The sequence below is a fragment of the Pseudomonas sp. sp1636 genome (assembly GCF_030376615.1).
GTDB lineage: Bacteria > Pseudomonadota > Gammaproteobacteria > Pseudomonadales > Pseudomonadaceae > Aquipseudomonas.
In genome coordinates this window covers 171993-287335 of sequence record NZ_JARRAB010000004.1, presented here as the reverse complement: position 1 = coordinate 287335, position 115343 = coordinate 171993, and the positions used below count along the sequence as shown (strand labels likewise).

95 protein-coding genes, 1 tRNA gene, 1 pseudogene and 1 riboswitch (2 of these 98 cut by a window edge) are annotated in these 115343 nt (G+C 64.4%); of the genes and pseudogenes, 35 read left to right on the top strand and 62 right to left on the bottom strand.

The annotated features are described in order from the left end of the window. Positions 1-3855, bottom strand: the 5' portion of a protein-coding gene (locus tag P8H27_RS06350) for an alpha-2-macroglobulin (RefSeq protein WP_289635867.1). It extends 1050 nt beyond the left edge of the window; only the first 3855 of its 4905 coding nucleotides appear in the window; the start codon lies at positions 3853-3855; its stop codon lies off the left edge, out of view. Between the two features lie 146 nt (positions 3856-4001). Further along, positions 4002-4466: an aminoacyl-tRNA deacylase gene (locus P8H27_RS06345; RefSeq protein WP_289635866.1), complete on the bottom strand. Its 465-nt coding sequence runs from the start codon at positions 4464-4466 to the stop codon at positions 4002-4004. Between the two features lie 193 nt (positions 4467-4659). Between P8H27_RS06345 and P8H27_RS06340 the strand changes: the two genes are divergently transcribed. After that, positions 4660-6033, top strand: coding sequence for an MATE family efflux transporter (locus P8H27_RS06340; protein WP_289635865.1), 1374 nt, complete (start codon positions 4660-4662; stop codon positions 6031-6033). A gap of 52 nt (positions 6034-6085) precedes the next feature. On the opposite strand, the gene speA is transcribed toward P8H27_RS06340, so the two are convergent. The 4 genes from speA to P8H27_RS06320 all read right to left on the bottom strand — a co-directional run bounded on the left by speA (position 6086) and on the right by P8H27_RS06320 (position 10419). Further along, the gene (speA, locus tag P8H27_RS06335; protein ID WP_289635864.1) at positions 6086-7999 is read right to left on the bottom strand and encodes an arginine decarboxylase; all 1914 of its coding nucleotides are present in this window, start codon (positions 7997-7999) and stop codon (positions 6086-6088) included. A 125-nt stretch (positions 8000-8124) separates the two neighbouring features. Then, entirely contained in the window at positions 8125-8496 is a 372-nt protein-coding gene (locus tag P8H27_RS06330; protein WP_289635863.1) for a translation initiation factor Sui1, read from the bottom strand. Positions 8497-8815: 319 nt separating this feature from the next. After that, the gene (locus P8H27_RS06325; protein WP_289635862.1) at positions 8816-9349 is read right to left on the bottom strand and encodes an NUDIX hydrolase; all 534 of its coding nucleotides are present in this window, start codon (positions 9347-9349) and stop codon (positions 8816-8818) included. Between the two features lie 2 nt (positions 9350-9351). Further along, the gene (locus P8H27_RS06320) at positions 9352-10419 is read right to left on the bottom strand and encodes a DUF2333 family protein (RefSeq protein ID WP_289635861.1); all 1068 of its coding nucleotides are present in this window, start codon (positions 10417-10419) and stop codon (positions 9352-9354) included. Between the two features lie 434 nt (positions 10420-10853). Here P8H27_RS06320 and P8H27_RS06315 point away from each other — a divergent pair, with 434 nt between their 5' ends. The 14 genes from P8H27_RS06315 (at position 10854) to P8H27_RS06250 (ending at position 30141) form a co-directional block, all read left to right on the top strand. Next, entirely contained in the window at positions 10854-12470 is a 1617-nt protein-coding gene (locus tag P8H27_RS06315; RefSeq protein ID WP_289635860.1) for a PleD family two-component system response regulator, read from the top strand. 139 nt (positions 12471-12609) lie between these two features. After that, positions 12610-14574 (top strand): methyl-accepting chemotaxis protein, encoded by a 1965-nt coding sequence (locus P8H27_RS06310; protein WP_289635859.1) that lies wholly within the window; start codon positions 12610-12612, stop codon positions 14572-14574. 160 nt (positions 14575-14734) lie between these two features. Next, positions 14735-16516 carry a protein-disulfide reductase DsbD gene (gene dsbD / locus P8H27_RS06305; protein WP_289635881.1) on the top strand — a complete coding sequence of 594 codons (1782 nt, stop codon included), beginning with the start codon at positions 14735-14737 and terminating at the stop codon, positions 16514-16516. A 121-nt stretch (positions 16517-16637) separates the two neighbouring features. After that, on the top strand, positions 16638-17081 hold the full coding sequence (aroQ, locus tag P8H27_RS06300) for a type II 3-dehydroquinate dehydratase (protein ID WP_090501648.1): 444 nt from the start codon (positions 16638-16640) through the stop codon (positions 17079-17081). Positions 17082-17103: 22 nt separating this feature from the next. Further along, positions 17104-17559, top strand: a complete 456-nt coding sequence (gene accB / locus P8H27_RS06295) for an acetyl-CoA carboxylase biotin carboxyl carrier protein (protein ID WP_289635858.1) — start codon at positions 17104-17106, stop codon at positions 17557-17559. 17 nt (positions 17560-17576) lie between these two features. Continuing rightward, complete coding sequence (accC, locus tag P8H27_RS06290; protein ID WP_289635857.1) at positions 17577-18926, top strand: acetyl-CoA carboxylase biotin carboxylase subunit; 1350 nt, start codon at positions 17577-17579, stop codon at positions 18924-18926. Positions 18927-19272: 346 nt separating this feature from the next. Next, positions 19273-20169 carry a 50S ribosomal protein L11 methyltransferase gene (gene prmA / locus P8H27_RS06285; protein ID WP_289635856.1) on the top strand — a complete coding sequence of 299 codons (897 nt, stop codon included), beginning with the start codon at positions 19273-19275 and terminating at the stop codon, positions 20167-20169. Between the two features lie 136 nt (positions 20170-20305). Then, a complete protein-coding gene (locus P8H27_RS06280; RefSeq protein ID WP_289635855.1) occupies positions 20306-21625 on the top strand; it encodes a DUF3426 domain-containing protein in 1320 nt (439 codons plus the stop codon). A gap of 177 nt (positions 21626-21802) precedes the next feature. Next, on the top strand, positions 21803-22801 hold the full coding sequence (gene dusB / locus P8H27_RS06275; protein WP_289635854.1) for a tRNA dihydrouridine synthase DusB: 999 nt from the start codon (positions 21803-21805) through the stop codon (positions 22799-22801). Next, entirely contained in the window at positions 22798-23118 is a 321-nt protein-coding gene (fis, locus tag P8H27_RS06270; protein ID WP_289635853.1) for a DNA-binding transcriptional regulator Fis, read from the top strand. The genes dusB and fis overlap by 4 nt, the downstream gene beginning before the upstream one ends. 94 nt (positions 23119-23212) lie before the next feature. After that, entirely contained in the window at positions 23213-24820 is a 1608-nt protein-coding gene (gene purH / locus P8H27_RS06265) for a bifunctional phosphoribosylaminoimidazolecarboxamide formyltransferase/IMP cyclohydrolase (protein WP_289635852.1), read from the top strand. Between the two features lie 199 nt (positions 24821-25019). Beyond that, the gene (gene purD, locus P8H27_RS06260; RefSeq protein WP_289635851.1) at positions 25020-26309 is read left to right on the top strand and encodes a phosphoribosylamine--glycine ligase; all 1290 of its coding nucleotides are present in this window, start codon (positions 25020-25022) and stop codon (positions 26307-26309) included. 274 nt (positions 26310-26583) lie between these two features. Further along, entirely contained in the window at positions 26584-29343 is a 2760-nt protein-coding gene (locus P8H27_RS06255) for a hybrid sensor histidine kinase/response regulator (RefSeq protein WP_289635880.1), read from the top strand. Positions 29344-29544: 201 nt separating this feature from the next. Further along, positions 29545-30141: a MarC family protein gene (locus tag P8H27_RS06250; protein WP_289635850.1), complete on the top strand. Its 597-nt coding sequence runs from the start codon at positions 29545-29547 to the stop codon at positions 30139-30141. Positions 30142-30364: 223 nt separating this feature from the next. Here the strand turns inward: P8H27_RS06250 and P8H27_RS06245 are convergent, their stop codons facing one another. Next, positions 30365-30631, bottom strand: coding sequence for a DksA/TraR family C4-type zinc finger protein (locus tag P8H27_RS06245; protein WP_289635849.1), 267 nt, complete (start codon positions 30629-30631; stop codon positions 30365-30367). A 264-nt stretch (positions 30632-30895) separates the two neighbouring features. Between P8H27_RS06245 and P8H27_RS06240 the strand changes: the two genes are divergently transcribed. From P8H27_RS06240 to P8H27_RS06230, 3 genes are all read left to right on the top strand, one after another. Next, a complete protein-coding gene (locus P8H27_RS06240; RefSeq protein WP_289635848.1) occupies positions 30896-31609 on the top strand; it encodes a VC0807 family protein in 714 nt (237 codons plus the stop codon). 61 nt (positions 31610-31670) lie between these two features. Then, on the top strand, positions 31671-32123 hold the full coding sequence (locus P8H27_RS06235) for a YqaA family protein (RefSeq protein ID WP_289635847.1): 453 nt from the start codon (positions 31671-31673) through the stop codon (positions 32121-32123). 148 nt (positions 32124-32271) lie between these two features. After that, a complete protein-coding gene (locus tag P8H27_RS06230; RefSeq protein ID WP_289635846.1) occupies positions 32272-33537 on the top strand; it encodes an Hsp70 family protein in 1266 nt (421 codons plus the stop codon). A gap of 91 nt (positions 33538-33628) precedes the next feature. On the opposite strand, the gene P8H27_RS06225 is transcribed toward P8H27_RS06230, so the two are convergent. Beyond that, on the bottom strand, positions 33629-35977 hold the full coding sequence (locus tag P8H27_RS06225) for a YgiQ family radical SAM protein (RefSeq protein WP_289635845.1): 2349 nt from the start codon (positions 35975-35977) through the stop codon (positions 33629-33631). A 199-nt stretch (positions 35978-36176) separates the two neighbouring features. On the opposite strand from P8H27_RS06225, the gene P8H27_RS06220 reads away from it, so the two are divergent. Beyond that, positions 36177-38084, top strand: coding sequence for a diguanylate cyclase domain-containing protein (locus P8H27_RS06220; protein ID WP_374761331.1), 1908 nt, complete (start codon positions 36177-36179; stop codon positions 38082-38084). Between the two features lie 8 nt (positions 38085-38092). On the opposite strand, the gene alr is transcribed toward P8H27_RS06220, so the two are convergent. The 8 genes from alr to rnr all read right to left on the bottom strand — a co-directional run bounded on the left by alr (position 38093) and on the right by rnr (position 46457). Then, positions 38093-39172: an alanine racemase gene (alr, locus tag P8H27_RS06215; protein WP_289635844.1), complete on the bottom strand. Its 1080-nt coding sequence runs from the start codon at positions 39170-39172 to the stop codon at positions 38093-38095. Between the two features lie 111 nt (positions 39173-39283). Continuing rightward, positions 39284-40678 carry a replicative DNA helicase gene (gene dnaB, locus P8H27_RS06210; RefSeq protein ID WP_289635843.1) on the bottom strand — a complete coding sequence of 465 codons (1395 nt, stop codon included), beginning with the start codon at positions 40676-40678 and terminating at the stop codon, positions 39284-39286. Between the two features lie 131 nt (positions 40679-40809). Further along, positions 40810-41259: a 50S ribosomal protein L9 gene (gene rplI, locus P8H27_RS06205; RefSeq protein ID WP_172143531.1), complete on the bottom strand. Its 450-nt coding sequence runs from the start codon at positions 41257-41259 to the stop codon at positions 40810-40812. A gap of 21 nt (positions 41260-41280) precedes the next feature. After that, positions 41281-42174 (bottom strand): hypothetical protein, encoded by an 894-nt coding sequence (locus P8H27_RS06200; RefSeq protein ID WP_289635842.1) that lies wholly within the window; start codon positions 42172-42174, stop codon positions 41281-41283. A 36-nt stretch (positions 42175-42210) separates the two neighbouring features. Further along, the gene (gene rpsR / locus P8H27_RS06195; RefSeq protein WP_003246847.1) at positions 42211-42441 is read right to left on the bottom strand and encodes a 30S ribosomal protein S18; all 231 of its coding nucleotides are present in this window, start codon (positions 42439-42441) and stop codon (positions 42211-42213) included. A 28-nt stretch (positions 42442-42469) separates the two neighbouring features. Further along, positions 42470-42895, bottom strand: a complete 426-nt coding sequence (gene rpsF, locus P8H27_RS06190) for a 30S ribosomal protein S6 (protein ID WP_289635841.1) — start codon at positions 42893-42895, stop codon at positions 42470-42472. 266 nt (positions 42896-43161) lie between these two features. Then, positions 43162-43914 (bottom strand): 23S rRNA (guanosine(2251)-2'-O)-methyltransferase RlmB, encoded by a 753-nt coding sequence (gene rlmB / locus P8H27_RS06185; protein WP_289635840.1) that lies wholly within the window; start codon positions 43912-43914, stop codon positions 43162-43164. Beyond that, a complete protein-coding gene (gene rnr / locus P8H27_RS06180) occupies positions 43911-46457 on the bottom strand; it encodes a ribonuclease R (protein ID WP_289635839.1) in 2547 nt (848 codons plus the stop codon). Before rnr ends, rlmB begins: the two co-directional genes overlap by 4 nt. Positions 46458-46672: 215 nt before the next feature. Here rnr and P8H27_RS06175 point away from each other — a divergent pair. After that, a tRNA-Leu gene (locus tag P8H27_RS06175) sits at positions 46673-46759 on the top strand. A 157-nt stretch (positions 46760-46916) separates the two neighbouring features. On the opposite strand, the gene P8H27_RS20605 is transcribed toward P8H27_RS06175, so the two are convergent. From P8H27_RS20605 to P8H27_RS06110, 14 genes and pseudogenes are all read right to left on the bottom strand, one after another. After that, a complete protein-coding gene (locus P8H27_RS20605) occupies positions 46917-47801 on the bottom strand; it encodes a methyl-accepting chemotaxis protein (protein ID WP_374761334.1) in 885 nt (294 codons plus the stop codon). Further along, positions 47775-48035 (bottom strand): annotated as a pseudogene (locus tag P8H27_RS20600) (HAMP domain-containing protein); the annotation flags it as partial. The pseudogene P8H27_RS20600 and the gene P8H27_RS20605, both read right to left, overlap by 27 nt. A 944-nt stretch (positions 48036-48979) precedes the next feature. Next, positions 48980-50275, bottom strand: a complete 1296-nt coding sequence (locus P8H27_RS06165) for an adenylosuccinate synthase (RefSeq protein WP_289635837.1) — start codon at positions 50273-50275, stop codon at positions 48980-48982. 119 nt (positions 50276-50394) lie between these two features. Then, positions 50395-51582: an ATP phosphoribosyltransferase regulatory subunit gene (locus P8H27_RS06160; protein ID WP_289635836.1), complete on the bottom strand. Its 1188-nt coding sequence runs from the start codon at positions 51580-51582 to the stop codon at positions 50395-50397. 37 nt (positions 51583-51619) lie between these two features. Continuing rightward, positions 51620-51805 (bottom strand): DUF2065 domain-containing protein, encoded by a 186-nt coding sequence (locus tag P8H27_RS06155; RefSeq protein ID WP_289635878.1) that lies wholly within the window; start codon positions 51803-51805, stop codon positions 51620-51622. 106 nt (positions 51806-51911) lie between these two features. After that, positions 51912-52781: a protease modulator HflC gene (hflC, locus tag P8H27_RS06150; RefSeq protein WP_289635835.1), complete on the bottom strand. Its 870-nt coding sequence runs from the start codon at positions 52779-52781 to the stop codon at positions 51912-51914. Next, a complete protein-coding gene (gene hflK / locus P8H27_RS06145) occupies positions 52781-53935 on the bottom strand; it encodes an FtsH protease activity modulator HflK (RefSeq protein ID WP_289635834.1) in 1155 nt (384 codons plus the stop codon). The genes hflC and hflK overlap by 1 nt, the downstream gene beginning before the upstream one ends. A gap of 96 nt (positions 53936-54031) precedes the next feature. Next, on the bottom strand, positions 54032-55333 hold the full coding sequence (hflX, locus tag P8H27_RS06140; RefSeq protein WP_289635833.1) for a ribosome rescue GTPase HflX: 1302 nt from the start codon (positions 55331-55333) through the stop codon (positions 54032-54034). Positions 55334-55347: 14 nt separating this feature from the next. Next, complete coding sequence (gene hfq, locus P8H27_RS06135) at positions 55348-55608, bottom strand: RNA chaperone Hfq (protein ID WP_090501586.1); 261 nt, start codon at positions 55606-55608, stop codon at positions 55348-55350. Between the two features lie 99 nt (positions 55609-55707). After that, positions 55708-56682, bottom strand: a complete 975-nt coding sequence (miaA, locus tag P8H27_RS06130) for a tRNA (adenosine(37)-N6)-dimethylallyltransferase MiaA (protein ID WP_289635832.1) — start codon at positions 56680-56682, stop codon at positions 55708-55710. Positions 56683-56730: 48 nt separating this feature from the next. After that, positions 56731-58602: a DNA mismatch repair endonuclease MutL gene (gene mutL, locus P8H27_RS06125; protein WP_289635831.1), complete on the bottom strand. Its 1872-nt coding sequence runs from the start codon at positions 58600-58602 to the stop codon at positions 56731-56733. After that, the gene (locus P8H27_RS06120; RefSeq protein ID WP_374761330.1) at positions 58599-60029 is read right to left on the bottom strand and encodes an N-acetylmuramoyl-L-alanine amidase; all 1431 of its coding nucleotides are present in this window, start codon (positions 60027-60029) and stop codon (positions 58599-58601) included. Before P8H27_RS06120 ends, mutL begins: the two co-directional genes overlap by 4 nt. Positions 60030-60039: 10 nt before the next feature. Continuing rightward, the gene (gene tsaE, locus P8H27_RS06115) at positions 60040-60507 is read right to left on the bottom strand and encodes a tRNA (adenosine(37)-N6)-threonylcarbamoyltransferase complex ATPase subunit type 1 TsaE (RefSeq protein WP_289635829.1); all 468 of its coding nucleotides are present in this window, start codon (positions 60505-60507) and stop codon (positions 60040-60042) included. Beyond that, positions 60495-61994, bottom strand: coding sequence for an NAD(P)H-hydrate dehydratase (locus P8H27_RS06110; protein ID WP_289635828.1), 1500 nt, complete (start codon positions 61992-61994; stop codon positions 60495-60497). Before P8H27_RS06110 ends, tsaE begins: the two co-directional genes overlap by 13 nt. A 59-nt stretch (positions 61995-62053) precedes the next feature. Between P8H27_RS06110 and queG the strand changes: the two genes are divergently transcribed. Continuing rightward, complete coding sequence (gene queG / locus P8H27_RS06105; RefSeq protein WP_289635827.1) at positions 62054-63127, top strand: tRNA epoxyqueuosine(34) reductase QueG; 1074 nt, start codon at positions 62054-62056, stop codon at positions 63125-63127. Positions 63128-63192: 65 nt separating this feature from the next. Here queG and orn read toward each other — a convergent pair whose 3' ends face one another. Together orn and P8H27_RS06095 are read right to left on the bottom strand one after the other, a co-directional pair. Beyond that, positions 63193-63735 carry an oligoribonuclease gene (orn, locus tag P8H27_RS06100; protein ID WP_289635826.1) on the bottom strand — a complete coding sequence of 181 codons (543 nt, stop codon included), beginning with the start codon at positions 63733-63735 and terminating at the stop codon, positions 63193-63195. 40 nt (positions 63736-63775) lie between these two features. Further along, the gene (locus P8H27_RS06095; RefSeq protein ID WP_289635825.1) at positions 63776-64570 is read right to left on the bottom strand and encodes a class I SAM-dependent methyltransferase; all 795 of its coding nucleotides are present in this window, start codon (positions 64568-64570) and stop codon (positions 63776-63778) included. A 136-nt stretch (positions 64571-64706) separates the two neighbouring features. On the opposite strand from P8H27_RS06095, the gene rsgA reads away from it, so the two are divergent. Then, positions 64707-65738 carry a small ribosomal subunit biogenesis GTPase RsgA gene (gene rsgA / locus P8H27_RS06090; RefSeq protein WP_289635824.1) on the top strand — a complete coding sequence of 344 codons (1032 nt, stop codon included), beginning with the start codon at positions 64707-64709 and terminating at the stop codon, positions 65736-65738. 48 nt (positions 65739-65786) lie between these two features. Here rsgA and motB read toward each other — a convergent pair whose 3' ends face one another. Together motB and motA are read right to left on the bottom strand one after the other, a co-directional pair. Continuing rightward, positions 65787-66800, bottom strand: coding sequence for a flagellar motor protein MotB (gene motB / locus P8H27_RS06085; protein ID WP_289635823.1), 1014 nt, complete (start codon positions 66798-66800; stop codon positions 65787-65789). Positions 66801-66806: 6 nt separating this feature from the next. Further along, the gene (motA, locus tag P8H27_RS06080; protein WP_289635822.1) at positions 66807-67658 is read right to left on the bottom strand and encodes a flagellar motor stator protein MotA; all 852 of its coding nucleotides are present in this window, start codon (positions 67656-67658) and stop codon (positions 66807-66809) included. Positions 67659-67777: 119 nt separating this feature from the next. Between motA and P8H27_RS06075 the strand changes: the two genes are divergently transcribed. The 5 genes from P8H27_RS06075 to P8H27_RS06055 all read left to right on the top strand — a co-directional run bounded on the left by P8H27_RS06075 (position 67778) and on the right by P8H27_RS06055 (position 75281). Beyond that, the gene (locus tag P8H27_RS06075) at positions 67778-69310 is read left to right on the top strand and encodes an HDOD domain-containing protein (protein ID WP_289635821.1); all 1533 of its coding nucleotides are present in this window, start codon (positions 67778-67780) and stop codon (positions 69308-69310) included. A 48-nt stretch (positions 69311-69358) separates the two neighbouring features. Beyond that, positions 69359-70174 carry a rhodanese-like domain-containing protein gene (locus P8H27_RS06070; RefSeq protein ID WP_289635820.1) on the top strand — a complete coding sequence of 272 codons (816 nt, stop codon included), beginning with the start codon at positions 69359-69361 and terminating at the stop codon, positions 70172-70174. A 49-nt stretch (positions 70175-70223) separates the two neighbouring features. Beyond that, positions 70224-71087, top strand: coding sequence for an archaetidylserine decarboxylase (gene asd, locus P8H27_RS06065; protein WP_289635819.1), 864 nt, complete (start codon positions 70224-70226; stop codon positions 71085-71087). 255 nt (positions 71088-71342) lie between these two features. Next, entirely contained in the window at positions 71343-73148 is a 1806-nt protein-coding gene (locus tag P8H27_RS06060) for a molecular chaperone (RefSeq protein WP_289635818.1), read from the top strand. 63 nt (positions 73149-73211) lie between these two features. After that, positions 73212-75281 (top strand): EAL domain-containing protein, encoded by a 2070-nt coding sequence (locus P8H27_RS06055; protein ID WP_289635817.1) that lies wholly within the window; start codon positions 73212-73214, stop codon positions 75279-75281. Positions 75282-75334: 53 nt separating this feature from the next. Here the strand turns inward: P8H27_RS06055 and serB are convergent, their stop codons facing one another. Continuing rightward, the gene (serB, locus tag P8H27_RS06050) at positions 75335-76549 is read right to left on the bottom strand and encodes a phosphoserine phosphatase SerB (RefSeq protein WP_289635816.1); all 1215 of its coding nucleotides are present in this window, start codon (positions 76547-76549) and stop codon (positions 75335-75337) included. Between the two features lie 174 nt (positions 76550-76723). On the opposite strand from serB, the gene P8H27_RS06045 reads away from it, so the two are divergent. Then, positions 76724-78232 carry a histidine kinase gene (locus tag P8H27_RS06045; RefSeq protein ID WP_289635815.1) on the top strand — a complete coding sequence of 503 codons (1509 nt, stop codon included), beginning with the start codon at positions 76724-76726 and terminating at the stop codon, positions 78230-78232. 268 nt (positions 78233-78500) lie between these two features. Here P8H27_RS06045 and P8H27_RS06040 read toward each other — a convergent pair whose 3' ends face one another. The 12 genes from P8H27_RS06040 to P8H27_RS05985 form a co-directional block, all read right to left on the bottom strand. Beyond that, the gene (locus P8H27_RS06040; protein WP_289635814.1) at positions 78501-79205 is read right to left on the bottom strand and encodes a membrane integrity-associated transporter subunit PqiC; all 705 of its coding nucleotides are present in this window, start codon (positions 79203-79205) and stop codon (positions 78501-78503) included. Positions 79206-79212: 7 nt separating this feature from the next. Next, entirely contained in the window at positions 79213-80166 is a 954-nt protein-coding gene (locus P8H27_RS06035) for an MlaD family protein (RefSeq protein WP_289635813.1), read from the bottom strand. After that, positions 80163-80933: an ABC transporter ATP-binding protein gene (locus P8H27_RS06030; RefSeq protein WP_289635812.1), complete on the bottom strand. Its 771-nt coding sequence runs from the start codon at positions 80931-80933 to the stop codon at positions 80163-80165. The genes P8H27_RS06035 and P8H27_RS06030 overlap by 4 nt, the downstream gene beginning before the upstream one ends. Before the next feature lies 1 nt (position 80934). Continuing rightward, on the bottom strand, positions 80935-82038 hold the full coding sequence (locus P8H27_RS06025; protein WP_289635811.1) for an ABC transporter permease: 1104 nt from the start codon (positions 82036-82038) through the stop codon (positions 80935-80937). 42 nt (positions 82039-82080) lie between these two features. Then, positions 82081-84339, bottom strand: a complete 2259-nt coding sequence (gene parC / locus P8H27_RS06020) for a DNA topoisomerase IV subunit A (protein ID WP_289635810.1) — start codon at positions 84337-84339, stop codon at positions 82081-82083. A gap of 22 nt (positions 84340-84361) precedes the next feature. Next, positions 84362-84850, bottom strand: coding sequence for a TIGR02281 family clan AA aspartic protease (locus P8H27_RS06015; protein WP_374761333.1), 489 nt, complete (start codon positions 84848-84850; stop codon positions 84362-84364). A gap of 35 nt (positions 84851-84885) precedes the next feature. Next, on the bottom strand, positions 84886-85869 hold the full coding sequence (locus tag P8H27_RS06010) for an esterase-like activity of phytase family protein (protein ID WP_289635808.1): 984 nt from the start codon (positions 85867-85869) through the stop codon (positions 84886-84888). Beyond that, the gene (parE, locus tag P8H27_RS06005) at positions 85869-87764 is read right to left on the bottom strand and encodes a DNA topoisomerase IV subunit B (protein WP_289635807.1); all 1896 of its coding nucleotides are present in this window, start codon (positions 87762-87764) and stop codon (positions 85869-85871) included. The genes P8H27_RS06010 and parE overlap by 1 nt, the downstream gene beginning before the upstream one ends. A 193-nt stretch (positions 87765-87957) precedes the next feature. Next, positions 87958-88566, bottom strand: a complete 609-nt coding sequence (locus P8H27_RS06000; protein ID WP_289635806.1) for a YqiA/YcfP family alpha/beta fold hydrolase — start codon at positions 88564-88566, stop codon at positions 87958-87960. A 90-nt stretch (positions 88567-88656) separates the two neighbouring features. After that, positions 88657-89472 (bottom strand): 3',5'-cyclic-AMP phosphodiesterase, encoded by an 816-nt coding sequence (gene cpdA, locus P8H27_RS05995; RefSeq protein ID WP_289635805.1) that lies wholly within the window; start codon positions 89470-89472, stop codon positions 88657-88659. Between the two features lie 131 nt (positions 89473-89603). Further along, positions 89604-90056, bottom strand: coding sequence for a DUF1249 domain-containing protein (locus P8H27_RS05990; protein WP_289635804.1), 453 nt, complete (start codon positions 90054-90056; stop codon positions 89604-89606). Beyond that, positions 90047-90664, bottom strand: a complete 618-nt coding sequence (locus P8H27_RS05985; protein ID WP_289635803.1) for an NUDIX domain-containing protein — start codon at positions 90662-90664, stop codon at positions 90047-90049. The genes P8H27_RS05990 and P8H27_RS05985 overlap by 10 nt, the downstream gene beginning before the upstream one ends. A gap of 197 nt (positions 90665-90861) precedes the next feature. Here P8H27_RS05985 and P8H27_RS05980 point away from each other — a divergent pair, with 197 nt between their 5' ends. Beyond that, a complete protein-coding gene (locus P8H27_RS05980) occupies positions 90862-91602 on the top strand; it encodes an RsiV family protein (RefSeq protein ID WP_289635802.1) in 741 nt (246 codons plus the stop codon). A 159-nt stretch (positions 91603-91761) separates the two neighbouring features. On the opposite strand, the gene thiC is transcribed toward P8H27_RS05980, so the two are convergent. Beyond that, entirely contained in the window at positions 91762-93657 is a 1896-nt protein-coding gene (gene thiC, locus P8H27_RS05975) for a phosphomethylpyrimidine synthase ThiC (protein ID WP_289635801.1), read from the bottom strand. 102 nt (positions 93658-93759) lie between these two features. Next, positions 93760-93867, bottom strand: a riboswitch (TPP riboswitch). 218 nt (positions 93868-94085) lie between these two features. On the opposite strand from thiC, the gene P8H27_RS05970 reads away from it, so the two are divergent. Continuing rightward, a complete protein-coding gene (locus P8H27_RS05970; protein ID WP_289635800.1) occupies positions 94086-95531 on the top strand; it encodes a TolC family outer membrane protein in 1446 nt (481 codons plus the stop codon). Positions 95532-95622: 91 nt separating this feature from the next. Here the strand turns inward: P8H27_RS05970 and waaA are convergent, their stop codons facing one another. Next, entirely contained in the window at positions 95623-96909 is a 1287-nt protein-coding gene (waaA, locus tag P8H27_RS05965) for a lipid IV(A) 3-deoxy-D-manno-octulosonic acid transferase (RefSeq protein ID WP_289635799.1), read from the bottom strand. A 33-nt stretch (positions 96910-96942) separates the two neighbouring features. Beyond that, the gene (locus P8H27_RS05960; protein WP_289635798.1) at positions 96943-97827 is read right to left on the bottom strand and encodes a LysR family transcriptional regulator; all 885 of its coding nucleotides are present in this window, start codon (positions 97825-97827) and stop codon (positions 96943-96945) included. An 86-nt stretch (positions 97828-97913) separates the two neighbouring features. Between P8H27_RS05960 and P8H27_RS05955 the strand changes: the two genes are divergently transcribed. The 4 genes from P8H27_RS05955 to P8H27_RS05940 all read left to right on the top strand — a co-directional run bounded on the left by P8H27_RS05955 (position 97914) and on the right by P8H27_RS05940 (position 101448). Then, complete coding sequence (locus P8H27_RS05955) at positions 97914-98246, top strand: multidrug efflux SMR transporter (RefSeq protein ID WP_289635797.1); 333 nt, start codon at positions 97914-97916, stop codon at positions 98244-98246. A 129-nt stretch (positions 98247-98375) separates the two neighbouring features. Then, positions 98376-99548 carry an FAD-dependent oxidoreductase gene (locus tag P8H27_RS05950; RefSeq protein WP_289635796.1) on the top strand — a complete coding sequence of 391 codons (1173 nt, stop codon included), beginning with the start codon at positions 98376-98378 and terminating at the stop codon, positions 99546-99548. Beyond that, on the top strand, positions 99548-100366 hold the full coding sequence (locus tag P8H27_RS05945) for an aldo/keto reductase (RefSeq protein WP_289635795.1): 819 nt from the start codon (positions 99548-99550) through the stop codon (positions 100364-100366). Before P8H27_RS05950 ends, P8H27_RS05945 begins: the two co-directional genes overlap by 1 nt. A gap of 122 nt (positions 100367-100488) precedes the next feature. Continuing rightward, positions 100489-101448 carry a metal ABC transporter ATPase gene (locus P8H27_RS05940; protein ID WP_289635794.1) on the top strand — a complete coding sequence of 320 codons (960 nt, stop codon included), beginning with the start codon at positions 100489-100491 and terminating at the stop codon, positions 101446-101448. Between the two features lie 16 nt (positions 101449-101464). Here P8H27_RS05940 and hldE read toward each other — a convergent pair whose 3' ends face one another. From hldE to msbA, 4 genes are all read right to left on the bottom strand, one after another. Beyond that, positions 101465-102886 (bottom strand): bifunctional D-glycero-beta-D-manno-heptose-7-phosphate kinase/D-glycero-beta-D-manno-heptose 1-phosphate adenylyltransferase HldE, encoded by a 1422-nt coding sequence (gene hldE / locus P8H27_RS05935; RefSeq protein WP_289635793.1) that lies wholly within the window; start codon positions 102884-102886, stop codon positions 101465-101467. 62 nt (positions 102887-102948) lie between these two features. After that, on the bottom strand, positions 102949-104349 hold the full coding sequence (locus P8H27_RS05930) for a PIG-L deacetylase family protein (RefSeq protein ID WP_289635792.1): 1401 nt from the start codon (positions 104347-104349) through the stop codon (positions 102949-102951). Positions 104350-104351: 2 nt separating this feature from the next. Beyond that, positions 104352-105248, bottom strand: a complete 897-nt coding sequence (locus tag P8H27_RS05925; protein ID WP_289635791.1) for a GNAT family N-acetyltransferase — start codon at positions 105246-105248, stop codon at positions 104352-104354. After that, positions 105248-107068 carry a lipid A export permease/ATP-binding protein MsbA gene (gene msbA, locus P8H27_RS05920; protein ID WP_289635790.1) on the bottom strand — a complete coding sequence of 607 codons (1821 nt, stop codon included), beginning with the start codon at positions 107066-107068 and terminating at the stop codon, positions 105248-105250. Before msbA ends, P8H27_RS05925 begins: the two co-directional genes overlap by 1 nt. Before the next feature lie 122 nt (positions 107069-107190). On the opposite strand from msbA, the gene P8H27_RS05915 reads away from it, so the two are divergent. Continuing rightward, positions 107191-107802, top strand: a complete 612-nt coding sequence (locus P8H27_RS05915) for a toluene tolerance protein (RefSeq protein WP_289635789.1) — start codon at positions 107191-107193, stop codon at positions 107800-107802. Here the strand turns inward: P8H27_RS05915 and P8H27_RS05910 are convergent. The 8 genes in view from P8H27_RS05910 to P8H27_RS05875 are tightly spaced (at most 35 nt apart) and all read right to left on the bottom strand, a layout consistent with a single transcriptional unit that may run on beyond the window. Further along, positions 107766-108896, bottom strand: coding sequence for an O-antigen ligase family protein (locus P8H27_RS05910; RefSeq protein WP_289635788.1), 1131 nt, complete (start codon positions 108894-108896; stop codon positions 107766-107768). The genes P8H27_RS05915 and P8H27_RS05910 overlap by 37 nt on opposite strands. 35 nt (positions 108897-108931) lie before the next feature. Continuing rightward, positions 108932-109684, bottom strand: coding sequence for a glycosyltransferase family 2 protein (locus P8H27_RS05905; RefSeq protein ID WP_289635787.1), 753 nt, complete (start codon positions 109682-109684; stop codon positions 108932-108934). Positions 109685-109690: 6 nt separating this feature from the next. Next, positions 109691-110545, bottom strand: coding sequence for a DUF6625 family protein (locus P8H27_RS05900; protein ID WP_289635786.1), 855 nt, complete (start codon positions 110543-110545; stop codon positions 109691-109693). Beyond that, positions 110542-111504 (bottom strand): glycosyltransferase, encoded by a 963-nt coding sequence (locus P8H27_RS05895; protein WP_289635785.1) that lies wholly within the window; start codon positions 111502-111504, stop codon positions 110542-110544. Before P8H27_RS05895 ends, P8H27_RS05900 begins: the two co-directional genes overlap by 4 nt. Positions 111505-111513: 9 nt before the next feature. Beyond that, complete coding sequence (locus P8H27_RS05890) at positions 111514-112191, bottom strand: CatB-related O-acetyltransferase (RefSeq protein WP_289635784.1); 678 nt, start codon at positions 112189-112191, stop codon at positions 111514-111516. Between the two features lie 32 nt (positions 112192-112223). After that, entirely contained in the window at positions 112224-113372 is a 1149-nt protein-coding gene (locus tag P8H27_RS05885) for a glycosyltransferase (protein WP_289635783.1), read from the bottom strand. Next, positions 113359-115113 carry a carbamoyltransferase gene (locus tag P8H27_RS05880; RefSeq protein ID WP_289635782.1) on the bottom strand — a complete coding sequence of 585 codons (1755 nt, stop codon included), beginning with the start codon at positions 115111-115113 and terminating at the stop codon, positions 113359-113361. The genes P8H27_RS05885 and P8H27_RS05880 overlap by 14 nt, the downstream gene beginning before the upstream one ends. Before the next feature lie 12 nt (positions 115114-115125). Next, a protein-coding gene (locus tag P8H27_RS05875; RefSeq protein ID WP_289635781.1) for a lipopolysaccharide kinase InaA family protein crosses the window boundary here: on the bottom strand, positions 115126-115343 show its 3' portion. It continues 1240 nt past the right edge of the window; 218 of the gene's 1458 nt are visible here — the last part of the coding sequence; the start codon falls outside the window, past its right edge; its stop codon occupies positions 115126-115128.

The following is a 115343-nucleotide window of genomic DNA, read 5'->3' as shown; positions in this document are numbered from 1 at the left end:
AAAACGGCTGTGGTTGGCGTTGTCGCTGTAGTCGACCTCGATCAGGTTGCGCTCCTGCACGTAGCGCAGCAGGCGCTCACTGGCCTTGTGCAACGCCTCGGCCGGCACGCCGAAACCCTGCTCGCGGGCGCGCAGGAGGAAGTCGCTGACATAGGCGCTCAGCCAGTACTCCTCGTCGCTGTCGGCGCCCCACAGGCCGAAGCTGCCGTTGTAGCGCTGCATGCTCAGCAGGCGCTCGATGCCCAGTTCGATGGCGCGCTGGCGCTGCTCGTCGGGCTCGGCTTCCAGGCCCAGGCGTTTGAGGCTGGCCGCGTCGGCATACAACGACGGATACAGGCCGCTGGTGGTCTGCTCCAGGCAGCCGTAGGGATAGGCCTTGAGCGCACGGATTTGCTCGCCGAGGTTGAGCGGCGGCCGACTGGAAAGCGCCAGGCGCGCCTCCAGCCCGGCCGTTTCGAAGGCCTCCAGCGCGCCGGCCGGCAGGTTCCAGGCCTGCTCCTTGAGCACCGCGCGAAAGTGCTGCAACTGCGCCGGATAGGCCGGGCGCACGCCCAGGCTCCACTCGCGGCTGAACGGCGGCAGGTCTTCGCCGGGTAGCGCGAGCCCTTGCACCGTCACCTTGAGCCGGCCCTGGCCGAAGCCGCCGAGGGCGCGCACTGGAATGCGCAGGATGCGCCGCTCGCCATCGGCCAAGCTGAGGGGCGTCGCTGCCGCGTCCGGCTCGATCAGGCTCAATTGGCCCTCGACACCGAAGTGCACCTGCAGTTGCTGGGCCTGGCCGGACAGGTTGCTCAGATCCAGGGCCACTGCGGTTTCGTCGCCGCCGGCGAGGAAACGCGGCGCCGACAGCTCGGCAATCAAGGGTGCGGCCACCACGCTCTTGCCTTCGGCCATGCCATAGCGCTCATCGTTCCAGGCTTGCGCCATCAGGCGCAGTTCGCCGTTGAAGTCGGGAATATCCAGACTGACTTCGCCCTCGCCCTGCTCGTTCAAGCGCAGCGCCTGGCTTTGCTCGGCGACGATCAACACGCTGGTGTCCGGACGCTTGCCGCCGCCGGCCAGAGCCGCATCGCCACCGAAGGCCAGCTTGGCCAGCCGCCCCTGGCCGGCTTCGATCAGTTGGCCGTAGACGTCCAGTTGATCGGCGCCGTAGGCCTTGCGCCCGAACAGCGCGGCAAAGGGGTCGGGTGTGGCGTAGTCGGTAATGTTGAGAATGCCGGCGTCCACCGCGGCCACCAGCACCTGCACTTGCTCGGGCACACTGCCGTCGGCGTTGCGCGCTTGGATCTTGACCCTGAGCGGCTGGTTCGGCCGCATCTGCTCCGGGGCGTGCAGGCTCAGCGCCAGCTTGCGCGGCGCACGCTGCAACGGCAGATGGAGCAGGCCGACCGCGCGTTTCGGCGTGGCGTTGCTCTGCCGCTCGCCGGGGCGGATCACCAGGGCGCTGACGTACAGGTCATGCCGCGCCCAGTCCCTGGCAATCGGGATCGCGAAGGCCTTGCCCTCGGCCGGCACCGCGATCTCCTGCCACCAGAGCGGGCCGTCACTGGACTCGACCAGCAGGTAGCCGCTACCGGCGGCTGGCGGGGTCACCGTGACAGAGGCGGTTTCACCGTCGGCATAGGCCGGCTTATCCAGCGCCAGCTTGACCTGATCCGGGCGCACCGCGCCGCCGTCGGCGTTGTCCTGCCAGCGGTAGCCGGCCCAGAAGCGCAGGCTGCTGAGCAGGCCGGTCTGCGCGTCGATCACCTCGACGCGATACGGGCCCCACTCCACCGGAAAGCCGATCTTCGCCGTAGCGCCAGTCGCGACCTTGAGGGTTTCTTCATTGAGGGTGAGGAATTTCTCGTTGTAGTTATGGCTCCAGCCGTCGCTGTCGGAGAAATTCCAGTAGTAGTCGCGGCGCTCGCGGATCAGGCGCACGCTCAGTTGCTCGGCGGCCAGCTTGTTGCCAGCGGCATCGGCCAGCAGCACCTCGAACTCGGCCAGGCTGTCGGCATCGACCCGCTCGCCATCGAACAACCCGCGCACCCCCGGCAACCGTTCGGCCGGCCATACCGGCTGAACCAGGCGGCGGGTGATCGGCCGGCCACCGGACTCCTGCAGGCTGGCCTGCAGGATCAGCTGCAGCGGCGACTTGGCCTCGGCCCAGCGGCTGTCGATGGTCAGACTGGCCCGGCCTTGCTCATCCAGCTTGACCTCGTCCAGTTCGATGTCCTGGCTCAGCTCCTCCTCGGTGACCGAACCGAACTGGTAACCCGGCAGGCTCGCCAGCGCCTCGCGCAGCGGCCGTACGTAGAGCTGGCCACTGAGGCGATTGCCAGCGGCCGGCGCGCCATACAGGTAGCGTCCGCTCACCTCGAAACGCGCGCTATCACTCGGTTCGAACGGCGCATCGCTGCCCTGCAGCTCCAGCGCCAGGCGCTCGGGCAGGAAATCCTCGACCGCGAACTCATACAGCTGCGGCTTGCCATCGCCGAGGTCGAAGAGCAACTGCCAGCGCCCGGTCGGCGCCTCTTCGGCCAGCTGCAACCGGTATTGGTAGAGGCCGGACGCATCGGCCTGCCAGACGAACTTGCGGCTGACCTGGGCGTCCGGTCGACGCACCTCGACATGCACCGGCTGCGCCTTGACCGCGCGGCCATCGGCATCGCGCAGCAAACCATTGAGCAGCACGCTTTCGCCGGGACGATAGAGGTCGCGCGGGCCAAACACGAAGAACTGCAGGGGATGGGCCTGGGGCCCGGCGATGTCGAACTCGGCCAGATCCAGCGCCGAGCCGTGCAAACGCAGCAAACTGGTCTGCTCGCCCAGGTGCGCGAGCAACACCTCGGCCTTGGCCGGCAACGGCAGCTCGGCATGCCCGGCGCCGTCGGTTTTGCCCTCGGCCAGCAGTTGGCCCTTGCCATCGAGCAACTCCAGCTCGACCCCGGCCAATGCCTGGCCGCCAGCCAGAGCCTGGGTGAACACGTCCAGGCGATTGCGATAGCGGTGGGCGGACAGACCTATGTCGCTCAGCGTGAACAGGGTCGCCGGCTGCGAATAATTGTAACTGCCGGCCTCGCGCATCACCGCCAAGTACACCCCGGGCTGCTTGAACGGCGCCAGGCCGGCAATCGGCAGGAGCAGGGTCTCGCGCGTGTTGCGCAGCGGATCGAGGTCGAAACGGCCGCCATACACCAGCTCGGCCATCGGCAACAGCGAGCGGGCCTCCCAGGTATCGAGATTGCTGGCGCGGCCCCAGCGGTTGAGAAAGACCGGCAGGGACTCGGCCTTGATGCGGAAGAACTCGACATTGACCGCATCGACGTTCAACGCGATCACCGGCAAGCCTTCGCCCAGCCGGGTTGGCAGCAAGGAGCCACGGCTGGCGAAGCCGACACTGGCTTGCAGGTCGCGGGTCTGCAGGCGGCTGACGTGCTCGGCGGCCAGTGGCTTGCCGGCCAGTGCCTGCAACCCGGCATCCACCGTCAGCACCAGCTTGCGCTTGGGCTCCAGGTGACGCAGACGCAGCTCCATCAGGTTGTCGCTCAGCTCCCAGGCGCCATCGACCTTGCCGCTTTTACTGTCGACCAGGTGCACGCGCTCGGCGAACTGTTGCTCAGGTTGCAGCGGCACGGAAAAGCTCACGGACAGCGCGCTGGCGCCATCCAATTGCACTTCGGAAACGTCCACCACGCTCAGCTCGCGCCCGGCATAGCGCGCGGCCAAGGCCGCGCGATCGCTCGCCGGCTTGGCCGCTACGCGGCTGGCAACGGCGGCGCTCGAGCCGACTCCGGCCGGTTCGGGGGTGGAGGAATCACAGGCGCTGAGCAGGCTCAGGATAAGTGCCAGAAGCAGTCCTTTGTTCGGCATTGCAGGATCCAACGAAATGACGGGTGCAGAAACCCGTCACTATAGTCGAGCCGCCTTGGAGCAACGAGACCGGCCCGACAAAAGCAGCACATGACGCCCCCCTCGCCTTGCGGCAACCGCATCATATGCCTGAACTGTGCCTGAACTCACTCGCAGAGCTCGCAAACCTCGGCATTGGGTGCCAGTTTGAAAAACTCGTCGACCGACATGTGCACCAGGCTTTCGTGATCGCCGGCCTCCAGGTAGATGTCCTGCTGCCGTGCCAGCATCGGATCGACCAGCATGTCGAGGCCATAGACTGCGCCCAGCGCCGGCACCGCGCCGCGCTCGCAATCCTTGAACAGGCCCACCAGTGCTTGTTCGCCGCTCAACTGCCAACGCTGCGGGCCCTTGTGCACCTTGTTCAGATCCAGCTGGCGATTGGCCGGCAACACCGCCATCAAGTAGTGTCCGCGCCGATCGTCGAGAATCACCGATTTAGCCATGCGCGAAGCCGGAATCCCGGCCTTGCGCGCCGATTCCAGGCTGGTCGCCGAGGGCATGTGCTCGACCAGCTTGAACTGACAATGCGCCCGTTCCAGGCTGCGCTCCAGAGTTTGCGCCATGTGCATGAGCCACCTCCTCGGCCGTGTCGTTCGCGGCCATTGCTGATTTCCCTGTCTAAGTTTAGTCAGCCTGCATGCCTGCAACGACGCCGCCAAGCAACGCTTACTGCTATCGCTCGTCAGGCATAGTCGAAAATGCACTATCGCGCCTGCCCCCAGCCTGCCGCGTGCCTATAATCGGCGTTTGCCCGGAGTCGCCATGTCCGCACTGCTCGATGCCTGGCAGCACGCGCCCACCCATAAGCGGGTCTGGGCCCTGGCTGCGCCGATGATCGTGTCCAACCTGTCGGTGCCGCTGGTGGCACTGGTCGACAGCGCGGTGGTCGGTCATCTGCCCCACGCCCATCAACTGGCGGCGGTGGCGGTCGGCGGCAGCCTGTATACCTTGCTGACCTGGGCCGTGGGTTTTCTGCGCATGGGCACCACCGGCTTCGCCGCCCAGGCCAGCGGACGGGCGGACGGCAGTGCGTTGCGCCAGGTGTTGCTGCAAGGTCTGTTACTGGGCGCCCTGCTGGCGCTGCTGCTGATCCTGCTGGCGCTGCCATTCAGTGCGGCGGCGCTGGGCCTGATGCAGCCCTCGGCCGAGCTGGATGCGCTGGCTCGCCGCTACTTCCAGATCCGCCTGCTCGGCCTGCCCGCGGCGCTGGCCACGTATGCCCTGATCGGTTGGCTGCTCGGCACCCAGAACGCCCGCGGGCCGCTGGCGATCCTGCTGAGCACCAACTTGCTCAACGTGGCCCTCGACCTGCTCTTCGTCCTCGGCTTGCACTGGGGCGTGGCCGGGGCGGCCTGGGCCTCGGTGATCGCCGAGTGGAGTGGCGCACTGCTCGGCCTGTGGCTGGCACGCCGTGCGTTACGCGGCTATGCCGGGCAGATCGACTGGCCGGCGCTGCGCCGCTGGCCGAACTGGCGGCCGCTATTGGCGGTGAACCGCGACATCTTTATCCGCACCCTGGCGCTGCAGTTGGTGTTCTTCCTGATTACCGTGCAGGGCACGCGCCTGGGCGACGCCACGGTGGCGGCCAACGCCCTGTTGCTCAACGGCCTGCTGCTCACCGCCCACTCCCTCGACGGCCTCGCCCACGCGCTGGAAGCCCTGTGCGGGCATGCCCTCGGCGCCCGCGACCGCAACGCGCTACGACGCAGCCTGATCGTCGCCGGCGGCTGGTCGCTGCTGGCCAGCCTCGGCTTTGCCCTGTTGTTTCTGCTCGGCGGGCACTGGTTTATCCAGTTGCAAACCACCATCGCCGCGGTGCGCAGCCTGGCCCTCGACTACCTGACGTATCTGGCGCTGCTGCCGCTGCTGGCGGTGTGGAGCTATCTGCTCGACGGCCTGTTTATCGGCGCCACCCGCGCCCGCGAGATGCGCAACGCCATGCTCCTGGCCGTCGGCTTGAGCCTGCCGCTGGTCTGGCTGCTGCAACCCCTCGGCAATCACGGGCTGTGGCTGGCCTTCCTCGGCTTCATGCTGCTGCGCAGCCTTTGCCTGGGTGTCTATGCTTACCAGCTGACCCGCGACGACCGCTGGTTCGCTGCAGCGCCGGTGCCATGCGGGCGTCCCGTCAGCCGATAACAGCGCAAAGCCGAACGCCGGCCAGGGCGCCCGTTTGGCCACGCCCCTCCCTTCAGGACGACAGGTAGGACGAACGGGTCAGGCCCAGACGCAGGGCGTCGAGGAACTGGGTGCGCTCGCGGGCGCTGATCTTGGCGCTGGCCACCTTGTCGCGGTAGTGGGTCATCAACTCCTCCGGCGACAGGTGCACGTAACGCAGCATGTCCTCGATGGTGTCGTGGGTCTCGATGCCGGCGTGGTACACGCTGCCATCGCTGTTCTGGTAGATGTTCACCGAGTCGGTGTCGCCGAACAGGTTGTGCATGTCGCCGAGGATTTCCTGGTAGGCACCGACCAGGAAGATCCCCAGCAGATAGTCCTCAGCCTCGCGCACCTCGTGCACCGGCAGGCTGGTTTCGATGCTCTGCTCGTCGACGTACTGCTTGATCTTGCCGTCCGAGTCGCAGGTCAGATCCTGCAGCACGGCGCGGCGCAACGGTTCTTCATCGAGGCGATGCAGCGGCAGAATCGGCAGCACCTGGCCGATGGCCCAGGTATCCGGCAGGCTCTGGAACACCGAGAAGTTGCAGATGTACTTGTCGGCCAGCTTGTCGTTGAGCTCGTCGAGCACCTGACGGTGCGAGCGCTGACGCGCCTTCAGCGAGTTGTGCAGGCGCCGGCACACGGCGAAGTAGCACTGTTCGGCCAGGGCCTTCTCGGTCAGGCTGAGCTTGCCGTCGGCGTACTGGCTGGCCACGTCGCTCATGTAATGGGTGGCGCGCCAGTAGGTCTCGGTGACCATCTCGATATCGGTCGGGCCGAGCAGCTCGACCAGATAACGCACGGTTTCCGGCAGGCTGGTGACGTCTTCGATCCGCGGAATTTCGTCGTTGTGCTTCTCCACGTCGGTGACCTGCACCACCAGCATGGCGTGGTGCGCGGTCAGCGAGCGGCCGCTCTCGGAGAAGATGTGCGGGTGCGGCAGTTCCTGGGCGTCGCAGAATTCTTTCAACATGCCGACCACCACCCCGGCATAGTCGTCCATGTCGTAGTTGATCGAGCTGGCATTGCGCGAGTGGGTGCCGTCGTAATCGACCCCCAGGCCGCCGCCGACGTCGATATGGTCGACCGGCAGACCCAGACCACGCAGCTCGCCGTAGTAACGGATGGCTTCCTTGAAGCCGTGCTGGTAATCGGCCAGGTTGGCGATCTGCGAACCCATGTGGAAATGCAGCAGGCGAATGCCCTGATCCAGCTTGGCCGCGCGGAAACGCTCGACCACGGACAATAGCTGCGCCGCCGACAGGCCGAACTTGGATTTCTCGCCGCCGGTGTCCGCCCACTTGCTCGAAGCCAGCGACGACAGGCGCACGCGCAGGCCGATCTGCGGGGCGACCCGAAGTTCGGCCGCCTCCTCGATCACCAACTGCACTTCGGATTCCTTCTCGATCACGATGAACACGTTGTGGCCGAGCTTCTGCCCCATCAGCGCCAGCTTGATGAACTCGCGATCCTTGTAGCCATTGCAGACGATGGTGCCGCCCTTGGGCGCCAACGCCAGCACGGCCAGCAGCTCGGGTTTGGAACCGGCTTCCAGGCCGATGGAGACATTCTGGGTGGCGATGATGTTCTCGATCACCGCTTCCTGCTGGTTGACCTTGATCGGGTAGAGCGCGGTGTAGCGGCTCTGGTAGTCGAGACGGGCGATGTTGGCATCGAAGGCACCGGTCAGCTGGCGCACGCGATCTTGCAAAATGTCCGGAAAACGCACCAGCAGCGGCAGGCTGAGGCCACTCTGGCGCAACTCCTCGACCTGTTCGAACAAATCGATCGGCGTGCTCTCGGGGCCATTCGGACGCACTTCGACGCGGCCGCTGTCATTGATTGCAAAATAGCCCGCGCCCCAATGGCGAATGCCGTAGACGCTGCGACTGTCCGCTACTGTCCACTGGCTGCCGTCATCTTTGCGTGTGCGTCGTGCAGACATCGAAGTCTCCCTTGCTGGCGATTGAAGCCCCGGATCAACCGGGGCCCGTGCAGATTAACGTCTGGAAATGACGATTGCCCGGCAATGGACGAACCATTTGCCGGGGAAGTTTAGAAAACCTGGGGCTAGCCGCCGGATTTTTTGGCTTTGAAGCCGCGTTTGAGCAGTTCCTCGAGCAACAGCTCGACTTGATCGCCCTGAATCTCGATCACCCCCTCCTTCAGCGAGCCACCGCAGCCGCAACGCTTCTTCAGCGCCGTGGTCAGTTCTTTCAGGGCGTCTTCGGCCAGGGGCACGCCACTGACGGTGGTCACCGTCTTGCCGCCACGGCCTTTGCTTTCGCGGCGCACGCGGGCGATGCCGTCACCGGCGGGAATCTGGGTGTTTTTACAGATGCAGGCAGCCACCGGCTGAGCGCAGTCCGGGCAATGCCGGCCGCTGTCGGTGGAATACACCAGGCCGCCGAGGGCGGCGAATGACGAGGCTTTCTTGACCACCGGGCTTTTCCTCATGTGGGGTCAGGATAGCGACTGGCCGATCTGCATCGACCGCGAAGCCCCACTCTGGCAGGGGCGGCGCACCCGAGCTGGACGGCTCGGGCTTGGAGGGCGCGCAGTGTAACGGCAAAGCGGGCGATTGCTAAGAGCCAAGATGCACCATTAATCGCTGGATTGGCGACGCCGTTCGGGATCCTCCACAGCAACGCTCGAAATCCCTGACAGGCCGCGACCTAGGATGGGTGAGCAGGCGTAACCCATCACCCCCGAGACTCAGGAAACGCCCAAACCGCATGGGGATCGCGAGGCGCCACCCATCCTAGGTTCTCGCCAAGTAGCGCTCGAGCGCCGCCAGCGAGTCGGGGCAATAGGGCTTGCGTTTGGTATCGGCCAAGGCCTCGTCGATGGGCATGAACCGCGCCTCCAGCACTTCCTCCGGCTGCAGCACCAGCGGCGCATCGGACACCGCCGAGTAAGCCCTGCACCACAGACGGCTTTCCGCGGCGTCGTAGAAGAAATGCGCATGCTCGACCAGCAGCGCATCCTCGACCCCAAGCTCCTCGGCCAGTTCGCGCGCAGCAGACTCGGCGTAACTCTCACCCTCCAGCACCATGCCGCCGGCGGCCACATCCCAATAGCCCGGGTACAGCGCCTTGCTCAGGGTACGCCGGTGCACGCACAACTCACCGGCCGAGTTGAACAGCAGGATATAGGTGCCACGACCAATCAGCCGGCGCTCGCGCAACTCGGCGCGCAACACCCCGCCGAGCGGCCGATCCTGTTCGTCGACCCAGGCGATCAGTTCGGCATCGGAGGCGGCGCGATGCGCCATCTCGGCGGCGGAAATACGCATGACTAGCCCTGCGACAACAGTTGGCGCAGATCGATGAGCCCGGCATTGGCCCGCGAAATATAGTTGGCCATCACCAGCGAATGGTTGGCCAGCAGGCCATAGCCACTGCCATTGAGGATCATCGGGCTCCACAGGGTTTCCTGCGCCGCCTCCAGTTCGCGGATCACCTGGCGCAGGCTGACGGTGGCGTTCTTCTTCACCAGGACATCGGCGAAATCCACTTCGATGGCGCGCAACAGGTGCGCCAACGCCCAGGCCTGGCCACGGGCTTCGTAGAACACGTTGTCGATCTGCATCCACGGCGTCTCGTAAGTGCCCTCGTTGACGTGCACCACCTGACCTTCGACCACGTCTTGCAGATCGCTACCGGTGTTCAGGCGCACCTGGCCGACGCTGGCCGACAAACGCTGCGACAGCGAACCCAGACGAGTCGCCGCATCGCCCAGCCAGGCGCTAAGGTTGTCGGCACGGGTATAAAACTGCCCGCTCGACTGGCTCGGATCGCCCAACCGCGCCATATAGCGATCCAGTGATTTGATCGCTTCGCGGTACTCCGCCTCGGATGCCGGCAGCGCCCAGCTCTTGTTGTCGAAGTGGAAGCGCGGTTCGGCCTTGGCCAGATCCGGATCTTCGGTGGACTGCGACTGCGAACGGGTGAAGTCCTTGCGCATGGCGCGCGCCATGTCACGCACCTGCACCAGCACCCCAAATTCCCAGCTCGGCATATTGTCCAGCCACAGCCCCGGCGGAGCCAGGTCGTTGGACAGGTAACCGCCCGGTTTATCCAGCAAGGTGCTGGCGACATGCTTGAGGGTGACCGCCGTGGTGTAGCCATTGACCATCTGGTGCTGCGCGCGTTGCGCCGCAGTCTCGGCACGCTGCTGCACCGGGAATTGCTCCGGTTCCTGACTCCAGTACCAACCGACCACCAGCGCCAGCAACAGGTAGAGACCGAGCAAGCCGCCCACTGAGCGGCTGAGCCAGCCACCTCCGAGGTAGCTGCGCACGTCATCCACAGAGTCATCAACGCTGTCGCGCGCGCCTGCAGCGCGTTTTTTCCAGTCCAGCATGGCAATGTCCTTTATCTACGGCATTTGGCTGTTCGACCACAACCCAGGCAGCCTGTCTGACTTTGGCGTCCGTCGCGAGGGAAAGTCCGGTTTGAGGCAGTTTTTGCGCGCTTTTGAGAGGAATAGTCGCTCTATTTAACGAAAAAGTGCGCAGAAAATAACCAAACCGGCTTTTCCGCAGTAGGACAGTCCTAAGTCTGACAGGTTGCTTGATCCAAGGTTGCACAACAGCCTCGCACTATAAGTGAAGCGCAGGCCGATGCGCAGTGCCGGGTAACAAACTTGGCCGCGCCGAAACTCCTGATCCGCACGGCGGTCAATGTGACCGGAGGCTCACACCGAAAGATCGACGGTATTACTGGCCAAACCAGCGGTGATAGCATGAAGCCACTAAGGAAGATCGTTTACGCCGCCTTCAATTTGGAATCCGGGCCATGACCGAGCACGAAGACCCCAGCCGCGACCGCCTCAAGCAGCACTTTGCCCAGCGCGTGATCCATCAGGCGCGGCAAACCCTGGAAGTCTGGCAACGTCTGCAGCGCAACGAGTGGAACCAGCGCGGCATGCATGAACTGCGCGAGGCCACCCTGTTGCTGCAACGCTATGCCGAGCGTTTCGAGCAGGCCGAACACCTCCAACTGGCCCAGAGCATCGGCGCTTGCCTGCAAGCGACGGCGGACAATCGCGGGCGCCTCAACAGCGAGCTGATCAGCCAACTCAACCAGCTCATGCAACGCCTGTCGCGCACCGGGCTACGCCGCGGCGACCGCTTCGAACAAACCGTGCTGCCGCCGCTGCGCAAACCGGTGTACCTGGCCCTGCAGCACTTCGAACGGGCCGAGCGTCTGGCGCAGCAACTGGAATACTTCGGCATGGCCGCGCTACCGCTGGACAGCGCCAACGCCTTCCACTCGGCCATGCTCGAGCGCCACCCGGCGGCCATCCTCATGGAAGTGGACTTCTCCGGCCCCGGCGCCGGCCTGCAACTGGCCCACGCGGCACAGCAAGGCCTGGAAGAGAAAATCCCCCTGCTGTTCTACAGCCACCAGGACACCGACACGCCGACCCGCCTCGCCGCGGTACGCGCCGGCGGCCAGGAATTCTTCACCGGTACCCTGGATGCCTCCAGCCTGCTCGAGCGCATCGAAGTGCTGGCCCATGTGGCGCAGTACGAGCCCTATAGAGTGCTGATCGTCGACGACTCACGCGCCCAGGCCACCCACACCGAACGGGTGCTCAACAGCGCCGGGATCCTCACCCGCACGCTGACCGAGCCGATCCAGGCCATGAATGAACTGGCCGAATTCCAGCCCGACCTGATCATCCTCGACATGTACATGCCGGACTGCAACGGCACCGAACTGGCCAAGGTGATCCGCCACAACGACCGCTACGTCAGCGTGCCGATCATCTACCTGTCCGCCGAAGACGACCTCGACAAGCAGCTCGACGCCATGAGCGAAGGCGGCGACGATTTCCTCACCAAACCGATCAAGCCGCGCCACCTGATCGCCACCGTGCGCAACCGCGCCGCCCGCGCGCGCAACCTCAAGGCGCGCATGGTGCGCGACAGCCTGACCGGCCTGTACAACCACACCCACACCCTGCAACTACTCGAAGATGCCCTCTATCGCGCCCGGCGTGACCGGCAGCCGCTGAGTTTCGCCATGCTCGATATCGACTTCTTCAAGAAGGTCAACGACAACTACGGCCACCCCATGGGTGACCGGGTGATCAAGGGCCTGGCGCTGTTCCTCAAGCAGCGCCTGCGCAAGAGCGACCACATCGGCCGCTACGGCGGCGAAGAGTTCGCCGTGGTCATGCCCAACACCAGCGCCCAGGCCGCTCACCGGGTGCTCGACGAAATTCGCCAACGCTTCGCCGAGATCCACTACCCGGCGCAACCGCTGGATCTGTCCTGCACCTTCAGCGCTGGCGTCGCCCAGTTGCAGGGCGAAATGAACAGCCAGGCCCTGACCCAGCAGGCCGACGAGGCGCTCTACGTGGCCAAACACGGCGGGCGCAACCGGGTCGAGGTCTTCGGCGGCTAACCAGGCCTCGCGAGAAATCTGTGACGGCGCCCGCAGCGTCATAACCCTGTCATGAAAACGCAATAACTTCAGGGCCTGGGAAGCAGCGCCCAGACCTCGTCGGGCGCCGCCAGTAGCGTTCCGTCGCCGGTCGAGTCCTATGCGCCTGAAATCACTTACCAACCTCAACACCCTGCTGCTGGTCACCGTCTGCGTCGCCCTGGCAACCACCCTCTGGTGGTCGCAACGCGCCCTGGAGCGGCCTTACCTGCTGATGGAGCGCTACCTGAGCCTGTCCCAGCAGTTTCAGCGGGAAGCGGCGCACAATATCCTCGGCTACCTCGGCAGCGGCGATGCCCTGCGGCACAGCGCGGCCATCCAGGCCCTGGAAAATCTGACCCCCGCCCTGGCCGAGCTGCCGCCATCCCTGGCCGAGGAGCTGCGCCCCAGCCTAGCGGCGTTGCAGTCCTTCAGCGCCAACCAACTGCTCGCCGCCGGCAAGCTGGCCGGCGACCCCCAAGGCCTGCTGCTGCAAGCCGAACGCGAGATGGGCGGAGCCCTGGAACAACTCGCGCGCTACGCCGACAACGGCGACGCCAGCCAGGCCGGCGACTACCGCCGGCCATTGTTCGCCGCCGCCCTGCACCTGAGCCGCCTGGCCCATGCCCGCGACAAACTGGTCAGCAGCGGGCGCAGCGCACTGGCCGACGACGTCGAGCGCGAGCTGGCGGCGCTCGACCTGCAGGCCCGAGCCCTCAACGCTCTGCCGCTACTGGGCGTCGCCGCTGACAGCCACTCCGCCAGCGCGGCCTTTTCCGCCCTGCTCGGCCTGAGCGGGGATGACGACCGCGCCCCGGCAGAAGACCGCGGCATCGCCCTCAAACGCGACCTGGCCAGCCTGATCAGCCGCTACCCGAGCGAACTGCGGCGCACCCGCGGCCTGATCGAACAACGCGCCGCCCTGACCAACGCCACCCGCAACCAGGTCGATGGCGTGCAAGACGCCCTCGCCACCCTGGAACCGGCCGTGCGCGCCGAGCATGCGCGGATTCAGGGCGAGGTGCGCCTGCTGCAGGGCCTGATGATCGGCCTGATCCTGCTGATCGCCCTGACCATCGATACCATTCAGCGGCGCCTGAGCCGGGTGCTCAAGCACCTGGTGCCGGCCCTGTCGGCCTGGGCCCAGGGCGATTTCGCCGAGGACATCCGCCTGGCGTCGCGCACCCGCGAACTGGCCGATATCGAGGCATCGCTGAACCGCCTGCGTGCCTATCTGGTCGACCTGGTCGGCAGCATCCGCCTGCATGCCGAACAGGTTGCCGGCTCCAGTCGCACCCTGGCCGACCTCAGCGGCGGCCTGCATGCCGGTGCCGAACGCCAGGCCGGCGATACCGCGCAGATTCGCGACGCCCTCGGCGAACTGGAAGCGACCATCCAGCAAGTCGCCGGCGACGCCAGCCAGGCCGCCGACGCCAGCCGCGATGCCGACCGCGCCCTGGAGCAGGGCCAGCAAGTGATCGGCCAAAGTCTCAGCGGGCTGCATGCGCTGGTCGGCGAAGTGCAGGGTAACGCCCAGGCCATCGAACACCTGGCCGAGGAAACCGCGACCATCGGCAAGGTATTGACGGTGATCCGCGGCATCGCCGAGCAAACCAACCTGCTGGCCCTCAACGCCGCCATCGAAGCGGCCCGCGCCGGCGAGGCCGGCCGCGGCTTCGCCGTGGTCGCCGACGAGGTGCGCTCGCTGTCGCAGCGCACCAGCGGCGCCACCGCGCAAATCCAGGAACTGATCGGCCGCCTGCAACAGGCCGCCCAGCAATCCGTCAGCGCCATGCGCACCCAGGTCGAGCACGCCCAGGCCAGCGCCGGTCAGGCCGAGGCGGCCGATGGAGCCTTGGATGAAATCATCGCGGCGATTCGCACCATCGCCAGCATGGCCGGACGCATCGCCGACGCCACCGCCCAGCAGAGCGGCGCGGTCAGCGAGATTCGCGGCCACAGCGAACGCATCCACCGGCTCGGCGGCGACAACCTGGTGCGTATCGGCGCAGGTCGCCAACAAGGCGATCGCTTGTTGCAAGTGGGCGGTCAGCTGCACTCCGCGGTGCAGGCGTTTCGCCTATAGACGCCGGGCAAGGAGCAGGCGCGACCATCGGTCGCAGGATCGCCGTGCAAGCGCGCCAGCCGGCTTCTGCCCCGCCCGACAAGCCTGCTTACAGGCTGCTCCCTGCCGCTAGAGCGCAGCCTTGGTTATGATGCAGGTACTTCCGACCCGCGAGACCACCATGCGTCGTTTGCTCTGCCTGATCCTGCTGCTGCTTGCCCTGCCCGCTGGCGCGGGTCTGTTCGACAACCGTCCCGCCCCGGCAGCGCTGGGCGCGCCATTGAACAACAGCGCAGACTTCCTCCCCGTGCGCGAGGCGTTCCGCCTGAGCCTGATCGACAGTTCGACCGAGTCGATCAAACTGCGTTTCGTCGCCGCCGAGGGTTACTACCTCTACAGACACCGCTTCCAATTCAGCAGCGAACCCGCCGATGTCGGCCTGGGCACCGCGCAATTGCCGGCCGGCGAGGCGAAGTTCGACGAATACTTCGGCGATGTCGAGGTGTACCACGGCGTACTGGATGTCGAGTTGCCGCTGAATAACCCGGACAAGCGCCCGTTCAATCTCAACGTCAGCTACCAGGGCTGCGCCGACAAGGGCCTGTGTTACCCACCGGAAACCGAACAGCTGAAGATCGGCGGCGGCCTGCCTGCCCCCGGCGCCACCCCCGCCCCGCCGGACGCCACGGGCAGCAGCTGGAGCTGGGCCGACCTGGCGCTGTTCTTTCTCGCCGGACTGGGCCTGACCTTTACCCCCTGCGTCTTGCCGATGCTGCCGATCCTCTCCGGCGTGGTGCTGCGCGGCCAGGTTGGCGGGCTGCGCAGCTTCAGCCTGTCGTTGGCCTATGTGCTGCCGATGGCCGCCTGCTTCGCCGTGCTTGGCGCCCTGATGGGGGTGTTCGGTGCCGGCCTCAACCTGCAGGCGCGCCTGCAATCGGCGTGGATTCTGGTGCCCTTCGCCGCCTTCTTCGCGGTGTTCGCCCTGGCCATGTTCGGCGTCTACGAACTGCGCCTGCCGCGCCGTTTCAGCGAACCGCTCGATCGCCTGGCCGGCAAGACCCGCGGCGGCTCTTACGCTAACGCCGCCCTGCTCGGCGTACTCTCCAGCCTGCTGGTGTCGCCCTGCGTGTCGGCCCCCCTGGCCGGCGCCCTGCTGTATATCAGCGCCAGCGGCGATGCTTTGGGCGGCGGCTTGAAACTGTTCGCCCTGGGCCTGGGCATGGGTGCGCCGCTGGTGCTGTTCGCCACCGGTGGCGGCGCCCTGTTGCCAAAGTCGGGCACCTGGATGATTGGCGTGCGCAACGCCTTCGGCGTGCTGCTGCTGGCGGTGGCCGTGTGGTTGCTCGAACGGGTGCTGCCGGGTCAGCTGTCCCTGGCCTTGTGGGGCCTGCTCGCCGGCGGCGTGGCGCTGTTCCTCGGCGCCCTCGAACTCGGGCCGAAAACCCACAAACAGAAGCTCAGCCAATTGGCCGGCCTGGCACTGCTGGTCTATGCCCTGGCCGCCTGGACCGGCGCGCTGCAAGGCCAGGACGACCCCCTGCGGCCGCTCGGGCAGATGCCATTGGCCGGCAGCGCCAGCGAGCAACCGGAGAGCAACCGCTGGCAGACCATCAGCCGCCCGGCCGAACTGGACGCCGCCTTCGCCGCCGCGCAAGCCGCAGGCCAACCCCTGCTGCTCGACTGGTACGCCGACTGGTGCATCAGCTGCAAGGTGATCGAGCGCGAAGTGCTCAACGCCCCGCCAGTCGCCAGCCAACTGGGCGGCTATCGCCTGGTGCGCTTCGATATCACCGAGAGCAACAGCGCCCAGCGCGCCCTGCTCGATCGCTACCAACTGTTTGGCCCGCCAGCCATCCTGTTGTTCGATGCCAAGGGTAACGAATGGCAGGATCTGCGGGTGGTCGGTGAAATCGACGCGCCAGCCTTTGCCGCTCGCCTAAGCCAGGCCAGCGAACGCCGCTAACGCTCACAGTCAGATAAATAACGCAAACTACCGGCATCGTGCCGGCTATTGCCGGCAACTGGACAGCCTTGCGCCGTCTCCGGCATAGTCCGCCAGTGCCAACAACAAGGAACACCGGATCATGGCCACCTTACTGGTGCTGCACGGCCCCAATCTCAATTTGCTCGGCAGCCGCGAGCCGGGCGTCTATGGCGCCACCACCCTGGAGCAGATCAACCTCGACCTGGAGCGCCGCGCCCGCGAGGCCGGCCACCATCTGCTCTATCTGCAGAGCAATGCCGAGTACGAGCTGATCGAGCGCATTCACGCCGCAAAAGGCGAAGGTGTCGACTTTATCCTGATCAATCCCGCCGCTTTCACCCACACCAGCGTCGCATTACGTGACGCATTGCTGGCGGTGAGCATCCCATTCATCGAAGTGCACCTGTCCAACGTGCACAAACGCGAAGCTTTCCGCCATCACTCCTACTTTTCCGATGTTGCCGTAGGGGTGATCTGCGGCCTTGGCGCCAGCGGTTACCGGCTGGCCCTGGAGGCCGCACTCGAACAACTTGAACAGCCCTGACCTCACTGGGAGTTGAGCCACTATGGATATACGTAAAGTCAAGAAACTGATCGAACTGCTGGAAGAGTCCGGCATCGACGAGCTGGAGATTCGCGAAGGCGAAGAGTCCGTGCGCATCAGCCGTCACGGCAAGCAACCGGCCTACGCCCAGCCACCCGTGTACGCCCCACAGCCTGCACCGGCAGCGCCTGCCGCCCCCGTTGCAAGCGCCGAAACCGCCGCCCCGGCGGCCGCCAAGCTGAACGGCACCGTGGTGCGTTCGCCGATGGTCGGCACCTTCTTCCGCGCCGCCTCGCCGACCTCGGCCAACTTCGTTGAAGTGGGTTCGAGCGTGAAGAAAGGCGACATCCTGTGCATCGTCGAAGCCATGAAGATGATGAACCACATCGAGGCAGAGAGCAGCGGCACCATCGAATCCATCCTGGGCGAGAACGGCCAGCCGGTGGAATACGACCAGCCCCTGTTCACCATCGTTTGAACCGCGGAGAGCCTGCGATGTTGGAAAAAGTTCTGATCGCCAACCGCGGCGAGATCGCCCTGCGCGTCTTGCGCGCCTGCAAAGAGCTGGGCATCAAGACCGTCGCGGTGCACTCCACCGCCGACCGCGAGTTGATGCACCTGGGCCTGGCCGACGAATCGGTGTGCATCGGCCCGGCTTCCGGCGCCCTGTCCTACCTGAATATTCCGGCGATCATCAGCGCCGCCGAAGTCACCGGCGCCACCGCCATCCACCCCGGCTACGGCTTCCTCGCGGAAAACGCCGATTTTGCCGAGCAGGTGGAAAACTCCGGCTTCGCCTTTATCGGCCCAACCGCGGCAACCATTCGCCTGATGGGCGACAAGGTCTCGGCCAAGGACGCCATGAAGCGCGCCGGCGTGCCGGTGGTACCCGGCTCCGACGGCCCGCTGCCGGAAGACGAGGAAACCGCCCTGGCGATTGCCCGTGAAGTCGGCTACCCGGTGATCATCAAGGCCGCCGGCGGCGGCGGCGGTCGCGGCATGCGCGTGGTGTACAAGGAAGAAGACCTGATCAAATCGGCCAAGCTGACCCGCAGCGAAGCCGGTTCGGTGTTCGGCAACCCGATGGTCTATCTGGAGAAGTTCCTCGGCAACCCACGCCACGTGGAAGTCCAGGTTCTGTCCGACGGCCAGGGCCAAGCCATCCACCTGGGCGACCGCGACTGCTCGCTGCAGCGCCGCCACCAGAAGGTATTGGAAGAAGCGCCGGCGCCGTTCATCAACGAACAGTCGCGCGCCGAAGTGCTCAAGCGCTGCGTCGATGCCTGTATCGAGATCGGTTATCGCGGCGCCGGCACCTTCGAGTTCCTCTACGAGGACGGCCACTTCTACTTCATCGAGATGAACACCCGCGTGCAGGTCGAGCACCCGGTCTCGGAAATGGTCACCGGCATCGACATCGTCAAGGAGATGCTCAGCATCGCCGCCGGCAACAAGCTGTCGTTCACCCAGGACGACGTGGTGATCCGCGGCCACGCCCTGGAATGCCGGATCAACGCCGAAGACCCGGACAACTTCATGCCCTGCCCGGGCAAGGTCAAGCACTTCCATGCCCCCGGCGGCAATGGCGTGCGGGTCGACTCGCACCTGTACAGCGGCTACACCGTACCGCCGCACTACGACTCGCTGATCGGCAAGCTGATCACCTACGGCGCGACCCGCGACGAGGCCATGGCGCGCATGCGCAACGCCCTGGACGAGATCGTGGTCGACGGCATCAAGACCAACGTGCCGCTGCACCGCGACCTGGTGCGCGACAAGGGCTTCTGCAAGGGCGGCGTGAATATCCATTACCTGGAGAAGAAGCTGGGTATGGACAAGCACTAAGCCCAATGACCTGCTGCGCGTCGGCGATACTGCGTTAAAAACGGCCTCAGGCAGCCGCTTGCGGCTAACGCGCTTTAGCGCGGCCCGAAGGGCGAGCGGAGCGAGTAATGCTCATTTACAGACGTAAACTCCGCTTCCTCGGCCGTTTTGACCAGCCAAAGGCTGTTACTACGTAGCGCCTTGTCTCGCTCTAGCTCGCGAGGTCATGACTGAAATGCTAGACAAGGGCTGCCATTGGGCGGCCCTTGTCGCTTCTGACCCGCCCGGCGGTGGCAGGCAACCCCAGGCTTACAGTAAGCTGCGCGGCCAATTGCACCATCACGCCCCAGCGCTCACGAGGTTTCCCATGCCCTGGTTACAAGTCCGTCTCGCCATCGCCCCGGAGCAGGCAGAAACCTACGAAGACGCCCTGCTGGAAGTGGGCGCGGTGTCGGTGACCTTTATGGACGCCGAAGATCAACCGATTTTCGAGCCGGATCTGGGCACCACCCCGCTGTGGTCGCACACCCACCTGCTCGCCCTGTTCGAAGCCGACACCGCGGCCGAGGCGGTGTTTGCCCACCTGCAACTGCTGACTGGCGCCGAGCTACCGGAACATCAGGCCGAGGTGATCGCCGATCAGGACTGGGAACGCAGCTGGATGGATAACTTCCACCCCATGCGCTTCGGCCAACGCCTGTGGATAGTGCCCAGCTGGCATGCGGCACCTGAGCCGGACGCCGTCAACCTGCTGCTCGACCCGGGCCTGGCCTTCGGCACCGGCACCCACCCGACCACCGCGCTGTGCCTGGAATGGCTCGACAGCCAGGATCTGCGCCACTGCCAGGTGCTGGATTTCGGCTGCGGCTCGGGAATTTTGGCCATCGCCGCCCTGCTGCTGGGCGCCCCCCGGGCGGTCGGCACCGACATCGACCCGCAGGCCCTGGAAGCTTCGCGCGACAATGCCGGGCGCAACGGCATCGACCCTGCCCGTTTCCCGCTGTACCTGCCGGCCGACCTGCCGCCGCAACAGGCCGACGTGGTGGTCGCCAATATCCTCGCCGGGCCGCTGGTCGCCCTGGCCGCGCAGATCACCAGCCTGGTCAAGAGCGGCGGACGTCTGGCCCTGTCGGGCATACTCGCCGAGCAGGCCGAGGAAGTACGCGCGGCCTACAGCGAGGCCTTCGTGCTCGACCCGACCGCGGTGAAGGACGGCTGGGTACGCATCAGCGGCAGCCGCCGCCAAGACACGCCCCAAGAGTAGGCCCCAACCTGTAGGTTGGCGCGGCGCAACGAAGCCCGACAAAATCCGCAGGCGGGGCCGGGCACTGCCGCTTGTTCAGGCACTGCGTTAGACTAATCGCCCTGTCGTACCCGATTGCAGGCCACCGGATCGCCGCATGCCCGAAAGTTTCGTCACCCAGTGCCCCCATTGCCGCACCAGCTTTCGGGTCAATCTCGTGCAACTCGGCGCCGCTCGCGGCGCCGTGCGCTGCGGAGCCTGCCTGCACGTCTTCAATGCGGCGCAGCAACTGCTCGAGCACGGCCAACGCCTGCCTGACAGCACTCGCCTGCCGCCCCCGGCCGCCGCACCGATGCCCCAGGCCAAGCCCGCACCGACGCCCCCACAGAACCACGACGGCGACGGCACGCTATGGATTCATGACGATCTGGATCTCGACAGCCTCGACCTCGACGAAGAGCTGGCCAAGCTGGAAGCGCAGGAACATCAGCTGTCGCAGCAGTTCCGCGACCTGAGCCAAGCCTCTCGGCATACCGAGACCTTCCGCACAGCCAAGGACGCCGGGACGCCGGGGCATAACGAGGACTGGGCCGAAGCCCTGCTGCGCGAAGACGCCGCGCCCTCGAACAGTACCCCGCTCACCCCCGGCGACGCGCCCCAGCCCCTCAGCCGGCAGGACGCTACGCCGACAGCAGCGCCGCCCAGCACCGCCCAAGCGGAGCATGACCCTGCGCACAATGAACCGTCATTCAAACCGAGCGCACTGGACAAGGACAACCTGGAGCCCGAGCGGGACGAAGCGGGCTTGAGCGCCCAGCGCCATGATCCCCGCCTCGACCAGGACATCGAGGCGGAGCCCCTCGACACCCCGGACGCCCGAACGCCACGCCAGCCCGATGGCAAACCAGCCCGTAGCGAGCCCGGCCTGCGCGACGAACACCTGTTCGAGCTGGACGACGAACCACTGCAGCTGGACTGGCAACCACCCCGCCAGCCCTGGGGCCGCCGGCTCGGCTGGGCGGCACTGAACCTGCTGGCCGCGACAGCCCTGATCGGCCAGCACATTCACTACAACTTCGACGAATTGGCCCGCCAGGATCAATACCGCCCCTGGTTCGAGCAGCTCTGCCCGGCACTTGGCTGCACCCTGCCGTCCAAGGTCGATATCGGCCAGATCAAAAGCAGCAACCTGGTGGTGCGCAGCCATCCAGAATTCAGCGGCGCCCTGGTAGTCGATGCGATCTTGTATAACCGAGCGCCTTTTTCCCAGCCATTCCCCTTGTTGGAAATGCGCTTTGCCGACATCAATGGTCGGCTACTGGCCAGCCGCCGCTTCAAACCCAGCGAGTACCTCGCCGGCGAACTGGCCGGACAGGCGGAAATGCCGCCACAGACGCCCATTCACGTGTCCCTGGACATCCTCGACCCGGGCACCCAGGCGGTGAACTACAGCCTGAGTTTCCACTCGCCGGAATAACCTGCACGCCTCGGCCTGGGGGCGATACGCGCACCAGCGAACCTTTGGCGACAAGCTTGTAGCTGTTCATAATTTGTTCAAAACGGCCTTTATCCGGTCATCCAGAGCGGGTATCATTCCCTCCCTTTTTCGCAGTCTCTTGGTCTCAACAGCACGTCTCTTGAGCAGGGAAGCCCCATGTCGGCGTTATGCATCGGCCCCTACACATTGCCCAACTCGCTGATTCTCGCGCCCATGGCCGGAGTCACCGACCGGCCGTTCCGCCAGCTCTGCCACCGCCTGGGTGCGGGCATGGTGGTCTCGGAAATGGTCACCAGCGATGTGCGCCTGTGGAACACCCGCAAGTCGAGCCTGCGCTTGATCCATCAGGACGATGCCGAGCCGCGCTCGGTGCAGATCGCCGGTGGCGACCCGCAGATGCTCGCCGAAGCCGCTCAGCGCAACGTCGAATTGGGCGCGCAGATCATTGACATCAACATGGGCTGCCCGGCCAAGAAGGTCTGTAACAAGGCGGCCGGCTCCGCCCTGCTGAAGGACGAGCCCCTGGTACGGCAGATTTTGCAGGCAGTGGTCGCCGCGGTGGATGTGCCGGTGACCCTGAAAATCCGCACCGGCTGGGATCGGCAGAACAAGAACGGCCTCGATGTGGCGAAAATTGCCGAACAGGCAGGGATAGTGGCGTTGGCCGTGCATGGCCGCACCCGCGCCGACCTCTACACCGGCGAGGCCGAATACGACAGCATCGCGGCGATCAAGCAGGCGGTGTCGATTCCGGTGCTGGCCAATGGCGACATCGACTCGCCGGAAAAGGCCAAGGCCGTGCTTGCCGCCACCGGCGCCGACGGCCTGCTGATCGGCCGCGCCGCCCAGGGCCGGCCGTGGATTTTCCGCGAGATCGAGCATTACCTGCGCACCGGGCAGCAGTTGGCGGCGCCGAGCCTGTTCGAGGTGGAAGGTATCCTGCTGGAGCATCTGGCCGAACTGCACCTGTTCTATGGCGAGGTGATGGGCGTGCGCATCGCCCGCAAGCATGTCGGCTGGTATCTCGCAACCCTGCCGGGCGCCAGGGAGTTTCGCGCCCGATTCAATCGCTTGGAAAGCACGGACGCGCAGTGCCGCAACGTTCGCGAGTTCTTCGGCGAACGGCATAATGATGGCGAGGGGGTGGCCGCATGACGATATTGACCGAGACTTTAGGAAGTGACATGGCTCCCGTGAGCGACAGCACAAGCTTGAAACAGCACCTCAATACGCTGAGCGAAGAAGGGCAAACCCTGCGCGGCAGCGTCGAGAAAGCCCTGCACAATTATTTTGCCCACCTCGAGGGCGCGGACGTCACTGACGTCTACAACCTGGTGCTCAGCGAAGTGGAAGCGCCACTGCTGGAAACCGTGATGAACTACGTCAAGGGCAACCAGACCAAGGCCTCCGAACTGCTCGGCCTGAATCGCGGCACCCTGCGCAAGAAACTCAAACAGTACGACCTGCTCTAAAGCTGCGCGCCAGGCAGACTGCCGCCCCGTGCAGCCTGACGTTCGCGGTTTACCGCCCAACCCGATTTTTTTATCACGCAACCGGATCCGATTGATGACCGACCAGACCACCCGCCTCCCCGTTCGCCGTGCCCTGATCAGCGTTTCCGACAAGACCGGCATCCTTGAATTCGCCCGCGAGCTCGTCGCCCTGAATGTGGAAATCCTCTCCACCGGCGGCACCTACAAGCTGCTCAAGGACAACGGCGTGGCCGCAGTGGAAGTCGCCGACTACACCGGTTTCCCGGAGATGATGGACGGCCGGGTGAAGACCCTGCACCCGAAGATCCACGGCGGCATCCTCGGCCGCCGCGCCCTCGATGGCGAGGTGATGGAACAGCACGGAATCAAGCCGATCGACCTGGTCGCGGTCAACCTCTACCCCTTCGAAGCCACCGTCGCCAAGCCTGATTGCGACCTGGCCGACGCCATCGAGAACATCGATATCGGCGGCCCGACCATGATCCGCTCCGCGGCGAAAAACCACAAAGACGTGGCCATCGTGGTCAGTGCCGGCGACTACGCCAGCATCCTGGAAAGCCTCAAGGCCGGCGGCCTGAGCTACGCCCAGCGCTTCGACCTGGCGCTCAAGGCCTTCGAGCACACCGCCGCCTACGACGGCATGATCGCCAACTACCTGGGCACCATCGACCAGTCGCGCGAGACCCTCTCCACCGAAGAGCGTGGCGCCTTCCCGCGCACCTTCAACAGCCAGTTCGTCAAGGCCCAGGAAATGCGTTACGGCGAAAACCCGCACCAGAGCGCGGCTTTCTACGTGGAGGCGAAGAAAGGCGAAGCCAGCATTTCCAGCGCCGTGCAACTGCAGGGCAAGGAACTGTCGTTCAACAACGTCGCCGACACCGACGCCGCGCTGGAGTGCGTGAAGAGCTTCGTCAAGCCAGCCTGCGTCATCGTCAAACACGCCAACCCCTGCGGCGTGGCCGTGGCCACCGACGCGGAAGGCGGCATCCGCCAGGCCTACGAGCTGGCCTACGCCACCGATACCGAGTCCGCCTTCGGCGGCATCATCGCCTTCAACCGCGAGCTGGACGGCGCCACCGCCCAAGCCATCGTCGAGCGTCAGTTCGTCGAAGTGATCATCGCGCCGAAGATCTCCCAGGCCGCCCGCGAGGTGGTTGCGGCGAAAGCCAACGTACGCCTGCTCGAATGCGGCGAATGGCCGGCCGAACGCAGTGCCGGCTGGGACTTCAAGCGGGTCAACGGCGGCCTGCTGGTACAGAGCCGCGACATCGGCATGATCAAGGCAGAAGACCTGCAAATCGTCACCCAGCGCGCGCCCAGCGAGCAGGAGATCCACGACCTGATCTTCGCCTGGAAAGTGGCCAAGTTCGTCAAGTCCAATGCCATCGTCTACGCCAAGAACCGCCAGACCGTCGGCGTCGGCGCCGGCCAGATGAGCCGGGTCAACTCGGCGCGGATCGCCGCGATCAAGGCCGAACACGCCGGCCTACAGGTAGCCGGCTCGGTGATGGCCAGCGACGCCTTTTTCCCGTTCCGCGACGGCCTGGATAATGCCGCTAAAGCCGGCATTACTGCGGTGATCCAGCCGGGTGGCTCGATGCGCGACGCGGAAGTGATCGCCGCCGCCGACGAAGCGAATATCGCCATGGTGTTTACCGGCATGCGCCACTTTAGGCATTAAAATCGGCCGCACTCGGACAGGCATCTGCGGCGTTGCCCGGCCCTTCCCCCATGCTCATTGCCAGAAGGCAACTGCGCTGGGTGAAGGGCCGGGCGCCTTGCATCTACCAGCCCGATCGCGACCTCGACATTCGTAGGGTGGATAGCGCTTTGCCTATCCACCAAACGGGCCGCAGGCCCGCCTCCTGAAGGAGAACCCCATGAACGTATTGATCATCGGCAGCGGCGGTCGCGAACACGCACTGGCCTGGAAAGTCGCCCAGGACCCGCGCGTCGAGAAGGTCTTCGTCGCCCCGGGCAACGCCGGCACCGCCACCGAAGCCAAGTGCGAGAACGTCGCCATCGACGTGCTGGCGCTGGAGCAACTGGCCGACTTCGCCGAAAACAACGTGCAACTGACCATAGTCGGCCCGGAGGCGCCGCTGGTGGCCGGCGTGGTCGATCTGTTCCGCTCGCGCCAACTGGACATCTTCGGCCCCAGCGCCGGCGCTGCCCAGCTGGAAGGCTCCAAGGCCTTCACCAAGGACTTCCTCGCCCGCCACAACATTCCGACAGCCGACTACCAGAACTTCAGCGAAGTCGAGCCGGCGCTGGCCTACCTGCAACAAGTCGGTGCGCCGATCGTGATCAAGGCCGACGGCCTGGCGGCCGGCAAGGGCGTGATTGTCGCCATGAGCCTGAGCGAGGCCGAAGACGCGGTGCGCGACATGCTCGCCGGCAATGCCTTCGGCGCAGCCGGTTCGCGGGTGGTGATCGAGGAGTTCCTCGACGGCGAGGAAGCCAGTTTTATCGTCATGGTCGACGGCAAGAACGTGCTGCCGATGGCCACTAGCCAGGACCACAAACGCGTCGGCGACGGCGACAGCGGCCCGAATACCGGCGGCATGGGCGCCTATTCGCCAGCGCCGGTGGTCACCGCCGCAGTGCATCAGCGGGTGATGGACGAGGTGATCTACCCCACCGTCAACGGCATGGCCAGCGAGGGCAACGTCTACACCGGTTTCCTCTACGCCGGCCTGATGATCGACAAAGCCGGCCAGCCGAAAGTCATCGAGTTCAACTGCCGCTTCGGCGACCCGGAGACCCAGCCGATCATGGTGCGCCTGGAGTCGTCGCTGGTGCTGCTGGTCGAGGCCGCCCTGGCCGCCGCCCTGGACAAGGTCGAGGCCCGCTGGGATCCGCGCCCGACCGTTGGCGTGGTATTGGCCGCCGGCGGCTACCCGGGCGACTATGCCAAGGGCGAGGTGATCGAGGGCCTGGCTGACGCCGCCGCCCTGGACGGCAAGGTGTTCCATGCCGGCACCGCCCTCAAGGACGGCCAGGTGGTCACCGCCGGCGGCCGGGTACTCTGCGCCACGGCCATTGGTGCCAGCGTTGCCGACGCCCAGCAGCAGGCCTATCGCCTGGCCGAGAAGATCCGCTGGAACGGCTGTTTCTACCGCCAGGACATCGGTTACCGCGCAATTGCCCGCGAACGTGGCGAGGCATAACGGCCGGCTGAATCCGACCAGACCGCACGGGCACGGCACGATCCACAAGCCAGGGGATCGTGCCGTCGCAACCTGAGCCATGAGCGCCAGGCATTAAATCCGCCACGGTACAGGCGGTGCAGCAGCGCCAGCGGGCGTTTACAGCGCCTCTGGACTGGCCACCCCGGCATATTCCGCTAAATAACGGCTCGGCTATAATCTGGCCACTTACTTTCAAAGGGACTTCAGCGTGCGCGGGCTCAGGATTGCCACAGGACTACTCGTCGGCTTGCTCATGGCCTGTCTGTTGCCGACCGCCATGGCCGAGAGCGCACCGGGCGCAACTGCCGGCCAGCCCGGGAACTGGGCGTACCTACTCGACCCGAGTGCCACGCTGACGCTGGAAGAGGTGCGCGCACGCCGCCAGCAGTTCCAGCCCCTGGGCAACCTGGCCTTTACTTTCCCCCCCAGCGAACAGGCCGTTTGGCTGCATGTCGAACTGCCGCGCAACCAGCAGCCGAGTTGGCTGTGGATCTTCGCCCCGCGCGTGCAGTACCTCGACTACCACCTGTTGCGCGACGGCAAGCTCGAGCGCGAGCTCCAGACCGGCGAATCCAGGCCGATGAGCGCGCGACCGCTCGGCTCCCGGGCCTACCTGATGCCCCTCCCGAACGATGGGCAAGCACGCGAAGCCTATGTCCGCATGACCTCGAACCATCCGCTGATGGCCTGGTTCAAGCTCATCGACGCCGCCGGCTTGGTGGCCGAGGAAAAACCCGCCTATGCCTTTGGCGCCTTGCTCGGCGGCCTGCTGCTGCTCACGCTGTACAACCTCGTCCGCTTTTTCTACAGCCGCGCCATCAGCAGCCTGTGGCTGAGCGCCCTGCACGCCAGCCTGGCGGTCTGTGCGGCGGCCAATCTCGGCCTCTTCGCCGTCTGGGTGCCCAGCCAGAGCTACAACCAGTCGCTACTCGCCGACTTGTCGGCGCTGCTGGCAGCCTTCTGCCTGCAGACCTTCTGCCTCGGTTTCATGCAGCGCACACCGGCACAGCCCGGCCGGCTCAAGCACCTGCTGCAAGGCAATGCCGTGCTGATCCTGGGCATCGCTCTGCTGATCGCCAGCACCGGCCTGCTCTGGTACAGCTCGCTGATCTATCTGTTGGTGCTGCTCAGTGCCCTGAGCGTTTTGCTGGTGGCCGGCCGGCTCTGGCATGACGGTTATCAGCCCGCCCGTTTCATCGCCGTCGGCATGCTGGTATTCACCCTCGGTTTCAGCGCATTTATCCCGGTACTGCTCGGCCTCGACCAACTCGACCCCGGCTGGCTGGTGATCGCCGTCTTCAGCATCGCCACCCTCGGCGGCATATTCCTCAGCCTCTCGCTCGCCGAGCGGCAACGGCAGATCCAGCGCACCCACCTCAACGAACGTACCGCCCTGGCCGCCAGCTCGGCCGAACTCAAGGCCAAGGCCGAATTCCTCGCCAAGATCAGTCACGAAATCCGCACACCGATGAACGGCGTGCTGGGCATGACCGAGCTGCTGCTCGACACCCCGCTGTCGGTCAAGCAACGCGATTACGTGCAGACCATCCACAGTTCGGGCAACGAACTACTGGCGCTGATCAACGAGATTCTCGACATATCCAAGCTCGAGTCCGGGCAGATCGAGCTGGACGACGTGCAGTTCGACCTGGATGCGCTGGTCGAGGACTGCCTGAACATCTTCCGCGCCAAGGCCGAGCAGCAGAAGGTCGAACTGATCAGTTTCATGCAACCGCAGGTGCCGCGGGTAGTCAGCGGCGACCCGACGCGTTTGCGGCAGATCTTGCTGAGCCTGCTCGACAACGCCTTCAAGCAGACCAGCGAAGGCGAAATCCTCCTGGTCGTGGCCCTCGACACCGGCGGCGGACGCCCGCGTTTGCGCATCGCCGTGCAGGACAGCGGCCGCCCGCTGCCGGCCAGCGAACGCAATGCCCTGCTCAATACCGAACTGCACAGCAAGGACTTCCTCGCGGCGACCAAGCTCGGTGGCCGTCTCGGCCTGATCATCGCCCGTCAACTGGTGCGCCTGATGCACGGCGAGTTCGGCATCCAGAGCGGCGACGCCCAGGGCTCGACCCTGTGGCTGACCCTGCCGCTGGATGGCCAGCGCCTCGAACAGCCCACGGCCGACCTCGACGGCCCGCTGCAAGGCGCGCGCCTGCTGGTAGTGGATGACAACGACACCTGCCGCAAGGTTCTGGTGCAACAATGCAACGCCTGGGGGCTGCAGGTCAGCGCCGTGCCCTCGGGCAAGGAAGCCCTGGCCCTGCTGCGCACCAAGGCGCACATGCGCGAATACTTCGACGTGGTGCTGCTCGACCAGAACATGCCCGGCATGACCGGCATGCAGCTGGCGGCGAAGATCAAGGAAGACCCCAGCCTCAACCACGACATCCTGCTGATCATGCTCACCGGCATCAGCAATGCACCGAGCAAGATCATCGCACGCAATGCCGGGATCAAACGCATCCTGGCCAAACCGGTGGCCGGCTACACCCTGAAAACCACCCTGGCCGATGAGCTGTCCCAACGTGGCGGCGGCCACTCGCCGGTGTTCGCCCCGGCCCAGGTCAGCGCCCCACTGAAGGTACCGAGCGATTTCCGCATCCTGGTCGCCGAAGACAACAGCATCTCGACCAAGGTGATCCGCGGCATGCTCGGCAAGCTCAACCTGCAGCCAGACACCGCCAACAACGGCGAAGAAGCCCTCGACGCGATGAAGGCGCAGCCCTACGACCTGGTGCTGATGGACTGCGAAATGCCGGTACTCGACGGCTTCTCCGCCACCGAACAGCTGCGCGCCTGGGAAGCCGCCGAGCAACGTCCGCACACGCCGGTGGTGGCGCTGACCGCGCACATCCTCAACGAACACAAGGATCGCGCTCGCCAGGCCGGCATGGACGGCCACATGGCCAAGCCGGTGGAACTCTCGCAATTGCGCGAGCTGCTCGAATACTGGATCGCCCAGCGCGAAATCCGCCAGCCGCACACCGCCCAGCCACACGGAGACTGACCCCCGGCGCCCCGCACGGCACTGTGGCGCTGGGCTTGCCCATGCGCCTGCCGGGTCGGCCCGATGCCGAGCGGCCTCTCGTCCCAGCGGGCTGCGCACTGGAGATCGGGGCAACAATCCCGGATCATGCGGCCCCACGAAGAAGCAGTCGCCCAGCCGGCTCCTGCCCCCAACCCATCCACCCAGAGACGAGTCCACGCCATGGCGTCCGAGTTGTTCAGTCTGTATCTGAAGTTACTGGTGCTCTACAGCCCGTTCTTCGTGTTGTCCTGCTTTATCAGCCTGAGCCGTGGTTACACGGGCAAGGAACGCAAACGCCTGGCCTGGAAGGTGGCCCTCGGCGTGCTGATCGCCAGCGTGCTGCTGTACCTGTTCGGCAGGCACATCTTCACCCTGTTCGGCATCACCATCGACGCCTTCCGTATCGGTGCCGGCAGCGTGCTGTTCATCTCGGCGCTGGGCATGGCGCAAGGCAAGTCGGCGGTGCAAAGCGACAACGTGCAGCAGGACGTGACCATAGTACCGTTGACCATCCCGCTCACCGTCGGCCCCGGCACCATCGGTGCGTTGCTGTTGATGGGCGCCAGCCAGCCGCATTGGGAGGACAAGCTGCTGGCCGTCTTCGGCATTGTCCTGGCCAGCCTGACAGTGGGCGTGGTGCTGTACCTGTCCAACCAGTTCGAACGCCTGCTCGGCGATCAGGGCCTGCAGATCGTCAGCCGCCTGATGGGCCTGTTCGTCTGCGCCCTGGCCGCGCAGATCATCTTCACCGGGGTGAAAAACTACCTCGTGCTCTGAATCGGCGAGAGCGGCCTGACCGCCAGTTGCTGACCCAGAACCGGGCCGACATGGCCTTCGGCAACCTGCCCCTGGCCAGGATGTACGGGCGAAGGTGGTGGCGCGCATCGACACGGCAATCAAAGCGCACGCCCCCATGCGACACCTAACTGGGACATAGCGGCACGTCTGCCCAGGCTGCCGCGCTTCCCGGCCTCTCAGCACATCACCCCATGGGGCGGGCTCAACGCAGCTGGCTGTCCTTGCTGCCACGGCGGTTGTAGCCACTGTACCGCGCTTGTTCCTGGTCATGCGCCGCCTGGCAGGCGATGCACAGGCGCACGCCAGGAACAGCCTGGCGCCGCGCCTCGGGAATACTGGAGTCGCACTCTTCGCAGTGGCTCAGGCTTTCGCCGCGCGGCAGTTGGCGGCGGGCGCGCTGAACCGCGTCCTCGATACTGCTGTCGATCTGCTCCTGCACCGCGTCGTCACTTGCCCAGCCGCCAGCCATCGTCTGCCCTCCCAGGTGTCGTCTCCCGCAGAGATATGCGCCCGCGCGCGGTGAATCTCAAGTGCTATCCGTCGCGCCATTCCTTCATCGCCATATATTCCTCGGCCCAGGCTCTGCCACCTTCGGGCAGGCGGTGGTTGAGGGGCGGCTACAGGCAAGCCCCGGCACAACTTTGTCACAGTCGCTCAGTCCAGCCGACAATCGGACTGGCGGCCGAAGCCCAAGCAGGCGATCATCAGCATTCATTCCTGCGCCATGACCGACATGACCGATACCACACACAGCTCCACCGCCACACACAAGCCCCGCCCGCTGGTGGATTTGCTGATCAGCATCCTGATTCCTTCCCTGATCCTCATGAAGCTCAGCGGCGAGGCCAACCTCGGCGCCGATGGTGCGCTGATCCTGGCCCTGGCCTTCCCCCTCGGCTGGGGCACGTTCGAGCTGGTCAAGTACCGCAAATTCAACTTCATCGCCCTGCTCGGCCTGCTCAGCGTATTGCTCACCGGCGGCATCGGCCTGCTCAAGCTGGACAACCAGTGGCTGGCGATCAAGGAAGCGACGATTCCCGGCTTGATCGGCATTGCCGTGCTGGTGTCGACCCGCACCCGCTACCCGTTGATCCGCACCCTGCTGTTCAATAAAAGCGTGCTCAATGTCGACAAGATCCATGAGCGCCTGGAACAGGGCGGCCATACCCAGCACTTCGAAACCCGTCTGCTGACCGCCACCTACTGGCTGAGCGGCACTTTCTTCTTTTCCTCGGCGATGAACTATGCGCTGGCCAAGTGGATCGTGGTCAGCGCATCCGGCAGCGAGGCCTTCAATGCCGAGTTGGGGCGGATGAACCTGCTCAGCTACCCGATGATCGCCATCCCCTCGATGATCATGCTGATGGCGATCTTCTATTACCTGTGGCGCACCATTCATGGCCTGACCGGCTTGAAGCTGGAAGAAATCATGGCCCCGCAGCCCTGAGCGCGCGGCTGAACACGCTGTTTGTTGCACGGCAGCGCATGGCGCCCAGGCCTGCCGCCGCATGCTGACGCTTACCGCCTACCTGGGCTTGTTCCTCTCCGCCTTCGGCGCCGCCACCCTGCTGCCCTTGCAGTCCGAGGCGGTGCTGGTCAGCCTGCTGCTCAGCGATGCCTACCTGTTGTGGCTGCTGGTCGCAGTGGCCAGCGTCGGCAATGTCCTCGGCGCGCTGGTCAACTGGCTGCTCGGGCGCTACCTCGAGCACTTTCGCCAGCGCCGCTGGTTCCCGGTCAGCGAGCAGCGGCTGCAACAGGCACAGGGCTGGTATACGCGCTACGGACGCTGGTCGCTGTTGCTCAGTTGGCTGCCGATCATCGGCGACCCTTTGACCCTGGTCGCCGGGGTGATGCGTGAGCGTTGCTGGATTTTCCTGTTGATCGTCGGCCTGGCCAAGACCGGGCGCTACCTGACACTGGCCGCACTGACCCTGGGCTGGGGTTCATTCGTCGCGGCATAGCGCAATCGACGCAGCATTTGCGCGGCGTATCCCATAGAATGCGCGGCCGTTTTTGTGGCCATGCCATCCATGGCGGCCACCCTCCGGGCCGTCGCTAGGCGACGTCAAAAATTTCTCCCGGTAATTTTTTCTAGGAACAGCGCGCCGCATGCCTTTCTCCACTCCCGCCCGCGCCTGCGGCATCGACTTCGGCACCTCCAACTCCACCGTCGGCTGGCTGCGCCCGGACGCCGAGACCCTGCTCACCCTCGAAGACGGCAAGATCACCCTGCCCTCGGTGGTGTTCTTCAACCTCGAGGAGCGCCGCCCGGTCTATGGCCGCCTGGCCCTGCAGGAATACCTGGAAGGCTATGAAGGGCGGCTGATGCGCTCGCTGAAGAGCCTGCTCGGCTCCAAACTGCTGAAGAGCGAAACCACGGTGCTGGGCAGCGCCCTGCCGTTCAAGGATCTGCTCGGGTTCTTTATCGGCGAACTGAAAAATCGCGCCGAAGCCGTGGCCCAGCGGCCATTCGAGGAAGTGGTACTCGGTCGCCCGGTGTTTTTCGTCGACGACGATCCGGTGGCCGATCTCGAAGCGCAGAACACCCTGGTGGCCGTGGCGCACAAGCTCGGCTTCAAGGAGGTGTCCTTCCAGTACGAACCGATCGCCGCGGCCTTCGACTACGAGTCGGGCATCGCCCGCGAGGAACTGGTGCTGATCGTCGACATCGGCGGCGGCACCTCGGACTTCTCCCTGGTGCGCCTGTCACCGCAGCGGCGCAGCGTGGCCGAGCGGCATACGGACATTCTCGCCACCGGCGGCGTGCATATCGGCGGCACCGACTTCGACAAGCAACTCTCGCTGGCCGGCGTGATGCCGCTGTTCGGCTACGGCAGCCGGATGAAGAGCGCCGCGCCGATGCCCACCAGCACCCACCTCAACCTGGCCACCTGGCACACCATCAACGCGGTCTACTCGGCGCAGTCGCAGCGCCAGCTGCAGAGCATGCGCTACGACATCCTCGACCCGAGCGGCATCGACCGCCTGTTCACACTGATCGAGCGCCGCGACGGCCATTGGCTGGCGATGCAGGTGGAAGACAGCAAGATAGCCCTGAGCGAGCAGGCCGCGCGGCCCATCGACCTGAGCCGGGTCGAACCCGGCCTGGTCGCCGAACTGACCCGCACGCTGTTCGAAGGTGCCATCGAGCCGCTGCTCGAGCGCGTGCGCGCCAGCATGACGCAACTGCTCGGCGATGCCGGGGTGGGCGTCGAGCAGGTCGATACGCTGTTCTTTACCGGCGGCTCCAGCGGCATCCCGGCCTTGCGCCAGAGCGTCGCGGCCATGTTGCCCAAGGCCCGCCAGGTGGAAGGCAACACCTTCGGCAGCATCGGCAGCGGCCTGGCCATCGAGGCGAAGAAGCGCTACGGCTGATGAGCGTCGTCCCCTAGCCCGGATGCAATCCGGGCTAGCAGGGCCTCATGGCACCTGACTGCAGAACAGCTCGCGGCCGCTTACAAACCAATCAACGCGGCGCTACAGGCTTCCTCGGCGGCTTCTTGCCTTTGCCCTTGGCGGCATCGACGCGTTCCTTGGCGGCCTGCTGATTGCGCGCCTGGGCGGCGGCCTTGGCCTGCTCGCGCTTGTCCCAGGGATTGCCCGCGCCAGCACCGGCGCCTGTATCGCGCGGCGGCAAGCCGGTGTGCTGGGTCAGCAGCGGCCGGGTCTTATCCGCCGTGCCGCGAGCGGTTGCGCCGACCTTCTTGCTGCCGACCGGGGTGGAGTTCTTGCGCCGTGCGCTCTGGTAACCGTCGCTAGCCGGTTGATGCAACGGAATCAGCTGATGCTTGCCCGGCCCGATCAGGTCGCTGCGACCCATGCGCTCCAGCGCCTCGCGCAGCAGCGGCCAGCCCTTGGGGTCGTGGTAACGCAGGAAGGCCTTGTGCAGGCGGCGCTGGGCTTCGCTCTTGACGATAGCCACGCCGTCGCTCTTGTAGGTGATCTTGCGCAGCGGGTTCTTGCCCGAGTGGTACATGGCGGTGGCGGTGGCCATCGGCGAGGGGTAGAAGGCCTGCACCTGGTCGGCACGGAAGCCGTTAGTCTTGAGCCACAGGGCGAGGTTGAGCATGTCCTCGTCACTGGTACCGGGGTGAGCGGCGATAAAGTACGGAATCAGGTACTGCTCTTTGCCGGCCTCCCGGGTGTACTTCTCGAACATTTGCTTGAAGCGGTCATAGGTGCCGATGCCCGGCTTCATCATCTTCGACAGCGGGCCTTGCTCGGTGTGCTCCGGGGCAATTTTCAGGTAGCCGCCAACGTGGTGGGTCACCAGTTCCTTGACGTACTCCGGCGACTCGACCGCCAGGTCGTAGCGCAGACCCGAGGCGATCAGGATCTTCTTCACCCCCGGCAAGGCGCGCGCCGAGCGGTACAGCTGAATCAAGGAAGAGTGATCGGTATTGAGGTTGTCGCAGATGCCGGGGAACACGCAGGACGGTTTGCGGCAGGCCGCTTCGATTTCCGGGCTCTTGCAGGCCAGCCGATACATATTGGCGGTCGGCCCGCCGAGGTCGGAAATCACCCCGGTGAAGCCCGCCACGTTGTCGCGGATGTCTTCGATCTCGCGAATGATCGACTCCTGCGAGCGGCTCTGGATGATCCGCCCTTCATGCTCGGTGATCGAGCAGAAGGTGCAGCCGCCGAAGCAGCCACGCATGATGTTGATGGAGAAGCGGATCATCTCATAGGCCGGGATCTTCGCTTGGCCGTACACCGGGTGCGGCACGCGCGCAAAGGGCATGCCGAACACGTAATCCATCTCTTCGGTGGTCATGGGGATGGGTGGCGGGTTGAGCCACACATCCACCTCGCCGTGCTTCTGCACCAGGGCGCGGGCGTTACCCGGGTTGGTTTCCAGGTGCAGCACGCGGTTGGCGTGGGCGTATAACACCGCATCGGCGCGCACCTTCTCGAACGACGGCAGGCGGATCACCGTCTTGTCGCGCTCCAGGCGCGGGTGCGCCAGCAGCTGCACCACCTTGGCCTCGTTGGGATCCTCCTGCGGGCCTTGTCCGGCCGCCGCGTTCCCCTTCTCGATCGCGCAGGCGCTGGTGTCCTGGGTGTTCACATAGGGGTTGATGACCTTGTCGATCTTGCCCGGCCGGTCGATACGACTGGAATCGATTTCCATCCAGTCTTGCGGCGTGTCACGACGAATGAAGGAGGTGCCGCGGATATCGGTGATGTCCTCGATCTTGTGGCCGTAGGACAGGCGCTGGGCGATCTCGACGATGGCCCGCTCGGCGTTGCCATACAGCAGGATGTCGGCGCAGGAGTCGACCAGGATCGAGTGGCGCACCTTGTCCTGCCAGTAATCGTAATGGGCAATCCGCCGTAGCGAGGCCTCGATGCCGCCAAGCACGATCGGCACGCGCCTGTAAGCCTCCTTGCAGCGCTGGCTGTACAGCAGGCTGGCGCGATCCGGGCGTTTGCCGGCCGCACCGCCGGGGGTGTAGGCATCGTCCGAGCGGATCTTCTTGTCGGCGGTGTAGCGATTGATCATCGAGTCCATGTTGCCGGCGGCGACGCCAAAAAACAGATTGGGCTCGCCGAGCTTCATGAAATCGTCTTTCGACTGCCAGTCCGGCTGGGCAATGATGCCGACGCGAAAGCCCTGGGCCTCGAGCAGGCGACCGATGATCGCCATGCCGAACGACGGATGGTCGACATAGGCATCGCCGGTGACGATGATGATGTCGCAACTATCCCAGCCAAGCGTATCCATCTCTTCCCGGCTCATCGGCAGGAAAGGCGCCGGGCCGAAGCACTCGGCCCAGTATTTGGGATAGTCGAACAACGGCTTGGCTGTGTGCATGGAAATGACCGCGATGTCAGGGGTTAGACGGTCGCGGAATATAGCACAAAATTTGACCAAGTCCGACCCTGACACTAGGACAATTCCGTGCGCCCGCGCTTGCACCGGACGCCTGGCATCTGTGATCACAGGCGCACTTTATGCCTATACTCGAGCAACCACGCCCCCGTAACGGCGCCGGGCAGAAGGAGTGCATGCAGTGCTGCGGATAGTCTCCTCTTTCGTTCTACTGTTGAGCCTGACCTGCCTATCCGCCGCGGTCAGTGCGACCACCATCGTGCTCGACAGCGCCAGCAGCGGGCGCCTGCTCAACGGGCAGATCGAACTATTGGAAGACCGCGACGCCCAACTGAGCATCGCCGACATGGCGGATCCGCTCGTGCAACGTCGCTTCCAGCCGGCCGATGGCCGGGCCACCGTCGGCCAAAGCCGCCATCCCTGGTGGATCAAGGTCAGCCTGCAACGCAGCCCGAACGCCCCCCGCCAGTGGTGGCTGGAAAACGCCGGCATCACCCTCTTCGACCTGCAGCTCTACCTGCCCGACGGCCAGGGCGGCTGGCACGCGCGCACAACGGGCACGGCCGTGCCCTACGCCGAGGGCCGCGACCACGCCTATCGGCGCATGCTGTTCCAACTGCCCGAGCTGGACGAGGAACCCCTGACCCTGTATTTCCGCAGCTTCGATCCCGCCGGCAACTCCTTCCCGTTGACCGTTTGGCAACTCGACGACCTCGAACACCATGCCAGCAACGAAAATATCGGCTTCGGCCTGATCTACGGGATGATCCTGGCACTGCTGCTGTACAACCTGTTCATCCTCATCGCCCTGCGCGATCGGGCCTATCTCTGGTACGTGCTGGCCACCGCTTGCGTACTGGTGTTTATCCTCAGCATGACCGGTCACGGCTTCCAGTACCTGTGGCCGGGCAGCGCCGTGCCCTTCTGGCTGGATCGCATCACCCTGCCCTCGCTGTGGGGCATCTTCGTCATGCGCTTCACCCAGGAGCTGCTCTACACCAAACGCGGACTGATCTGGCCCCATCGCCTGCTGAATGCCGGCTGCGCGCTGTATCTCGTGGCCATCGCGATCAACGCTTTCGGCTACCGCGCCGAAGGCGCCCTGATGATTGCCCTGACCCCGATCATCACGGTACCTAGCGCGCTGTTCAGTGCCGCCGTGCGCTGTCGCCAGGGTTTCTTTCCGGCACGCTTCTACCTGCTCGGCTACGGTGCGGTGCTGGGCAGCACCGTGGTGCTGGTGATGCGCGCGGCCGGGCTGATCGAGCCGTACAACTTCACCGCCTACCTGTTCCCGCTGTCGGTCGCCGCGGAAACCATCCTGTTTTCCTTTGCCCTGGCCTACCGCATCCAGAGGCTCAAGCAAGAGAAGGCCGAAGCGCAAAGACAGGCCGATCGCGAGAAAACTGCGCGCCTGGCGCTGGCCCAGGGCAACGCCGACGAACTGCAGCACGCGGTGAAGCAACGCACCGCCGAGCTGGCGGCAACCAACCAGCGCTTACGCCAACGCGAACTGGAACTGCAGCACGCGGCCTTTCACGATCCGCTGACCGAGTTGCCGAACCGCCGCTACCTGGTCGAACGCACCGAAACCGCCCTGGCCCACGCCGAGCGCCACGGCGAAAGCGTGGCCTTGATGTTGATCGACCTCGATCATTTCAAGCCGATCAACGACCGTTTCGGCCACGATGCCGGCGACCTGATGCTGCAAATGGTTGCCAAGCGCCTGCGCGAGCATGTGCGCAGCGGCGATACCGTGGCACGCCTGGGCGGCGATGAGTTCGCCGTACTGATCTGCGGCGACGAGGCCGAACGCCACGCTCGCGAGATCGCCGCGCGCCTGCTCCACGGGCTGGCGCAGCCAGTACTCTATGGCGCCGAGCCGCTGAGCGTGACCATCAGCATCGGCGTGGCTCTTTATCCGCAACACGCCAGCCACTTCGCCAGCCTCTACAAGGCGGCCGACGAGGCGCTGTACAAGGTCAAGGCACGCGGCCGCTCGGGCTCGTCGGTCTGCGGCGAAGACGGCGAACTGAGCAGCAGGGCACGCCTGCAACTGGACGTGATCAAGGTCACCAGCGGCCTCTGAATAGCCGCTCAAGCGTTGCGGTAATCTCGCGGTACGCGCTGAGTGACCTTGCTCAGCAGCTCATAGCCGATGGTGCCGGCCGCCCGGGCGACTTCGTCCACCGGCAGTTGCGCGCCCCACAGCTGCACTTCATCGCCAACCTGGGCCGCCGGCAGGTCGGTGAGGTCGACCGCCAGCATATCCATCGACACGCGCCCCGCCAGCGCCACCCGCTGCCCGCGCACCAGCAACGGCGTACCGCTCGGCGCGTGGCGCGGGTAACCGTCGGCGTAGCCGCAACTCACCGTACCGATGCGCGACGGCCGTGCCGCAACCCAGCTGGCGCCATAGCCGACACTTTCGCCCACGGCCACATCGCGGCAGGCAATCAGCTGCGCGGTCAGGGTCATCGCCGGCGCAAGGCCCAGCTCGGCGGCCCCCAGCTCGGCGAACGGCGTGGCGCCGTAGAGCATGATGCCCGGCCGCAGCCAATCCATATGCGCCGCCGGAATGGTCAGAATGGCGGCCGAGTTGGCCAGCGAACGCTGGGCGAAGTCCAGATCGAGCACGTCCAGAAATTCCTCGAGCTGTCGCTCGGTCATTTCATGGCCACGCTCGTCGGCGCAGGCGAAGTGGCTGAGCAGGTTCAACTCGGCAACCTGCGCCGCCCCCTGCAAACGTGCATGCCAGGTGCGCAGGGCGAGCGCGGTAAAGCCCAGACGATGCATGCCAGTGTCCAGTTTCAGCCAAACGTTCAGCGGCCGACTCAACTTGGCCGCGAGAAAATCCGCCGCCTGCCGTTCGTCCTGCAGCACCAGATCCAGGCCCAATTGCGCCGCCAGTTGATATTCCGCCGCCTCGAAACAACCCTCCAGCAGCAGGATGCGCGCCTCGCCATGCCGCGCCCGCACCTCGACCGCCTCCTCCAGACAGGCCACGGCAAAGCCGTCGGCCTGATCGTGCAGCGCCGCCACCACCGCGCCCACGCCATGCCCATAGGCATTCGCCTTGACCACCGCAAAGGCCTGCCGGCCCGGTGCACAGCGCTTGGCAACGGCATAGTTATGGCGGATGGCGGCGAGATCGATGGTGGCGACTAGCGGGCGCATACAGGTAAACATCCCTAAAAAACCGGCGCCCAGTTTAACCGCTGAGCGCCGGTTTTTACTGATCGACCTTGACTGGCGCGGGCAATCTGCCCGCCTGCAACCGCGGGCGGATCAGTCCTCGTCGAACTGGTAGCTGCCCGGCGCCAGGTTCTCGAAGCGCGAGTATTTGCCGAGAAAGGCCAGCCGGGTGGTGCCGATCGGCCCGTTACGCTGCTTGCCGATGATGATCTCGGCCACGCCCTTGAGTTCGGTCTCCGGGTGATACACCTCGTCGCGGTAGACGAACATGATGATGTCGGCGTCCTGCTCGATGGCCCCGGATTCGCGCAAGTCGGAGTTGATCGGGCGCTTGTTGGGCCGCTGCTCCAGGGAACGGTTGAGCTGCGACAGGGCGATCACCGGGCAATTGAATTCCTTGGCCAGGGCCTTGAGCGAACGGGAAATCTCGGAGATCTCGTTGACCCGGCTTTCGCTGCTGGAGCCTGGAATCTGCATCAACTGCAGGTAGTCGACCATGATCATGCCGATCTCGCCGTGCTCGCGGGCCAGGCGCCGGGTGCGTGCGCGCATCTCCGACGGCGAAATACCGGCGGTATCGTCGATGAACAGCTTGCGGTCGTTGAGCAGATTGACCGCCGAGGTCAGGCGCGGCCAATCGTCGTCGTCCAGGCGGCCGGCGCGCACCTTGGTCTGGTCGATGCGCCCCAGGGAAGCGAGCATCCGCATGACGATAGAGTCGGAGGGCATTTCCAGGGAGTACACCACGATGGCCTTGTCGCTGCGCAGCACGGCGTTTTCCACCAGGTTCATGGCAAAGGTGGTCTTACCCATGGACGGGCGGCCGGCGACGATGATCAGATCCGCCGGCTGCAAGCCGCTGGTCTGCGCATCCAGATCGTTAAAGCCGGTGGACAGCCCGGTGATCGCATCGCCCGAGTTGAACAGGCTGTCGATGCGGTCGATGGCCTTGACCAGGATGTCGTTGATGCCCACCGGGCCACCGCTCTTCGGCCGCGCCTCGGCGATCTGGAAGATCAGCCGCTCGGCCTCGTCGAGAATTTCCTCGCCGGTGCGCCCCTGCGGGGCATAGGCACTGTCGGCGATTTCGCCGCTGATGCCGATCAACTGACGCAGGGTGGCGCGCTCGCGAATGATCTGCGCATAGGCCTTGATGTTGGCCACCGACGGAATGTTTTTCGCCAGCTCGCCGAGGTAGGCCAGGCCGCCGACCTGCGGCAGCTGCCCTTCCTTGTCCAGCTGCTCGGACACAGTGACCACGTCGAAGGGGTGGTTGCGCTCGGCCAGCTTGTAGATGGCGCGAAAGATCAGGCGATGGTCGTGTCGATAGAAATCGCCATCGGACACCGCATCGAGCACCCGCTCCCAGGCATTGTTGTCGAGCATCAGGCCACCCAGCACGGCTTGCTCGGCCTCGATCGAGTGCGGCGGCACTTTCAGGGCAGAGGTTTGCAGGTCGTATTGCTCGGGAATGCTGATGTCGTTCATAGGACTCGGGGTAAGAAATCTGGTGTTGAAAAACAAAGGGCACGGCATCGCTTGCGCAATGCCGTGCCCGATGTTAACGGGCTTGCGCCTAAGCGCAAGCCCGTTGAGCGGCTAGCTTCAGAGCGAGGCTCTTAGGCGGCTGCAACCACAACGACGCGGACGGTCGCTTCAACGTCGGAGTGCAGGTGCACAGCCACGTCGTATTCGCCAACCTGGCGAATGGTACCGTTCGGCAGACGCACTTCGGCTTTGGCCACTTCCACGCCAGAGGCGGTCAGGGCATCAGCGATGTCGTGCGTGCCGATGGAGCCGAACAGCTTGCCCTCATCGCCCGCGGTAGCGGTGATGGTGACTTCCAGTTCAGCCAATTGAGCGGCGCGAGTTTCAGCAGACGCTTTCTTATCGGCAGCCAGCTGTTCCAGTTCGGCGCGACGCGCTTCAAACGCAGCCACGTTGGCAGCGGTTGCAGCAGTGGCTTTGCCGAATGGCAGCAGGAAGTTACGGCCGTAACCGGCCTTAACGTTAACTTTATCGCCCAGGTTGCCCAGGTTGGCGATTTTTTCCAGCAGGATCAGTTCCATTTGGTAATAACCTCTTAACTTTTAACCTTCACCGTTCGCGGAACCCGAGCCGTTCTTGCGCTCGCAGCGACCACGAAAATCAAACAGGCTGTCGACAATGGCCAAAACCACCAGTAACGGATAAGTCAGCTGCATAAACAGCAGCAGCGTGATGTACAACCCGACCAACCAGAACTTGGCCAGTCGCTCTTGCGCCACCAACCCATGCAACAGGGCAATGGCGGCGAACACCAACGGCACGCTGCACAACGGAGTCAACATGGCCATCTGCGGCCCCAGATTGGGGCCCAGTAGCATGCCGACCAGCAGCAACATCGCCGGCGCCAGCGGCAGTCGCAACGCGCGAAACTCGCGCCCGAAACCGCCAGGGTTATACAACTGCGCCTGCCAATAACGCCCAAGCATCAGACTCAGCAGGCTGACAATCTGCAGCAACGCCGCCAATAAGCCGGTCAACACCGGTGCAATCAGGCTATCCAGGCGCGCTCGCTCGTCCACCGACATCTGCTGGTGAACCCCATCGAGCATTTGCGGCATGAGCTTCTGCAGCTCACCCGCCATCAACTCGATGGGTTCGCGGAACACCGCACCCAAAACCAACCCGTACACCAGGCCTAATGCCACGCTGCACAGCAGCACACGATTCCAGGACAGGCTGGCGCGCAACAACAACGCCAGCCCCAGCGCACCGAGCAACACCAACAGGGTGCGCGGCTCACCGAAATACCACCAGCCTATCGCCGGCAGCATCGCCCAAGCGAGGATGCCCAGGGCATCGCTCAAACCGCGCCGCAGGAGCACCAGGCAACCCGCGGCAGCACTTAACCAGAACAGCAGCGGCAATGCCGCCGAAACCACCACCACAAGGATGGCCTGCATACGGCCGCGCATAATGAATTCAGCTAAGGCGCGCATGCGTGTTATCCCTTACTTCTTGTCGAACATCCGATCTCAGCGGCCGTGGCTGTCGGTGTAGGGCAGCAGGGCCAGGAAGCGGGCGCGCTTGATAGCGGTAGCCAGCTGACGCTGATAACGAGCCTTGGTACCGGTGATACGGCTAGGAACGATCTTGCCGGTTTCCGAGATGTAGGCTTTCAGGGTGTTGAGATCTTTGAAATCGATCTCTTTCACGTCTTCAGCGGTGAAACGGCAGAATTTACGACGACGGAAGAAACGTGCCATGTAATTGGCTCCTCAATAGATCCGTGGATTACTCGTCAGCGTTATCGCTGCTGTCACTGGAGTCGCTGTCATCGCCATCGGCGGAATCGGCACTGTCAGGACGGTCGCGACGCTCACGGCGCTCACTGCGATTTTCTTCGGCCTTGAGCATCTCGGACTGGTCGATAACGGCCTCGTCGCGACGGATGACCAGGTTACGGATCACGGCATCGTTGTAACGGAAGTTGTCTTCCAGCTCGGCCAGGGCCTTGCCGGTGCACTCGACGTTGAGCATCACGTAGTGAGCCTTGTGGACGTTGTTGATGGCGTAAGCCAGCTGACGACGGCCCCAATCTTCCAGGCGGTGAATCTTGCCGCCGTCTTCTTCGATCAGCTTGGTGTAACGCTCAACCATGCCGCCGACTTGCTCGCTCTGATCCGGGTGAACCAGAAAGATGATTTCGTAATGACGCATAAATGCTCCTTACGGGTTGTAGCCTGCCGCCAAACGCGGTCAGGCAAGGAGTGAATATCACTTGTGAGTCTTGCTGCAACAGAAGGGCGCAAGAGCGCCTGCCGTCGCGGCAAGGGGCGCCATTCTAGAGAAGCCCCTGAGCACAAGCAAGGTGGACTGGTGATTATTTGAGCAGCGACAGCAACGGGAAAGCCCAACCGGCAGGCCCGCTGGCCGGCGACAGGGCCACAGGGACAGCGGATCGCCAGCCAGCAGACTACCGCGAGTTACGGCTTGCTCTTGCTGCTGCGCTGGCGCAGCGCCTCGAACAGACAGACCCCGGTCGCCACCGAGACGTTGAGACTGCTGACGCTGCCGGCCATCGGCAGCTTGACCAGGTAATCGCAATGCTCCCGGGTCAGGCGACGCATGCCCTTGCCCTCGGCGCCCATGACCAGCACCGTCGGCCCGGTCATGTCGTGCTGATACAGCTCCTGCTCGGCCTCACCGGCAGTGCCAACCACCCACAGCCCGCGCTGCTGGAGCTTTTCCAGGCTGCGCGCCAGGTTGGTCACCGCCACCAGCGGAATCACCTCGGCAGCGCCACAAGCCACTTTGCGCACCGTGGCATTCAGCGTGGCCGATTTGTCCTTGGGCACTATCACCGCCAGCGCACCCGCCGCATCGGCGGTGCGCAGGCAGGCGCCGAGGTTATGCGGATCGGTCACCCCATCCAACACCAGCAACAGCGGCGGGCCGATGGCGCGATCGAGCAACTCCTCGAGCATCGCCTCGCCCCACACCTGGCTGGGGCTGACATCGGCGACCACCCCCTGATGCACGCCCTCGACCCAAGCATCCATCTCGCGGCGCTCGCACTGACCGACGGCGACCCGCGCCTGCGCGGCCAATTCCAGCAGAACCTGCACCCGCGGATCGTTGCGTCCTTCCGCCAGCCACACCTGCTTGACCCGCTTGGGGTGATGACGCAGCAACGCTTCCACGGCATGCACGCCGTAGATCTTTTCCAACTGACTCATGGTTTTGCCTTACGTTTGCGCGGCCCACTACCGGCGGTTGGCGCCCCGCTCTTGGGCGGCCCTTTACGGTGCTTGGCGGATTTGGCGTCCGTACTGGCCGGCCTGGCGGACTCGCTTTTGGCGCCACGGCCCTTGCCCTTGGACTCGGCCAGCAGCGCTTTCTTCAGCTCGCGGCTTTTCTCCACATCGCTACCGCCGGCAGCGGCAACCCGCTCACCCCGGCGCCCGGTTCGGCTCGCGGCCGATTCGAAACCGCCGCGCCGGCGCCCGGCCGGTGCATCCACGACGCTCTGGGCCATTTCGAAGTCGATCTTGCGCTCGTCCAGATCGACCCGCATGACCTTGACCTCGACCGTGTCGCCAAGGCGGAAGTGACGCCCACTGCGCTCGCCGGCCAGGCGATGGTGCACCGGATCGAAGTGGTAGTAGTCGGCCGGCAACGCGGTGACGTGCACCAGGCCTTCGACATAGATATCGGTCAGCTCGACGAACAGGCCAAAACCGGTCACGGCGGTGATCACCCCCGGGAAGGTCTCGCCGACGCGATCTTTCATGAACTCGCACTTCAGCCAGTTCACCACATCGCGGGTCGCCTCGTCGGCGCGCCGCTCGGACATCGAACACTGTTCGCCGAGCTGTTCCAGAGTCGGCTCGTCATAGGGATAGATGCGCGCCTTGGGCATGCTCGCCGCCCCCGCGCGCTTGACGTGCGGGGTGTCGTGCTTGGAGCGGATCACGCTGCGAATCGCCCGATGGATCAACAGATCCGGGTAACGCCGGATCGGCGAGGTGAAGTGGGCATAGGCTTCGTAGTTCAGGCCGAAGTGGCCCTGATTGTCGGCGCTGTACACCGCCTGACTGAGCGAGCGCAGCATCACGGTCTGGATCAGGTGGTAATCCGCACGACCGCGAATGCTCTCCAGCAGCGCCTGGTAGTCCTTGGGCGTCGGGCCATCCTTGGATTTGCCACGGTGCAGGGACAGCCCCAACTCGGTGAGAAAAGCCTTGAGCTTCTCCACCCGCTCGGGCGGCGGACCGTCGTGCACGCGATACAGCGCCGGGATTTCATGCTTCTGCATGAACGCCGCGGTGGCCACGTTGGCGGCGAGCATGCACTCCTCGATCAGCTTGTGCGCATCGTTGCGCTGGGTCGGCCGGATCTCGGCGATCTTGCGTCCGGCGCCGAAGACGATCCGCGTCTCCTGGGTCTCGAAGTCGATGGCACCACGCTCGTGGCGCGCCGCCAGCAACACCTGATACAAGGAGTAGAGCTGCTTGAGGTGCGGCAGCACTGCCTTGTACTCGCCGCGCAGGGCCTTGCCTTCAACGCCTTTCGGCTCTTCGAGCATGGCACTGACCTTGTTGTAGGTCAGGCGCGCGTGGGAGTGGATCACCGCCTCGCAGAACTGGTAGTCGATCATTTTGCCGGTCTTGGAGATGCTCATCTCGCAGACCAGGGCCAGACGATCCACCTGCGGATTCAGCGAGCAGAGGCCGTTGGACAGCTCCTCCGGCAGCATCGGGATCACCCGCTCGGGGAAATACACCGAGTTGCCGCGCACCTGCGCCTCGGCATCCAGCGCCGAATCGACCTTCACATAGTGGGAGACGTCGGCGATCGCCACGTACAGCTTCCAGCCGCCGGAAAACAGCCGCCAGTTGCCGCCATTCTTCTCGCAATAGACGGCATCGTCGAAATCGCGGGCATCTTCGCCGTCGATGGTGACGAACGGCAGATGACGCAGATCGATGCGTTTTTCCTTGTCCTTGTCTTCGACCTCAGGCTTGAGCTTGCGCGCCTCCTTGACCACGGCCTCGGGCCAGACGTGGGGAATGTCGTAGCTGCGCAGCGCGACATCGATTTCCATGCCCGGCGCCATATAGTTGCCAACCACCTCGAGCACATCGCCCTGTGGCTGAAAGCGCGGGGTCGGCCAATGGGTGATTTTCACCTCGACGAACTGACCCTGCTTGGCGCCGGCATTGCGCCCCGGAGTAACCAGCACCTCCTGCTGGATCTTCGGGTTGTCGGCGACCACGAAACCGATACCGCTCTCTTCGTAGTAGCGGCCGACGATGGTTTCATGGGCGCGGGTCAGCACTTCGACGATGCCGCCCTCGCGGCGCCCACGCCGATCCAGGCCGGTGACCCGCGCCAAGCCACGGTCGCCATCGAAGACCAGGCGCATTTGTGCCGGGCTGAGGAACAGATCATCGCTGCCGTCGTCCGGAATCAGAAAGCCGAAACCGTCGCGGTGGCCGCTGACCCGCCCGAGGATCAAGTCCAGCTTATCCACCGGCGCATAAGTGCCACGGCGGGTATAGATTAATTGGCCGTCGCGCTCCATGGCGCGCAGCCGACGGCGCAACGCCTCGACCTGCTCTTCGGTGGTCAGGCCGAACTCGTCGAGCAACTGTTCACGGTTCGCCGGGGAACCACGCTCGGCGAGGTGTTGCAGGATTAGCTCGCGACTCGGGATGGGGTTTTCGTATTTTTCCGCTTCACGAGCGGCCTCAGGGTCGAGGGATTGCCAGTCGGCCATTAGAGAGAGTTCACCTTTTCTATATAAATTCGATTTGCCATGTGCCTATTGAAGCGCGAAACCACTACCCGGGTCAGCCCAGCACACAGAATAAAATTTTTTGCGCGCAGGGCTTTACAAGTAAAAAGTCGATCCGTATTATGCGCGCCACAACGACGGGAAACGAAGTTAACCGAGTTGTAGTTGATAGCAAACAAGCAACATTTGCAATCAATGCCCAGGTGGTGAAATTGGTAGACACGCCAGCTTCAGGTGCTGGTGACCTTACGGTCGTGGAAGTTCGAGTCTTCTCCTGGGCACCAATTCAAAAAAACCGAGCCAAGCGCTCGGTTTTTTCTTGCCTGCGATTTACCTCGGCACCCACCCAGCGCGCCAGACGGGCGCGCACCGGCGGTTAAATCAACCATCACCCAGCAGGGCGTATCAGCACTCACGCCAGGTGACGGCCCCGTCCGGCAGCTATACGCGAAACTGCCCCAGACTGGCTTTCAGCTGCCTGGCCAAGCCATCCAGCACCCGCCCACTGTCGGCCGTAGCCGCCACCGCTTCGGCCGCCCGCTGCGCCTCGACATGAATCACCTCGACCCGCCCACGCACCGCATCGGCACCTTGCGCCTGATGCGCCGCCGCCTGAGTCGCCGCATTGATGGCGCCATGCACTTCCTCTACCGCCGCCTGCACCGACTGCTGCACCTTAGCGCTTTCCAGCAGCGCAGCCAGGCCCTGATCCGCCTGCTGCCCGGCCTGGCCGATGGCGCCCACCGCCTCGCGCGCGCCTTTTTGCAAGGCACCGATATGCGCCTGAATATCGCCGGTCGACTGCTGGGTCTTGCTCGCCAGCGCACGCACCTCGTCGGCCACCACGGCAAAACCGCGACCGCTCTCGCCGGCGCGCGCCGCCTCGATGGCGGCATTCAAGGCCAACAGATTGGTCTGCTCGGCGATGCCATGGATCACCGTCAGCACCACTTCGATCTGCTCGCTCTGCCTGGCCAGGCGCTCGATCACCGCCGCACCATCGCCAACCCGCAGCACCAGGGTCTCCATCGCCCCACCGACCCGCGCCGCAATCGCCGCATTATCCTGGGTGGCCTGACGAATCGCCGCCACCCGCTGCAAGGCTTCCTGCATGGCCTGGCTTTCCGCCTGCGCCTCGCCTGCCATCTGCGCCAAAGCCTGCAGACTGCCCGCCACCTCGTCGCGCTGACGGCCAGCCGCCGCCTCGGCCGCCGCACTGCGCGAGGCCAGACTGCCGATTTCCTGCCCGGTAAGCACCGCCACCTCGCCCGCCTCGCGCACGATGGGCTGCAACCTGGCGACAAACCGATTGACCGCGGCCGCCATCTCGCCCACCTCGTCACGGCTGTCCAGCTCGACTCGCCGGGTCAGATCGCCCTCGCCCTGCGCCAAGTCCTGCAAGGCCGCGATCAGCAATTGCAGGCGACTCAGCACCCGCCAACCGAGCACCAGCGCCACCGCCAGCAATGCCAGCAAACCGACCACCAACAACCCGACGGCGATGCGCCAGCGCAAGCTCTCCGCGGCCGCTCGAACCGAGCTCAGGCTACCCTGCGCCATAGCTTCGGCCGCCTGCTGCGCCTCGTTCAAGCGCCGCTGCAACGCCTGAGTACTTTTGCCTGCAGCACTGGCCAGGCTGACGTCCACCAACTCGCCGGCATTATCCACCAGAGCAGAGAAACGCCGATCCAGCGCTTGCAACTCCTGCTCCACCGCCGCCCTCGACAGGCCCAACTGAACCTTGCCGATCGACGCGCCCATGGGATTGATGGCCACCTCGACCATATACACCTGGGGATCGCGCGACGCCGCCTCGACCAGCTTATCCAGCGCGGTATCGCCCTGACCCGCCGCAACCAAAGCCCGCACCCGCGCATCGCTGCGGTTGAAGTTGCGGGTCAGGCGCTGCCCTTGCGCATCGTAATAGACGGCAAACAAGACCGCCGGATCGCGCTGAGCGATTCGCGTGAACGCCGTCAGCGCCGGCACATCGCCATCCCATATGGCCTTGGGCGCAACACCAGCCAGCAGCTGCGCCATGGCGCTGCCCGACTGCTTGAGATTCTCCTCGAGCACGCCACGCAACTGCTCCTGCTCCGCCTGCAGCCGCCCAGATAACGACGCACCAAGGCTCTCGCGGGTATTTGCCGACAAGGCGACCAAGCCCTGCACCACCTCACGCTCGGCGGCGTCCAACTCACCGCCCAAGCGCTGGCTATCGCCCTCCAGGCGCGTCGCCAGATCGGCCACCAGATCGTCCACCGTCGTGCTGGTCAGCCATCCAGCCAGGAGCACCTGTACCAACATGGCAACACCCAAGGCGATAAATACCGGACGCAACAAGCGACTGTGCAGTAATGCGAACATGGCGGACAAGGCTCCACTTCTTTCAAATCAGGACAGCTTATAGCCATTGATCGGCCGCAAAATACAAAGCTGAAGCCAACCGCATAAAACGACAAAGGGCCGCCCATGGCGACCCTTTGCCCTACCGCTCACGACAATCAGGCGAACGGATGGCGCAGCACGATGGTCTCGTTGCGATCAGGGCCCGTAGAGATGATGTCGATCGGCGCACCGACCAACTCTTCCACGCGCTTGATATAGGCCCGCGCATTGGCCGGCAATTCGTCCAGGGTCTTGGCGCCCAGGGTCGACTCGCTCCAGCCCGGCAGATCCTCATACACCGGCTGCAGACCCAGATAGCTGTCGGCATCGGTCGGCGCATCGACCAGCACTTCGCCGTTCTGATCCTTGTAGCCGACGCAGATACGGATGGTCTCCAGACCATCGAGCACATCCAGCTTGGTCAGACACAGGCCGGAAATACTGTTGATTTCGATGGCGCGACGCAGGATCACCGCGTCGAACCAACCACAACGACGGGCGCGGCCGGTGGTGGAACCGAACTCATGGCCACGCTTGGCGAGAAAAGCACCGGTCTCATCGAACAGTTCGGTCGGGAACGGCCCCGAGCCGACGCGGGTGGTGTAGGCCTTGGTGATGCCGAGGATGTAATCCAGGTACATCGGCCCGAAACCCGAGCCGGTGGCAATGCCGCCAGCGGTGGTATTGGAGCTGGTGACGTAGGGGTAGGTGCCGTGATCGATGTCCAGCAGCGAACCCTGGGCGCCCTCGAACATGATGTCCTTGGATTCGCGACGCATCTCGTGCAGCACCGCCGTCACGTCGGCCATCATCGGCTTGAGCAACTCGGCGTATTCCATGCACTCGTCCAGGGTTTTCTGGAAGTCGATGGCCGGCTCTTTGTAATAGTTCTGCAACACGAAGTTGTGGTAATCGAGCAGCTCGCCGAGCTTGGCGGCGAAACGCTCGCGATGGAACAGATCGCCGATACGCAAGCCGCGCCGCGCCACCTTGTCTTCGTAAGCCGGGCCGATGCCGCGGCCCGTGGTGCCGATCTTGGCATCGCCACGGGCTTTCTCGCGGGCCTGATCCAGGGCCACGTGATAGGGCAGGATCAGCGGGCAAGACGGGCTGATGCGCAGACGCTCGCGCACCGGCACACCCTTTTCTTCCAGCTTGATGATTTCTCGCATCAGCGCATCAGGAGCAACCACCACGCCATTGCCGATAAGGCACTGGACGTTCTCGCGCAGGATGCCCGAGGGGATCAGGTGCAGGACGGTTTTTTCACCGTCGATAACCAGGGTATGACCGGCATTATGGCCACCCTGATAACGCACGACGGCGGCAGCCTGTTCGGTGAGCAGGTCGACGATCTTACCCTTGCCCTCATCGCCCCACTGGGTACCCAGGACTACGACATTCTTACCCATAACACTTGTCCTCTTCGCGCAAGCTTGATGTCGACCACGGCCGACGGAAACAATTTGGGGTGGCCAGCGCGAACGACCCGCCATGGGGCGCAGCCCGCGCATGACCAACCTGAATCAGCTCAGCCAGCCAGCGGCGTCACCTGCCAACGGCCATCACACAGCAATAATTGACGATCGCAGCCCACCGCACGCGCATCGGCCAAAGCCTGTCCAGGCAGGGCCTGCACCACACGCTCACCTTCGCCACGCAGTCGCTGCAGCGCCTGCCACAGGTACACATCATGATTATCCGGCGCCCAGATACCCGCCGGCAGTTCGCCGAGCGGCATCTGCCCGAGGCTGACCAGGGTTTTCAGATCGGTGGAGAACCCCGTCGCCGGACGCGCCCGGCCGAAGTCCGCGCCGATATCGTCATAGCGGCCGCCCTGGGCTATCGACTGACCGACCCCCGGCACGAAGGCGGCGAAGACCACGCCGGTGTGATAGCGATAGCCGCGCAACTCACCCAGATCGAAGTACAACGGCAACTCCGGGTAACGCAGACTCAGCGCATCGGCAATCGCCAGCAAGTCGTCCAGCGCGGCATGTACATCGTCCGGCGCCTCGACCAGGCAAGCCTGCGCCAAGTCCAGCACCTCACGCCCCCCACAGAGTTCGGCCAGGGCGCGCAGCATCTTGCACAGCGCCGCCGGCAAGGCCTCCGTCAACTGCACAATCTCATCCATGGCCTTGCGCTGCAGCGCATCGAACAGCTGCTGCTCGACCTCGCCAGACAAACCGGCGGCGCGCGCCAGGCCACGATAGATACCGACATGGCCGAGATCCATATGGATATCGGGCACCTGCGCCAGCCCCAAGGTATCCACCAACAGGCTGATAACCTCCACATCACTGGCCGGGCTGGCGTCGCCATACAGCTCGGCACCCAACTGGATCGGGCTGCGCGAGGTGGTCAGGGCGCGCGGTTGGGCATGCACCACGCTACCGGCATAACACAGCCGGCTCGGCCCTTCGCGGCGCAGGGTATGCGCATCGATCCGCGCCACTTGCGGCGTGATATCGGCACGAAAACCCATCTGCCGGCCCGACAACGGGTCGGTCACCTTGAAGGTGCGCAGATCCAGATCCCGACCGGCGCCGGTAAGCAGCGATTCCAGGTATTCGATATGCGGCGTCACCACGAATTCATAGCCCCAGCGCTGGAACAGATCCAGCACCTGACGGCGCGCGACTTCAATGCGCGCCGCTTGCGGCGGCAGTACTTCTTCGATGCCATCTGGCAATAGCCAGCGGTCTACCGTTGCCATTTCGCCATTCCCCTCTTGAACCGGGCGGCACAAGCCATCAGTGAAGCAAATAAAGGAAAGCCGTACCCAGCAACATGCTGGTCAGCCCCGTCAGTCGCAGCCGTCGATCCGACAGCCTTGCAAGCTGTGCGACTGCCCCACGCCAAAGGCGTGGATAGAGGAAGGGCAGGATGCCTTCCAGAACCAGCAATAGACAAAACGCAATGCCCAATTCCTGCCACATGATACCCACAGACGCAAAAAAGCCGGGATTTTCCCGGCTGCCGCATAATACCACGTTTTCCTCAGCGGTCACCCCGGCGGACGCTTCGCGCCCGCCGGGACGAAGGTCAAGGCTTGGACTTTTCCAAATAACGGAAGAAGTCACTGCTCGGATCCAACACCAGCACGTCACGCTTATCGGCGAAGCTCTCGCGGTAAGCCCTCAGGCTGCGATAGAACGAGTAGAACTCCTGATCCTGGCCATACGCCTTGGAGTAGATAGCCGCCGCCTGGGCATCCCCATCGCCGCGCAGCTCTTCAGCTTGACGGTAGGCATCGGCCAGCAGCACGCGCCGCTGACGGTCGGCGTCGGCACGAATCCCTTCGGCCAACTCCCGACCCTTGGCGCGGTGCTCGCGCGCTTCGCGCTCACGTTCGGAGCCCATGCGGTCGAATACGCTGCGGTTGACCTCTTTCGGCAAGTCGATGCCCTTGACCCGCACATCCACCACCTCGATCCCCAACTCGGACTGCGCGGCCCGGTTCAGCGAAGCGGTGACATCCGCCATCAGCGCATCACGCTCGCCCGACACCGACTCGTGCAACGTGCGCTTACCGAACTGGTCACGCAGCGAAGCTTCCAGACGGCGCGCCAGACGCTCGTCGGCAATCTGCTTGACCCCGGAGGTGGCCGTGTAATAGCGCTCGGCATCCAGCACCCGCCACTTGGCGAAGGCATCGACCATCAACGCTTTCTTTTCCAGCGTAAGGAAACGCGAGCTGGAGGAATCCAGGGTCAGCAGGCGCGCATCGAACTTGCGCACCTGATTGACGTAAGGAACCTTCACATGCAAGCCCGGCTGCACGTCCGGCTGGACGATGCGACCGAACTGCAGCAGTACCGCCCGCTCGGTTTGCGCCACGATATAGAAGCTGTTCCAGGCAACCAAAGCCAGGACAACACCAACAATCAGGGCGATCAGCGATTTATTGCTCATCAGCGGCTCTCCCTTGTACGCAGCTCAACCTGACGCGGGTCGCTGCTCACGCGCGCCCCCAGGTCGGCGGCGCCCGCACCCGATATGGCACTGGATCCAGCACTGCTGCGACCGTCGATCATTTTATCCAGCGGCAGGTAAAGCAGGTTGTTCTGCCCCTTGTCGCCAGTCACCAACACCTTGCTGGTATTGCTCATCAGCTCCTGCATGGTGTCCAGATACAAACGCTCACGCGTGACTTCCGGCGCCTTGCGGTACTCGGCCACCAAGGCGGTAAAGCGATCCGCCTCACCCTGGGAACGCGAAATCACTTCATCGCGGTAACCACTGGCATCCTCGATCAAGCGCTGAGCCTGGCCGCGCGCCTCGGGCACCACGCCGTTGGCGTAGGTTTCCGCCTGGTTCTTCTCGCGCTGCTCGTCTTCACGGGCACGGATCACATCGTCGAAGGCTTCCTGTACTTCGCGCGGCGCAGCCGCACTCTGCAGGTTGACCTGGGTCACATTGATACCGGTGCGATAGGTATCGAGGAAACGCTGCAAGCGCTCCTTGACCTCACTGGCCATCAGCTCACGGCCTTCGGTCAGCACCTGATCCATCTCGGTGGAACCGACCACATGGCGCACGGCGCTGTCGGTGGCGTGTTGCAGGCTCATTTCCGGCTGATCGACGTTGAGCACGAAATCCTGCAGATTGCCGATCTTGTACTGCACGGTCAGCGGTACTTCGATGATGTTTTCGTCCTCGGTGAGCATCTGCCCCTGCTTGCTGTAAGCACGCTCGCGGGTGACGTTCTCCTGGAACTTGCGATCGATCGGCGGGAAGTAGATGTTCAGGCCCGGCCCTACGGTTTCGTAGTATTTGCCGAAACGCAGCACCACGGCCTGCTCCTGCTCATCGACCACGTAGATCGCGCTGTACAGCCACACGGCCGCGAGCAAGCCCAAACCTATGAATAGCAGACCGAAACCACCGCTTTTACCAGCGCCGTCGTCACTGCCACGTTTCTTACCGCCACCGAACAGCCCATTGAGGCTTTCCTGCAGCTTGCGGAAGGCCTCGTCGAGATCCGGCGGCCCCTTGCGATCACCGCCACGGCGGCCGCCCCAAGGATCCTGATTGTTCGAGTTGCCACCCGGCTCATTCCAAGCCATAGCGCTCTCCATCTAATAAAGCAAAGACGCGCCCACGGCGCGCCGACCAATGCTACCGAATGCCAGCCATCAGCGGCAAAGCCACTGCCGCAGGCTTTATTGCAAAGTGTGTTGCTCGATAAACTCCAACGGCTGCAAACCTGCCCGAGTGACCAGTCGATTCAACTCAATCCGCGGCAGGCGGACGGCTAACAAACTGCTGCCATCCTCGGCATGCTCCTCGCTTTGCACCGCACCCAGGGCGAAAAACTGTGCCCGCAGCCGCGCCAGGCGCTGCGGCAACTGCAAGGTCGCGATAAACAGGTCATCGCCCAGCAACTCGGCAATCGCCTGTTTCAACAGCGGCAGGCCACGCCCGTCACGAGCGGACAACCAGACCCGCTGCGGCTTGCCATCGGCATCGCGCTGAATCTGCGGATCAACCCCTTCGAGCAGATCCAGCTTGTTGTACACCTCGAGTATCGGCAACTCGTGCGCACCGATCTCGCCCAGCACCGCCATGACCTGCTCGATCTGCTGATCGCGCTCAGACTCATGGGCATCGATCACATGCAGGAGCAAGTCGGAATTGCTCGATTCCTCGAGGGTCGCCCGGAAGGCCTCGACCAGTTTATGCGGGAGATGGCGAATAAAGCCCACCGTATCGGCCAACACCACCGGCCCCAGGTCGTCCAGCTCCAGCCGGCGCAAGGTCGGATCCAGGGTAGCGAACAGCTGATCGGCAGCGTACACATCCGACTCGGTCAGCGCATTGAACAGGGTCGACTTGCCGGCGTTGGTATAGCCGACCAGAGACACCGAAGGGATATCTGCGCGCTTGCGTCCGCGCCGCGCCTGCTCGCGCTGGCTACGCACCTTCTCCAGCTTCTGCTTGATCTGGCGAATGCGTACCCGCAACAAGCGGCGGTCGGTTTCCAGCTGGGTCTCGCCCGGCCCCCGCAGACCGATACCCCCCTTCTGCCGCTCCAAGTGGGTCCAGCCGCGCACCAGGCGAGTACTCAGGTGATCCAACTGGGCCAGTTCGACCTGCAGCTTGCCTTCGTGAGTACGCGCGCGCTGGGCGAAAATATCGAGAATCAGACCGGTGCGATCCAGCACCCGACACTCGAAAACCCGCTCAAGGTTACGCTCCTGACTGGGCGTGAGGATGTGGTTGAAGATAACCAGATCGGCCTCGAGGGTCTTGACCTGATCGCGCAACTCCTCGACCTTGCCGCTGCCAATCAGGTATTTCGCGGTCAGCCGGCTGCTCGGCACGCTAAGAAAGGCCACAGTATCGGCACCGGCCGAGACGGCCAGCTCCTGAAACTCTTGCGGATCTTCGCGCGCCGCGCAATCTTGACCATCCAGATGAACCAGGACAGCCCGCTCACCCCCTTCATGGCGCTCGAAGAACAATACAACCTCCTAAATCAGGCGTTGCCTGGTTCGGCTTCAGCCAGCTCAGTCTCGGAAACGCTCGGCAAACGCACCGGACGGCTTGGCACCACAGTGGAGATGGCGTGCTTGTAGACCATCTGGCTGACGGTGTTTTTCAGCAAAATCACGAACTGGTCGAAAGACTCGATCTGACCTTGCAGCTTGATGCCGTTGACCAGGTAGATGGAAACCGGGACGCGTTCCTTACGCAGGGTATTCAGGTAAGGGTCTTGTAGCGAATGCCCTTTTGACATGTGTCGCACTCCTTTGAAAATCAATAATTAATAGTTTTAGTAAAGCAATAAACAATTTCAGGCCCTTACCCCCAAGGATAGACGGCCCATGGCAAGGTCTCAGGTCAATATGGAGGCCGCTGCCAGGTATTTCAAGGTGCGCGGCAGATTGTCACACGCCAGGCTATCCAGCCAGTGCAAATCGGCCCAACTGCGCAACCAGGTAAACTGTCTTTTGGCCAGCTGTCGCGTGGCAATGATGCCGCGCTCGCGCATCTGCGCCTCGCTCAGGTTGCCCTCCAGGAAATCCCACACCTGGCGATAACCCACCGCCCGTATAGACGGCAACCCCGGGTGCAGGTCACTTCTCTGACGCAGGCGTTCGACCTCGTCGACAAAGCCCTGTTCCAACATCGCCTGAAATCGTTGTGCAATGCGCCCATGCAACATCTGGCGCTGCGCCGGGGCAATGGCCAAGCGCGCGACAGTATAGGGGAATTGTCCCGCGCCGGAGGCGCCCGTGAGATGATTTTGCGCAGCCTGGCGCTGGCGGTGCGCGGTCATGCTCAGACCACTGAGGCGGTACACCTCCAGCGCCCGAATCAAGCGCTGCGGATCGTTGGGATGGATGCGCGCCGCGGACTCGGGGTCGAGCGCCTGCAGCTCGCGGTGCAGGGCATCCCAGCCTTCGGCCTGGGCGCGGGCCTCCAGCTCGGCGCGCACCTGCGGATCGGCGCCGGGCATATCGGCCAAGCCTTCGAGCAGCGCCTTGTAATACAGCATGGTGCCGCCGACCAGCAGCGGGATACGCCCGCGCGCGCTGATCTCGGCCATCGCCGCCAGGGCGTCGGCACGAAACTCGGCGGCCGAGTAGCTTTCGGCCGGGTCGCGAATGTCGATCAGACGATGGGGAAACTCGGCGAGGGTGGCTTTGTCGGGCTTGGCGGTGCCAATGTCCATGCCACGATAGATCAAGGCCGAGTCGACGCTGATCAGTTCGCACGGCAGCACCCGCGCCAGCTCCAGAGCCAGATCGGTCTTGCCGGCCGCAGTCGGGCCCATCAGGAAAATCGCCGGGGGCAGGCGCTCGGACATCGTCAATGCTTCTCGGTGGGGTGCGAACGCCAATCGGCCGCCGCCTGGTCAGCGGCCACGCAGGAACAGCTTATCTAGATCGTCCATGCCCAACTGCGTCCAGGTCGGCCGACCATGGTTGCACTGGCCGCTGCGCTCGGTGTGTTCCATGTCGCGCAGCAGGGCATTCATTTCCGGCAGGCTCAGGCGCCGATTGGCGCGTATCGCCCCGTGACAGGCCATGGTGCCGAGCAGCTCGTTGAGGTGCGCCTGAATCCGGTCGCTGGTGCCGTACTCGAGCAAGTCGGCCAGCACATCGGCCACCAGGCGATTGGCTTCGGCCTGCTTGAGCAGCGCGGGAATCTGCCGGATCGCCAGGCTTTCCGGGCCCAGGCGCTGCAACTCGAAACCCAGGCGCTGGAACCATTCGGCATGCTCCTCGGCGCAATCCGCCTCGCGCTGACTGACCGCCAGCGATTCGGGCACCAACAATGGCTGGCCGCGCAGGCCTTCGCTGGCCATGGCGACTTTCAGCCGCTCATAGGTGATCCGCTCGTGCGCCGCATGCATGTCGACCAGCACCAGCCCCGGCACGTTTTCGGCGAGGATATACACGCCCTTGAGCTGGGCGATGGCATAACCGAGCGGCGGCACATCGTCCTGCGCCTCGGGCAGGCTCGCCGGAGTCACGCTCAGCGGTGCGAAAAACTCACGATAAGCCCCCTGTGCTTCGCCAGTCGGCACTCCGGCCGGCGGCCGTTGGCCCTGATAACCGGCCCCCGGCGAACGCCAGATCGACTCGCCCGGCGTCGGCTCGAGCAAGCTGGCCGCCAGACCGATCTCGCCCTGGGCGCCGAACTCGCCGGCCGCCTGCCCGGTCGGAGTCAGCATGCCGCTCACCGCCGCCGGCGCTGCCAGCTGATCCTCCGGGCGCACATCGCCCAGGGCACGATGCAGGGTGCCGTAAAGAAAATCATGAACCATGCGCCCGTCGCGAAAGCGCACTTCGTGCTTGGTCGGGTGCACGTTGACATCGACCACCGCGGGATCGATCTCCAGGAACAGCACAAAGGTCGGATGCCGGCCATTGAACAGCACATCGCGATAGGCCTGACGCACCGCGTGGGCGACCAGCTTGTCGCGCACCGTGCGCCCGTTGACGTAGAAATACTGCAGATCCGCCTGACTGCGCGAGAAGGTCGGCAAACCGACCCAGCCCCACAGGCGCAAGCCATTGCGCTCGACCTCGATGGGCAGCGCCTGCTCGAGAAAAGCCGAGCCGCAGACCGCCGCCACGCGCCGCGCACGACTGACATCGTCATGCGCCTCATGCAGCCCGAGTACGCTCTTGCCGTTATGGCGCAGGTGAAAGGCCACGTCGAAACGTGCCAGCGCCAGGCGCTTGATGACTTCCTGCAGGTGATCGAATTCGGTTTTTTCGGCCTTGAGAAACTTGCGCCGCGCCGGGGTGTTGAAGAACAGGTCGCGCACTTCCACCGAGGTGCCCACCGGGTGCGCCGCCGGCTGCACCCGCGGCTGCATGTCGCGGCCTTCGGTTTCCACCTGCCAGGCCTGCCCGGCAGCGGCCGTGCGCGAGGTCAGGGTCAGCCGCGCGACCGAGCTGATCGAGGCCAGGGCCTCGCCACGAAAGCCCAGGCTCATCACCTGTTCGAGGTCTTCGAGCTCGCGAATCTTGCTGGTGGCATGCCGGGCCAATGCCAGCGGCAGGTCGTCCGGGGCAATGCCACTGCCGTCGTCGCGCACCCGCAGCAGCTTGACCCCGCCTTGTTCGACGTCCACTTCGATGCGGCGGGCACCGGAATCCAGGCTGTTCTCGAGCAGCTCCTTGATCACCGAGGCCGGCCGTTCGACCACCTCGCCGGCGGCGATCTGGTTGGCCAGTCGCGGACTGAGCAGCTGGATGCGCGGGTCACCAGTCATGGCTGAACCGCCAGCGTAGCGGTCGGGATTTGCAGGGTCTGGCCGACCTTGATCACGTCGGAGCGCAGTGCGTTGGCACTGCGCAGGGCGCCCAGGCTGACCTGGTAACGCAGCGCGATCAACGCCAGGCTCTCACCGGAACTGACCAGGTGCTCGTGCGGCCCCTGGGCAAGTTTGCCGTTATCGCGCTGCCAGGCGAGGTAGCTGCCGGGCGGCGGGTTCTGCTGAAAAAACTGCCGCACCCCGGTCACGATAGAGCGCGCCAGCGCCTGCTGATGGCCGGCACTGGCCAGCTTGCGCGCCTCATTGGGGTTGGAGATGAAGCCGGTCTCGACCAGGATCGACGGTATATCCGGCGATTTCAACACCATGAAGCCGGCCTGCTCGACCCGGCGCTTATGCAGCGGGGTGATGCGCCCCATATTGCTCAGCACCTTGTTGCCGACATTCAGGCTGGACGACAGCGAAGCGGTCATCGACAGATCCAGCAACACCCCGGCCAGCATGCGGTCTTTATCATCCAGACTGACATTGCCGGCGCCGCCGATCAGATCCGACTGGTTCTCCGAGTCGGCCAACCAGCGCGCCGTCTCCGAGGTGGCGCCGCGATCCGACAGGGCGTACACCGACGCACCGAAGGCCGCCGCCCGCGGCGCCGCATCGGCATGAATCGAGACGAACAGGTCGGCGCCCTTCTTGCGCGCGATGTCGGTTCGCTTGCGCAAGGGAATAAAGTAGTCGCCGGTGCGCACCAACTCACCGCGAAAGCCCTTCTCGGCATTGACCTGGCGCTGCAATTCCTTGGCGATGGCCAGGGTCACGTGCTTCTCGAACTGGCCCTTGACCGGCGACAGCGCGCCCGGGTCTTCGCCACCGTGGCCGGCATCGATGGCGATGACGATATCGCGCTTGCCGCTGGGCATCGGCGTCAACTTGGCCGACGCCTGGGTCGGCGCGACCGGCACCGGCGGCGCGCTGGCCACCTGAGTCACGGGCAGAGCGGGGGCAGCGCCCGCCTCCTGGTCGAACAGGTCGACCACCAGGCGATGGCCGTATTGCTGGTTGGGCGCCAGGACGAAACTCTTCGGCGTGACCTGCGCCGCCAGATCGATCACCACCCGCAGATCCTCGGCCGTGCGTTGCGCCGAGCGCATACCGGTAATCGGCGTATTGCTCAAGGCCAGGTTATCGAACTGGGTCGCCAGCTTGGCGCCACTGACATCGATGACGATGCGATCCGGTGCCGTGAGGGTAAACACGCTGTGCTGCACCGGACCGGACAGGTCGAACACCAGGCGCGTGTTGTCCGGTGCCCGCCACAGCCTGACGCTGCGCACATCCGAAGCGGCAAGAACCTCGACAGCCAGCGCCGCCAGTACCACTCCAACCGCGATGAAACGCGCGCCTATGCGCATACCCGACCCCATTTTGTTTTGATCATGCCCCGGAGGCCAAAGCGGCACACCAGGTTTCGCCGCGCTCGCCTTGCCCCTGCAGATGCAGGGTGCGGCCGCTCGCTTGCGTGGTAATGGTAATGTCCATGTCGGCCTTTGGCAAAACGCCTGCTCCGCGCTCCGGCCACTCGACCAGGCACAAGGCCTCAGCCTCGAAGTAGTCGCGTACCCCCAGGTACTCCAACTCTTCCGGGTCGACCAGGCGATACAGGTCGAAATGGAACACGCGAACCGCGTCGAGCTCGTAAGGCTCGACCAGGGTAAAGGTTGGGCTCTTCACCGCCCCGGCATGGCCCAGGCCGCGAATGATCCCGCGCGACAGGGTGGTTTTGCCCGCCCCCAGGTCGCCATGCAGATAAATCACCCCACGCCCGCCACTCACCCGGGCAATACGCGCACCCAGCACCAGCATCGCCGCTTCATCGGCGGCATACAGTTCTAATTCGGCCAAGCTGACTGCTCCTGCAATAATTGACGAATGGCGGCGCACAGATCGCTTGCCGCCAACCCACAGCCCTGCTCGGCCAAGCGCTCACCGGCACTTGCGTGCAGCCACACCGCCAGACTGGCCGCCGCCAGCGCCGGCAGGCCCTGCGCCAGCAGTGCGCCAATCAGCCCCGCCAGGACATCGCCCAGGCCGGCGCCAGCCATTGCCGGGTGACCGCGATCGCAGAGCAACAACTGCCCGGCGGAATCGGCCACCAGGGTGCCCGCGCCCTTGAGCACGCACACCGTCTGGTAGCGCTGAGCCAGAGCCCGCGCCGCAGCGGGGCGATCAGCCTGTACCGCGGCCGCACTGATACCCAGCAAGCGCGCGGCCTCGCCCGGATGCGGGGTGATCACGCCGTCAGCCGGCAACTTGACCGCGCCCATAGCCAGCAAGTTCAGGGCGTCGGCATCCCACACCTGCGGCGCGCCGGTGATCGCCGCCAGCGACAGCAGGCTGCGGCCCCAGGCGCCCTGGCCCAGGCCCGGCCCGACCACCCAGACGCTGGCTGCGGCGCCCAGCGCCCGTAGCTGATTGGCCGAGGCCACGGCGAAGCCCATCACCTCGGGGATGCGCGCCTGCGCCGCCGCCAAATGTTCGCCACGGGTGGCCAGGGACACCATCCCGGCGCCGGCGCGCAAGGCGCTCTGCGCGGCGAGCAGGGCCGCGCCGGCCAAGCCGTAATCGCCGCCGACCACCAGCACATGGCCCAACTGCCCCTTGTGCACGCTGCGCGGTCGCGCCGCCATGCGCGGCACATTGCTCCCGGCCAGGCGCCGCGTCGCGCACGCCTGCGCCGCGACCAGCGCCGGGTCGGCCTGCAGGTCATCGAACACCAGTTCGCCGACCCAATCGCGCGCCTCCCCGGTGAACAGCCCCAGTTTCAGACCGATCAGGCTCACCGTCAGCTGCGCCCGCACAGCCACGCCCAGCACCTGACCGCTGTCGGCGCACAGGCCCGAGGGAATATCCACCGCCACCACCGGCAGGCCACTGGCGTTGAGCAGGCGGATCGCCTGGGCATAGGGTTCGCGCACCGCGCCGTTGAGGCCGGTGCCGAGCAGCGCATCGAGCACAATGCCATTCAGCGCGGCGCACTCGCTCCAGGGCTGGATCGTCACGCCAGCGGCCTGCGCCTCGTCCCGCGCCTGCGCTGCAGCGCCCTGCAACTGCGCCGGATCGCCCACCGCCAGCAGTTGCACGCGCCAGCCGGCACGCAGCGCCAGGGCCGCCACCAGATAGCCGTCGCCGGCATTGTTGCCGCGCCCGGCCAGCACCGTCAGCGTGCCTGCGTCCGGCCAACGGCGGCGCAGCGCCCGCCAGATGGCATGGGCGGCACGGCTCATCAGCTCGAAGCCGGGGGTGCCAGCGGCGATCAGGCGCGCATCCAGCTCGCGCACCTGGGTGGCGCTATATAAAGCGAGGGGAAGATTGTCTGGCGATTGCGGCATGCGTCGGCTCCGATGTCTGGCAGAATTATACCCACCTCCATCACGGTTACCCGCCCCATATGACAACTGTCGCACTCGACTTCACCGCCCTCGCCCAGTCGATCAAGGATTGGGGGCGCGAACTGGGCTTTCAACAGGTCGGCATTACCGGAGTGGCGCTGGGTGAACACGAGGCGCACCTGCAACGCTGGCTGGACGCCGGTTATCAGGGCGAGATGGACTACATGGCCGCCCACGGCAGCAAGCGCTCCCATCCCGACCAACTGGTGCCCGGGACGTTACGGATAGTCTCGCTGCGCATGGACTACCTGCCCGCCGACACGCAAATGGCCGAACGCCTCGGCGAGCCGGAGAAAGCCTATGTCTCGCGCTACGCCCTGGGCCGCGATTACCACAAGCTGATCCGCAAACGCCTGCAGCAACTGGCCGAGCGTATCCAGCAACAGAGCGGCCCGTTCGGCTATCGGGCCTTCGTCGACAGCGCGCCGGTGCTGGAGAAAGCCATTGCCGAACAGGCCGGCCTCGGCTGGATCGGCAAGAACAGCCTGGTGCTCAACCGCAGCGCCGGCAGCTACTTCTTCCTTGGCGAGCTGTTCGTCGACCTGCCGCTGCCAATCGACCCGCCCCACGCCGGCGAGCATTGCGGGCGCTGCCGCGCGTGTCTGGACATCTGCCCGACCGACGCCTTTGTCGGCCCTTACGTGCTGGATGCGCGACGCTGCATTTCCTACCTGACCATCGAACTGAAAGGCTCGATCCCCGAGGAACTGCGCGCACCGATCGGCAACCGCGTGTTCGGCTGCGACGACTGCCAACTGGTGTGCCCATGGAACCGTTTCGCCCGCCCCACCGAACAGGGCGACTTCCAGCCGCGCCACCAGCTGGACAACGCCGAGCTGGCCGCACTGTTCCGTTGGAGCGAAGAAGAGTTTCTCAGCCGTACCGAAGGCTCGCCGCTGCGCCGCGCCGGCTACGAACGCTGGCTGCGCAACCTGGCGGTGGGCCTGGGCAATGCACCCTCGAGCATCCCGGTGCTCGAGGCGCTGCAGGCCCGCCGCGCACACCCCTCGGCGCTGGTGCGCGAGCATGTCGAGTGGGCGCTGGCACGCCACGCCGAGCGCGGCGCACCCTAGCAGGTCGTTGAAAAACCACCTGCGTTGGCAATACTGCGTTAAAAACGGCCTGCTAAAACCGAGGCTCAAGCCTTGATGAAATGCGCGCGGTAGTACTGCAGTTCGGCGATGGACTCGCGAATGTCGTCCAGCGCCTGGTGGCTGGCTTTTTTCTGGAAGCCTTCCTTGAGCTGCGGCGCCCAGCGCTCGGCGAGGATCTTCAGGGTCGAGACATCCAGGTAGCGGTAATGGAAATAGGCTTCCAGATCCGGCATGTAGCGATAGAGGAAGCGCCGATCCTGGCCGATGCTGTTGCCGCAGATCGGCGACTGGCCCTTGCCCACCCACTGTTCGAGAAAGGCGATGGTCTGCGCCTCGGCCTCGGCCGGGCCGATCGTGCTCTCACGCACCCGCTTGGTCAGGCCACTTTCGCCATGGGTGCGGGTATTCCAGTCATCCATCCCGGCGAGCGCCTCGTCACTCTGGTGCACCGCGATCACCGGGCCTTCGGCGAGAATATTCAGCTGGCTGTCGGTGATGATGGTGGCCATTTCGATGATCAGGTCTTTTTCCGGATCGAGCCCGGTCATTTCCAGGTCGATCCAGATCAGGTTCAGTGGGTTTTGCATGCTGCACTCCTCGGCTTGAACCGGCAGTTTAACGAATAAATCAGCCTCGCATCCGCCATAACAACAGGCGCGAGCGGCGCCAGTCATGCAGCTCGACTTGCTGATCGGCCGGCCCCCCCGGCACCTCGAAGCTGTTGCTGATCAGCCAGGCGCCGCTGGCCATTTGCGCCACGGCCTTGGCCCAGAGCGCCGCCATCGGCGCGGGCGAGAGGAAGCAATAGACCACGTCGAATTGCGCCAAATCGGTGCGCCAGAGGTTCTCGTAGCGGATCCGGCAGTTGTTCTGCGGCAACGCGCGCAGCCAGGCGATGGCGAACGGCAAGGGCGCGGTCTCCACCCCGACGAACTGCGCCCGGGGGAAGCGCCGCGCCAGCCAGAGCAAGGCTCCCGCCGGGCCGCAGCCAAGGTCGACGAAACGGAAATCTGCCGTTTGCTGGGCGAGCAACTCGGCCAGTTGCTGGCGGCTGCGCGCCCCGCTCAGATACAGCGGCACCCGCTCGCCGAAACTGTTCCAATTGCCCAGCAAGAGCAGCAGAAAACCGGCAAGAAACACCCAGGACGGCAGCGGCGCACCGCTGAACAGGAGCAGCGCCGGGACAAACCCCAGGTTCAGCCACCACCACCAAGGCGCCAAACCGAGCCGGCGAGCGAAACTCGCCGCCAGCAAGCCCTGGATTAAACCGGCGGCCAATCCGCTGGGACGCCAGCTCGAGAACTGCCCGGCCAGGACAATCGCCGCGCCCACCAAGAGCGCCGCACACAGCTGCGCCAGTAACGCCAGCAGCGCCGGGTAGCGACCGGCCACTCGACGAATTATCCGCACCCTCGCCACCATTTATCGCCTCTACTTGCCTATCCTCACTGCGCCGCAGTCTAACCCCCAGCTTCGCGCAACGCTGCAGCGCGAGTCTGCATGTGCCGCGTGCTAGACTCGCTGGCGGATTTCACCGCCAGTCAACCTCGGAACCTTCATGGCCAAACGCCAACTCAACCGCCGGCAAAGCTGGCGCATCGACAAAATTCAGGGCGAACGGGCCGCCCGCGCGGCCAAACGCGAATCGCAGGCCGTACAAACCCTGGAGGGCGGCGACCTCGGCCCGGAACAGCTCGGCCTGGTCATCGCCCACTTCGGCGTGCAGGTCGAAGTCGAAGCACAGGACGGCGAGCTGGCCGGCCAAGTCTTCCGCTGCCACCTGCGCGCCAACCTGCCGGCCATGGTCACCGGCGATCGCGTGGTCTGGCGTGCCGGCAATCAGGGCATCGGCGTCATAGTCGCGCAACTGCCACGCAGCACCGAACTGTGCCGCCCGGATACCCGCGGCCAGCTGAAGCCGGTGGCGGCCAACGTCGACCTGATCGTGATCGTCTTCGCGCCCCTGCCCGAACCCCACGCCAACCTGATCGACCGCTACCTGGTGGCCGCCGAACATGCCGGCATTCGCCCCTTGCTGCTGCTGAACAAGGCCGACCTGATCGATGAGCAGAACGCCGTGGCGCTGAACGTCCTGCTCGGCGTGTACCGCCAGCTGGGTTATCCCGTGCTGGAAGTCTCGGCCCATCAGGGCGACGGCATGGAGCAGCTCAAGCAGCAGCTCGACGGCCACGTCAGCGTCTTCGTCGGCCAGTCCGGGGTTGGCAAATCATCGCTGGTCAACAGCCTGCTGCCAGGCGTGGACACCCGCGTCGGGCCACTGTCGGAACTGACCGGCAAGGGCACCCACACCACCACCACCGCACGCCTGTTCCACTTCCCCGGCGGCGGCGAACTGGTCGACTCGCCCGGCATTCGCGAATTCGGCCTGGTGCATGTCAGCCGCGCGGATGTCGAGGCCGGCTTCATCGAGTTCCACGAGCTGATCGGCCAGTGTCGTTTTCGCGACTGCAAGCATGACCGCGAACCCGGCTGCGCCCTGCTCAAGGCCTTGGCAGACGGACGCGTCCAGCCACAGCGAATGGCCAGCTACCGGCATATCCTCGCCAGCCTGCCCGAAGCGGATTACTGAAACGACCAGGCCGCGATCACTCGCGGCCTGGGGCGCCCAACCCGCCGCTCATTCGCTCGACCTATCGAGCCGTAACACGCCATCCTCGAAGATATTCAAACGCTCACGCAGCTGATCCGGCGCAACCGCATCCGGGATGAGCGGCGGCACTTCAGGTGCGACGGCGCCAGGCACCGCAGGCGCTGCGTCGACGGCGCCATCCTGCTCGCCCTCGATGGCGCGTTGAGCCTTTCTCGTCAACACGACGATGTCGATACGCCGATTGACCGGGTTCAGCGGATCGTCTCGATCGAACAGCGCCGACGACGCATAGCCCACCACCCGAGCCACCTGCGCCTCGTCGTAACCGCCAGCGACCAGGGCGCGTCGAGCGGCATTGGCCCGGTTGGCCGAGAGCTCCCAATTGCCGAACTCGCCGGCACCGGCAAACGGCTTGGCGTCGGTGTGGCCGCTGATGCTGATTTTGTTCGGCACCGCCTTGATGGTGTCGGCCAGGGCCAGCAGGATGTCCTCGAAATACGGCTGCAAACGCGCACTGCCACTGTCGAACATCGGCCGGCTCTCGGCGTCGATGATCTGGATACGCAAGCCATCCTGGGTGATCTCGAACAGGATCTGATCCTTGAAGCGCTGTAACTGCGGATTCTCCTCGACCTTGTTCTGCAGCTCCTGCAACAACAACTCGAGGCGTTCGCGCTCCAGCTCCTCAGCCATCCCTTCGGCCTGCGCGGGGTCGGGCTGCGCCGGCTCGATCTCGACTTCCTCGCCCTCGGTTTGATCGTCGACTTGCTGGTTCAGCGTGCGATCCGGCGCTGGGGTGGGCGAGCCGCCGAGGTCGATGACGAAGGGACTGGCGCTTTCGGAAAAGCCGATCGGATCCTTGAAATAACCGGAAATCAGCTTCTTCTGTTCAGGTGTCGCCACCGACATCAGCCACATCACCATGAAGAACGCCATCATCGCCGTGGCGAAGTCGGCAAAGGCAATCTTCCAGGCACCGCCATGGTGGCCCCCAGCAACCTTCTTGACCCGCTTGACGATGATCGGCTGATTGTTGTCCATTTTTCGTTAGTTTCCGCGCATCGCCTGCTCGAGCTCGGCAAAACTCGGACGATGGGCCGGATAGAGCACCTTGCGTGCGAACTCGACGGCCAGCGACGGCGGCATCCCGGACGCCGAAGCGACCAGGCCGGTCTTGATCGCTTCGAATACGTTGATCTCTTCCTTGGCGTCATGCTCCAGCGCCGTGGCCAGCGGGCCGAAGAAGCCATAGGAAGCCAGAATGCCGAGGAAGGTGCCGACCAGCGCGGTGCCGACCTTCTCGCCGATCTGGGCGTTATCCGCTTCGGCAAGGATCGACATGGTGATCACGATGCCCAGTACCGCGGCGACGATACCCATGGCCGGCATGGCGTCGGCAACCTTGGCCACGGCATGCGCGGGATGTTCCAGTTCTTCCTTGAGGCTGGCAATCTCCATATCGAACAAGCCTTCCAGCTCATGCGGCGCCATATTGCCGGAAGACATGATGCGCAGGTAATCGCAGAGATAGGCCGTCATCCGCTCGTCTTTGAGGATGGTCGGATACTTGCTGAAGATCGGGCTGGCCGTAGGCTCCTCGATGTCGGACTCGATGGCCATCATGCCTTCGCGCCGGCTCTTGTTGAGGATTTCGTAGACCAGCTTCAGCACTTCCAGGTAATAGGCGTGGCTGAAGCGCGAACTGAACATCTTCAGCGACTTCTTGAACACCTGCATGAACATGCTGCCCGGGTTGGCCTGCAAAAAAGCCCCCAGCGCGGCGCCGCCGATGATCATGACTTCAAATGGATGCACCAGGGCCATGAACTGACCGCCGGACAGGATAAATCCGCCGAGCACGCTAGCAAATACAACGATGATGCCAATGATTTTTGCCATAAAAAGGAAACTTGCGAGAGCCTGTAGTGAGGGTTATGCAAAACAACCCTTCTATTTATCGGAACTTATGCGCGAGACTATAGCCAGTTAAGTCTAAAAGCCAGCATGGCTAAGCACCGATGCCCATTTCCAAACCCCTGCCGCGCACCCTCGAAGACTGGCTCAAACAGCTGGACAAACACTTGTTGCCGGTGCCCGCCGAAAGCCACCTGACGGTCTGTCGCGCCCTGTCCGACAGCCGCCGCTCGCTGCGCGAAATAGCCGCGCTGATGCAGGCCAGCCCTGCCCTGGCCTTGAGCGTGCTACGCGAGGCCAATCGACAGGCTGGCAGTTTCAGCACCCCCGCCGAAAGCCTGGAAAGCGCTATCGGTCGACTGGGATTGCAGCGCACCCTGGAGCTGGTCAAACGCCAGCCCGCTCGCCCGCTCGACGAAATCCCCCTGGCCCTGCGGCAGATTCAGCTGATCAGCCAACACGCCGCGCAACAAGCCAGCGGCTTGTTCAGCGCACGCCTGGCGCGTCTCTGGCAGGAGATCCACTGGGGCAGCCTGCTGTTTCTCGCGCCTATCTGGTCGTTGCTGGCGGCCCATCCCGAACTGTTCAAGGAGTGGGAGCAACGCGTGCTAGCCCGAGCCGAACCGGCCGCCAGAGTCGAGCAGGATCTGCTCGGCGTCCCCTTGCTCGCCCTGTGCCTGGCATTGGCCGAGCGCTGGCGCCTGCCCGACTGGGTAGTCCAAGGCTACCGCCTGCTGGTTGAAGACCGGCGCCAACTGGTCAAGGCCCTGCACATCGCGCGCGACAATCAACACCCCCTGCGTCAGCAGCAAATGCTCGATGCCGACACGCCTTTGCGGCGCTGGCTGACCCAGCCGGCCAACAGCATCTTGCTGGCCAACGGCCTGGCACTGTCGGCCCACCACGCCTGGAGCAGCCCGCACAGCCTGCGTTGGCAGCACCTGACCGGACTCTACCTGCAACTGCCGCTGAACGATGTACAGCAACAGGTACACCAGCACGCCGTGCAGAGTGCGCGCCAGCAAGCCTCGGCGGAACTCTGGCACCCCGCCCAAGCCTTGCTCTGGCCCTGGGACACTCGGCGCCTGCAAAGCCAAACCAACCCCCCACCGGCGACCGCCAGCGCCAGCGCCAGCGCAGACAATGGCTGGCGCCAGCACTGCGCGCAATTGCTCGCGCAGCCGAGTGCCTTCCACAACCTCGGCCAGCTCACCACCCGCACCACTCAAGCCCTGCAGGCCTGCGGCATGTCGCGGGTGCTACTGCTCTTGGCCGACCGCAGCCACAGCCGCCTGCACGCCCAGCAACAGGCCGGCCTGGATCCGTCGGCCGGCACGTTGGTCATCGACCCGCTGCACAGCCAGGTGCTGCGCCGGCTGCTCAAGACACCGGCACAACTGCGCCTGACCCCGGCCAATATCGCGCAGTTCTCGGCACTGCTGCCAGGCTCGCTGAAAGTGCTGTTTCCCAGCGAGCACCTGCTGCTCCGCTCACTGGCCAGCAACGGTCGCGTGGTGATGATCATCATCGCCGACCAAAACGGCGCCGCACTCAGCGATGTCAGCGTGCAAGCCTTCGGTAAAACCGTGCAATGCATTCAACGCGCCCTGGACAGTTTTGCCAAACGTGAGCGCTAGGCTTTCCGTTACAATCCGTCCCTTTCTCCACTCATGAAGAGGCCCGGCATGACTGCCTTCGCTGCGTTGCCATTGGTTATCGAAGCGGCCGAACTGGCTGAGCGCCTGGAAGCCGCCGAACTGATCCTGGTCGACCTGAGCAGTAACGCCCGCTATGCCGCCGGGCATATTCCCGGCGCGCGCTTCGTCGACCCCAAACGCACCCAACTGGGCCAGCCCCCGGCACCCGGCCTGCTGCCGGAACTGGCGCAACTCGAACAGCTATTCGCCGAACTGGGGCATAACCCGGACGCCGTCTACGCGGTCTACGACGACGAAGGCGGCGGCTGGGCCGGGCGGTTCATCTGGCTGCTGGACGTGATCGGCCACACCCATTACCACTACCTCGACGGCGGCCTGCAGGCCTGGCTGGCCGAGGAGCGCCCGCTGAGCACGGAACAGCCCGCAGTGTGCACCGGCACGCTCAAGCTGACGCTCGACGAGCGCCCAACAGCCAGCCGCGAATACCTGCAAGGCCGCCTGGGCGCCGCCGACCTGGCGATCTGGGATGCCCGCTCGCCCGCCGAGTACCGCGGCGAAAAGGCCTTGGCCGCAAAAGCCGGGCACATCCCTGGCGCGGTCAACCTCGAGTGGACGGCCGGCATGGATCCGGCCCGGGCCTTGCGCATTCGCCAGGACATGCCCGCGCTGCTCGCCGGCCTCGGCATCAGCCCGGACAAGGAAATCATCACCCACTGCCAGACTCACCACCGCTCCGGCTTCACCTACCTGGTGGCCAAGGCGCTCGGCTATCCGCGGGTCAAGGCCTACGCCGGCTCCTGGGGCGAGTGGGGCAACCATCCCGACACCCCAGTCGAACGCTGAACAATGCATCATTGCCGCCCGAACGCTATCGAATCCTGAAGGAACGCCCATGAAACAACGCCTATTCATCCTCAGCCAGTACCTGCTGCCGCATCACCTGCTGTCGCGCCTGATCGGCGGCGCAGCCGAATGCCGCTCCGGCTGGTTCAAGAATCGCCTGATCAGCTGGTTCATCAAGCAATATCGGGTCGACATGAGCGAGGCGCAGATCGAAGACCCGAGCGCTTTCGAGCACTTCAATGCGTTCTTCACCCGCGCCCTGAAAGAGGGGGCACGCCCGCTCGACACCACCCCCGACGCGATCCTCAGCCCGGCCGACGGCGCCGTCAGCCAACTGGGTCAGATCGAGCACGGCCGCATATTCCAGGCCAAGGGCCACAGCTTCAGCGTGCTCGAACTGCTCGGCGGCGACAGTGAACGCGCCAGCCCGTTCATGGGCGGAGAATTCGCGACCATTTACCTGTCGCCCAAGGACTACCACCGCGTGCACATGCCGCTGGCCGGCACCCTCAAGGAAATGGTCTACGTGCCGGGCCGGCTGTTCTCGGTCAACCAGAGCACCGCGGAAAACGTCCCTGAACTGTTCGCCCGCAATGAGCGGGTCGTCTGCCTGTTCGATACCGAGCGCGGCCCCATGGCCGTGGTACTGGTCGGCGCCATGATCGTCGCCTCGATCGAAACCGTCTGGGCCGGCCTGGTCACGCCGCCCAAGCGCCAGCTGAAAAGCGTCCGCTATGACGCGGCGGCGCGCGCGCCTATCGTCCTGGACAAGGGGGCGGAGCTGGGTCGCTTCAAGTTGGGTTCGACGGCCATCGTCTTGTTCGGCCCGGAGCAGGTTCGCTGGGCCGCAACGCTGAGCGCCAACAGCAGCGTGCGGATGGGGCAAGGCATCGGCAACGGCCAGGTCGGCTGAGGCCAAATACCCGCAGCGTTGCGCCAAGCCCGAACGCCCCGCACCCCAGTCGCCATAATCGCGGACGTGCCGATTTCCGCCAGTTCAAGGGTGGCCGCGCACCGGCCTGGCAGGGCCCAGCATGGCCTCTGCGCGCCAGCCGCCGGCCCGCTCGATGCACGGCTGCGGCGGCGGCGAGATACTGTTAAAGTTCGCAGCATTATTGATTGGGAAAGCCGCTCGCCTGACCTCTGGGCATTGGAGTATCCAAGCTAGATGGATAAACAGAGTCCCCACCTACTGCTCCGCGTTCCGACACCGCACAAGCCGATCCTGTCTTTTTGCGATGCCAGCCCGCGCGACCTCAAGCGCTGGATCGCGGGGCTGCCGAAAGCCAATATCGGCGAAACCGCCCGCCAGCTTTACCAGGCCCTGGTCGAGCTCAACCAGTTGCGCACCCCGGCGGACAATCGCCTGCATTTGCTGGAGTTACTGCGTCCGGAGGTTTACTTCGTCTGCCAACACCTCGAGCGGCACTTCCTCAACCAGGCGATTGTCCTCGATGAACGCCCACGCAAAGTCGCCAATCTCTGCCAGGCCCTGCAGAACCACCTGGCCGTCGGTTATAAGCTGATCATTGCCAGCCTGGCCGCACCAAGTAATCGCGAGCACAACACGCTGCTGAGCGTCGCCCTGCAGCGCGCGACCCATAGCTTGTGCGGCCCGCTGATTCGCGCCAGCCAATTATATTGCCCCGTGCCCGAAGGCCTCTGGCTGGAACTGCACCAGCTCTATCAGATCGCCAGTGAGCGCCGCCTGCACAAGCTCGCCATCCGCGACCCACTGGCCCGCCACACTCAAGGCCTGAGCACCGAGCAGAGCTATGTGGTCGCCCTGCTGCTCGGCTGCGCCCGCTGCAACCAGATGCGCCAGAATACTATCGCGCGCCTCGCCGAAGTCCTTGAACCCTGGAGCGCACTGGTCAGACTGCAAGCCGGCGAGGCGTCCTCGAGTCTGTTTGCGGTAGCCCCGCAAGTGGACGGCCCGCCGCGCTACTCCTCGCTGTTTCAGGACAAAGAGCGGCATAACGCACTGGGCATCGACCCACGCCCTCTGGTGGAGGCGATCCAGGAGCACCTGCTGCTGCCTGCGGAAAACACCGGCAAATCGCGCCTGCTGGTACCCGAGGGGTTCAGCCTGGATATGCTGCAACACCTGAGCGCCGCCTGGGGCGACATCGCCGAACGGAGCTTCAACCGCACCCACGGCCAGGGCACCCTGGCCCTGTGCATCGGCATGAGCGCTGTGCACTTTTTCCTGGCCGGCAAGCGCCCCTTCAACGAAATCCTGCAACTTCCGGCGGAAACCAAAACGGCGGTATTCAAAGCCGAGACCGGCACCCCGGATGTCTGGTCAAACGCCTTCGACGCCCAGAAGGCCAATAACTGGGAAAATGGCCTGCCCTTCGAGGAAATCGAGTACCGCAAACCCACGGATCAGGATACGCAAACAGAGCCCGCCGGTAGCGAAAGCTACCCGACCTTCGCCTTGCCGATCATCAACCACAGCCCAGGGGGTTATTGCCTGTCCTGGCCAAAAGAGGTGCCTAGCCAACTGCAAGCCGGCGAACTGCTCGGCGTGCAGGATTCGCCCGAACAAAGCTGGAGCATTGCAGTGGTGCGCTGGATTCGTCAGGTACGCGGCGGCGGAACCCAGATGGGCATCGAACTGATCGCCCCGCATGCCCAAGCCTGCGGCCTGCAACTGCTGCGCAAGGCCGAACACCACAGTCAATATCTGCGCACACTGCTGCTGCCGGAAATCAGCGCCATCTCCCGCCCTGCCACCCTGCTCACACCACGCCTGCCCTTCCAGGAAGGCAACAAAGTGATGATCAACATCAACGGAGCAGAACGCCGCGCCGTGCTCAGTCGCCGCCAAACCAGCACCGGCAGCTTCAACCAGTTCGAATACCGCAGTACCGAACCGAAACCCAGCGATCCAGGGAAGTCCGTCACAGCCCAAGGCAGTCAAAACACAAGCGGGGAGGAAGACTTTGACTCGCTATGGAAGTCGCTGTAGATTGCCGACACATCAACTTTCGTCGCATTTTCGCGCCCGTTTGCCGCAGATTTGACTCCTGATATGGCCATCGAAAAAAAAACCATTCGACTGCTGATTCTCGAAGACTCGCAGAACGAGGCCGAGCGTCTCGTCAGCCTGTTCCGTAACGCCGGTCGCGCCACGCGCGTACATCGCCTGACCTCCAGCGCCGACCTGACCGAGACCCTGCAGCAGAGCTGGGATCTGTTGATCTGCGCGCCCAGCAGCGAACAACTCGACCCGGGCGAAGCGATCAACGCGATTCGCCGCCAGGCGAAAGATATTCCAGTCATCCAGCTACTCGCCGACAATGACTCCGACAGCATCACCGAAGCCTTGGCGCTAGGCGCCCAGGACGCGCTGCCGCAAGGCGAAGACGAGCGCCTGGTGCTGGTGGCCAAACGCGAGCTGGCCAACCTCGAAGAACGCCGCGCCCGGCGCGCCGCCGAAGTAGCCCTGCGCGAAACGGAAAAGCGTTGCCAGTTACTGCTCGACAGCTCGGTCGATGCCATCACCTACGTGCATGACGGCATGCACATCTATGCCAACCGCGCCTACCTCGAACTCTTCGCGTATCAAGATGCCGATGAGCTGGAAGGCATGCCGATGATCGACCTGATCGCCAGCGCCGACCAAAGCGACTTCAAAGACTTCCTGAAAAACTACCAGAGCGCCGAAGGCAACGCCGAACTGGCCTGCTCCGGCGTCCAGGCCTGCGGCCAGACCTTCCCGGCGCGCATGAGCTTCTCGCCGGCCAACTACGATGGCGAGCCCTGCATCCAGGTGGTGATCCACGCGGAAAGCGGCAATGCCGAGCTGGAAGAGAAGCTGCGCGAAATCAGCAGCCAGGATCTGGTGACCGGCCTGTACAACCGCAACTATTTCCTCGGCCTGATGGATGCCGCCGCCGAGCGCGCAGTGAATGCCGGCCAGCCGGCCAGCCTGGCCTATATCCGCCTCGACCGCTATGCCAGCCTGCTGGCCGACGTCGGCCTGGCCGGCATCGACCTGCTCCTCACCGACCTGGCCAACCTGCTGCGCGGCCACTTCACCCCAGAGGTGCAACTGGCGCGTTTTGGCGATGACGTCTTCACCGTCCTGCAGCCCGGCAAGACGCCGGAGCAAACCGAAGCCGGCCTGGCCAGCCTGCTGAAAAAGGTCGAAGGCAACCTGTTCGATGTCAACGGCCGCACGGCACAGAGCACCCTGTCGATTGGCGTCGCCGGCCTCAACGAAAAAACCCCGAAAGCCCAGGAAGTGGTCGACCGCGCCCAGCGCTGCGCCGACGAACTGAACCAGGGCAACGCGCTGAAGCTGTTCAACCCTGGCGATGAACGGGCCGCAGCGGCCAACCGCGGCGACATGATCGCCATGGTGCAGCAGGCATTGGAGCACAACAGCTTCCGCCTGCTGTTCCAGCCAGTCATCAGCTTGCGCGGCGACAGCCATGAATACTACGAAGTGTTGTTGCGCCTGCTTAACCCGCAAGGCGAAGAGGTTCCACCGCGTGATTTTCTCAACGCTGCCAAAGAGTGCGGTCTGGGCGAGAAAATCGACCGCTGGGTGATCCTCAACTCGGTCAAGTTGCTCGCCAACCACCGCAACAAGGGCCACAACACCCACCTGTTCATCCACCTGTCGAGCGCCAGCCTGCAGGATCAAACCCTGCTGCCGTGGCTCAGCGTCGCCTTGAAAGCCGCGCGCCTACCCTCGGACGCACTGGTCTTCCAACTCAGCGAACCGGACGCCATCGCCTACCTCAAGCAGGCCAAGGCACTGACCCAGGGTTTGCACGAACTGCACTGCAAGGTGGCACTCAGCCAGTTCGGCTGCGCAATCAACCCCTTCAACACCCTCAAGCACCTGCACGTCGATTTTGTCAAAATCGACGGTTCCTTCTCCCAGGATCTGTCCACGCCAGACAGCCAGGAAGCCCTGAAAACCCTGCTGGCCAGCCTGCACGCCCAGGCCAAGTTGACCATAGTGCCTTTTATCGAGAGCGCCAGCGTACTGGCCACGCTCTGGCAGGCCGGGGTCAATTACATCCAGGGTTACTACCTGCAAGGCCCCAGCCAGTCGATGGACTACGACTTCTCCGCGGGCGACGAGTAGCTGCCAGCGCAACGAAAAAGCCGCCCGAGGGCGGCTTGTCCATGGCCGGGCGGTTACTCCAGGCCGTCGCGATCGCGGAAACCGAGCAGATAGAGGATGCCGTCCAGGCCCAGGGTCGAGATCGCCTGTTTGGCCGACTGCTTGACCAGCGGCTTGGCGCGGAAGGCCACGCCCAGGCCGGCGATGGCCAGCATCGGCAGGTCGTTGGCACCATCGCCGACGGCGATGGTCTGTTCCAGGCGCAAACCTTCTTTCTCTGCCAGCTCGCGCAGCAGGTCGGCCTTGCGTTGGGCGTCGACGATCGGTTCGACGGCGACACCGGTGACCAGGCCGTCGACGATCTGCAGTTCGTTGGCGAAGACGTAGTCGATGCCCAGCTTGACCTGCAGTTGCCTGGCGAAATAGCTGAAGCCGCCCGACAGGATCGCGGTCTTGTAGCCGAGCCGCCGCAACTCGCTGAACAGCGTCTCGGCCCCTTCGGTCAGGCGTAACGAGGCACCGACCTCACTCAACACGCTTTCCGGCAGGCCCTTGAGCAGCGCCAGACGCTCCCTGAAGCTGGCGGCAAAATCCAGCTCGCCGCGCATGGCCCGTTCGGTAATCGCCGAAACCTGTTCGCCGACCCCGGCAGCCTTGGCCAACTCGTCGATCACCTCGGCCTCGATCAGTGTCGAGTCCATGTCGAACACCGCCAGGCGGCGATTACGGCGAAACAGCGAGTCACGCTGGAAAGCGATATCGACGTTGAGCTCCTGCGCCACGCTGAGAAACTCGGCACGCAAGGCCGCCTGATCGGCGGGCTCGCCGCGTACGGAAAATTCGATGCAGCCCTTGCCCTGCTCGGCCGGCATATCCAGCGGCATGCGCCCGGACAGACGATCGATATGGTCGATGTTCAGGTCGTACTTGGCGGTAATAGCGCTGACCCGCTGCAATTGCTCGGCGGTCACCTTGCGGGTCAACAGGGTCACGATATGCCGCGCCTTGCCCTGGCCGCCGACCCACTGCTGGTAATCTGCCGCCGCCACCGGGGTGAAGCGCACCTGTTGGTCGAGCTTGTAGGCGGTGAACAGCAGATCCTTGAGCACCGACGAGCCCTGCTCGGTCGGTGGAATCTCCACCAGAATGCCGAACGAGAGGGTGTCGTGGATCACCGCCTGGCCGATATCGAGGATATTCACCCCGCCTTGGGCCAGCACGCCGGTGATGGCGGCAGTCAGACCGGGACGGTCTTCGCCGGTAATGTTGATCAGGACGATTTCGCGCAAGGCGCACCCTCCGGGGCTTGATTAATGGTCAACCGCCTGCCGCAGCAGAGCAGGCTTGCCGAAAGCCGCACATTCTACCCATTTTCACCGCCATCCGGGCATGCACGGCGCTTTGCCCTATGCAGGGCGGTCGCTATACTGCGCGCCATCTATAGTCGATAAGAGCCGAGCTCTGTGAACCGGCCCGCCCCCGTCAAGCCCGATAATTTCTTCCTGCTGCTGTTCCAGGCGCTACGCCAACGCCGCGTGCCCCTGGCCCTGCGCATTGCCAGCCACAGCCTGCTACTGGTGGCTCTGGCACTGGTGATCTATGCCTGGGTGATCGGCATGCAGTTCAAGCATGCGATGGAGCAGCAGGCCAATGCCATCGGTCAGAGCCTGATCGAGCAGACGGCTGCCTCCGCCAAAGAGCCGCTGGTATCCAATGATGGCCTCAGCCTCAATGTCCTGCTCAACGACCTGGTAAAAAATCCGCTGGTGGCCCATGCGGTCATCTACAGCGTCGACAATCGCATTCTCGCCGAATCCGGCTCACGCCCCGTGCAAGGTCTGCTGGGCGACACCGACGGCATCTATTCGGTGCCCATCGCCTTCCAGGAAGTGATCGCCGGTCAATTGCGCATCAGCCTGGATATGCGTCAGTTCCAGCAACCGATGACCATCAGCTTGCAGAGCATGGGCATCCTCAGCCTGATTCTGCTGGCACTGGCATTGTCCCTGAGCATGCGCCTGGGCCGCCACATCTCCACCCCACTGCTGCAGCTGCGCATCTGGTTACGCGACCCGGACGACCCGGCGCCCGGGGCCGGCCGCCAGGATGAAATCGGCGATCTGGCGCGGCAGCTGCAAATGCGTCTGGTAGCGGAAAAACCAGAGCCCGAAGCAGAACCTGACGACCTCCACGACGCACAGGCCGATGAGCACGACTTCGGCGACGACGACGACGACGATGAGCCGGCCTTCGAGGTACGCGACCTGCACGACGAGCGCTTTGACGACCTCAAGCAGACGGACAATGACCGCACACTCGGCCAACCGCACGATACTGACCCCTTCGCCGAGCTGCGCGATGACTCGCCAGCGATTCCCACGCTGACGGTCAGCGGCCCCCAGCAGAGCGCCGTACTGGCCATCCAACTGGGCGCCCAAGAACAGCTACGCCGCTTGCCGCGGGTGCGCCTGCTGGATCTGCTGCAGCGCTATCGCGATTGCCTGAACCAGGCCTCGGCCCTCTATCGGGGCGAACTGCACACCCTCAACGACGGCAGCAGCCTGATACTGTTCCATCGCCAGGACAGTGCCGAGGATTACTTGACCCACGCCATCTGCTGCGGCGAATTGATGCGCGCGCTCGGCCATGCCTTGCAGATCGAAGTCGCCGACAGCGGCATCACCCTGCAGCTGCAGCTGGGCCTGACCCAGGGCGAAGACTTGCTCGACTTGAGCCAAGGCGACCTGTTGCTCAGCGAGACGGCTCAGAATGCCCTGGCCCTGTCCCAGCACAGCCGCAACCTGCTGCTGCTCGAGCGAGCCGTGGGTGATGATGCACTGGTACGTCAGCGCGCGCGCATTCGCACCATCGCCAGCCCGGAAGGCGCCTGCTGCGTGGAGCGCCTGCTGGAGCCTTATCCGTCACTGCTGGAGCGCCAGCTGGCGCACATGCACGAGCACCATCCGCACTGAGAAAACCTCGCCTGCTGCGACCGCCTCAGGCTCCACAGCCCGCCCAGGCCCGGGGCGGCTCGGGCAGTGTTCCGCCCGGAGCGCAGCGACAACCCGCCAGGATAGGTGCCGCGGCGATCAACCACGCCGCACCGCCTGCGGAGGAATCCATATACCGCCTACGGATCGCCAAAACACCCGCTGCGGCGTTGCGTTCGATATTTTCACAGCCTCTGAGAACTGATAGCCGGCCGGGCCTCGCCACGCGAATCCGACCGGCGGCACACGCTTAGAAGCGGAACACTTCCGTTTGCGTGGCCGGCTCGATCAGCGGCGCCGGCGAACTCTTTACCGCAGGCTTGGCCGGTGCGGCAGCCGCCGGTTTGCGCGGCGCGACTGTTTCGGCGACCGGCATGGCCTTGATCGCGCCGGCCAACTCGTCAGCCAACTGCCGGAGCAGGTCGCTCTGGGCGCGCACCTGGTCGATCACCGTGCCCATGTGTGCGGCCTGCAGGCGGACGATCCGGCTGCCACGCTGCACCCCGGCGGAATCCAGCAAGCGCCATTGCGCTTCGAGCACCGCCGGCTGCTGCACCCCCGAGTCCAGCCGACTGATGCTCAGCACAACCTGAACCTGGCTGGAGAACCCAACGCGATCCGGGTACAGCGCGACGCGGCTGGTATCCAGCTGTCCAGCCAGTTGGCGCAACAGCAATTGGCCGACATCGTCCTGCAAGCTACCGGCCCAGCGGGTCTTCTGGCTGAGCGAGAGGCTGTCATCGAGCTCGCGCTGCACCAGGTTCTCGCGTTGCAGATAGTCCGCCAGCTTCAGCGGGCCGAGCAGCAGTGCCGGCCCTTTATCGTCCTGCGGCAGTTCCGGACGGCCCTGCTCGAGTTGGTAGAACTGCGCCGGCGGTTGCAGCACGGCACAGCCGGGCAGGGTAAGCGCCGCGAGAAGCAGCAACAGCGGCGGTGAGAAGTGCAACGGTCTCATCAAAACATTACCTTGATTTGCCAAATATGAGCGATTGAGGCTGCTGGTCGAGCCCTTCCATGGTGCGCTGCAGGGCTTTTCCAGCCTGACTGAGTTCCTGCAGGGCACGCAATGCTTCGTACTGTACCTCGGATTCCGGGCCGAGACTGCGACGACTGTCAGCCGCCAGCTGATTAACCTGCTGTAACGCCTGTGCGGCATTTTGCGCCGCGCGGCGAATTTCGCCCACCGCGCCATGCAGGTCAACGCTGCTTTGCTGGACATTATCCATGATCGCCGGCAGTTGTTGCTCCAGCCGCCCACTCAAGCGATCGAGCTTGACCAGCAACTGACTCATGCTCACCAGACCCTGCTGCAGTTCCGCAGAGCTGGTCAGTTTCTCCAGGGATTGCAGGGTCTGCGTGGCCGCCACGGCCATCTCCTGCAACGGCAATTCGCGCAGGCTGCCCGCCAGCTCGCGCAACACATCGGCAACCTCGTCGATCCGCGACGGCACACTGGGAATGCTCGGCAGATCCAGCTCGTGCGGCGTGCGCACATAGCCGGCCTGCTCCGGGAACAGATCCAACGCGACTATCGCCTTGCCGGTCAGCAGGCTGGGCGTCTGCAGCTGGGCACGCAGACCACGCTCGACCAGTTGCCCGATGACCTGATCGAAACCGTGAGAGCTGGCCTGCTGCTGCTCTGGAGAATTGATGCGCAGCACCACCGGCATCACCACATCCTTGAGTTCAGGGTCGTAGGACAGGCGAATCTCGCGCACCATGCCGACCTTGACCCCACGGTAGGTGACATCGGCGCCCACATCCAGACCGTCCAGGGCGCCGGTAAAATACACCACATACTCGCTGGGCTGGCTGAACCAACTGTCACGCGACAGCAACAGCAGCCCCGCGGCCAGCAGGGCTAGGCCGCCGAGCAGAAAGGCGCCGATCATAAAGGGTTTGCGCGCTTCGCTCATGACGCCTCCATTGTACGAGCCGCTGCGCCCCGGCGTAGAAAGCGCTGCACCTGCTCCGGCCCATCGGCCAGCAACTCCTGCAGACTGCCCAGGGCAATCTGGGTATGGGTCTGGTTGTCGAGGAACAGACACCTGTCGGCCACCGCCTGAATGCTCGGCAGCTCATGGGTCACCAGCACGATGCTCGAGCCCAGGCTATCACGCAATTGCAGGATCAATGCGTCGAGGGATTGCGAACTGATCGGATCGAGGCCGGCCGAGGGCTCATCGAAGAACAACACCTGCGGGTCGAGCGCCAGCGCCCTGGCCAGGGCGGCGCGCTTGCGCATGCCGCCGGAGAGCTGGGCCGGATACAGCTCGTCGCAGCCGGCCAGGCCGACCAAGGCCAGCTTCAACGCCGCCAGCTCGACCAACTCGGCCGGTTGCAGATGCCGGCGGTAGGCCGCCAGCGGCAGGCAGATATTCTCGCGCAGGGTCATCGAGCCCCACAAGGCGGCATTCTGGTAGAGCACGCCAAAATGCTGCTGCAAGGCGCCGCGGCTGTCCTCGTCACGGGCCCAGAAATCCTCGCCATTGAACAGCACCCGTCCGGCCAGCGGCGCCTGCAGGCCGATCAAATGACGCAACAGGGTGCTTTTACCGCAACCACTGGCACCCATGATGACGAACACCTCGCCACGGCGGATGGCAAAATTCAGCTCGCGTTGGATCACCAGGCTGCCGTAGCCGGCACTCAGGCCCTCGGCGACCAACAGCGCATCGCTCATCTCAGACCCCCAACCGGGTGCAGATCAGGGTGATCAGTGCATCGCTGACCACCAGCGCCACTATGATGCTGACCACCGCCCGGGTGGTGGCCTGCCCCACGGCCTGGGCATTGCGCCCGCAGGCCAGGCCGTAGTGACAGCCGATCAGGCCGATCAGCACGGCGAACACCAGGCTCTTGCCGATCCCCACCAGGAAATCGCTGAGGCTGAGCATCTCCAGACTCTGCTTGAGGTAAAGCTGTGCAGAAATATCGAACAGGCCGGAGCCGATGATGAAACCGCCGAGAATGCCGAGCGCATCGGCGAACACGCAGAGCAGCGGCATGCTCACCAGCAGCGCCAGCAACCGCGGCAGCACCAGGAACTCCAACGGCGGAAAACCGAAGGTCTTCAACGCATCGATTTCCTCGTTGGCCTGCATGCTGCCCAGTTCCGCCGCGTAGGCCGCACCGGTGCGCCCGGCCATGATCACCGCGGTCATCAACGCGCCCATCTCGCGGGTCATGCCGATGGCCACCATATTGGCGATGTACAGCTGGGCACCGAAGGCCTCCAACTGGGCGGCGCCGACGAACGCCAGGATCAGGCCGACCAGAATGGCAATCAGCGCCACTATCGGCAGCGCGCCCGGCCCGCACTGCTGCAGGGCCAACCAGAAATCGCCCCGGCGCATCCGTCCGCGGCCGCGCAGCTGGCGCCCCAGAGCCAACACCACCTCGCCGAGGAAACGACAGGCCTGGCCGACACTGGCCTGCACGCCAAGCAGCAGCAGGCCCAGGCGGGACACCGCCCCATAGTCGGGCGCCGGCTCCTCCTGGGCCTGGGTAGACGGCTTGGCGGCCATCTGCAACAGCCGTTCGACGCCCTCGGGCAGGCCTTGCCAGTGCAGCGCCACCTCCTGCGCCACGGCCAAGCGCTGCAGACGGCGCAGCAGCGCCAACAGGCTACTGTCCCAGGCGGCCACGGCAACCTCCACCTGCACCTGCGCGGGCAATTGCCGCTGGCTGTACCAGACGGCCTCGAGGTCGGGCTTGGGCGCCTGCAGCAGCCAGGCGCCGTCCACCCGCAGGCGTACCGGTTGGCCATCCGCTACCAACCAGTGCAAGCCAGCGCCCTGCCCGCCCCCAACCATCCAGACCTCCGCCCGTTAGCCCTGCTGTTCCACCAGCAACGCATCGACCCGCTGAAAGCCGCGCGGCAGCTTGTTGCCGCGCCGCCCGCGCTCACCCTTGTAGTGTTCCAGGTCATCGGCCTTGAGCGACAAGGTACGCTTACCGGCCTGCAACACCAAGGTCGCCCCGCTCGGCAACACCAGCAGATCGGTGAGGTATTCCTCGCGGCTGGCAACCCGCTCGCCGGGGATGCCGATGATCTTGTTGCCCTTGCCCTTGCCCAGTTGCGGCAAGTCGCGCACCGGGAACAACAGCAGCCGGCCCTCGGTGGTCACCGCCGCCAGCCAGTCCAGCTCGCGACTGGCCAGCGGCTTGGGCGCCAGCACCTTGGCGCCAGGCGGCAGGCTGAGCAGCGCCTTACCGGCCTTGTTCTTGGCCTGCAGATCCTCGCCCTTGACCACGAAGCCGTAGCCCGCATCCGAGGCGACCACATAGAGGGCGCTGTCGTCCGGCAGCAACACACACTCGAAGGTCGCCCCCGGTGGCGGGGTCAGGCGTCCGGTCAGCGGCTCGCCCTGGCCGCGCGCGGAGGGCAGCGAATGCGCCGCCAGCGAATAGCTCCTGCCGGTCGAATCGATAAACACCGCGTACTGGTTCGAGCGCCCCGGCGCGGCGGTCTTGAAGCCGTCGCCGGCCTTGTACGACAGGCCCGTGGCATCGATATCGTGGCCCTTGCCGCAGCGCACCCAGCCCTTCTCCGAGATCACCACGGTGACCGGCTCGGTGGGCAGCAGCTCGGTTTCGCTCAGCGCCCTGGCCTCGGCGCGGGCGACGATCGGCGAACGCCGCGCGTCGCCGTATTTCTCGGCGTCGTCGAGGATTTCCTGGCGCACCAGCTTCTTCAGCTTGGCTTCGCTGCCGAGCAGGCTCAGCAGCTTGGCGCGCTCCTTGGCCAGCTCGTCCTGCTCGCCACGGATCTTCATCTCCTCCAGGCGCGCCAGCTGGCGCAGGCGGGTGTCGAGGATATAGTCGGCCTGTACCTCGGTCAGGCCGAAGCGCGCCATCAGCACCGGCTTGGGCTGATCCTCGCTGCGGATGATATGGATCACTTCGTCGAGGTTGAGGAAGGCGACCAACAGGCCTTCCAACAGGTGCAGGCGCTTCTCGACCTTGTCCAGGCGGAACTGCAAACGCCGGCGCACGGTAGCCACCCGATACTCCAACCACTCCTTCAGCAACTGACGCAGGTTCTTCACCTGCGGTTTGCCGTCCAGGCCGATGACGTTGCTGTTGACCCGGTAACTGGATTCCAGCTCGGTGGTGGCGAACAGGTGCTGCATCAGCTCATCGGCATCGACCCGATTGGAGCGCGGGATGATGACGATGCGGCAGGGGTGCTCGTGATCCGACTCGTCGCGCAGGTCGGCGACCATCGGCAGCTTCTTCGCCTGCATCTGCGCGGCGATCTGCTCCAGCACCTTGGCCCCGGACACCTGGTGCGGCAGCGCGGTGACCACGATGTCGCCGTCCTCGACGCGGTACACGGCGCGCATGCGCACCGAGCCGCGTCCAGTTTCGTAGATTTTCAGCAGATCCGCGCGCGGGGTGATGATCTCCGCCTCGGTCGGGTAATCCGGGCCGAGCACATGCTCGCAGAGCTGCTCGACCGTGGCGTCCGGCTGGTCGAGCAGGCGGATGCAGGCCGCCGCGACCTCGCGCAGGTTGTGCGGCGGCACGTCGGTGGCCATGCCCACGGCGATGCCGGTGGTGCCATTCAACAGGAGGTTGGGCAGGCGCGCCGGCAAAGTCGCCGGCTCGTTGAGGGTGCCGTCGAAGTTCGGTACCCAGTCCACCGTGCCCTGGCCCAGCTCGCTCAGCAACACCTCGGAATAGCGCGACAGACGCGCCTCGGTGTAACGCATGGCGGCGAACGACTTGGGATCGTCCGGCGCGCCCCAGTTGCCCTGGCCGTCGACCAGGGTGTAGCGGTAGCTGAACGGCTGCGCCATCAGCACCATAGCCTCGTAGCAGGCCGAGTCGCCGTGCGGGTGGAACTTGCCGAGCACGTCGCCGACGGTGCGCGCCGACTTCTTGTGCTTGGAGTCGGCGTCCAGGCCCAGCTCGCTCATGGCGTAGACGATGCGCCGCTGCACCGGCTTGAGGCCGTCGCCGATATGCGGCAAGGCGCGATCCATGATCACGTACATCGAATAATTGAGATAAGCCTGCTCGGTGAAGTCGGCAAGGGAGCGGCGTTCGACACCGTCCAGGCTCAAATCGAGGGGTTCGCTCATGCGTGCCTCATGGTAAGAAAATTTAGTCAAGCGAAGTGGTCTGGCGCAGCACCAGGGTGCCGTCGCGCTGGGTAAATTCGAGTTGTTTCAGGGCGCTCATGCCGAGCAGCACCTCGTCGCCGTCCATGCCCGGGGTGATCAGGGCGGCGACGTCGCGCAACTGGATCTCGCCGAGTTGCAGGCTGGCCAGCCGGGTACGGTAGCCGACCACGGTGCCATTGGCGGTACGGATCTGCACCGGCGCACCGCGCGTAAGACCGAGGCGTTCGGCCAGGGCCGCGGGCACGGCGACGGCGGTGGCGCCGGTATCGAGCAGCAGGGTCACGCTGGCGCCGTTGATCTGGCCGCTCAGCAGGTAATGGCCGCCACGGCTGCTGAGCAGGCGCACCTCGATATAGCCATCGCCCTGCACCGATTGCGGCGCCTGGTTGGGGTTATTGCGCCGCTCCTCCCATTTGCCGAAGAAGTGCGTGGCCAGCAGCAACGCGGCGCCCCAGGCCAGCACCAGCATCACCCGGCCGGCCCGCCGCCCCGTAGTTTGCGTGCTCACCGGCTACCTCCCCAACCGCCCTTGGGCGCGGCGAAACGCCAGACAACCGGCCGCTGCTCGCCATCGGCCCGGCTGTGCCGGCCATTGTCGCTACCGATCCAGGCCCCCTGTTCATCGATCCACAGCGCCTCGGCCAAGCCATAGGGCGACGGGTAACGTCGGGCATCGGTCAAGGCTTCGCTGGCGAACGACCAGCAGCGCTCGACCTCGCCATCGCTCAGCTTGCGCCGACAGATGCGATGGGCCTGGCGCTCGAGGGTGAAGAGTTTCTCCTTGTGCAACACCACGGCGGAAAAGTCCCGGGGTTGCGCCTCGTGGCCCAACTGCGGCGGTGATGGCTCGTCACCGCCTTCGCTCATCAGCACACAACCAGCGCTGCAGCGCCAACTAGAACCGCGCTTGTGCAGCACCAGCAGACCGCGGCGCTGGCGTTCGGCCGCCAACCACAGGCGCTCGCCGGCGGGGTCGACCGCCACCCCCTCGAGTAGCGCATTGAAGTGCCAGAGCATGCTGCTGGCACGCGCCTGGCGCACCAGGCCAGCGGGCAGCGCCAGCCACTGCGGCGTCCCGGCAGGAGGAATCTGCAACACGGCGGCGCGCGCCTCGCTGACCAGGTAGCGATTGCCGATGGCATCGCAGGACAAGTCTTCGAAATCCAGGGCACCGCCCCGTACCAGGCCGCTGACCCAGGTACGCATGCGCATGCCCCAGGGCAACTGGGTCGAGGGCGGAGGCGGCGCGACGAAGTATTCGGCCTCGGCCTGCCAGACAGCGTCGCCGGCGGCCAGCCGATACAGCCGGTCATCCTCGCGATCCGACACCGCCCACAGCGCCTCGCCGCACCAGGCCAGCCCCGACAGGTTGCCGGCGGCGATGCCGTCGATCGGGTGCTCGCTGAGCAACACCAGCTCTTCCAAGGCCCGGGTCTCGGCCAGCGCCGGAGCGACGGCCAGCAACAGGACGACAGCCAGTCGCCGCATCAGAGCAGCACCTCGGCCAGGTTGCCCTTGGACTCCAGCCAGGATTTACGGTCACCGGCGCGCTTCTTCGCCAGCAGCATGTCCATGAGTTCCTGGGTGCCCGGATAATCCTCCAGGGTCAACTGCACCAGGCGCCGGGTATTGGGATCCATGGTGGTTTCGCGCAGTTGCGGCGGGTTCATCTCGCCGAGGCCCTTGAAGCGGGTCACCTGCGGCTTGCCGCGGCGCTTCTCGGCCACCAGGCGGTCGAGGATGCCGTCGCGCTCGGCGTCGTCCAGGGCGTAGAAAACCTCCTTACCCAAGTCGATGCGGTACAGCGGCGGCATGGCCACGTAGATGTGCCCGGCGTCCACCAGCGGGCGAAAATGCTGGACGAACAGCGCACACAGCAAGGTGGCGATGTGCAGGCCGTCGGAGTCGGCGTCGGCGAGGATGCAGATCTTGCCGTAGCGCAACTGCGTCAGGTCGTTGGAGCCCGGGTCGATGCCGATGGCCACGGCGATGTTATGCACTTCCTGGGAAGCCAGCACTTCACCGACATCCACTTCCCAGGTGTTGAGGATCTTGCCGCGCAGCGGCATGATCGCCTGGAACTCCTTGTCGCGCGCCTGTTTGGCCGAACCGCCGGCGGAATCGCCCTCGACCAGAAACAGTTCCGAGCGCATTGGATCCTGGCCGGCGCAGTCCGCCAGCTTGCCGGGCAGCGCCGGACCCTGGGTGATGCGCTTACGCTCGACCTTCTTGCCGGCCTTGAGGCGGCGGTTGGCGTTGCTGATCGCCAGTTCGGCGAGTTGCTGACCGAGTTCCGGGTGGGCGTTGAGCCACAGGCTGAAGGCATCCTTGACCACCCCGGAGACGAACGCCGCGGCCTCGCGCGAGGACAGGCGTTCCTTGGTCTGACCGGAGAACTGCGCGTCCTGCATCTTGGTCGAGAGGACGAAGGCGATGCGCTCCCAGATGTCTTCCGGGGCCAGCTTGACCCCGCGCGGCAACAGGCTGCGGAACTCGCAGAACTCGCGCATGGCGTCCAGCAGACCCTGGCGCAGGCCGTTGACATGGGTACCGCCCTGGGCCGTGGGGATCAGGTTGACGTAGCTTTCCTGCACCGTATCGCCGCCCTCCGGCAGCCACAGCAGCGCCCAATCGACCGCCTCCTTGTTACCGCTGAGGCTGCCGCAGAACGGCTCAAGCGGCAGGCGCTCGAACTCGCTGACCGCATCCACCAGGTAGGAGCGCAGGCCCTCCTCGTACAGCCACTCGACCCGTTCGCCACTGGCCTTGTCCTCGAAGCTGACGTGCAGCCCCGGACAGAGCACGGCTTTGGCCTTGAGCACGTGCTTGAGGCGGCTGACCGAGTACTTGGGCGAATCGAAATACTTGCTATCGGCCCAGAAATGCACACTGGTGCCGGTGTTGCGCTTGCCGACCGTGCCGATCACGGCCAGATCGCTGGCCTTGAAGCCATCGGCAAAGGCCATGCGGTATTCGCTGCCATCGCGTTTGACCCGCACCTCGACGCGGGTCGACAGGGCGTTGACCACGGAAATCCCAACGCCGTGCAACCCGCCAGAGAACTGGTAGTTCTTGTTGGAGAACTTGCCGCCGGCATGCAGTTTGGTGAGGATCAGCTCGACCCCCGAGACCCCCTCCTCGGGGTGAATATCCACCGGCATGCCACGGCCGTCGTCCACTACTTGCAGGGAGTTGTCCTCGTGGAGGATCACCTGGATCGAACTGGCATGCCCAGCCAAGGCCTCGTCGACGCTGTTGTCGATGACTTCCTGGGCCAGGTGGTTGGGCCGGCTGGTGTCGGTGTACATGCCCGGGCGCTTACGCACCGGATCCAGGCCGGAAAGGACTTCGATGGCGTCTGCGTTATAGGAGCTCGCACTCATATCACTTCACCGTCGCTTTGCGGCGTAACCCGGAGGGACGGGGCCATTTCGCTACGGCACTGCGTCAGTCGTCGCTCATTTGGAATAACCAAACCACTCTCCTCCTTTCTTGTTCCGTAGCGAAGTGGCCGCCGTCGCGGCAGCGAAATGATATGAGTACGAGCTCCGTGGGCCATGGGGTCTCTGGTTGTGATTAAAGGTCGGAAAAGTCGGTATCGCGCCACAGCTGGGCCGCCATACCGGCGAAGGCAAAGAGCATCGGCAAGCGTGCGGCAAAACCCTGAAAACCATGCTCGCCGCCGGCCTGAATGCGCAGCGCACAGGCGCGGTAGTAGGCCTGGGCATGACGGTAATCGAGGGTTTCGTCGGCGGTCTGCAACCATACCTGATAACGCGCGGGATCGTGCGGAGGCGGCACCTCCAGCTCGGCCAGGGCCCGCACATGATCGGCCGTCAGCTCCCAGGTTTCACCACTGTAGAAGTTGAGTTGCGGGCCCAGGTAACCATCGAAACGCAGATGCGGACGCACTGCCGGATTGATCAACAGCGCGCGCAAGCCATGGCGCTCGGCCAGGTGGGTCGCATAGTAGCCGCCCAGGGAGCTGCCGACCAGCACAGGCCGGCCGAGTTCGGCGATCAAGGCCTCAAGCTGGGCAATCGCCCGGCGCGGATGATGATCCAGGGCCGGCACCCGCAGCTGCGCGGCCAACCCAAGACGCGCCATGGCGCGCGACAGCTGGCTGGCCTTGAGCGAAGCAGGCGAGCTGTTGAGGCCGTGGAGATAGAGAATAGATGCAGTCATGGAGCGGGAGGCTACTAGTGCCAAGCATCAGGCTGCAAGCTGCAAGGAGGTACGCATGCCGCTCCAGCCCATGCTTGGAGCGTGCAGCGGCTAATAACCTTTCACCGTGTAATCCACCTCGAACTCGATCCCGGTGACCCGCGACACCCCGGTATCCAGCCGCCCGTCGGCGTACAGACGCAGCCAGCGGTAGCCGGGCGCCGTGGTGTCGACCTGGAATTCTTCGCTGCCCGGAGCGAATTGCACGCAGGTGGACGGTGAGGCCAGCAGCCGCACAGCCTCACGCTGACGATCGAACTCCTGGTGGATATGCCCCCAGAGCAGCGCGCGCACCTGACTGAAGCGCTCCAGCACGGCGAATAGCGCCTCGGGGTTGCGCAGGCCGATGGGCTCCATCCAGCGGCAACCGATGGACACCGGGTGATGGTGCAGGCAAATCAGGTGATGGCGTTCCGGCGCTTCGCCGAGTGCGCGTTCCAGCAGGGCCAGCTGTTGCTGGTCAAGATAGCCCGGCACCGCACCGGGAATCGACGAGTCGAGCAGAATGATGCGCCAATTGCCCAGGTCGATCACCGGCTCCAGCAGATCGCTATCGGCGCAGGCGGCCTGCATGGCCGGGACGTCGTCATGGTTGCCGGGAAACCAGCGCGCAGGCGCCGCAAGCGCCGCGGTCATCTGCCGGAAACGCTCATAAGAGGCCTGACTACCGTCTTGCGAGAGGTCGCCAGTGGCGAGCATCAAGTCGATCTGCGGCTGCTCTTGCAGCACCCGGTCGAGCACTTGTTGCAGGCTGTCCTGGGTATCCATGCCCAGCAGTTTACCGGCCGCTTCGGCAAATAGATGGCTGTCGGACAACTGCACCAGCAGAACCGGGGAATCAGCAGCAGAATTGGGCGCGCTCGGCAAGGCCGTCTCCTTGGGCGGAATGCATGGATTATGCTGGGTAGTCCCGGCAGAGGTAAACCCGCGAAGCGGGCATGGATCACAGAAAACCGGTTGAAGTCCCAGGACGGGAGTAGGTTATTGCGCAGCAGCCCTTAAACCACCGGTTCCAGCTCATGGCCACAGGCCAGGCAATGGCTCAGCCATTCGCCGAGGAACAGATTGAGCTGGGATTTTTCATCCGGCTGATGCATGGCGGCATTCGGGTAAGGGTAGATGCTGCGAAAACGCCGCGCGTTCTGGGCGCCGATCACCTCGGCCATGCGCGCATCGTGGTACACCCGCACTTCCAGTTGCGGCACCGGCAACCAGGGCAGACTGTGCTCCTGGTGCGCCCGCACGGTCGAGGTATAGGGACAGGTTTCCAGCACCTCCAGGGTCAGCACGCCGAGCAGGTGCTCGCCCTGACTCAGGGCCACCCGCCGCGCACATGACGCCTCGCGCATGTCCGGCAGCAGGCGCATCAAGCGTGCATAGTTGGCTTCACAGGCCGCCTGCAGCTCGATCAAGTCAACCCGATAACGGTCACGCAGCAGGTTCACGACCATAACCCCCTAACCTCGGCGCGGTTCAGCGCCAGCCATTGCAAGGCGATGATGCTCGCCGCATTGTTGATCCGTCCGTCCTTGACCGCGTCCAGGGCATCCTCCAGCGGCAGGACATGCACCCGGATGTCCTCACCCTCCTCGGCCAGACCATGCACGCCCCCGGCGCCCTGACTGCTACAGCGCCCGAGGTACAGGTGCACCCGCTCGTCCGAGCCACCGGACGATGGAAAATATTCGCTGATCGGCCACAGCGAGGTCAGAACCAGGTTGGCCTCCTCCACCGCCTCACGCAGCGCCACCTGCTCCGGCTGCTCGTCGGTATCGATCAAGCCGGCGACCAACTCCAGCAGCCAGGGGTTGGCGCATTTGCCCATGGCGCCAACGCGAAACTGCTCGATCAATACCACTTCGTCGCGCTGCGGGTCATAGGGCAGCACGCAGACGGCATCGTGGCGGATAAACAGCTCGCGGCTGAGCGTCGGGCCCATTGCGCCGGAAAACTGCAGATGGCGCAGGCGCAGGCGGTCGAGGCTATAAAACCCGCGAAAGCAGGCTTCGCGCTCGATAATTTGCACCGCATCCGGGCCGGGTTTAAAGGTGTCGGTCATCCACGTCTCGCTCAATCCGATAATCAGGGCTTTCGCGCATCCTACCCCGGCCTCCGGCCTTGCGCAGCCTCTTTGCAGATTAGGCGCTGGCTGGGATCATGCAGCGCTGTTGCGACTGCCGGCCCTGGCGAACCTTCGGCATAACAGCGAGTCCAACCCAGCTAGCCCAACCCTCTCTCCGCCTGGCGCCGAACTCCATGCTTGCACGCAAACAACTCGTAATAATCGGCCTTGGCCTACTCCTCAGCGCCTGCCAGAGCCTGCTTCCAGGCGATCGCGCGCTGCCGCTGCAACGGATCGCCTGGGAGAGCATTCAACCGGATTGCCAGGGCGATAGCTGCCCACTGGTGAATGTCGACACCCTGATTTTTCCCGACGAAGCGCCGCTCAGCGAGTTGATCGAACAGCGCCTGCTGCAGATGACCGGCGACTCGCCGGACGCGCCCCTGCCCGCCTCGCTGCAGTCCTACGAAAAGGCTTTCCTGCTCCACGCCAAACGCGGCTGGAGCACTTACCTGCAGGCCAAGCTGCGCGAACAGTACGACCAACTGGTAATCATCGAGTTTTCCAGTTACCTGGCCACGGGCGGGGCACACGGCATGCCGGGGCGCGGCTTCCTCAACTACGACCGCACACTGAAAAAGGCCCTGAGCCTGGAGGACATGCTGCTACCCGGGCAGACAGATGCCTTCTGGAAACTCGCCGGCCAGGCCCACCAGCGCTGGCTGGCAGCCAACCAGCTGGAGCAGAACCCCGAGTTCATCCGCAACTGGCCGTTCGAGCGCACCGACAACGTCGCCCTCGGCCAGGCCGCGGTGCTGCTGAAATACGATGTCTACAGCATTGCGCCCTACTCCAGCGGGCATCCGCAGCTGACGATTCCTTACAGCCAACTCCAGGGCATCCTCAAAGCGCAATACTTTCCCGCGCGCGGCTGAAGGAGACGATCGCGCACGCCACGCACACGCAGGCCGGTCGACGCCGGCAAGTGCGCGGAGTAACTACTGGGGAGGGTGGGGACTCAGCCTGAGGCAGGTCGCAAATAGCCAAAAAAGGCAACACCGGGAGCACCTTCGCTCCCGGCGTCGGGTAACGCATCAGACCTGCTTGTAGATCACCGAACCTTCATCCTTGAAACGCGCGGCTTGTTCCTTGAAGCCGGCCTCGACCGCCTTGCTCTCGTCGGACAGGCCATTGACCTTGGCGTAGTCGCGCACTTCCTGGGTGATCTTCATCGAGCAGAACTTCGGCCCGCACATGGAGCAGAAATGCGCGACCTTGGCCGAGTCCTTGGGCAGGGTCTCGTCGTGGTAGCTGCGCGCGGTGTCGGGATCGAGGCCGAGGTTGAACTGGTCTTCCCAGCGGAACTCGAAACGCGCCTTGCTCAGGGCGTTGTCGCGGATCTGCGCGCCCGGATGGCCCTTGGCCAGATCGGCGGCATGCGCGGCGATCTTGTAGGTGATGATGCCGGTCTTGACGTCATCCTTGTTCGGCAGACCGAGGTGCTCCTTGGGCGTGACGTAGCAGAGCATGGCGCAACCGAACCAGCCGATCATCGCCGCGCCGATGCCCGAGGTGATGTGGTCGTAACCCGGGGCGATGTCGGTGGTCAGCGGGCCGAGGGTGTAGAACGGCGCCTCGTCGCAGCATTCCAGCTGCTTGTCCATGTTCTCCTTGATCAGCTGCATCGGCACGTGGCCGGGGCCTTCGATCATGCACTGCACGTCGTGCTTCCAGGCGATCTTGGTCAGCTCGCCGAGGGTTTCCAGCTCGCCGAACTGGGCGGCGTCGTTGGCGTCGGCAATCGAACCCGGACGCAGGCCGTCGCCCAGCGAGAAGCTGACGTCGTAGGCCTTCATGATCTGGCAGATTTCCTCGAAGTGGGTGTAGAGGAAGTTTTCCTGGTGGTGCGCCAGGCACCACTTGGCCATGATCGAGCCGCCGCGGCTGACGATACCGGTGACCCGCTTGGCGGTCAGCGGCACATAGCGCAGCAACACGCCGGCGTGGATGGTGAAGTAGTCCACGCCCTGCTCGGCCTGCTCGATCAGGGTGTCGCGAAACAGCTCCCAAGTCAGGTCTTCGGCCACCCCGTTGACCTTCTCCAGCGCCTGGTAGATCGGCACGGTGCCGATCGGCACCGGCGAGTTACGGATGATCCACTCGCGGGTTTCGTGGATGTGCTTGCCGGTGGACAGGTCCATCACGGTGTCCGAGCCCCAGCGGATGCCCCAGGTCAGCTTGGCCACTTCTTCCTCGATGGAGGAACCCAGCGCCGAGTTGCCGATGTTGCCGTTGATCTTCACCAGGAAGTTGCGGCCGATGATCATCGGCTCCAACTCGGTGTGGTTGATATTCGCGGGGATGATGGCGCGGCCGCGGGCGATCTCCTCGCGGACGAACTCGGCGCTGATCTCCTTCGGCACGGAAGCGCCGAAGCTATGCCCGGCATGCTGCTGATCGAGCAGACCGGCGGCGCGGGCTTCCTGCAACTTCATGTTCTCGCGGATGGCGACGTATTCCATCTCCGGGGTGATGATGCCCTGGCGCGCGTAGTGCATCTGGCTGACGTTCTTGCCGGCCTTGGCCCGGCGCGGGTTGCGCACATGGGCGAAGCGCATCTTGGTCAGCTCGGGATTGACCAGGCGTTCCTGGCCGAAGTGCGAGGACAGGCCGTCGAGCAGTTCGGTGTCGCCACGGTCGTCGATCCAGGCCGAACGCACGTCGGCCAGACCCTGACGCACATCGATGCTCACGCTCGGGTCGGTGTAGGGGCCGGAGGTGTCGTAGACCAGCACCGGCGCATTGACCTCGCCACCGAACTCGGTGGGGGTGATGTCCAGGCTGATCTCGCGCATCGGCACGCGGATGTCCGGGCGCGAGCCTTGCACGTAGATTTTCTGCGAACGCGGGAAGGGCTGGATCGACTGCTGGTCGACCTGGGCGGAATCACTCAGATTTGGGGTGTTGAGGTTTTTTTCTTGTGTGCTCATCGACTGGCTCTCTCCTGGGACTATATGTCGGGGTGAACCTGGGAGGAACTGAGCGGTGCGCGGGGGCACCTGGAACGGTGCCGAGAAGACTCGCCGAGAGGGTGGCGAGGACATCTTGTTCCCTACGCAGGCCTTAACCTGATCAGGTTCAACGGGATCCGGCAGCTGCCAATCTCAGCCCCGCAGTATGGGGCACCCCGACAAGAACCCGGCCAGTCTAATCAACACGCCGCGATAAAACCAACCGGAGGGTCAAAAAACCATGACCCATGCGTCGGATAGCGATGCAGCCCCCCCGCCCGGGCAGATTGTTGCGCGTAGGCAACATAGCTTGTTGCAAACTACACTGACGCCACTGTAAGCGCGCTTGACCCTCTCGGCAGCGCCCCTTAGCCTTGCCGATTACCGCCAAATTCAGGATCGCCCTAATGTTGCGCAGACTTTCCCTGGCTCTTGCTGTGGCCTCCGCTTCCAGCGGATTGGCCTGGGCTGAACAAGCCCCGCTGTCCACCAAAACAGACCTGGTCACGGTGTATCAGGAAGCCGCCAACAACAATGCCGACCTGGCGGCCGCGCGTGCGGATTATCGGGCTCGCCGCGAAGTGGTGCCGCAGGCACGTTCCGGCTTGCTGCCCAACCTCTCGGCCGGCGCCAACCTGAGCGACACCCATACCGAGGTCGACACCTCGCTCGGCTCGCAATCAACCTCGCGCAGCGGCACGGTGTACCAGGCCAATCTCAGCCAGCCGCTGTTCCGCGCCGACCGTTGGTTCCAGTTGCAGGCCGCCGAAGCCAGCAGCGAGCAAGCCGCGCTGGAGCTGTCGGCCACCGAGCAGAACCTGATCCTGCAGAGCGCGGAAACCTACTTCGCGGTACTCCGCGCCCAGGACACCCTGGCTTCGACCAAGGCCGAAGAAGCGGCGTTCAAACGCCAGCTCGACCAAGCCAACGAGCGCTTCGACGTCGGCCTGTCGGACAAGACCGACGTGCTCGAGGCCCAGGCCGGCTTCGACACCGCGCGGGCCAATCGGATCATCGCCCAGCGCCAGGTCGAGGACGCCTTCCAGGCGCTGATCACCTTGACCAACCGCGAATATGTGGCACTCGAAGGCATCGAACACAGCCTGCCGATATTGGCGCCGACACCGAATGACGCCAAAGCCTGGGTCGATACCGCCGCCACGCAGAACCTCAACCTGCAAGCCAGCAATTACGCGGTGAGCGCCGCCGAAGAAACCCTGCGCCAGCGCAAGTCCGGCCACGCGCCGACTCTGGATGCGGTGGCCAGCTACCAGAAAGGCGACAACGACAGCCTTGGTTTCAGCAACAACGCGGCCGCCGTTAATCGCTTCAGCGGTGATGCCGAACAGCGCTCGCTTGGCCTGCAACTGAATATCCCGCTGTACAGCGGCGGCCTGACCAGCTCGCAGGTGCGTGAAGCCTATCAGCGCGTCAACCAGAGCGAACAACTGCGCGAGAGCCTGCGCCGTCAGGTGGTGCAGAACACCCGCAACCTGCACCGCGCGGTGAACACCGACGTGGAAACCGTGCAGGCGCGCAAGCAGTCGATCATCTCCAACCAGAGCGCCCTGGAAGCCACCGAAATCGGCTACCAGGTCGGCACCCGCAACATCGTCGACGTGCTCGATGCCCAGCGCCAGCTATACAGTTCGGTGCGCAACTACAACGACGCGCGCTACGACTACATCATCAACAACCTGCGCCTCAAGCAGGCTGCCGGCACCCTCAGCCCAGCCGATCTGGAAGCCCTCGAGCAATACCTCAAGTCGGACTACGACCCGGATCGTGACTTCCTGCCACCCGACTTGGCCAAGGCCGCCGAAGCGCAGCTGCGCGGCAACCTGGATTATTGAGCCGTCCCGTGCAACGAAGAAGCCCGATGCGAGTCGGGCTTTTTTGTGGGTGCTGGCGACTCGTGGTGCGCCGCGCGCACCAGGACGTTCATCAGCGCCGCAACAGGCGCGCCAGCCCCGCCAGCAAGCGCGCCAGCGCCCCCTGGTTGGCCTGCATCACGGCCAGCCCCGCCTCGCGCATGTTCTGCGCCTGGGCAGGCTCGCGCCAAAGCCGGTCGAGCCGTTGTGCCAGGCCGTCGGCATCTGCCACTTCGAGCAAGGCGCCAGCCTCACGCAACTGCGCGGCAATTTCGAGGAAGTTGAACAGGTGCGGCCCGCTGAGCACCGGCTTGCCCAGTGCGGCGGGCTCCAGCAGGTTATGCCCGCCATTGCCGACCAGGCTGCCGCCGACGAAGGCCAGATCGGCCAGGGCATAGAGCAACAGCAGCTCGCCCATGGTGTCGCCGAGCAACACCTGGTCAGCCGCCACCACCGCCTCGCCACTGGCGCGCCGGCGCGTGGCGAAGCCTTGGCGCCGGCACAATTCGAACACCGCGCCGAAGCGCTCCGGGTGCCGCGGCACCAGAATCAACAAGGTCTCTGGCCGCTGCTCAAGTAGCAAGCGGTGCGCCGCCAGGACAATTTCATCTTCACCGGCATGGGTGCTGGCGGCGATCCACACCGGCCGCCGCGTGGCGCCCCACTGCTCGCGCAACGCGGCGGCCTGAGCAAGCAGCGCGGGATCGATGGCCAGGTCGAACTTGATCGAGCCGGTCACCTCGACGCACTCCGGCCGCGCACCCAAGCGGCGAAAGCGCTCGGCCTCGACAGCGGTCTGCACCGCGACCAGGCTCAACTCGGCGAGCATCGGCGCGGTCAGCCTGGCGAAACGCGCATAACCGCGTGCCGAGCGCTCGGACAGCCGCGCATTGGCCAGAGCCACGGGAATGCCGCGCCTGGCGCACTGATGGATGTGGTTGGGCCACAATTCGGTCTCCATGACCACCGCCAAGCGCGGCTGGGCGCGGTCGAGGAAACGCGCCGCGGCCCACGGCAGGTCATAGGGCAGATAGCAGTGCTGCACGCGCCCGGCATAGTCGGGCCCGGCGAACATGGCCTGAATCCGTTCGGAGCCGGTCGGCGTCATACAGGTGATGGTGATCGGCAACTGCGGGTAGCGCGCCAGCAATTCGGCAATCAAAGGCGCGGCGGCAATGCTCTCGCCCACCGACACCGCATGCAGCCAGATGCCGCCGGGCCGCAGCGGCGGCAAGCCAAGGGCGAAGCGTTCAGCGATACGTTTGGCATACGCCGGTGCGCGCCACGCGCGCCAAGCCAGACGCCCGGCGACCAGAGGCAGGCCGAGATGCAACAGCAGACTGTAAAGGGCTCTATTCATGGACGCGCAGCTTAGCAGAGCGGCCGCCAGCAATCAGCCGATGGCGCGCAGGCTCTCGGCAAAACACTCGGCCAGCCACAGCGCCGCCGGCCCCAGAGCCTCGTCGCGGCGGCAGACCAGCTCCACGACCAGCGGCGGCGGAGTCCAATCGCTACTCAACTCGACCAATTGACCCTGATAGGTCGGGTACTGCACCACATGGCGCGGCAACCAGGCCCAACCCAGGTTGCGCATCAACAACTCGGCCATGGCGTAGAAGCTGTCGGCGCGCCAGACCGAGGGGCTGATCTGCTCGCCGCCCGGATAGAGGCTGTCCTGCGGCGCCATCAGCAATTGCCGGTGGCGGGCCAACTCGCGCCGGTCGACATGCCCCGCCCCCGCCAGCGCATGCCCGGCCCCACACACCGTGACCATCTCGATGGTGCCCAGTCGTTGCCGCTCGAGGGCTTCAGGCATCTGCTCGTGGTGGAACAGCAGGCCGAGGTCGGCGCGGCGTTCGAGCAGCTTGCGCGCCACATCGCCCTGGGCGCCGCTGGCCAGTTGCACCTCCAGCAGCGGAAAAGCCTGGGCCAGGGCTTCGAGACTGTCGAGCACCGGCTGATAGGGCATGGCCTCGTCCTGGGCCAGACGCAGGCGCACTTCCTCACCGCGCACCAGCCCCAGCGCCCGGCCTTCCAGGCGTTCGCACTGGCGCAACACCTCGCGCGCTTCTTCCAGCAAGGCCGCACCGGCATCGGTCAGGCGTGGCTGGCGGCCACTGCTGCGCTCGAACAACAGCACCCCGAGATCGGCTTCCAGCATGGCAATGGCAGTGCTGACCGCCGATTGCACGCGATTCATCTGCCGGGCGACGGCAGAGAACGATTGGCCCTCGGCCACGCTGACGAACAGTCGAATTTGCTCCAGACTCCACTGCATAACCCATCTCCAAAACAGATAGGTAATCACTTTATCCCATCAGATGAACGACTAGAATGGCCGACAGATCAAACAGGAGGCCCACCATGAGCGGCTATCTCTATCTCGCCGTCGCCATCACCGCCGAAGTCATCGCAACTACGTCGATGAAGGCACTGGACGGTTTCAACAAACCGCTGCCCCTGCTGCTGGTGGTCATCGGCTACGCCATTTCCTTCTGGATGCTCAGCCTGGTGGTCAAAACCATTCCGGTCGGCGTTGCCTACGCCGTCTGGGCGGGCCTGGGCATCGTCCTGGTGAGCATTGCCGCGGTGTTTCTCTACCAGCAGCGCCTCGATCTGCCGGCCATGCTCGGCATGATCCTGATCGTCTGCGGCGTGGTGGTGATTCAATTGTTCTCGCACAGCGTCAGCCATTGAGAGAAGCGCCAAACTTCCCGGCGGTCGCCCAAAACGGCTACGTGCCCGTGGCTTAAAACTTGTCGCGCGCAGCTTGCCATTTGCCACTTGCCGTTATACTGCGGGTCTGTTTCCCAACGAGGCCCTCGCATGTCCCAGGCACTGAGCACTGACGTTCTGATCGTCGGCGGCGGTATCGCCGGCCTCTGGCTGAATGCGCGCTTGCGCCGCCAGGGCTTTGCCACCCTGCTGGTGGAAAACGCCAGCCTGGGCGGTGGGCAAAGCGTCAAATCGCAAGGCATCATCCACGGCGGCGCCAAGTACGCCCTGCACGGCGCGCTCACCGGTGCCTCGGAGGCCATCGCCGACATGCCACGCCGCTGGCGCGAAGCGCTGGCCGGCAGCGGCGAACTGGATCTCACCGGCGTGCGCCTGCTGTCCGATGCGCACTACCTGTGGTCGCCCGGCAGCCTGGCCGGCAATATCACCAGCTTCTTCGCCAGCAAGGCGGTACGCGGCCGGGTCGACCAGGTCAAGGGCGAGCAGCTGCCGCTGGCCCTGCAACACCCGCAATTCAAGGGCAAGGTCTACCGCCTGGCCGAACTGGTGCTGGATGCCCCCAGCCTGATCGAGCGCCTGGCCGCATTGGCCGCCGACGGCCTGCTGGCCGCCGCGGCCATCGCCCCGCTGCACGAACGGGGTGAACTGGTCGGCCTGATCGTCGATGGCCGCGAGATTCGCGCGCAACGCATCGTGCTCAGTGCCGGCAGCGGCAACGCGCAACTGCTCGCCGCGCTGGGCCTGGCTCAGCCCGTGCAGCAACTGCGGCCGCTGCACATGGTGCTGGTCAAGGGCCCGAGCCTGAAACCGCTGTATGCCCACTGCCTCGGCGGCGGACCGAAACCGCGGGTCACCGTCACCACCCATCCGGCGGCCGATGGCGAATGGATCTGGTACCTCGGCGGCGAGTTGGCCGAGGCCGAAGGGGTGGCCCGCGACGCAGCCGCGCAGATCAAAGCCGCCCAGAAGGAGCTTGGCGCCCTGTTGCCCTGGGTCGATCTCTCCAGCGCCCATTGGGCGACCCTGCGCGTCGAACGCGCCGAGCCGGCGCAGTCCGGCCTGACCCGCCCGGACAACGCCTTTCTCGCCGAGCAAGGCCCGCTGCTGGTCGGCTGGCCGACTAAACTGGCATTAGCCCCGGACTTCGCCGACCGCGTGCTGGCGGCTCTCGACCGTGACGGCATCCAACCCGCCAGCCATGCGCCGTTACCCGCCCTGCCGCGCCCGGCCATCGCGCGCCCGGCCTGGGAGGAGTTGTTTTAATGCATAACTTGCACACGCTGCATAACCTGCACCGCCCGTTCGGCGCGACCGACCTGCTGATCTCGCCACTGGGCCTCGGCACGGTGAAGATCGGCCGCGACCAGGGCGTCAAGTACCCCAACGGCTTCACCATCCCGGACGACGCGACGGTGCGTGAGTTGCTCGCCCAGGCCTTCGATCTGGGGATCAACCTGATCGACACCGCCCCCGCCTACGGCAACAGCGAAAGCCGCCTCGGCCCACTGTTGCGCGGCCAGCGCCAGCGCTGGGTGATCGTCAGCAAAGTCGGCGAAGAGTTCGAGGGCGGCCACTCCAGTTTCGATTTTTCCCCAGAGCACACGCGCTTCTCCGTGGAGCGCAGCCTCAAGCGCCTGCAAACCGACTTTATCGACCTGCTGCTGGTGCACTCCGACGGCAACGACGTCGCCATTGTGCAGGACAGCGGCGTCTACGAGACCCTCGCCGAGCTCAAGCGCGAAGGCAAGATTCGCGGTTTCGGCCTCTCCGGCAAAACCGTCGAGGGCGGCCTGCTGGCGCTCGAGCAAGGCGACTGCGCGATGATCACCTACAACCTCAACGAACAGAGCGAGCTGCCGGTACTGGACTACGCTGAGCAGCACGGCAAAGGCATTCTGATCAAGAAAGCCCTGGCCAGCGGGCATGCCTGCCTGCAACCGGGCGAAGATCCGGTACGCGCCAGCTTCGAGCTGATCTTTGCCCACCCGGCCGCGAGCTGCGCGATCGTCGGCACCATCAATGCGCAGCACCTGGCCCATAATGTCGCGGCTGCCGCGGCGGTGATTCAGGATATTGCCTGACCCGCCATAACCCGCCGCGCGCATCTGCGGCAGTGGTTTCGACCGTGCCCCAGCACCCCCGGCGGACACGCCTGGCCAGCTGTCCGCTCGGGGGCCGAGCCCAACGCAACGCAGGAGCCGACATGTCGCGCACGCTTAGCCGCCATGATCCCAGTGCCTTCAAGACCCTGCCCTTGTTCGTCGAGGCGACTACGGACGGCCTCAGCTACCAGAGCCTGGGGCGGCCGCTGAACTTCAGCGAGATGCTGGAACGCCGTCGCGCGATCGAGGTCAGCGATAATCAACGTTTCGCCGTGGAACTGGCCAACCTGGGGGTTTCGGTACGCCTGACCCTGAACTGGCAAGGTCGCGACTACTGGGTGCTGGTTCGCCAACGGCGCCAGGATCGGGGCGATGTGGTACTCAAGCTGATCTCCGGCTACGTGCCCGCCCACGAACTCAATCTGCCGCTGCTCACCGCTATTCAGGAGGTTGCCGAAGAGTGCCTGCTGGAAACCCCGGAAGGCTGGCTGAGTGGCCGCTTCGGCGAAACCTGGCTGCCCTCGCCCTATCACGGCGCCTTGCGCTACCGCGAAACCCTGCACTTCCACCTCAGCCCGCTGTCCGGCGCGGCACGCCCGGTGCAATGCGGCAACCTGCCCCTGCTGGAACGGCCACGCGCCTATGTGCACCTGCCCACCGCCTCGTTGCAGCTGGTCTATGACCTGCGCCTGGAGCTGCCCAAAGAGGCCAGGCAACTCAGCCTGTTCCACGTCGACGAACGCCTGGAAGACGGCAAGCTGCTCGCCCGCCTCGATCGTTGCCGCCCGGATCTGTACCTGATACCGCTGCAACAGGGTCGACCGAGCGCCGAACTGCTGACCCTCAACAAAGGCGTACTGAAAGCCGCCAGCACCCGGGGCCTGTGGCTGGCGGAGAGCTTCGCGGCGCAGGATGGCTGGCTGGTGCGTGACGAACGGATTCGCTGGAAAGACTGGCTGAAGCAACAGAAGCTCAGCGCCGCGCCGCCCAAACCGACGGCGAAGCCGCGAGCGCCGGCGCTGTCAGCGCCACCCAAGCTGAACGCCGCCCAACTGGGCTGAACGGCATGCTCTCGGATCAGTTGCTGCGGATTTTCTCGACGATGGCGGTGGTCGAGCTGTTCTCCACCAGGCCCAGCACCCGCACTTCGCCACCGTAGGCGCTGACAATCTCGGCGCCGACCACCTGCTCAATGCCATAGTCGCCGCCCTTGACCAGCACATCCGGTTTGACCTCGCGCAGCAGGTTTTCCGGGGTGTCTTCGCTAAAGCTCACCACCCAGTCCACCGCGCCGAGGCCGGCGAGCACGGCCATGCGCCGATCCACCGCATTGATCGGTCGACCGGGGCCTTTCAGGCGGCTGACCGAGGCGTCGTCGTTGACCGCCAGCACCAGGCGATCGCCTTGGGCACGGGCCTGCTCCAGATAAGCCACATGGCCGGCATGCAGGATGTCGAAGCAGCCGTTGGTGAAGACGATTTTCTCGCCATGGGCGCGGGCATCCTCGATGGCGAGCAACAGTTGTTCCGGGCTCAGCACACCGCGTTCGGAACCCGCCTCGCGCTGGATCGCCCGACGCAACTCGGGAGCGCTGATGGCGGCGGTACCCAGCTTGCCGACCACGATACCGGCGGCCAGGTTGGCCAAAGCGACGGCCTGGGGCAATTCCTCGCCAGCCGCCAGGGACGCCGCCAGGGTCGAAATCACCGTATCGCCGGCACCGGTGACGTCGAACACTTCCCGGGCACGGGCCGGCAGGTGCAGCGGCGCATGCGCGGGGCGCAACAGGGTCATGCCGTGCTCGCCGCGGGTGATCAGCAGCGCACCCAGCTCCAACTCGTGCATCATGCGGGCGCCCTTGGCCACCAGCTCGGCCTCGTCGACGCAATGGCCGACGATGGTCTCGAACTCATGGAGGTTCGGCGTGATCAGGCTGGCGCCGCGATAAATCGAGAAATCCTTGCCCTTGGGGTCGGCCAGCACCGCAATACCCTTGGCCCGCGCCGCCTGGATCAGTGCCTGATGGTTCCTCAGCGCGCCTTTGCCGTAGTCGGACAGCACCAGCACCTTGACCCCGGCCAGCTGCTGCTCGACTTGCACGGCCAGGGCCGCCGCATCGGTATTGAACGGCTCTTCGAAGTCCAGCCGCAGCAACTGCTGGTGCCGGCTCATGACCCGCAGCTTGACGATGGTCGGCTGCGCGGCAATCCGCTGAAAACAGGTTTTCACCCCCACGGCCGCCAGGCTATTGCACAGGCTCTCGGCCGCCTCGTCGGCACCGGTCACGCCCACCAAAACGGCCGGCGCACCCAGCGCGGCGATGTTCAACGCCACGTTGGCGGCACCGCCCGGACGGTCTTCGATCTGCTCGACCTTGACCACCGGCACCGGCGCCTCCGGCGAAATCCGCGAGGTGCCGCCGTGCCAATAACGATCGAGCATGACATCGCCCACCACCAGAACGGGGGCTTGGTCGAAACGGGGCATGGACAACTTCATGGGGGCTCCGGGAGCGGCAAAATCGCCGCGAATCATAGCATGGAGAGGGTAACGGGCCGATCTCACTCGTCGAGCGCACGCACCCAGAACAGTTCGTGGCGGCGCACGGCCTTGCGGAAGAACTCGTCCTCACCGCTGGCCGGCCAGCGGCGTCCGGCCAGTACACGCTGGATCACTCGGCGCAGGCGTTTCTTGGCCGGCAAGCGGCCCTGCAGATCATGCTGCATAGCCAGGGCCATGGCCTTGTCCACTTGCACCTCGGCGCTCAGGCTCGGGCTCCACAAGCCGTCCGCCGGCAGACTCTCGATGGCCGGCGGCAGGGCGATGCCCATGCCCGCCGAGCCCATCGGCCAACGGTCGTTGTCGTGCAGGTGGTTGGCGTACAACAGCAAGGTCTTGGGTTTCCAACTGCTCAGCTCGATGGCCTCGAGCAGCGCCTGGGTGCTGGCCACATGGTCGCTGTGCGGATCCAGCTGCGGGTGCGGGGTGACGATCGCCTCCGGGCGGAAGTGTTCGAGCAAGGCCACCAGGTCGGCCAACAGATTCTGCCAACTGGGTACACCATCGGCATCGCCGGGCAGCGTCAACGGGTTATGCCGGCGCACCGGGCGCGTATCGCCGTCCCCGGAGTCGCGCGAAGCGAAGCCCTGCTCCGGCTGCAGCGCCATCGCCGGCAATTGCAGGCAGTAATAGCCGAGCTGCGCGCAACGCGCCTGCGGCACACCGCCCCATAGCGGTATGGCCAGGCTGTCCCAGGCGCGCAGGCGGCCCTTGAGACGCGCAGCGGCGACCTGGCCCAGGCCCAGACGGCGATAGGCGTCGGCCTCGATCTCGCCCTGAGTCAGGGTGACGATACTGGCCTCGGCAGCCCGGCTATAGAGGCCGAAGGCCGCCAGCTCGGCGTCATCGGCATGCGGCGCAATGACCATCAAGCGCCGACTGGCATAGTCGGGGTTAGTCAATGCATACAAGGTGCCGGTCTGCGCCAGGCGGCAAAAACGCCCGCGCAACTGCAGTTGCCCGCTGGCCAACGCCTCGCCTTGCCCGGAAAGATTGAGGTAGCGCTGGCCGCCAACCCCACGCTCGAAGTCCTGGCGATCGTCGCCCAACAGCACATAGGGATCGAGCCAGCGGCCCAGCCAGTTCGCCTCGATTCGCAGTTGCAGAATCAGGCAATCGGCCGCCGCGAAGTCGCCGTCGACCTGCAGGCAAGCGCCGGCAAGGCGCGCGGCAAACCGCGGCGTTGCAGGCGCAAAGTCATAGCGATAGTCGTCGCGCGGGGCATAGAACAGATGGTCGGCGAACCAGGCCTCGTGCGCGACCCAGCCCAGCACCAGCAGAATGGGCAGCCACCACCAAGCGACGAACACCCCGCATACCGCCAGCAGCAGCAAGGCCAGCACCAGGGCGATGCGCTTTTGCCGGCGATGGCGGCTAAGAAGAGCTTGCTTGCGTCCAGACATATTCAAACCTGATAGACCGGCACCCGGTTGCACCAGCGATCTTTATATTCCCGATCGGCACGCCCAAAGGAGTAGCGCAGCGGCTTGCCGATGGCCCGCGCCTCGGCCCAGGCGCTCTGGGTGTTGATAAAACTCAACACGCTGCCGGGGCTGAACTCGCGGTTTTGCGGGTCGACGCCGCCATTGATGTACTCCAGGCTGACCCACTGCGGCGCCTCGACCCGATAGAGCACTTGAATGGCCACCGGCTCGTCATTGAGGTAAATCAGCGAACCGGTGATGAACTCGCGCATCAAGGCGAAGACCTCGGCCAGGTGCGCCTGGCCGGTGGCCTCGAAGCCCCAGCGGCGCTGGAACAGATCGGCATATATCCGCGCCTGCTCGGCAGCGGACAGCTCCAGCATGGGCCGGATAACGCCGCCCGCCTCTTCCAGCAAGCGTTGCTCGCGGCGCTGGTTGTAGCGGAACTTCTTGCTGTATTGCTCCGGCTCACGGGCCAGGGCCAAGCCTTCCGTCTGCTCGCGCAGGGTGCTGATGCGCCCGGCGTGCAGATCGGACAGGTAGCGCGCCTTGTGCCGCAGCGGCACCTGCGCGACCGCGGCCAGCGGCACAATAATCTCGGCATTGCCCAGATCGAACAGGCCGCGCTTGCCCTGTTGCTTCAACACATCCTTGGACAAGGCCAAGTGGCGACCCCAGGTCGGCAACGCCGCCTGCAATTCCCCCTGTTGCAACCAACCCAGATAGCGCACCGGGATGCCCGCCAAGCAGGCCAACCGCTCGACCACCTGAGGATGAGTCGCCACACTGCCGCCGAAGCGCTGCCAGGCCTCGGCATAGGCGGGTGCATCAATCGGCGTCCAACCCTGCTCACGCCAGGCGCGCAAATGACTCAGCATCAAGCGCCCTGCTCTACCGGGACGAGCTCATCGCCTTCGGTAAACTGCCTGGAGTGCAGGCGGGCGTAGTAGCCATTCTGCGCCAGCAACTCGCGATGGGTGCCGCGCTCGACGATGCGCCCCTGATCCATCACCAGAATCAGGTCGGCCTTCTCGATGGTGCTCAGGCGATGGGCGATCACCAGCGTGGTACGCCCCCTCATCACCTCGTCCAGCGCCGCCTGGATATGCCGCTCGGATTCGGTATCCAGCGCCGAGGTGGCCTCGTCGAGAATCAACACGGGAGCATCCTTGAGCAAGGCCCGGGCGATGGCCAGGCGCTGGCGCTGACCGCCGGAGAGCAGCACGCCGTTCTCGCCGACCAGGGTGTCGTAACCCTGCGGCATCTGCTCGATGAACTCGGCGGCATAGGCCGATTCGGACGCCTTGCGCACATCGTCCAAAGGCGCACCGGCCAGATCGCCATAGGCGATGTTGTTGCTGACGGTGTCGTTGAACAGGGTGACGTGCTGGGTGACCAGGGCGATATGCCGGCGCAGGTTGCGCAGGTTGTAATCCTCGACATCCAGCCCATCGAGCAGAATCTGCCCCTGTTCATGATGGTAGAAGCGCGGGATCAGGCTGGCCAAGGTCGACTTGCCGCTGCCGGATCGACCGACCAGAGCGATCATCTGCCCCGGCTCGACGCTGAAGGAAATATCTTTGAGCACCGGCGTCTCGGCGCCCGGGTACTGGAAGCTCAGGTTAGCCACCTCAAGACGACCACTGACTTGCTCACGCTCCTGAGTACCGTGGTCAGTCTCCGGGGTTTCATCGAGCTGTTCGAAGATGCTCTCCGCTCCCGCCACGCCCTTCTGAATGGTGGAACTGACTTCCGAGAGCTGACGAATGGGCTTGGGCAGCAAACCGGCCAGGGTGATGTAGGCCACCAGATCGCCAGCCGACGCATCGCCGCGCATCAACAATACGAGGAACATCAACACAGCCATGGCACTGTAAATCACCAACTGCAACATCGGGGTATAGACCGCCGAAGTCTTGGTCATACGCAACTGCTTTTCGGTATTGCTCTGGCTCGCCCCCAGAAAACGTGTTTGCTCATAGGCTTCACCGCCGAAACTGCGCACTACCCGGTAACCCTGAATGGTTTCCGAGGCCACATGGGTGACATCGCCCATGGCCACCTGAATTTTCTTGCTCTGCTTGCGGAATTTCTTACTCGCGCTGCTGACCATCACGCCGATCACGGGAAGAATGGCGACCATCACCAGAGTCAGCTGCCAATTCATCCACAGCAAGGTGGCGAAGAGGAAGATCACCGTCATCCCCTCGCGCACCAGCACCTTGATCGCATCGGTAGCGGCCCCGGTGACCATAGTCACGTTATAGGTGATGCGAGAGATCAAATGGCCCGAATTGTGGCTATCGAAATAACGATTGGGCAGGATCAGCAGATTGTTGAACAACGCCACGCGCAAATCGTGCACCAACCCCAGCGATACCTTGGCCAGGAAGTAGTTGCCCAGATAGGAGCCGACCCCTTGCCATAAGGCGATCAGCACGATCAGCAGCGGTACCGCCTCGACCAGCTGAAGATCCTGAAGGTAGGGAACGTTCGGAAACAGGCTGGCGTCCGGATTGGCCAATCCGTCAACGAAGTACTTGAGGATGTAGCCAAGCATCGGCTGGGTAGAGGAGAAAATCAGAAACCCCAGGATGCTGATGGCGAACAGCCCCCAATATGGCACCACATAGTTCAGCAAGCGCCAGTAAATCTTCAGACTGGTTGCGTCCTGCGACTTGGAAGAATCAGCAGACATCATTCGGTGACCTTGCTACAAAGTGGCCGACATTCTAGCAGGCTGTAGGCACCGCCTGTGGAATGGCCAAGCTTCGGCTATTGAGGCATGATCGCCAGCCCGCCAAACTTGAGCCAGGACAAATGACCCTTTCCCACCACATCAGCTCGATCTCCAGCCAACAACTCGAGGCCCTGGGGCGCGGCGGCCAGGTGCTGGAGCAGGACAGCCATGGCCCCAAGGTGATCCGCCAGAGCAACGGGCGGATGCTTAAAATCTTCTACCCGCGCAAAGGACTCAGCCTCTCCCGCCTGTTCCCCACCGCACTACGCTTTGCCCGCAACGCCGAGCGGTTGCGCGCATTGAGCATTCCGAGCTTGCAGGTTGAGCAGGTTTACCGCGCCGACAACCGCGTATTCGCCGCACTGTACCAACCGATTCCAGGCGTCACCCTGCGACAGAAGCTCGATACCGACAAGCGGCCCACGGAGCCCGAGCAGATCCGCCTGGCCCACTTCATCAATCAACTGCACCGCAAGGGCGTTTATTTCCGCTCGCTACACTTGGGTAACATCGTCGAGTGTCCCGATGGTCAATTCGGGCTGATCGACATCGCCGACATGCGCTTCTTCCGACTGCCACTCAATCGCTGGCAGATTAGCCGCAACCGTGCTCACTTCGAAAAGTACGTCGAGAAGGAGGGCCTACCCTTCCCTTGTCAGGCGCTCTGGGCCCTCTGTGAAAAATTGCGATAGCGATTGATGATCAAGGCGGCCGGCAGGAGTACCAACAGCCAGAGCTCGTCGGGATTGCCGATCAGCGAACTACCATCGAAGTTGAGCATGCAAAGCGCCACAAGCAGATATAGGCCCCAGGCATCGCGGCAGCACCAGGCACGCCAAAGCGTCAACAGCATTGCCGTCAGAAATAGCAGTAGCGCCGGAAGACCGTAATAAAGCCCCAAGGCCAGAAAGATATTGTGAGGATGCTGGATCGGACTACCGCCCAAAATAAGCGCCTGGGTCTCGTAGTCCAACCCACAACCGCTCAGCAGGCCGCAGCGCCACCAGTCCGCCAGCAGAATACCCCACAGCTCGAAACGCCCTGCATCCGCGCGGCGCAACAACGACTCGAAATGCCCGTCGTAGGTCAGCAGGCCGAGCAGGGCAGCGACCAGCACCGAGACCGCAAACACGCCCAGAAGCGCAGGACGTCCCGCGCGCGCCAGGTACCAGCCAGCCAACAGGACACCCAATACCGCAACACCAACCAGACCGGAACGGCTCTGCAGAATGAAGCCGATGCAGAACAGCATCAGGCAGAGGCCCGACAAACCCTCGATATAGCGTCGCTCGCGGATCCAGGCTGGTGCCACCAGCGCCAGGCAGCTTGCCAGCCAGATGCTGGTGTAGATGGGACCGGTCATGCGCCCCGGCAACCAGAGCACCCGCTGCCCCACGGCGTAACGGCCGGTCACCCAGTAAAGCAACGCCGACAGCACCACATAGGCGGTCAACGTCCAGAACAGCGCGCGCGCGAAGCGCGGGTGACGAAACAGCTCCGGACGCACCAGCAGCACCACGCAGGCGAGGAACAACATCACATAGCCAACATGCTTGAAGAACTGCAGATCGCCACTGATGGCGCCAACACCCAGCGCCCAGGCGAGGAAGGCCAGCCAACCCCACTCGACGCCCTGCAACGGCAGCAGGCGGCCCCGGTCGCGAAGCAACGCAAACAGACCAGGCAGCGCCACCAAGGCGTAGTACACGTTATTGACCATCTTCGCGGTCGGCAGCAGCAGAAAGCTGGCGATAAAGAGCAACAGCGCCAGGGTGTGGTAGTTCAATTTAAACCGTAATGATAACTGCCCAATAAACCCTCTCAAATCCACCATCCAATCAATACACCCGCGGTAAATGCCAACAGCAACTTCACTCTGTCCAGACGTTTGCGCTTGATTTTCTTCGAACGCTCTTCAGGCACAGCCACATGCTCGCCGAAGCCGGTGTGCAATACCGCATCGTTCTCCAGAATCAGCGCATGACGTTCGGCGTACAGGGCGGACAGCTCCTTCTCGCCCGAATACTGGGCGAAGGGAGCGGATGCCTGGTAATCCTTCAGGCGGCGCAAGCCGGGATTGAAGGAGAAACCCTGCCACTCGACCTTGCGCGAACACACCCGATAGCAGGCGATACCGTCCACGAGCCGGCGCTCGCCGAGATACACGTACGGGCTGTGCACTGCCAGGTCATGCGCCGCACTGCGCAGCCAGACCTGCAGCGCCTGGGGGTCGCTTTCCAGGAGGCGCTGGGAATCCTCGATGAATCCCGGACGATAGAACTCCCAGTCATCCTCGCAATGAAAGATCCACGGCGTTGCCACTGCCGCGTAGGCCGCATCGATCGAACGCAGCTGGCCCAAGCGGGGATTGTTGACCCAGAAACGAGTGTGGGGGCGCCAGTGCTCCGGAATGCAAGATTCCACCTGGGCACTGCCGGAGTCCTCGGTGATATAGACCGCGCGAATCGGCGCGGTATTGAAACGATCGAGACTTTCGAGAGTACGGCGCAACAGATCGAAACGCCCACAACTGGTCACGACGACCGTAATGTCACTGTCAGGAGAAAAAATCATCGGAGCTCAGTCCTTGTGAAAGCCGGTTGCGCTGATCGACCAGCGTGAACCTAATGCCCAGTCTGCGCCCTGTTCGGGCAAGGCAGCATGCCAGCCGGTCTTCCAGGCTATGAAATGAAAGTAGGGGAATTCTCGCTCGTCGCCCCTGTCGGTACGCATGACCCCGTTATCCCAGAACCAACGCTGCGGAAAGTCGAAGCTGCCATCCACCCAGGCGATCCGGCCGTTGGGTGTGCTGTAGGCCTCGGCAAATTCGCTGCGCCGGCGCCACGGGTTGGCCGCATCGAGCAGCCGGCGCAGCCCCGCCGGCCAGTTCTTGCGGCGAATGAACAGCCGACTGAAGGCCACCTCGTCGAATGCCTGGTGCCGGGGGTTCGCCAGCAGGCGGCGCCAGCCCTCGACAGAGCGGAACGCCTCGCGCATGCGCGCATTGTTTCTCAGCAGGCAGAAGTGCCCGGAGACCCGCCGCTCATGAGTGGACAGCAACTCATAGCGCGCCAGGCGCTGGTCGGTGAAGTAGCGGCGCAACTGCCCGTACACCAGGTCGATGTCGCTGAAACCCCAGAAATCGTAGCCTTCGAGCTCGTCGGCGTGAATGAACCCCAGCGCCGGCTTGAGGTCGCACAGTTTGTAGGGGCTTTCGGGCGCAAAAGCAATCTCCAACTTGGCACCCGCCTGCTGGCAATAATCGGCAAAGCTGATCGCCCTGACCTCGAGATTGTCGGGCGCTCCCGGCAGCTCGCCGCAGTCGCTAAACAGCAGCCAGTCGATATCGGGATTGGCACGGCAGCTGGCGACGAAGAATGGCATCCAGTGCGGCCAGCGGCCGAAATAAGGGATCAGGATTCGAATACGCATCATCCCAACCAGCTCCAGCGAGCGCGGATCCGCTCCGCGGTCGTCAGCGGCGGCTGCGCGGCGAGTGGCGGCGTCATGGCCTCGACTACCGACCGACCGACCGCGGCGAAACTGTAGCGTTCGGTGACCAACTGCTGACCGGCCCGGGCGATGCGTTGCGCCAGCTGCGGATCGCCGCGCAGGATCTGCAACTTCTGCTGCAATTCGGCCACATCGCGGTAGAGCACGAGATTGCCCATATCCTCGAAGCCGAGCGCCTGCTCCTCGGCGCCGCCCTGCCAGTAGGCCAGCAGGACGCAACCACAGGCCATCGCCTCGAAGTTCTTGATCATGTACTCGCCCATGCCGACGTCGGCACTGACGAAGAAGCGGATGCGATTGAGGGTGTTGAGGTACTCCTCTCCCGACTTGGTACGCGTCACCGTGAGGTTTTCCACCCGCCCCAACTCGTCGAGCAAGGCCTTGCGGCCACTGTAGGCGACGCTCTTGGTGCTGCCGACGAAGGCCAGCTCTATGTCGCGCTCCAGCCCCAGGTCGCGCAACAACGCCTGGTCATAGCCCTTGGGCACGAATACCGCGTCGAACCCCTCCTCGCGCAGACGCCTCGTCACCTCGGCGCCCGAACTGATGACCCTGGAACCGGGCAGTTTGCGGTAATGCTCGCTGAACTTCCCGGTGTACTTGCAGGGAATGTAATTCTGGTAAGCATCGTGCTCGAGAATCACCAGATTGGGGATCGAACGGATGAAGGCCACCTGCTTGATCTCCTGCTTGAAGCGCAGGAAGAACAGAATACGGTCGTAACGGGACAGATCCACCTGGTCGCGAAAGTAGCGCCTTAGATCGGCCTGCTCGGCCTTGTCCAGCCAGCGCAGGTCGCACTGGCAGCTGTCGGCAATGCCCTCATAAAAACGATCGAGAATGGCGCGCTGCTCGCGCTGCACCAAGAACAGAACATTCATCGCGGATGACTACTCCTCAAGTTGATCACCCATGTCCTCTGCGCCGGCGCGTGTGAGGCGGATGCGTTTGTACCTGGCCGCGGGCGCGTCGTGCCTGATCCTCCAGGATGCCAGGAACGGCTCGGGTTGGTTCAGGGGGTGCTCGAGCAGCGACTGTACGGGAGCATTCCACCAGGCGCTGTCCAGCAGCCCCCGGATAACCGCCTCGGCGTGGCGGTAGCGGATTATCTTCGCCGGCGTACCCGCGACTATCGCGTAGGGCGGCACATCGCGAGTGACCAGGGCGCGGGCGGCCACCACCGCCCCCGTGCCGACGACAATGCCCTCCAGCAGCATGGCTTCACGGCCGATCCAGACATCGTGCCCGACCTCCAGGGGTGGCAGCTGGGCGTCATACTGCAGTTCGGCCCTGGCGTGCTGGAAAGGGTGACTACTGACCCAGTCCAGCGGATGCCCCGCCCGATCCTGACCGAGGATCACGCCGCTGCCGATGGAGCAGAATCGCCCGATACGACTGACGTTGAGCAGCTCGGCCGAGCTGCGGATATAGCTCATGGCGCCAATGCTCAGGAACCTGAAGTCCATCTTCACCAAGCCGAGCGAGACGCCTTCCTCGAGCAGAAGTTGCGCGCGCGTCGCCAAGTCTGCCAGGCGGGGCGAAAACTTGATGCCGTGGCGCCTGAGCATACGCCTGCAACGGTACTCAGCAATGAGTCGCCTCAAAGAGCCTGCCCCTGTTCGCTCACGACCAGCGGCAAGCGCCAGAATGCCTCGGCAACCGCTCTATCGGAAAACAGCGTCTCGAGTCGCTGCAGCATCAAGGTGGCGCAGAGCGCTCTGTGCTCGGCGTCGAGTCCGGCCATGTGGCGCATGGCCGCCGCCAGCGCCGCGGCGTCGGCCAAGGGAAACAGCACCCCGACGCCCTCTATCACCTCGCGGCCACCGCCACAGTCGCTGCCTATCACCGCCACCCCCGCCGCCATCGCCTCCAACAGAACCATCCCGAAAGGCTCATGGTCGGAGGTCAAGGCAAACAGGTCAAATGCCTTGAAATAACGCCGTCCATTAGCCACCTGACCGAGAAAGCGTACGGACTCAGCCACCCCCAGTTCCTGCGCCAGCGCCTTCAGGGCTGACTCCAGGCGCCCGCTGCCCATAATTGCCAACAAACTGCCCGCCGGCAGCTGCGGCAATGCCTGGGCAAAACCGCGAATCAAGGTGGCCTGATCCTTGTCTGGATGCAGGCGGCCAACATTGCCGACCACCCAGGCGTTCTGCGGCAAGCCAAGGTGCGCGCGGGCCGCCTCACGGGAAACCTGCTCGGCCTGAACCGCAGCGATATCGATACGGTTGTACAGGGTTTCGATGCGCTCGCTCGGCCAGGATGGCAGGCAGGCGCGCATGTCGTTGCGCACCGCGTTGGAGACGCCGAGCAAGGCCAGACGTTTGCTAAAGAAGTTGGCGAACAGTTGCCGCGTGCGACGCTGGTAGTCGCCGAAGGCATGGTGCACGCCGATTACCGGCAGATCGCTACCGAGCAAGGCGACGTAGATCGGCTTGAAGCGGTGGGCGATGCACAGCTTGAAGTTACGCTGCGCAACGAGCCGCTTGATGTCGCGAATCGCCTTGAGCTTGAGGCCGCGCACTTCGCGGCTCGAGTAATCGAGAAAGATCACCTCGTCGGAGGCCGAGCCTTGCTCGACCTGCATACTCGGCTTGCCCGTCAGATACACGGTGCAGACCTTGTAGGGCGTATCGACGAACAGTGCCGCGTATTGACGGGCACAGTCGAGAAAAGGCCCATCATAGCCATGGCAGAATTGCAGTACCCAGGGCTGTTCGGCCGACGCCGGCTCAGCGCTGCTCATACCAGTCCTTGCCATCCTTGACCACCAGGATGTCCTCCATGATCAAGTACTGCAGGTCCGAGCCATAGAACATGTTCAGCGCATCGGTCGGCGAGCAGATCATCGGCTCGCCGCGGCGATTGAGCGAGGTGTTCAGCGACACGCCGTTGCCGGTGAGTTTTTCCAGTTCGAGCATCATGTCGTAGTAGCGCGGGTTGTATTCGCGCTTGAGCACTTGGGCGCGCGAGGTGCCGTCTTCGTGCACCACTTCGCTGACCCGGCTCTTCCACTCATCAACGACTTCGAAGGTGAAGGTCATGAATGGCGACGGATGATCGACCTTGAGCATCTGCGGGCCGACGGTGTCGAGCATCGACGGACAGAACGGGCGCCAGCGCTCGCGGAATTTGATCTGCTCGTTGATCCGATTGGCCACCCCGGGGATGCTCGGACAACCGACGATCGAACGGCCGCCGAGGGCGCGCGGGCCGAACTCCATGCGCCCCTGGAACCAGGCCACCGGGTTGCCCGCGACCATGATCTGGGCGATGCGCTGCGGCATGTCGTCGATCTGCTTGAACGCAGGCTGACTCGGGTGCTTGGCGCAGGCGGCGATCACGTCTTCGTTGGAGAAGGATGGGCCGAGGTAGACGTGCTCCATCTTCTCCACCGGCACGCCGCGGGCATGCGACACATAGGCGGCGGCGCCGACTGCGGTGCCGGCGTCGCCGGAGGCCGGCTGGACGAACAGCTCCTTGACCTCGTCGCGGGCGATGATCTTCTGGTTGAGTTTGACGTTCAGCGCGCAGCCGCCGGCGAAGGCGAGCTTGCCGGTCTGCTTGAGGATGTCGCCCAGGTAGTAATCCATCATCTGCAGCGCCAGCTTCTCGAACAGCGCCTGCATGCTCGCCGCGTAGTGGATGTAGGGGTCGTCGGCGATGTCGCCTTCGCGCTTGGGCCCCAGCCACTCGATCAGCTTGGGCGAGAAGTAGAAGCCCTTGCCCTTTTCTTTATAACGGCGCAGGCCGATGACGTTGGCGTACTCGGTGTTGATGATCAGTTCGCCGTTCTCGAACTTGGCCAGACGGGAGAAATCGTACTTGCTGGCGTCGCCGTAGGGCGCCATGCCCATCACCTTGAACTCGCCATCGAGCATCTCGAAGCCGAGGAATTCGGTGATCGCGCCGTACAGGCCACCGAGCGAATCCGGATCGTAGAATTCCTTGATCTTGTGGATCTTGCCGTGCTCGCCGTAGCCGAAGAAGGTGGTGGCGTACTCGCCCTTGCCGTCGATGCCGAGGATCGCGGTCTTTTCCTGGAACCCGGAGCAGTGGTAGGCGCTGGCGGCGTGGGCCAGGTGGTGTTCGACCGGCTCGATCTTGATTTGCTTCGGATCGAAGCCCAGTTGCTCCAGGCACCAGACGATCTTGTTGCGGTAACGCTTATAGCGCCGGTTGCCCATCAGGATGGCGTCGAGAGCACGATCCGGGGCGTACCAGTAGCGCTTGGCGTATTTCCAGCGGGCTTCGCCGAACAGACTGATCGGGGCAAAGGGAATCGCCACCACGTCGACGTCGCTCGGTTTGATTCCGGCCTGCTCCAGACAGAACTTGGCCGACTCGTAGGGCATGCGGTTCTTCGCGTGCTTGTCGCGCACGAAGCGCTCCTCTTCGGCGGCCGCGATCAACTTGCCGTCGATGTACAGGGCGGCGGAAGGATCGTGACTGAGAGCGCCGGACAGGCCAAGAATGGTCAATGCCACAGGTGAAGACCTCTATTCAGGGCAGGTGCCGGGCACCTGCGGTAAACGTTCGTCGAGCAGCTGGTGCAAGGCCGAATCGGCCGGCCAGTTGCGCAGAAAGCGGGCGCGATCGCGGGCATAGGCCCGGGCGAAGCTGCGCATGCTGTGGTGATGCTGCATGGCATCGAGGTCGATCAGCGACCAGCTCTGCCGCTGTTCATCCCAAAACAGGTTGTGCCCCTTGAAATCGC

Excerpts from the sequence above, each read along its gene's own strand:
- fis (WP_289635853.1), top strand. The coding sequence starts at position 22,798 with ATGACGATATTGACCGAGACTTTAGGAAGTGACATGGCTCCCGTGAGC.
- P8H27_RS06030 (WP_289635812.1), bottom strand. The coding sequence starts at position 80,933 with ATGAGCGATGCGCTGTTGGTCGCCGAGGGCCTGAGTGCCGGCTACGGC.
- P8H27_RS05885 (WP_289635783.1), bottom strand. The coding sequence starts at position 113,372 with ATGAGCAGCGCTGAGCCGGCGTCGGCCGAACAGCCCTGGGTACTGCAA.
- motB (WP_289635823.1), bottom strand. The coding sequence starts at position 66,800 with ATGGACAACAATCAGCCGATCATCGTCAAGCGGGTCAAGAAGGTTGCT.
- P8H27_RS06110 (WP_289635828.1), bottom strand. The coding sequence starts at position 61,994 with ATGCCGCAATCGCCAGACAATCTTCCCCTCGCTTTATATAGCGCCACC.
- dsbD (WP_289635881.1), top strand. The coding sequence starts at position 14,735 with ATGCGTCGTTTGCTCTGCCTGATCCTGCTGCTGCTTGCCCTGCCCGCT.
- P8H27_RS06160 (WP_289635836.1), bottom strand. The coding sequence starts at position 51,582 with ATGGCAACGGTAGACCGCTGGCTATTGCCAGATGGCATCGAAGAAGTA.
- P8H27_RS06070 (WP_289635820.1), top strand. The coding sequence starts at position 69,359 with ATGACTGCCTTCGCTGCGTTGCCATTGGTTATCGAAGCGGCCGAACTG.
- rpsR (WP_003246847.1), bottom strand. The coding sequence starts at position 42,441 with ATGGCACGTTTCTTCCGTCGTCGTAAATTCTGCCGTTTCACCGCTGAA.
- msbA (WP_289635790.1), bottom strand. The coding sequence starts at position 107,068 with ATGTCTGCTGATTCTTCCAAGTCGCAGGACGCAACCAGTCTGAAGATT.
- rplI (WP_172143531.1), bottom strand. The coding sequence starts at position 41,259 with ATGGAACTGATCCTGCTGGAAAAAATCGCCAACCTGGGCAACCTGGGC.
- P8H27_RS06000 (WP_289635806.1), bottom strand. The coding sequence starts at position 88,566 with ATGACTGCATCTATTCTCTATCTCCACGGCCTCAACAGCTCGCCTGCT.
- queG (WP_289635827.1), top strand. The coding sequence starts at position 62,054 with ATGACAACTGTCGCACTCGACTTCACCGCCCTCGCCCAGTCGATCAAG.
- thiC (WP_289635801.1), bottom strand. The coding sequence starts at position 93,657 with ATGAGCACACAAGAAAAAAACCTCAACACCCCAAATCTGAGTGATTCC.
- purD (WP_289635851.1), top strand. The coding sequence starts at position 25,020 with ATGAACGTATTGATCATCGGCAGCGGCGGTCGCGAACACGCACTGGCC.
- accC (WP_289635857.1), top strand. The coding sequence starts at position 17,577 with ATGTTGGAAAAAGTTCTGATCGCCAACCGCGGCGAGATCGCCCTGCGC.
- mutL (WP_289635831.1), bottom strand. The coding sequence starts at position 58,602 with ATGACTGGTGACCCGCGCATCCAGCTGCTCAGTCCGCGACTGGCCAAC.
- miaA (WP_289635832.1), bottom strand. The coding sequence starts at position 56,682 with ATGTCCGAGCGCCTGCCCCCGGCGATTTTCCTGATGGGCCCGACTGCG.
- orn (WP_289635826.1), bottom strand. The coding sequence starts at position 63,735 with ATGCAAAACCCACTGAACCTGATCTGGATCGACCTGGAAATGACCGGG.
- P8H27_RS06320 (WP_289635861.1), bottom strand. The coding sequence starts at position 10,419 with ATGCTGGACTGGAAAAAACGCGCTGCAGGCGCGCGCGACAGCGTTGAT.
- P8H27_RS06240 (WP_289635848.1), top strand. The coding sequence starts at position 30,896 with ATGACCGATACCACACACAGCTCCACCGCCACACACAAGCCCCGCCCG.
- P8H27_RS05895 (WP_289635785.1), bottom strand. The coding sequence starts at position 111,504 with ATGAATGTTCTGTTCTTGGTGCAGCGCGAGCAGCGCGCCATTCTCGAT.
- P8H27_RS06060 (WP_289635818.1), top strand. The coding sequence starts at position 71,343 with ATGGATAAACAGAGTCCCCACCTACTGCTCCGCGTTCCGACACCGCAC.
- P8H27_RS06055 (WP_289635817.1), top strand. The coding sequence starts at position 73,212 with ATGGCCATCGAAAAAAAAACCATTCGACTGCTGATTCTCGAAGACTCG.
- P8H27_RS06200 (WP_289635842.1), bottom strand. The coding sequence starts at position 42,174 with ATGCGCGCCTTAGCTGAATTCATTATGCGCGGCCGTATGCAGGCCATC.
- P8H27_RS05945 (WP_289635795.1), top strand. The coding sequence starts at position 99,548 with ATGCATAACTTGCACACGCTGCATAACCTGCACCGCCCGTTCGGCGCG.
- P8H27_RS20605 (WP_374761334.1), bottom strand. The coding sequence starts at position 47,801 with ATGGCGGCCGCGGTCAATCGGTTTGTCGCCAGGTTGCAGCCCATCGTG.
- waaA (WP_289635799.1), bottom strand. The coding sequence starts at position 96,909 with ATGAATAGAGCCCTTTACAGTCTGCTGTTGCATCTCGGCCTGCCTCTG.
- parC (WP_289635810.1), bottom strand. The coding sequence starts at position 84,339 with ATGAGCGAACCCCTCGATTTGAGCCTGGACGGTGTCGAACGCCGCTCC.
- rsgA (WP_289635824.1), top strand. The coding sequence starts at position 64,707 with ATGGCCAAACGCCAACTCAACCGCCGGCAAAGCTGGCGCATCGACAAA.
- alr (WP_289635844.1), bottom strand. The coding sequence starts at position 39,172 with ATGCGCCCGCTAGTCGCCACCATCGATCTCGCCGCCATCCGCCATAAC.
- speA (WP_289635864.1), bottom strand. The coding sequence starts at position 7,999 with ATGTCTGCACGACGCACACGCAAAGATGACGGCAGCCAGTGGACAGTA.
- P8H27_RS05940 (WP_289635794.1), top strand. The coding sequence starts at position 100,489 with ATGTCGCGCACGCTTAGCCGCCATGATCCCAGTGCCTTCAAGACCCTG.
- P8H27_RS06225 (WP_289635845.1), bottom strand. The coding sequence starts at position 35,977 with ATGCACACAGCCAAGCCGTTGTTCGACTATCCCAAATACTGGGCCGAG.
- hldE (WP_289635793.1), bottom strand. The coding sequence starts at position 102,886 with ATGAAGTTGTCCATGCCCCGTTTCGACCAAGCCCCCGTTCTGGTGGTG.
- hflK (WP_289635834.1), bottom strand. The coding sequence starts at position 53,935 with ATGGCTTGGAATGAGCCGGGTGGCAACTCGAACAATCAGGATCCTTGG.
- P8H27_RS06310 (WP_289635859.1), top strand. The coding sequence starts at position 12,610 with ATGCGCCTGAAATCACTTACCAACCTCAACACCCTGCTGCTGGTCACC.
- aroQ (WP_090501648.1), top strand. The coding sequence starts at position 16,638 with ATGGCCACCTTACTGGTGCTGCACGGCCCCAATCTCAATTTGCTCGGC.
- P8H27_RS05985 (WP_289635803.1), bottom strand. The coding sequence starts at position 90,664 with ATGACCGACACCTTTAAACCCGGCCCGGATGCGGTGCAAATTATCGAG.
- purH (WP_289635852.1), top strand. The coding sequence starts at position 23,213 with ATGACCGACCAGACCACCCGCCTCCCCGTTCGCCGTGCCCTGATCAGC.
- P8H27_RS05925 (WP_289635791.1), bottom strand. The coding sequence starts at position 105,248 with ATGCTGAGTCATTTGCGCGCCTGGCGTGAGCAGGGTTGGACGCCGATT.
- P8H27_RS05900 (WP_289635786.1), bottom strand. The coding sequence starts at position 110,545 with ATGATGCGTATTCGAATCCTGATCCCTTATTTCGGCCGCTGGCCGCAC.
- P8H27_RS05980 (WP_289635802.1), top strand. The coding sequence starts at position 90,862 with ATGCTTGCACGCAAACAACTCGTAATAATCGGCCTTGGCCTACTCCTC.
- P8H27_RS05890 (WP_289635784.1), bottom strand. The coding sequence starts at position 112,191 with ATGCTCAGGCGCCACGGCATCAAGTTTTCGCCCCGCCTGGCAGACTTG.
- P8H27_RS05915 (WP_289635789.1), top strand. The coding sequence starts at position 107,191 with ATGACCCTTTCCCACCACATCAGCTCGATCTCCAGCCAACAACTCGAG.
- hflC (WP_289635835.1), bottom strand. The coding sequence starts at position 52,781 with ATGAGCAATAAATCGCTGATCGCCCTGATTGTTGGTGTTGTCCTGGCT.
- dusB (WP_289635854.1), top strand. The coding sequence starts at position 21,803 with ATGTCGGCGTTATGCATCGGCCCCTACACATTGCCCAACTCGCTGATT.
- hfq (WP_090501586.1), bottom strand. The coding sequence starts at position 55,608 with ATGTCAAAAGGGCATTCGCTACAAGACCCTTACCTGAATACCCTGCGT.
- P8H27_RS06340 (WP_289635865.1), top strand. The coding sequence starts at position 4,660 with ATGTCCGCACTGCTCGATGCCTGGCAGCACGCGCCCACCCATAAGCGG.
- P8H27_RS06325 (WP_289635862.1), bottom strand. The coding sequence starts at position 9,349 with ATGCGTATTTCCGCCGCCGAGATGGCGCATCGCGCCGCCTCCGATGCC.
- P8H27_RS05905 (WP_289635787.1), bottom strand. The coding sequence starts at position 109,684 with ATGATTTTTTCTCCTGACAGTGACATTACGGTCGTCGTGACCAGTTGT.
- prmA (WP_289635856.1), top strand. The coding sequence starts at position 19,273 with ATGCCCTGGTTACAAGTCCGTCTCGCCATCGCCCCGGAGCAGGCAGAA.
- P8H27_RS05950 (WP_289635796.1), top strand. The coding sequence starts at position 98,376 with ATGTCCCAGGCACTGAGCACTGACGTTCTGATCGTCGGCGGCGGTATC.
- dnaB (WP_289635843.1), bottom strand. The coding sequence starts at position 40,678 with ATGAACGACATCAGCATTCCCGAGCAATACGACCTGCAAACCTCTGCC.
- P8H27_RS06235 (WP_289635847.1), top strand. The coding sequence starts at position 31,671 with ATGCTGACGCTTACCGCCTACCTGGGCTTGTTCCTCTCCGCCTTCGGC.
- P8H27_RS06035 (WP_289635813.1), bottom strand. The coding sequence starts at position 80,166 with ATGAGCGAAGCGCGCAAACCCTTTATGATCGGCGCCTTTCTGCTCGGC.
- accB (WP_289635858.1), top strand. The coding sequence starts at position 17,104 with ATGGATATACGTAAAGTCAAGAAACTGATCGAACTGCTGGAAGAGTCC.
- parE (WP_289635807.1), bottom strand. The coding sequence starts at position 87,764 with ATGAGTGCGAGCTCCTATAACGCAGACGCCATCGAAGTCCTTTCCGGC.
- P8H27_RS06075 (WP_289635821.1), top strand. The coding sequence starts at position 67,778 with ATGCCCATTTCCAAACCCCTGCCGCGCACCCTCGAAGACTGGCTCAAA.
- P8H27_RS06120 (WP_374761330.1), bottom strand. The coding sequence starts at position 60,029 with ATGGGGTCGGGTATGCGCATAGGCGCGCGTTTCATCGCGGTTGGAGTG.
- P8H27_RS06095 (WP_289635825.1), bottom strand. The coding sequence starts at position 64,570 with ATGGTGGCGAGGGTGCGGATAATTCGTCGAGTGGCCGGTCGCTACCCG.
- P8H27_RS06010 (WP_289635808.1), bottom strand. The coding sequence starts at position 85,869 with ATGCGGCGACTGGCTGTCGTCCTGTTGCTGGCCGTCGCTCCGGCGCTG.
- P8H27_RS06165 (WP_289635837.1), bottom strand. The coding sequence starts at position 50,275 with ATGGGTAAGAATGTCGTAGTCCTGGGTACCCAGTGGGGCGATGAGGGC.
- P8H27_RS06245 (WP_289635849.1), bottom strand. The coding sequence starts at position 30,631 with ATGGCTGGCGGCTGGGCAAGTGACGACGCGGTGCAGGAGCAGATCGAC.
- P8H27_RS06155 (WP_289635878.1), bottom strand. The coding sequence starts at position 51,805 with ATGTGGCAGGAATTGGGCATTGCGTTTTGTCTATTGCTGGTTCTGGAA.
- P8H27_RS05970 (WP_289635800.1), top strand. The coding sequence starts at position 94,086 with ATGTTGCGCAGACTTTCCCTGGCTCTTGCTGTGGCCTCCGCTTCCAGC.
- rnr (WP_289635839.1), bottom strand. The coding sequence starts at position 46,457 with ATGGCCGACTGGCAATCCCTCGACCCTGAGGCCGCTCGTGAAGCGGAA.
- P8H27_RS05990 (WP_289635804.1), bottom strand. The coding sequence starts at position 90,056 with ATGGTCGTGAACCTGCTGCGTGACCGTTATCGGGTTGACTTGATCGAG.
- P8H27_RS05930 (WP_289635792.1), bottom strand. The coding sequence starts at position 104,349 with ATGTCTGGACGCAAGCAAGCTCTTCTTAGCCGCCATCGCCGGCAAAAG.
- P8H27_RS05955 (WP_289635797.1), top strand. The coding sequence starts at position 97,914 with ATGAGCGGCTATCTCTATCTCGCCGTCGCCATCACCGCCGAAGTCATC.
- P8H27_RS06345 (WP_289635866.1), bottom strand. The coding sequence starts at position 4,466 with ATGCACATGGCGCAAACTCTGGAGCGCAGCCTGGAACGGGCGCATTGT.
- P8H27_RS06315 (WP_289635860.1), top strand. The coding sequence starts at position 10,854 with ATGACCGAGCACGAAGACCCCAGCCGCGACCGCCTCAAGCAGCACTTT.
- P8H27_RS06255 (WP_289635880.1), top strand. The coding sequence starts at position 26,584 with ATGGCCTGTCTGTTGCCGACCGCCATGGCCGAGAGCGCACCGGGCGCA.
- motA (WP_289635822.1), bottom strand. The coding sequence starts at position 67,658 with ATGGCAAAAATCATTGGCATCATCGTTGTATTTGCTAGCGTGCTCGGC.
- P8H27_RS06250 (WP_289635850.1), top strand. The coding sequence starts at position 29,545 with ATGGCGTCCGAGTTGTTCAGTCTGTATCTGAAGTTACTGGTGCTCTAC.
- rlmB (WP_289635840.1), bottom strand. The coding sequence starts at position 43,914 with ATGAGTCAGTTGGAAAAGATCTACGGCGTGCATGCCGTGGAAGCGTTG.
- P8H27_RS06040 (WP_289635814.1), bottom strand. The coding sequence starts at position 79,205 with ATGAGACCGTTGCACTTCTCACCGCCGCTGTTGCTGCTTCTCGCGGCG.
- rpsF (WP_289635841.1), bottom strand. The coding sequence starts at position 42,895 with ATGCGTCATTACGAAATCATCTTTCTGGTTCACCCGGATCAGAGCGAG.
- P8H27_RS06015 (WP_374761333.1), bottom strand. The coding sequence starts at position 84,850 with ATGCTGGTGCTGGCCTGGGGCGCCGCGTTGCTGCTGGCCACGCACTTC.
- P8H27_RS06280 (WP_289635855.1), top strand. The coding sequence starts at position 20,306 with ATGCCCGAAAGTTTCGTCACCCAGTGCCCCCATTGCCGCACCAGCTTT.
- P8H27_RS06230 (WP_289635846.1), top strand. The coding sequence starts at position 32,272 with ATGCCTTTCTCCACTCCCGCCCGCGCCTGCGGCATCGACTTCGGCACC.
- asd (WP_289635819.1), top strand. The coding sequence starts at position 70,224 with ATGAAACAACGCCTATTCATCCTCAGCCAGTACCTGCTGCCGCATCAC.
- P8H27_RS05960 (WP_289635798.1), bottom strand. The coding sequence starts at position 97,827 with ATGCAGTGGAGTCTGGAGCAAATTCGACTGTTCGTCAGCGTGGCCGAG.